110 protein-coding genes, 2 tRNA genes, 1 other RNA gene and 3 pseudogenes (1 of these 116 cut by a window edge) are annotated in these 109,984 nt (G+C 69.4%); 63 read left to right on the top strand and 53 right to left on the bottom strand.

Annotation, left to right across the window (positions count from 1 at the left end; translation table 11 throughout):
- From MKL11_RS13505 to MKL11_RS13485, 5 genes are all read left to right on the top strand, one after another.
- On the top strand, window positions 1-358 hold the 3' portion of the coding sequence (locus MKL11_RS13505; protein WP_007567155.1) for an ATP-dependent Clp protease proteolytic subunit. 269 nt of this gene lie to the left of the window's left edge; only the last 358 of its 627 coding nucleotides appear in the window; the start codon falls outside the window, past its left edge; its stop codon occupies window positions 356-358.
- Window positions 359-542: 184 nt separating this feature from the next.
- Window positions 543-1,814, top strand: a complete 1,272-nt coding sequence (gene clpX / locus MKL11_RS13500; protein WP_007567156.1) for an ATP-dependent Clp protease ATP-binding subunit ClpX — start codon at window positions 543-545, stop codon at window positions 1,812-1,814.
- Window positions 1,815-2,064: 250 nt separating this feature from the next.
- A complete protein-coding gene (gene lon / locus MKL11_RS13495; protein ID WP_243944254.1) occupies window positions 2,065-4,491 on the top strand; it encodes an endopeptidase La in 2,427 nt (808 codons plus the stop codon).
- 72 nt (window positions 4,492-4,563) lie between these two features.
- Window positions 4,564-5,283, top strand: coding sequence for an aspartate/glutamate racemase family protein (locus tag MKL11_RS13490; RefSeq protein ID WP_243944252.1), 720 nt, complete (start codon window positions 4,564-4,566; stop codon window positions 5,281-5,283).
- Window positions 5,284-5,332: 49 nt separating this feature from the next.
- Window positions 5,333-5,408, top strand: a tRNA-Val gene (locus MKL11_RS13485).
- A gap of 97 nt (window positions 5,409-5,505) precedes the next feature.
- Here MKL11_RS13485 and MKL11_RS13480 read toward each other — a convergent pair.
- Window positions 5,506-5,787: a helix-turn-helix transcriptional regulator gene (locus tag MKL11_RS13480; protein ID WP_243944250.1), complete on the bottom strand. Its 282-nt coding sequence runs from the start codon at window positions 5,785-5,787 to the stop codon at window positions 5,506-5,508.
- A complete protein-coding gene (locus MKL11_RS13475) occupies window positions 5,709-6,269 on the bottom strand; it encodes a hypothetical protein (protein ID WP_243944248.1) in 561 nt (186 codons plus the stop codon). Before MKL11_RS13475 ends, MKL11_RS13480 begins: the two co-directional genes overlap by 79 nt.
- A gap of 124 nt (window positions 6,270-6,393) precedes the next feature.
- On the opposite strand from MKL11_RS13475, the gene MKL11_RS13470 reads away from it, so the two are divergent.
- Window positions 6,394-7,398 (top strand): threonine dehydratase, encoded by a 1,005-nt coding sequence (locus MKL11_RS13470; RefSeq protein WP_243944246.1) that lies wholly within the window; start codon window positions 6,394-6,396, stop codon window positions 7,396-7,398.
- Between the two features lie 3 nt (window positions 7,399-7,401).
- On the opposite strand, the gene MKL11_RS13465 is transcribed toward MKL11_RS13470, so the two are convergent.
- A complete protein-coding gene (locus tag MKL11_RS13465; RefSeq protein ID WP_243944244.1) occupies window positions 7,402-8,319 on the bottom strand; it encodes an alpha/beta fold hydrolase in 918 nt (305 codons plus the stop codon).
- Complete coding sequence (locus MKL11_RS13460; protein ID WP_243944242.1) at window positions 8,320-9,333, bottom strand: SDR family oxidoreductase; 1,014 nt, start codon at window positions 9,331-9,333, stop codon at window positions 8,320-8,322.
- A 249-nt stretch (window positions 9,334-9,582) separates the two neighbouring features.
- On the opposite strand from MKL11_RS13460, the gene selA reads away from it, so the two are divergent.
- Together selA and MKL11_RS13450 are read left to right on the top strand one after the other, a co-directional pair.
- Entirely contained in the window at window positions 9,583-11,040 is a 1,458-nt protein-coding gene (selA, locus tag MKL11_RS13455; protein ID WP_243944240.1) for an L-seryl-tRNA(Sec) selenium transferase, read from the top strand.
- A gap of 114 nt (window positions 11,041-11,154) precedes the next feature.
- On the top strand, window positions 11,155-11,631 hold the full coding sequence (locus MKL11_RS13450; protein ID WP_243944237.1) for a MarR family winged helix-turn-helix transcriptional regulator: 477 nt from the start codon (window positions 11,155-11,157) through the stop codon (window positions 11,629-11,631).
- A 6-nt stretch (window positions 11,632-11,637) separates the two neighbouring features.
- Here the strand turns inward: MKL11_RS13450 and MKL11_RS13445 are convergent, their stop codons facing one another.
- The 5 genes from MKL11_RS13445 to MKL11_RS13425 form a co-directional block, all read right to left on the bottom strand.
- Window positions 11,638-12,978 carry a pentapeptide repeat-containing protein gene (locus MKL11_RS13445; RefSeq protein WP_243944236.1) on the bottom strand — a complete coding sequence of 447 codons (1,341 nt, stop codon included), beginning with the start codon at window positions 12,976-12,978 and terminating at the stop codon, window positions 11,638-11,640.
- Between the two features lie 46 nt (window positions 12,979-13,024).
- Window positions 13,025-15,334 carry an FdhF/YdeP family oxidoreductase gene (locus MKL11_RS13440; RefSeq protein ID WP_243944233.1) on the bottom strand — a complete coding sequence of 770 codons (2,310 nt, stop codon included), beginning with the start codon at window positions 15,332-15,334 and terminating at the stop codon, window positions 13,025-13,027.
- A 101-nt stretch (window positions 15,335-15,435) separates the two neighbouring features.
- Entirely contained in the window at window positions 15,436-15,723 is a 288-nt protein-coding gene (locus MKL11_RS13435) for an MTH1187 family thiamine-binding protein (RefSeq protein WP_243944222.1), read from the bottom strand.
- 122 nt (window positions 15,724-15,845) lie between these two features.
- A tRNA-Gly gene (locus MKL11_RS13430) sits at window positions 15,846-15,919 on the bottom strand.
- Between the two features lie 45 nt (window positions 15,920-15,964).
- Window positions 15,965-16,807 carry a 3-keto-5-aminohexanoate cleavage protein gene (locus MKL11_RS13425; RefSeq protein ID WP_243944219.1) on the bottom strand — a complete coding sequence of 281 codons (843 nt, stop codon included), beginning with the start codon at window positions 16,805-16,807 and terminating at the stop codon, window positions 15,965-15,967.
- Window positions 16,808-16,983: 176 nt separating this feature from the next.
- Here MKL11_RS13425 and aroQ point away from each other — a divergent pair, with 176 nt between their 5' ends.
- The 3 genes from aroQ to pyrC all read left to right on the top strand — a co-directional run bounded on the left by aroQ (window position 16,984) and on the right by pyrC (window position 19,368).
- Window positions 16,984-17,436, top strand: coding sequence for a type II 3-dehydroquinate dehydratase (gene aroQ / locus MKL11_RS13420; protein WP_243944217.1), 453 nt, complete (start codon window positions 16,984-16,986; stop codon window positions 17,434-17,436).
- Window positions 17,437-17,570: 134 nt separating this feature from the next.
- Window positions 17,571-18,272, top strand: a complete 702-nt coding sequence (locus MKL11_RS13415; protein WP_243944215.1) for an orotate phosphoribosyltransferase — start codon at window positions 17,571-17,573, stop codon at window positions 18,270-18,272.
- Window positions 18,273-18,285: 13 nt separating this feature from the next.
- A complete protein-coding gene (gene pyrC / locus MKL11_RS13410; protein ID WP_243944210.1) occupies window positions 18,286-19,368 on the top strand; it encodes a dihydroorotase in 1,083 nt (360 codons plus the stop codon).
- Between the two features lie 29 nt (window positions 19,369-19,397).
- Here pyrC and MKL11_RS13405 read toward each other — a convergent pair whose 3' ends face one another.
- Both MKL11_RS13405 and MKL11_RS13400 read right to left on the bottom strand, forming a co-directional pair.
- Window positions 19,398-19,751, bottom strand: a complete 354-nt coding sequence (locus MKL11_RS13405; protein WP_243944209.1) for a type II toxin-antitoxin system PemK/MazF family toxin — start codon at window positions 19,749-19,751, stop codon at window positions 19,398-19,400.
- The gene (locus MKL11_RS13400; protein WP_243944208.1) at window positions 19,748-19,972 is read right to left on the bottom strand and encodes an antitoxin MazE family protein; all 225 of its coding nucleotides are present in this window, start codon (window positions 19,970-19,972) and stop codon (window positions 19,748-19,750) included. The genes MKL11_RS13405 and MKL11_RS13400 overlap by 4 nt, the downstream gene beginning before the upstream one ends.
- Before the next feature lie 103 nt (window positions 19,973-20,075).
- Between MKL11_RS13400 and MKL11_RS13395 the strand changes: the two genes are divergently transcribed.
- The 9 genes from MKL11_RS13395 (at window position 20,076) to MKL11_RS13355 (ending at window position 28,304) form a co-directional block, all read left to right on the top strand.
- Entirely contained in the window at window positions 20,076-21,521 is a 1,446-nt protein-coding gene (locus tag MKL11_RS13395) for an amidase (protein ID WP_243944207.1), read from the top strand.
- Between the two features lie 420 nt (window positions 21,522-21,941).
- On the top strand, window positions 21,942-23,717 hold the full coding sequence (locus tag MKL11_RS13390) for an acetolactate synthase 3 large subunit (protein WP_243944206.1): 1,776 nt from the start codon (window positions 21,942-21,944) through the stop codon (window positions 23,715-23,717).
- Between the two features lie 128 nt (window positions 23,718-23,845).
- Complete coding sequence (ilvN, locus tag MKL11_RS13385) at window positions 23,846-24,388, top strand: acetolactate synthase small subunit (RefSeq protein ID WP_243944205.1); 543 nt, start codon at window positions 23,846-23,848, stop codon at window positions 24,386-24,388.
- Between the two features lie 47 nt (window positions 24,389-24,435).
- Window positions 24,436-24,672, top strand: a complete 237-nt coding sequence (locus MKL11_RS13380) for a MazF family transcriptional regulator (RefSeq protein ID WP_243944204.1) — start codon at window positions 24,436-24,438, stop codon at window positions 24,670-24,672.
- Window positions 24,656-25,021: a type II toxin-antitoxin system PemK/MazF family toxin gene (locus tag MKL11_RS13375; protein WP_243944203.1), complete on the top strand. Its 366-nt coding sequence runs from the start codon at window positions 24,656-24,658 to the stop codon at window positions 25,019-25,021. The genes MKL11_RS13380 and MKL11_RS13375 overlap by 17 nt, the downstream gene beginning before the upstream one ends.
- A gap of 18 nt (window positions 25,022-25,039) precedes the next feature.
- Window positions 25,040-25,681: a glutathione S-transferase family protein gene (locus MKL11_RS13370; RefSeq protein WP_243944202.1), complete on the top strand. Its 642-nt coding sequence runs from the start codon at window positions 25,040-25,042 to the stop codon at window positions 25,679-25,681.
- A gap of 76 nt (window positions 25,682-25,757) precedes the next feature.
- Window positions 25,758-26,423: a TetR/AcrR family transcriptional regulator gene (locus MKL11_RS13365; RefSeq protein WP_409565856.1), complete on the top strand. Its 666-nt coding sequence runs from the start codon at window positions 25,758-25,760 to the stop codon at window positions 26,421-26,423.
- A 36-nt stretch (window positions 26,424-26,459) separates the two neighbouring features.
- Entirely contained in the window at window positions 26,460-27,479 is a 1,020-nt protein-coding gene (gene ilvC, locus MKL11_RS13360) for a ketol-acid reductoisomerase (RefSeq protein WP_092043443.1), read from the top strand.
- Between the two features lie 171 nt (window positions 27,480-27,650).
- On the top strand, window positions 27,651-28,304 hold the full coding sequence (locus MKL11_RS13355; RefSeq protein ID WP_243944199.1) for a pyridoxamine 5'-phosphate oxidase family protein: 654 nt from the start codon (window positions 27,651-27,653) through the stop codon (window positions 28,302-28,304).
- A gap of 11 nt (window positions 28,305-28,315) precedes the next feature.
- Here the strand turns inward: MKL11_RS13355 and tam are convergent, their stop codons facing one another.
- From tam to MKL11_RS13330, 5 genes are all read right to left on the bottom strand, one after another.
- Window positions 28,316-29,095 carry a trans-aconitate 2-methyltransferase gene (gene tam / locus MKL11_RS13350; RefSeq protein ID WP_243944197.1) on the bottom strand — a complete coding sequence of 260 codons (780 nt, stop codon included), beginning with the start codon at window positions 29,093-29,095 and terminating at the stop codon, window positions 28,316-28,318.
- 22 nt (window positions 29,096-29,117) lie between these two features.
- Entirely contained in the window at window positions 29,118-29,837 is a 720-nt protein-coding gene (locus MKL11_RS13345; RefSeq protein WP_243944187.1) for a haloacid dehalogenase type II, read from the bottom strand.
- Window positions 29,834-30,898 (bottom strand): tryptophan--tRNA ligase, encoded by a 1,065-nt coding sequence (trpS, locus tag MKL11_RS13340; protein WP_243944185.1) that lies wholly within the window; start codon window positions 30,896-30,898, stop codon window positions 29,834-29,836. Before trpS ends, MKL11_RS13345 begins: the two co-directional genes overlap by 4 nt.
- 93 nt (window positions 30,899-30,991) lie before the next feature.
- Window positions 30,992-31,753 carry an endonuclease III domain-containing protein gene (gene nth, locus MKL11_RS13335; protein WP_243944183.1) on the bottom strand — a complete coding sequence of 254 codons (762 nt, stop codon included), beginning with the start codon at window positions 31,751-31,753 and terminating at the stop codon, window positions 30,992-30,994.
- 96 nt (window positions 31,754-31,849) lie between these two features.
- Entirely contained in the window at window positions 31,850-32,593 is a 744-nt protein-coding gene (locus tag MKL11_RS13330; RefSeq protein WP_243944181.1) for a GyrI-like domain-containing protein, read from the bottom strand.
- Between the two features lie 198 nt (window positions 32,594-32,791).
- Between MKL11_RS13330 and dapF the strand changes: the two genes are divergently transcribed.
- Both dapF and mtaB read left to right on the top strand, forming a co-directional pair.
- The gene (dapF, locus tag MKL11_RS13325; RefSeq protein ID WP_243944179.1) at window positions 32,792-33,679 is read left to right on the top strand and encodes a diaminopimelate epimerase; all 888 of its coding nucleotides are present in this window, start codon (window positions 32,792-32,794) and stop codon (window positions 33,677-33,679) included.
- A complete protein-coding gene (mtaB, locus tag MKL11_RS13320; RefSeq protein WP_243944177.1) occupies window positions 33,679-34,905 on the top strand; it encodes a tRNA (N(6)-L-threonylcarbamoyladenosine(37)-C(2))-methylthiotransferase MtaB in 1,227 nt (408 codons plus the stop codon). The genes dapF and mtaB overlap by 1 nt, the downstream gene beginning before the upstream one ends.
- 134 nt (window positions 34,906-35,039) lie before the next feature.
- On the opposite strand, the gene MKL11_RS13315 is transcribed toward mtaB, so the two are convergent.
- On the bottom strand, window positions 35,040-35,714 hold the full coding sequence (locus MKL11_RS13315) for an RluA family pseudouridine synthase (RefSeq protein ID WP_243944175.1): 675 nt from the start codon (window positions 35,712-35,714) through the stop codon (window positions 35,040-35,042).
- A gap of 57 nt (window positions 35,715-35,771) precedes the next feature.
- Between MKL11_RS13315 and ftsY the strand changes: the two genes are divergently transcribed.
- Window positions 35,772-37,112: a signal recognition particle-docking protein FtsY gene (gene ftsY, locus MKL11_RS13310; RefSeq protein WP_243944172.1), complete on the top strand. Its 1,341-nt coding sequence runs from the start codon at window positions 35,772-35,774 to the stop codon at window positions 37,110-37,112.
- On the opposite strand, the gene MKL11_RS13305 is transcribed toward ftsY, so the two are convergent.
- Window positions 37,109-37,507, bottom strand: a complete 399-nt coding sequence (locus MKL11_RS13305; RefSeq protein ID WP_243944170.1) for a type II toxin-antitoxin system VapC family toxin — start codon at window positions 37,505-37,507, stop codon at window positions 37,109-37,111. The genes ftsY and MKL11_RS13305 overlap by 4 nt on opposite strands.
- Window positions 37,504-37,764 carry a type II toxin-antitoxin system VapB family antitoxin gene (locus MKL11_RS13300; protein WP_243944168.1) on the bottom strand — a complete coding sequence of 87 codons (261 nt, stop codon included), beginning with the start codon at window positions 37,762-37,764 and terminating at the stop codon, window positions 37,504-37,506. The genes MKL11_RS13305 and MKL11_RS13300 overlap by 4 nt, the downstream gene beginning before the upstream one ends.
- Window positions 37,765-37,851: 87 nt before the next feature.
- Between MKL11_RS13300 and MKL11_RS13295 the strand changes: the two genes are divergently transcribed.
- A complete protein-coding gene (locus MKL11_RS13295) occupies window positions 37,852-38,466 on the top strand; it encodes a septation protein A (protein ID WP_243944166.1) in 615 nt (204 codons plus the stop codon).
- 60 nt (window positions 38,467-38,526) lie between these two features.
- On the opposite strand, the gene MKL11_RS13290 is transcribed toward MKL11_RS13295, so the two are convergent.
- From MKL11_RS13290 to MKL11_RS13275, 4 genes are all read right to left on the bottom strand, one after another.
- Entirely contained in the window at window positions 38,527-39,135 is a 609-nt protein-coding gene (locus MKL11_RS13290) for a DsbE family thiol:disulfide interchange protein (RefSeq protein WP_243944164.1), read from the bottom strand.
- Window positions 39,132-39,275 carry a heme exporter protein CcmD gene (gene ccmD / locus MKL11_RS13285; RefSeq protein ID WP_243944162.1) on the bottom strand — a complete coding sequence of 48 codons (144 nt, stop codon included), beginning with the start codon at window positions 39,273-39,275 and terminating at the stop codon, window positions 39,132-39,134. The genes MKL11_RS13290 and ccmD overlap by 4 nt, the downstream gene beginning before the upstream one ends.
- A gap of 10 nt (window positions 39,276-39,285) precedes the next feature.
- The gene (locus tag MKL11_RS13280; RefSeq protein WP_243944159.1) at window positions 39,286-40,083 is read right to left on the bottom strand and encodes a heme ABC transporter permease; all 798 of its coding nucleotides are present in this window, start codon (window positions 40,081-40,083) and stop codon (window positions 39,286-39,288) included.
- A 91-nt stretch (window positions 40,084-40,174) separates the two neighbouring features.
- Entirely contained in the window at window positions 40,175-41,104 is a 930-nt protein-coding gene (locus MKL11_RS13275; RefSeq protein WP_243944705.1) for an AraC family transcriptional regulator, read from the bottom strand.
- 117 nt (window positions 41,105-41,221) lie between these two features.
- Here MKL11_RS13275 and MKL11_RS13270 point away from each other — a divergent pair, with 117 nt between their 5' ends.
- Window positions 41,222-42,199 carry an SDR family NAD(P)-dependent oxidoreductase gene (locus tag MKL11_RS13270; protein WP_243944157.1) on the top strand — a complete coding sequence of 326 codons (978 nt, stop codon included), beginning with the start codon at window positions 41,222-41,224 and terminating at the stop codon, window positions 42,197-42,199.
- A gap of 191 nt (window positions 42,200-42,390) precedes the next feature.
- Here MKL11_RS13270 and MKL11_RS33395 read toward each other — a convergent pair whose 3' ends face one another.
- Both MKL11_RS33395 and MKL11_RS33390 read right to left on the bottom strand, forming a co-directional pair.
- Entirely contained in the window at window positions 42,391-42,723 is a 333-nt protein-coding gene (locus tag MKL11_RS33395) for a LysR substrate-binding domain-containing protein (RefSeq protein WP_313900752.1), read from the bottom strand.
- A complete protein-coding gene (locus MKL11_RS33390) occupies window positions 42,650-43,255 on the bottom strand; it encodes a LysR family transcriptional regulator (protein WP_313900751.1) in 606 nt (201 codons plus the stop codon). Before MKL11_RS33390 ends, MKL11_RS33395 begins: the two co-directional genes overlap by 74 nt.
- A gap of 133 nt (window positions 43,256-43,388) precedes the next feature.
- On the opposite strand from MKL11_RS33390, the gene MKL11_RS13260 reads away from it, so the two are divergent.
- Both MKL11_RS13260 and MKL11_RS13255 read left to right on the top strand, forming a co-directional pair.
- On the top strand, window positions 43,389-44,018 hold the full coding sequence (locus MKL11_RS13260; RefSeq protein ID WP_243944154.1) for an NADPH-dependent F420 reductase: 630 nt from the start codon (window positions 43,389-43,391) through the stop codon (window positions 44,016-44,018).
- A 205-nt stretch (window positions 44,019-44,223) separates the two neighbouring features.
- Window positions 44,224-45,213 (top strand): zinc-dependent alcohol dehydrogenase family protein, encoded by a 990-nt coding sequence (locus MKL11_RS13255; RefSeq protein ID WP_243944704.1) that lies wholly within the window; start codon window positions 44,224-44,226, stop codon window positions 45,211-45,213.
- Between the two features lie 319 nt (window positions 45,214-45,532).
- Here MKL11_RS13255 and MKL11_RS13250 read toward each other — a convergent pair whose 3' ends face one another.
- Complete coding sequence (locus MKL11_RS13250) at window positions 45,533-46,480, bottom strand: helix-turn-helix domain-containing protein (protein ID WP_243944152.1); 948 nt, start codon at window positions 46,478-46,480, stop codon at window positions 45,533-45,535.
- 904 nt (window positions 46,481-47,384) lie between these two features.
- Here MKL11_RS13250 and MKL11_RS13245 point away from each other — a divergent pair.
- Both MKL11_RS13245 and MKL11_RS13240 read left to right on the top strand, forming a co-directional pair.
- Complete coding sequence (locus MKL11_RS13245; protein WP_243944150.1) at window positions 47,385-48,071, top strand: trna delta -isopentenylpyrophosphate transferase; 687 nt, start codon at window positions 47,385-47,387, stop codon at window positions 48,069-48,071.
- 35 nt (window positions 48,072-48,106) lie between these two features.
- A complete protein-coding gene (locus tag MKL11_RS13240) occupies window positions 48,107-48,418 on the top strand; it encodes a hypothetical protein (RefSeq protein WP_243944148.1) in 312 nt (103 codons plus the stop codon).
- Here MKL11_RS13240 and MKL11_RS13235 read toward each other — a convergent pair whose 3' ends face one another.
- Window positions 48,419-49,168 (bottom strand): tRNA1(Val) (adenine(37)-N6)-methyltransferase, encoded by a 750-nt coding sequence (locus tag MKL11_RS13235; protein ID WP_243944146.1) that lies wholly within the window; start codon window positions 49,166-49,168, stop codon window positions 48,419-48,421. It abuts the gene before it with no gap.
- Window positions 49,165-49,389 (bottom strand): DUF2007 domain-containing protein, encoded by a 225-nt coding sequence (locus MKL11_RS13230; protein ID WP_243944144.1) that lies wholly within the window; start codon window positions 49,387-49,389, stop codon window positions 49,165-49,167. The genes MKL11_RS13235 and MKL11_RS13230 overlap by 4 nt, the downstream gene beginning before the upstream one ends.
- A 168-nt stretch (window positions 49,390-49,557) precedes the next feature.
- On the opposite strand from MKL11_RS13230, the gene MKL11_RS13225 reads away from it, so the two are divergent.
- On the top strand, window positions 49,558-50,571 hold the full coding sequence (locus tag MKL11_RS13225) for a polyprenyl synthetase family protein (protein WP_243944142.1): 1,014 nt from the start codon (window positions 49,558-49,560) through the stop codon (window positions 50,569-50,571).
- 7 nt (window positions 50,572-50,578) lie between these two features.
- Here MKL11_RS13225 and MKL11_RS13220 read toward each other — a convergent pair whose 3' ends face one another.
- Both MKL11_RS13220 and MKL11_RS13215 read right to left on the bottom strand, forming a co-directional pair.
- Complete coding sequence (locus tag MKL11_RS13220; RefSeq protein ID WP_243944139.1) at window positions 50,579-51,457, bottom strand: protein-L-isoaspartate O-methyltransferase family protein; 879 nt, start codon at window positions 51,455-51,457, stop codon at window positions 50,579-50,581.
- A 43-nt stretch (window positions 51,458-51,500) separates the two neighbouring features.
- Window positions 51,501-51,974, bottom strand: a complete 474-nt coding sequence (locus MKL11_RS13215) for a MarR family winged helix-turn-helix transcriptional regulator (RefSeq protein WP_243944137.1) — start codon at window positions 51,972-51,974, stop codon at window positions 51,501-51,503.
- A gap of 106 nt (window positions 51,975-52,080) precedes the next feature.
- Between MKL11_RS13215 and MKL11_RS13210 the strand changes: the two genes are divergently transcribed.
- Window positions 52,081-53,895 carry a chloride channel protein gene (locus MKL11_RS13210; protein WP_243944135.1) on the top strand — a complete coding sequence of 605 codons (1,815 nt, stop codon included), beginning with the start codon at window positions 52,081-52,083 and terminating at the stop codon, window positions 53,893-53,895.
- Window positions 53,896-53,913: 18 nt separating this feature from the next.
- Here MKL11_RS13210 and MKL11_RS13205 read toward each other — a convergent pair whose 3' ends face one another.
- Both MKL11_RS13205 and glp read right to left on the bottom strand, forming a co-directional pair.
- Window positions 53,914-54,789, bottom strand: coding sequence for a 4-(cytidine 5'-diphospho)-2-C-methyl-D-erythritol kinase (locus MKL11_RS13205; protein WP_243944133.1), 876 nt, complete (start codon window positions 54,787-54,789; stop codon window positions 53,914-53,916).
- A 67-nt stretch (window positions 54,790-54,856) separates the two neighbouring features.
- Window positions 54,857-56,095, bottom strand: coding sequence for a gephyrin-like molybdotransferase Glp (gene glp / locus MKL11_RS13200; RefSeq protein ID WP_243944131.1), 1,239 nt, complete (start codon window positions 56,093-56,095; stop codon window positions 54,857-54,859).
- Between the two features lie 119 nt (window positions 56,096-56,214).
- Here glp and MKL11_RS13195 point away from each other — a divergent pair, with 119 nt between their 5' ends.
- Window positions 56,215-57,396 carry an aminotransferase class V-fold PLP-dependent enzyme gene (locus MKL11_RS13195; protein WP_243944129.1) on the top strand — a complete coding sequence of 394 codons (1,182 nt, stop codon included), beginning with the start codon at window positions 56,215-56,217 and terminating at the stop codon, window positions 57,394-57,396.
- Window positions 57,397-57,545: 149 nt separating this feature from the next.
- The gene (locus MKL11_RS13190; protein ID WP_243944127.1) at window positions 57,546-58,853 is read left to right on the top strand and encodes a hypothetical protein; all 1,308 of its coding nucleotides are present in this window, start codon (window positions 57,546-57,548) and stop codon (window positions 58,851-58,853) included.
- Between the two features lie 54 nt (window positions 58,854-58,907).
- On the opposite strand, the gene MKL11_RS13185 is transcribed toward MKL11_RS13190, so the two are convergent.
- From MKL11_RS13185 to MKL11_RS13175, 3 genes are all read right to left on the bottom strand, one after another.
- Window positions 58,908-60,032, bottom strand: a complete 1,125-nt coding sequence (locus tag MKL11_RS13185; RefSeq protein WP_243944125.1) for a GNAT family N-acetyltransferase — start codon at window positions 60,030-60,032, stop codon at window positions 58,908-58,910.
- 20 nt (window positions 60,033-60,052) lie between these two features.
- Window positions 60,053-61,024, bottom strand: coding sequence for a sterol desaturase family protein (locus MKL11_RS13180; RefSeq protein WP_243944122.1), 972 nt, complete (start codon window positions 61,022-61,024; stop codon window positions 60,053-60,055).
- Between the two features lie 272 nt (window positions 61,025-61,296).
- Window positions 61,297-62,652, bottom strand: coding sequence for a glycosyltransferase family 4 protein (locus MKL11_RS13175; protein ID WP_409565855.1), 1,356 nt, complete (start codon window positions 62,650-62,652; stop codon window positions 61,297-61,299).
- 108 nt (window positions 62,653-62,760) lie between these two features.
- Between MKL11_RS13175 and MKL11_RS13170 the strand changes: the two genes are divergently transcribed.
- Complete coding sequence (locus MKL11_RS13170) at window positions 62,761-63,942, top strand: DUF1972 domain-containing protein (RefSeq protein WP_243944120.1); 1,182 nt, start codon at window positions 62,761-62,763, stop codon at window positions 63,940-63,942.
- The gene (locus MKL11_RS13165) at window positions 63,939-65,183 is read left to right on the top strand and encodes a glycoside hydrolase family 5 protein (protein WP_243944118.1); all 1,245 of its coding nucleotides are present in this window, start codon (window positions 63,939-63,941) and stop codon (window positions 65,181-65,183) included. The genes MKL11_RS13170 and MKL11_RS13165 overlap by 4 nt, the downstream gene beginning before the upstream one ends.
- Before the next feature lie 7 nt (window positions 65,184-65,190).
- On the opposite strand, the gene MKL11_RS13160 is transcribed toward MKL11_RS13165, so the two are convergent.
- Window positions 65,191-66,486: a VpsF family polysaccharide biosynthesis protein gene (locus MKL11_RS13160; RefSeq protein WP_243944116.1), complete on the bottom strand. Its 1,296-nt coding sequence runs from the start codon at window positions 66,484-66,486 to the stop codon at window positions 65,191-65,193.
- Window positions 66,483-68,588, bottom strand: a complete 2,106-nt coding sequence (locus MKL11_RS13155; protein ID WP_243944114.1) for a GumC family protein — start codon at window positions 68,586-68,588, stop codon at window positions 66,483-66,485. The genes MKL11_RS13160 and MKL11_RS13155 overlap by 4 nt, the downstream gene beginning before the upstream one ends.
- 256 nt (window positions 68,589-68,844) lie before the next feature.
- Here MKL11_RS13155 and MKL11_RS13150 point away from each other — a divergent pair, with 256 nt between their 5' ends.
- From MKL11_RS13150 to MKL11_RS13115, 8 genes are all read left to right on the top strand, one after another.
- Window positions 68,845-70,365 (top strand): formyl transferase, encoded by a 1,521-nt coding sequence (locus tag MKL11_RS13150; RefSeq protein ID WP_243944112.1) that lies wholly within the window; start codon window positions 68,845-68,847, stop codon window positions 70,363-70,365.
- Between the two features lie 206 nt (window positions 70,366-70,571).
- Entirely contained in the window at window positions 70,572-70,820 is a 249-nt protein-coding gene (locus MKL11_RS13145) for a hypothetical protein (RefSeq protein ID WP_243944110.1), read from the top strand.
- 102 nt (window positions 70,821-70,922) lie between these two features.
- A non-coding RNA gene (ssrS, locus tag MKL11_RS13140) (6S RNA) lies at window positions 70,923-71,079 on the top strand.
- Window positions 71,069-71,686 (top strand): 5-formyltetrahydrofolate cyclo-ligase, encoded by a 618-nt coding sequence (locus tag MKL11_RS13135; protein WP_243944107.1) that lies wholly within the window; start codon window positions 71,069-71,071, stop codon window positions 71,684-71,686. The genes ssrS and MKL11_RS13135 overlap by 11 nt, the downstream gene beginning before the upstream one ends.
- 3 nt (window positions 71,687-71,689) lie before the next feature.
- Window positions 71,690-72,508, top strand: coding sequence for a TIGR00282 family metallophosphoesterase (locus tag MKL11_RS13130; RefSeq protein ID WP_243944106.1), 819 nt, complete (start codon window positions 71,690-71,692; stop codon window positions 72,506-72,508).
- 253 nt (window positions 72,509-72,761) lie between these two features.
- The gene (locus MKL11_RS13125) at window positions 72,762-73,739 is read left to right on the top strand and encodes a MotA/TolQ/ExbB proton channel family protein (protein WP_243944103.1); all 978 of its coding nucleotides are present in this window, start codon (window positions 72,762-72,764) and stop codon (window positions 73,737-73,739) included.
- Window positions 73,739-74,752: a peptidoglycan -binding protein gene (locus tag MKL11_RS13120; protein ID WP_243944101.1), complete on the top strand. Its 1,014-nt coding sequence runs from the start codon at window positions 73,739-73,741 to the stop codon at window positions 74,750-74,752. Before MKL11_RS13125 ends, MKL11_RS13120 begins: the two co-directional genes overlap by 1 nt.
- Before the next feature lie 226 nt (window positions 74,753-74,978).
- Window positions 74,979-75,707 carry a hypothetical protein gene (locus MKL11_RS13115; RefSeq protein ID WP_243944099.1) on the top strand — a complete coding sequence of 243 codons (729 nt, stop codon included), beginning with the start codon at window positions 74,979-74,981 and terminating at the stop codon, window positions 75,705-75,707.
- 28 nt (window positions 75,708-75,735) lie between these two features.
- Here MKL11_RS13115 and MKL11_RS13110 read toward each other — a convergent pair whose 3' ends face one another.
- A complete protein-coding gene (locus MKL11_RS13110) occupies window positions 75,736-76,767 on the bottom strand; it encodes a D-cysteine desulfhydrase family protein (RefSeq protein ID WP_243944097.1) in 1,032 nt (343 codons plus the stop codon).
- Between the two features lie 95 nt (window positions 76,768-76,862).
- Complete coding sequence (locus tag MKL11_RS13105; protein ID WP_243944095.1) at window positions 76,863-78,707, bottom strand: ABC transporter transmembrane domain-containing protein; 1,845 nt, start codon at window positions 78,705-78,707, stop codon at window positions 76,863-76,865.
- 242 nt (window positions 78,708-78,949) lie between these two features.
- On the opposite strand from MKL11_RS13105, the gene rpmE reads away from it, so the two are divergent.
- Together rpmE and MKL11_RS13095 are read left to right on the top strand one after the other, a co-directional pair.
- A complete protein-coding gene (gene rpmE, locus MKL11_RS13100; RefSeq protein ID WP_243944093.1) occupies window positions 78,950-79,198 on the top strand; it encodes a 50S ribosomal protein L31 in 249 nt (82 codons plus the stop codon).
- 435 nt (window positions 79,199-79,633) lie between these two features.
- Window positions 79,634-80,413 (top strand): MetQ/NlpA family ABC transporter substrate-binding protein, encoded by a 780-nt coding sequence (locus MKL11_RS13095; protein WP_243944090.1) that lies wholly within the window; start codon window positions 79,634-79,636, stop codon window positions 80,411-80,413.
- Window positions 80,414-80,464: 51 nt separating this feature from the next.
- On the opposite strand, the gene MKL11_RS13090 is transcribed toward MKL11_RS13095, so the two are convergent.
- Complete coding sequence (locus tag MKL11_RS13090; protein ID WP_243944088.1) at window positions 80,465-80,995, bottom strand: DUF1465 family protein; 531 nt, start codon at window positions 80,993-80,995, stop codon at window positions 80,465-80,467.
- Between the two features lie 360 nt (window positions 80,996-81,355).
- Window positions 81,356-81,793, bottom strand: a pseudogene (locus tag MKL11_RS13085) (copper chaperone PCu(A)C); the annotation flags it as partial.
- 337 nt (window positions 81,794-82,130) lie between these two features.
- Here MKL11_RS13085 and MKL11_RS13080 point away from each other — a divergent pair.
- Both MKL11_RS13080 and MKL11_RS13075 read left to right on the top strand, forming a co-directional pair.
- Window positions 82,131-83,429, top strand: coding sequence for a murein L,D-transpeptidase (locus MKL11_RS13080; protein ID WP_243944086.1), 1,299 nt, complete (start codon window positions 82,131-82,133; stop codon window positions 83,427-83,429).
- A gap of 141 nt (window positions 83,430-83,570) precedes the next feature.
- Window positions 83,571-85,229: a calcineurin-like phosphoesterase C-terminal domain-containing protein gene (locus MKL11_RS13075; RefSeq protein ID WP_243944084.1), complete on the top strand. Its 1,659-nt coding sequence runs from the start codon at window positions 83,571-83,573 to the stop codon at window positions 85,227-85,229.
- A gap of 28 nt (window positions 85,230-85,257) precedes the next feature.
- Here the strand turns inward: MKL11_RS13075 and MKL11_RS13070 are convergent, their stop codons facing one another.
- Window positions 85,258-85,836 (bottom strand): type 1 glutamine amidotransferase domain-containing protein, encoded by a 579-nt coding sequence (locus MKL11_RS13070; RefSeq protein ID WP_243944083.1) that lies wholly within the window; start codon window positions 85,834-85,836, stop codon window positions 85,258-85,260.
- 144 nt (window positions 85,837-85,980) lie between these two features.
- Between MKL11_RS13070 and MKL11_RS13065 the strand changes: the two genes are divergently transcribed.
- Window positions 85,981-86,184 (top strand): hypothetical protein, encoded by a 204-nt coding sequence (locus tag MKL11_RS13065; RefSeq protein ID WP_243944081.1) that lies wholly within the window; start codon window positions 85,981-85,983, stop codon window positions 86,182-86,184.
- A 3-nt stretch (window positions 86,185-86,187) separates the two neighbouring features.
- Here MKL11_RS13065 and MKL11_RS13060 read toward each other — a convergent pair whose 3' ends face one another.
- Window positions 86,188-86,574, bottom strand: a complete 387-nt coding sequence (locus MKL11_RS13060) for a hypothetical protein (protein ID WP_243944079.1) — start codon at window positions 86,572-86,574, stop codon at window positions 86,188-86,190.
- Between the two features lie 316 nt (window positions 86,575-86,890).
- On the opposite strand from MKL11_RS13060, the gene MKL11_RS13055 reads away from it, so the two are divergent.
- The gene (locus tag MKL11_RS13055; RefSeq protein ID WP_243944077.1) at window positions 86,891-87,100 is read left to right on the top strand and encodes a cold-shock protein; all 210 of its coding nucleotides are present in this window, start codon (window positions 86,891-86,893) and stop codon (window positions 87,098-87,100) included.
- Between the two features lie 161 nt (window positions 87,101-87,261).
- The gene (locus MKL11_RS13050; protein ID WP_243944075.1) at window positions 87,262-87,498 is read left to right on the top strand and encodes an AsnC family transcriptional regulator; all 237 of its coding nucleotides are present in this window, start codon (window positions 87,262-87,264) and stop codon (window positions 87,496-87,498) included.
- Window positions 87,499-87,792: 294 nt separating this feature from the next.
- Here the strand turns inward: MKL11_RS13050 and MKL11_RS13045 are convergent, their stop codons facing one another.
- The gene (locus MKL11_RS13045) at window positions 87,793-88,608 is read right to left on the bottom strand and encodes an inositol monophosphatase family protein (RefSeq protein WP_243944072.1); all 816 of its coding nucleotides are present in this window, start codon (window positions 88,606-88,608) and stop codon (window positions 87,793-87,795) included.
- 377 nt (window positions 88,609-88,985) lie between these two features.
- Between MKL11_RS13045 and MKL11_RS13040 the strand changes: the two genes are divergently transcribed.
- Window positions 88,986-89,498, top strand: a complete 513-nt coding sequence (locus MKL11_RS13040; RefSeq protein WP_243944070.1) for a DUF6101 family protein — start codon at window positions 88,986-88,988, stop codon at window positions 89,496-89,498.
- Between the two features lie 14 nt (window positions 89,499-89,512).
- Here the strand turns inward: MKL11_RS13040 and ubiA are convergent, their stop codons facing one another.
- Both ubiA and MKL11_RS13030 read right to left on the bottom strand, forming a co-directional pair.
- A complete protein-coding gene (ubiA, locus tag MKL11_RS13035) occupies window positions 89,513-90,460 on the bottom strand; it encodes a 4-hydroxybenzoate octaprenyltransferase (RefSeq protein WP_243944062.1) in 948 nt (315 codons plus the stop codon).
- Between the two features lie 91 nt (window positions 90,461-90,551).
- Complete coding sequence (locus MKL11_RS13030; protein WP_243944060.1) at window positions 90,552-91,019, bottom strand: hypothetical protein; 468 nt, start codon at window positions 91,017-91,019, stop codon at window positions 90,552-90,554.
- Between the two features lie 231 nt (window positions 91,020-91,250).
- Here MKL11_RS13030 and MKL11_RS13025 point away from each other — a divergent pair, with 231 nt between their 5' ends.
- From MKL11_RS13025 to MKL11_RS13000, 6 genes are all read left to right on the top strand, one after another.
- Window positions 91,251-92,003, top strand: a complete 753-nt coding sequence (locus MKL11_RS13025) for a 16S rRNA (uracil(1498)-N(3))-methyltransferase (RefSeq protein WP_243944057.1) — start codon at window positions 91,251-91,253, stop codon at window positions 92,001-92,003.
- A 303-nt stretch (window positions 92,004-92,306) separates the two neighbouring features.
- Window positions 92,307-93,674: a glutamate--cysteine ligase gene (locus MKL11_RS13020; RefSeq protein WP_243944055.1), complete on the top strand. Its 1,368-nt coding sequence runs from the start codon at window positions 92,307-92,309 to the stop codon at window positions 93,672-93,674.
- 103 nt (window positions 93,675-93,777) lie between these two features.
- On the top strand, window positions 93,778-94,167 hold the full coding sequence (locus MKL11_RS13015) for a hypothetical protein (RefSeq protein ID WP_243944053.1): 390 nt from the start codon (window positions 93,778-93,780) through the stop codon (window positions 94,165-94,167).
- 217 nt (window positions 94,168-94,384) lie between these two features.
- A complete protein-coding gene (locus MKL11_RS13010; RefSeq protein WP_243944051.1) occupies window positions 94,385-94,720 on the top strand; it encodes a hypothetical protein in 336 nt (111 codons plus the stop codon).
- A 25-nt stretch (window positions 94,721-94,745) separates the two neighbouring features.
- Window positions 94,746-95,003, top strand: coding sequence for a sulfurtransferase TusA family protein (locus MKL11_RS13005; protein ID WP_243944049.1), 258 nt, complete (start codon window positions 94,746-94,748; stop codon window positions 95,001-95,003).
- 37 nt (window positions 95,004-95,040) lie between these two features.
- Window positions 95,041-95,607, top strand: coding sequence for an NUDIX domain-containing protein (locus MKL11_RS13000; RefSeq protein WP_243944047.1), 567 nt, complete (start codon window positions 95,041-95,043; stop codon window positions 95,605-95,607).
- A 194-nt stretch (window positions 95,608-95,801) separates the two neighbouring features.
- Here the strand turns inward: MKL11_RS13000 and MKL11_RS12995 are convergent, their stop codons facing one another.
- The 6 genes from MKL11_RS12995 to MKL11_RS12970 all read right to left on the bottom strand — a co-directional run bounded on the left by MKL11_RS12995 (window position 95,802) and on the right by MKL11_RS12970 (window position 103,338).
- A complete protein-coding gene (locus MKL11_RS12995) occupies window positions 95,802-96,659 on the bottom strand; it encodes a WecB/TagA/CpsF family glycosyltransferase (RefSeq protein ID WP_243944045.1) in 858 nt (285 codons plus the stop codon).
- On the bottom strand, window positions 96,652-98,127 hold the full coding sequence (locus MKL11_RS12990) for a GumC family protein (RefSeq protein WP_243944043.1): 1,476 nt from the start codon (window positions 98,125-98,127) through the stop codon (window positions 96,652-96,654). Before MKL11_RS12990 ends, MKL11_RS12995 begins: the two co-directional genes overlap by 8 nt.
- Before the next feature lie 282 nt (window positions 98,128-98,409).
- Window positions 98,410-99,489, bottom strand: a complete 1,080-nt coding sequence (locus MKL11_RS12985) for a glycosyltransferase (RefSeq protein ID WP_243944041.1) — start codon at window positions 99,487-99,489, stop codon at window positions 98,410-98,412.
- The gene (locus MKL11_RS12980; RefSeq protein WP_243944039.1) at window positions 99,486-101,474 is read right to left on the bottom strand and encodes a glycosyltransferase; all 1,989 of its coding nucleotides are present in this window, start codon (window positions 101,472-101,474) and stop codon (window positions 99,486-99,488) included. The genes MKL11_RS12985 and MKL11_RS12980 overlap by 4 nt, the downstream gene beginning before the upstream one ends.
- A gap of 76 nt (window positions 101,475-101,550) precedes the next feature.
- Entirely contained in the window at window positions 101,551-102,597 is a 1,047-nt protein-coding gene (gene selD, locus MKL11_RS12975; protein WP_243944037.1) for a selenide, water dikinase SelD, read from the bottom strand.
- Window positions 102,598-102,618: 21 nt separating this feature from the next.
- On the bottom strand, window positions 102,619-103,338 hold the full coding sequence (locus MKL11_RS12970) for a cytochrome c biogenesis CcdA family protein (RefSeq protein ID WP_243944029.1): 720 nt from the start codon (window positions 103,336-103,338) through the stop codon (window positions 102,619-102,621).
- A 410-nt stretch (window positions 103,339-103,748) separates the two neighbouring features.
- Between MKL11_RS12970 and MKL11_RS12965 the strand changes: the two genes are divergently transcribed.
- The 6 genes and pseudogenes from MKL11_RS12965 (at window position 103,749) to MKL11_RS12940 (ending at window position 108,035) form a co-directional block, all read left to right on the top strand.
- Window positions 103,749-104,258 (top strand): metallophosphoesterase, encoded by a 510-nt coding sequence (locus MKL11_RS12965; protein WP_243944027.1) that lies wholly within the window; start codon window positions 103,749-103,751, stop codon window positions 104,256-104,258.
- A gap of 162 nt (window positions 104,259-104,420) precedes the next feature.
- Window positions 104,421-104,726 carry a hypothetical protein gene (locus tag MKL11_RS12960; RefSeq protein ID WP_279600480.1) on the top strand — a complete coding sequence of 102 codons (306 nt, stop codon included), beginning with the start codon at window positions 104,421-104,423 and terminating at the stop codon, window positions 104,724-104,726.
- A gap of 88 nt (window positions 104,727-104,814) precedes the next feature.
- Entirely contained in the window at window positions 104,815-104,955 is a 141-nt protein-coding gene (locus tag MKL11_RS12955; protein WP_243944024.1) for a hypothetical protein, read from the top strand.
- 53 nt (window positions 104,956-105,008) lie between these two features.
- A pseudogene (locus tag MKL11_RS12950) lies at window positions 105,009-105,836 on the top strand (IS5 family transposase).
- A 244-nt stretch (window positions 105,837-106,080) separates the two neighbouring features.
- Window positions 106,081-106,980: a hypothetical protein gene (locus MKL11_RS12945; protein WP_243944021.1), complete on the top strand. Its 900-nt coding sequence runs from the start codon at window positions 106,081-106,083 to the stop codon at window positions 106,978-106,980.
- 86 nt (window positions 106,981-107,066) lie between these two features.
- Complete coding sequence (locus MKL11_RS12940) at window positions 107,067-108,035, top strand: hypothetical protein (protein ID WP_243944019.1); 969 nt, start codon at window positions 107,067-107,069, stop codon at window positions 108,033-108,035.
- A 740-nt stretch (window positions 108,036-108,775) separates the two neighbouring features.
- On the opposite strand, the pseudogene MKL11_RS12935 reads toward MKL11_RS12940, so the two are convergent.
- Window positions 108,776-109,917: pseudogene (locus tag MKL11_RS12935) on the bottom strand (IS3 family transposase).
- Window positions 109,918-109,984 lie beyond the last annotated feature (67 nt).

The following is a 109,984-nucleotide window of genomic DNA, read 5'->3' as shown; positions in this document are numbered from 1 at the left end:
GCAGTTCATCCGCTGCCCGGTGACGACCCTCTGCGTCGGCCAGGCCGCCTCGATGGGCTCCCTGCTGCTCACGGCCGGCGAGCCCGGGCACCGCTTCGCTCTGCCGAACGCCCGGATCATGGTCCACCAGCCCTCGGGCGGCTTCCAGGGGCAGGCCACCGACATCCTGATCCATGCCCGCGAGATCGAGGCGCTGAAGCGGCGCCTGAACGAGATCTACGTGAAGCATACCGGCCGTGACTACGCAGCCATTGAGAACGCGCTGGAGCGCGACAATTTCATGACCGCGGATGCGGCCAAGGAGTTCGGTCTCATCGACGAGGTCATCCAGAAGCGCCCCGAGCCCGCCGCTGCTTGAGGGTTGCGTCGCCTGACCGCCGTGGCGTGGCCTTGATCCCGCCGCGGCAGCGTGTTTGCATCCGATGACAGGGCCCATCGGTCAAAGACGCGCAGCATACTGTTTCTTTAAGCGGGCCCCCTTACGTTGAAACGATGCGCGTGCGCCCTTAGCCGGCTGCGAACGCGACGAATCGGAGACCGATATGAGCAAGACTGGCGGCAACGACTCCAAGAGCACGCTGTATTGCTCGTTCTGCGGCAAGAGCCAGCACGAGGTCCGCAAGCTGATCGCCGGCCCGACCGTGTTCATCTGCGACGAGTGCGTCGAGCTGTGCATGGATATCATCCGCGAGGAGTCGAAATCCTCGCTGGTGAAGAGCCGCGACGGGGTGCCGACCCCGAAGGAGATCCGGCGGGTCCTCGACGATTACGTCATCGGCCAGGACTTCGCCAAGAAGGTCCTCTCGGTCGCGGTGCACAACCACTACAAGCGGCTCGCGCACGCGACGAAGCACAACGACGTCGAGCTGGCCAAGTCCAACATCATGCTGATCGGGCCGACCGGCTCGGGCAAGACCCTGCTCGCGCAGACGCTGGCCCGGATCCTCGACGTTCCGTTCACCATGGCGGACGCCACGACCCTGACCGAGGCCGGCTATGTCGGCGAGGATGTGGAGAACATCATCCTCAAGCTGCTCCAGGCCTCCGACTACAACGTCGAGCGGGCGCAGCGCGGCATCGTCTACATCGACGAGATCGACAAGATCTCGCGCAAGTCCGACAACCCGTCGATCACCCGCGACGTGTCGGGCGAGGGTGTGCAGCAGGCGCTCCTGAAGATCATGGAGGGCACGGTCGCCTCGGTGCCGCCGCAGGGCGGCCGCAAGCACCCGCAGCAGGAGTTCCTGCAGGTCGACACCACCAACATCCTGTTCATCTGCGGCGGCGCCTTCGCGGGGCTGGAGCGGATCATCTCCCAGCGCGGCAAGGGCACGTCGATCGGCTTCGGCGCGAGCGTGCAGGCCCCGGACGACCGCCGCACCGGCGAGATCTTCCGCTCGGTGGAGCCGGAGGACTTGCTGAAGTTCGGCCTCATCCCCGAGTTCGTCGGCCGCCTGCCGGTGCTTGCGACGCTCGAGGATCTCGACGAGGCGGCGCTGAAGAAGATCCTACAGGAGCCGAAGAACGCCCTGGTGAAGCAGTACCAGCGGCTGTTCGAGATGGAGAACGTCGATCTGACGTTCCAGGACGATGCGCTGTCGCTGGTCGCCCGCAAGGCGATCGAGCGCAAGACCGGCGCCCGTGGCCTGCGGTCGATCCTGGAGACGATCCTGCTCGACACGATGTACGATCTGCCGGGCCTCGAATCCGTGGAGCAGGTCGTGATCGGTCCGGAAGTGGTCGAGGGCAAGTCGCGCCCGCTCTACATCCACGGCGACCGCAACAAGGAAGCGCCCGCCAGCGTGAGCGCGTAAGCGCTTGGTAGGGTTGCATTAAGCGCCCGGCTCCGGCCGGGCGCGCTGCGGGGAACATCTTGAAAACGCTGCCCCCCGCAGCCACCTCAGGCTCATCGCGGTGGCCGCTCGCTCCTTCGAGGAACGGTCCGCGTCGCCAGCCGCAAAGTTCACGACCATCCCGACCCTCGCGGCCCGGTCGGCCCCTGGCAGTCGGTTCGCCCCATCGCCGGGGGGACCGAAGCCGGGCGTCCCTGAGAGGAAGTCCCCCATGACACAGTCGAAATCGCGCCAGCCGGTCGTCCCGGGCTCGACGGGTTCCTACGCCGTTCTCCCCCTGCGCGACATCGTCGTCTTCCCGCACATGATCGTGCCCCTGTTCGTCGGCCGCGAGAAGTCGATCCGCGCCCTCGAAGAAGCCGTGCGCACCGATCGCCACATCCTGCTCGCCACCCAGATCAATGCGGGCGACGACGATCCGGCCACCGATGCGATCTACAAGATCGGCACCCTCGCCTCCGTGCTGCAGCTGCTGAAGCTGCCCGACGGCACCGTGAAGGTGCTGGTCGAGGGCATCGGCCGCGCCAAGGTGACGGGCTTCACCCGCTCCGACGAGTATTACGAGGCCACCGCCGAGGCTCTGCACGACGAGCTTGGCGACCGCGTCGAGGCCGAGGCGCTCGCGCGCTCGGTGCTCTCGGAGTTCGAGAACTACGTCAAGCTCAACAAAAAGATCTCCCCGGAGGTCGTCTCGGCCGTGACCCAGATCGACGAGCCGTCCAAGCTCGCCGATACGATCGGCTCGCACCTGCTGGTCAAGATCTCCGACAAGCAGGGCATCCTGGAGACGCCTACGGTGGCGCAGCGCCTGGAGCGCGTGCTGTCGTTGATGGAGAGCGAGATCTCCGTGCTGCAGGTGGAGAAGCGCATCCGGACCCGCGTCAAGCGGCAGATGGAGAAGACCCAGCGCGAGTACTACCTCAACGAGCAGATGAAGGCGATCCAGAAGGAGCTGGGCGATTCCGAGGATGGCCGCGACGAGCTGGCCGAGCTCGAAGAGAAGATCGAGAAGACCAAGTTCACCAAGGAGGCCCGCGACAAGGCCACCGCCGAGCTGAAGAAGCTCCGCCAGATGTCGCCGATGTCCGCCGAGGCGACGGTGGTGCGCAACTATCTGGACTGGATGCTCGGCATCCCGTGGGGCAAGCGCTCGAAGATCAAGAAGGATCTGCTCGGCGCCCAAGTCCTGCTGGACAACGACCATTTCGGCCTGGACAAGGTCAAGGAGCGGATCGTCGAATACCTCGCCGTGCAGCAGCGCGCGAACAAGCTCACCGGCCCGATCCTGTGCCTCGTCGGCCCCCCCGGCGTCGGCAAGACCTCGCTGGGCAAGTCCATCGCCAAGGCGACGGGTCGCGAGTTCGTGCGCATGTCGCTCGGCGGCGTGCGGGACGAGGCCGAGATCCGCGGTCACCGTCGGACCTATATCGGCTCGATGCCCGGCAAGATCGTCCAGTCGATGCGCAAGGCCAAGACCTCGAACCCGCTCATCCTGCTCGACGAGATCGACAAGATGGGCATGGATTTCCGCGGCGATCCGTCCGCGGCGCTCCTTGAGGTTCTGGATCCGGAGCAGAACGCCACCTTCAACGACCATTACCTGGAGGTGGATTACGACCTCTCGAACGTGATGTTCGTGACCACGGCCAACACCCTCAACATCCCCGGCCCGCTGATGGATCGGATGGAGGTGATCCGCATCGCCGGGTACACCGAGGAGGAGAAGGTCGAGATCGCGCGCAAGCACCTGATCCCGAACGCCCTGAAGAAGCACGGCCTCGGGACGCACGAGTGGTCGATCGACGACGACGGGTTGATGATGCTGGTCCGCCGCTACACGCGGGAAGCCGGCGTCCGCAACCTGGAGCGCGAGCTGTCCAACCTGATCCGCAAGGCGGTGAAGGAGATCCTGATCACCAAGACCAAGTCGGTCGCGGTGAATGTGGATACCCTTCCGGTCTTCCTCGGCCCGCCGAAGTTCCGCTACGGCGAGATCGACGCAGACGATCAGGTCGGCGTGGTCACGGGTCTGGCCTGGACCGAGGTCGGCGGCGAGTTGCTGACGATCGAGGGTGTCATGATGCCCGGCAAGGGCAAGATGACGGTGACGGGCAACCTGAAGGACGTGATGAAGGAGTCGATCTCGGCGGCCGCCTCCTACGTGCGCTCGCGGGCGATCGATTTCGGGATCGAGCCGCCGCTGTTCGAGCGTCGCGACATCCACGTCCACGTTCCGGAAGGGGCGACCCCGAAGGACGGTCCGTCCGCCGGCATCGCCATGGCCACCGCGATCGTCTCGACGCTGACCGGCATCGCGGTGCGCCGCGACATCGCGATGACCGGCGAGGTGACGCTCCGCGGCCGGGTGCTGCCGATCGGCGGTCTCAAGGAGAAGTTGCTCGCGGCGCTGCGCGGCGGCATCAAGACAGTGCTGATCCCCGAGGAGAACGCCAAGGACATCGCCGAGGTGCCCGACAGCGTGAAGAACGGGCTGGAGATCATCCCGGTCTCCCGCATGGATCAGGTGCTGGAGAAGGCCCTGGTGCGCGTGCCGGTCGCCATCGAGTGGGAGGAGCCGCTGCCCGTGGCCAAACCCGCCCGGACGGACGAGGACGGCGCGGCGTTCATCGCTCACTGACCGACCTGTGACGTGACGACATCGGCCTCCGGAGCCTGGCTCCGGGGGCTTTTTTGTGGGGAGAGCCCGGCGATGCGCATCCTGCTGATCAACCCCAACACCAGCCAGGCCGTGACCGATCTCGTGGCCGCCCATGTGCGCCGCCAGATCGGCGACCGGGCCGAGCTGCGGGCGGTGACCGGCCGCTTCGGCGCCCGCTACATCGCGAGCCGGGCGGCTTCGGCCATCGCCGGCCATGCCGCCCTCGACGCCCTGGCGGAACACAGGGATGGGTGCGACGCGGTCTACCTCGCTTGCTTCGGCGATCCCGGCCTCCTCGCCCTGCGGGAATTGTCGCCGGTCCCGGTGGTCGGCATGGCCGAGGCCGCTTGCCGCGAGGCCGCCGCCGGCCGATTCGGCATCGTCACCGGCGGCGCGGCCTGGAAGCCGATGCTCGAGGAATTCGTCGGCACGCTCGGCCTATCCGATCACCTCGCCGCGATCACCACGGTCGCCCCGAGTGGCGGTGAGATCGCGCGGGAGCCGGATCGCGCCCTCGCCGCCCTGGCTCAGGCCTGCCGGGACTGCCACGAAGCCGGCGCGGCCACCGTGATCCTCGGCGGCGCCGGCCTCGCAGGCCTCGCCCAGCGCCTCGCCCCGCAGGTCTCGTGCAAGCTGATCTGCTCGGTGGAAGCCGGCACCCGTGCGGTCCTGGCCGCCGCGGCGGCACCCCCGGCACCGACACCCGGCCCGACCCCGGTGGAAAGTATCGGCCTGGCGCCGGGGCTCGCAAGCCGGCTCGCCGCCTCCTGACCACGCCCCCTTGCCTCGCACCGACCCCATGCCGTAACGATCGGCCGCCGGGCGGTTAGCTCAGTTGGTAGAGCGTCTCCTTTACACGGAGAGGGTCGGCGGTTCGAGCCCGTCACCGCCCACCAGGGAACGGCAATCCTTTGACCGATCTTGCACCCGGCCGACGCCGGGAGCGTTTCGCGGCGGCTCTCGTTGATAGGGCCAGCTTGAAGCAGGCTGGAATTATCCCGGTAGAGGCCCCGCTGCGTCCGACACCGCGCGGCGATACGCTCCCGGTGTCATCCCGAGGGTCCGGCGCATATGGCGCGTGAGATGGGCTTGGTCTGCGAAACCGTATTCCTGCGCGGCAGCGGCGATGGTCTGGCCCGATGCGAGCTGCGTCCGCGCGCGCGCCAAGCGCCGCTCCATCAGGTAGCGGTGCGGCGTCACGCCGAGCGCCTTGCGGAAGGCCAGCACGAGGAAGCCGACCGAGAGGTCCAGTTCGGCCGCCAGTCGGCGATGCATATGCTCTCGTGCATGTGCCGGTCGAGATAGCGATCGACCGCCGCGAGGCGCCTGTCCGTGAGCCAGTCGTGGCTCGGATCTCGACCTCGGAAGAACCAGTCCAGCAGGCAGGCGCAGAGGTGGTCCACCGCCGCCGCACACCCAACGGTGTCGCCGGTCAGCACGGCGAGCCGGATCCGGTACGCGACCGCGACGGCGTCCGCGCCGAACACGTTGGTCACCGGGCGTTGCCCGGCATCGGCATGCCCGATCCGTTCGGGAGGGACGGCCTGGATCACCAGATACTCGCCGCCGCGATCGGACTGGGAATAGACCGGGCAGCCGGGCGGGATCCAGGCGAGACTGTTGATCCGCCGCCGGAACGGTCGCCGGCGCCCGGTGTCGATCGCGTCGATCCCGTGCTGCCCCTCGAACGCAAATCCGAGCGTCGCGGCGACACAGGTTGTGTCGACCACGTAGGCCGCACCGGGCCAGAGTTCCACCCTCGTCCCCGCGACTGCCAGATTGGCGATCTGGGAATGGGCATGCATTCCGTTCAAGACACCCCCAGCGCCCTGCGGGCATTATCGCGCCGACCGAATGAGTCGGCAAGCGAGCGATGAGGCGATGCTGTTCTCCTACGAAGACCTGAAAGCGGCCTGTGGCCGTGTGCATGCCGACATGCGCGCGACGCCCCTGCACCATTGGCCCCAGCTATCCGAGGCGACCGGCGCACAGGTCTGGATCAAGCACGAGAACCACGCACCCACCGGGGCGTTCAAGGTGCGCGGCGGCATCACGTTCATCGATTGGCTGCGGCGCACCCATCCGGGATGCGCCGGCATCGTGACCGCGACGCGCGGCAACCATGGCCAAAGCCAGGCGCGCGCGGCCGTCGCGGCCGGATTGGCCGCAGTCATCTATGTCCCGCACGGCAACGCGCCGGAGAAGAACGACGCCATGCGCGCCTACGGGGCCGACCTGCGCGTCTTCGGCACCGATTTCGACGAGGCCCGCGAGGAAGCGATGCGGGTTGCCGCCCGCGAAGGCCTGTTCCCTGTGCCGCCATTCCACCGCGAACTGGTGCGCGGCGTGGCAACCTACGGCGTCGAGATGTTCGAGGCGAAGCCGGATCTCGAGACCGTCTATGTTCCGATCGGGTGCGGCTCGGGCATCTGCGGCGTGATCGCCGCGCGCGATGCCCTCGGGCTCGGGACGCGGATCGTCGGGGTGGTGTCCGACCAAGCGCAAGGCGCGCTGCTGTCGGTCCGGGCCGGCAGGCCGGTGGCGACCGCCAGTCCGCGGACCTTCGCGGACGGCTTGGCGGTGCGTGTGCCCGTGCCGGAAGCCCTCGCCCTCTACGCCAGGGGCGCGGACGATATCGTGGCGGTCTCGGACCGCGCGATCGCCGAGGCCGTGCGGGTTCTCTATCGCTGCACCCACAACGTCGCGGAAGGCGCGGGTGCGGCCGCGCTGGCGGGATTGCTCAAGGAGCGGGACAGGAACCTCGGCCGAAGCGTCGGCGTGGTTCTCTCCGGCGGCAACCTCGACACCGGCGACTTGGCGGCGATCCTCGCCGGAGCCACGCCAGGCTTGCCGGGTCGCGCGGAGCCGGGACCCGGCGGGCAATGAACCTCACGCACCGGACCGCAGCCGCACTGTCCGCACCGCCCGCACGATCGTGTCGGCGTGGAACTGTTGGACCATGTGGCCGGCGCCGGGCAGCAGCTCGAAGGTCGCCCCTGGGATCATCCGGCTGGCGGGGAGCCCGTGCATCAGCGTGTTCACCACGAGGTCGGCGCTGCCGCACAGGATATGCGTGGGAACGTCGAGCGTCCGGTAGCGCATCGCGCTGCGCGTGAGCCCTGGCCACAGCCGGCCGGCATCCTCGCCTTCGGCGGTGATCTGCGCGGCGCGGCCGGCCAGCGCGAACGGAAAGTTACGGCGAAAGCGCTGCGGCATCGCCTGGGGCAGGAACATCGCGTTCCAGAGCAGCAGCAGCAGGGCCGGATCGCTCGATGCGTGCAGGATCCGGGTCAGGAGATCGCCGCCGAAGGGCAATGCCCGCGGCCCGAACAGCAGGTGCTCCAGGCGCAATTCCGGGAAGCAGACTGGCGCCAGGGCGACGATTCCGGCGATCTCGTCCGGGTAGAGCATCCTGTAGGCCAGGGCGACCGCGCCGCCGAACGAGTGCCCGAGAATCACCGGACGCTTCAAATCCAAGCGCTGGACGGCGTCCCGGATGCGCGCGGCCTGATCCCAGATGTCGGCGCCGCGTCCCCGCGGTCGCAGGCTGAACCCGTGGCCGGGGCGGTCGACGGCGACCACCCGGAAATGCTGGGCCAGGGCCGGCACCGGCCCGAGCCATTGGTCCTCCAGGCACATCAGCGTGCCGTGGATCGCCACGAGGTCGGGGCCCGCCCCCGTCTCGGCATACGCGATGGTCCGGTCGTCGGGCAGGTGGACGAACCGGCGCGGAACGATGCGGGGATCGGCCTGCTCATCCCGCGTCGGCTGGGCCGGCCCCGGGAGGGAGCGCGCGGCGAGGGCCAATTACAGGCGCTTCCTGCGGGCCGGAGCGGTCCCGATCAGCGCCAGGACCGCCACCGCGCCGACCCCGAGCAGACCCGCCGCCGTGGCCAAAGGGTGAAGGCTCGCCCGGGTGTAGGCACTGGTGCGCATGACGTAGACGGGCGGGTCGCCGCGCGTGGCGCCGGCAGAGACCGGCGCGTGCAGGGCGCCGGCCGGGTCGCGGGGCGGGATGCCGCGCTTCTGCATCGCGATGATCGCCGGGGCCAGGTAATCGTAGGCGCCCGGGGCGAATTGCTTGCCGGCGACGAAGGCCTTGCCGGCGCCCCCGACGAAGATGTCGCGCTGCGGGTGCACGGCCGCGTGCAGGATCGCGTTGGCGACCTCCGCGGGCGGGTAGATCGGCGGCGGCAGGCTCGGCTCGCGGTCCATGTAGTTGCGCGCCCGCTGCGGCAGCGGCGTGTCGATCGAGGCCGGCTTGACCAGGGTCACCGAGATCGGCGCATCCTCGACCATCAGTTCCATGCGGAGGGCGTCGGTGAAGCCTTTCACGGCGTGCTTCGAGGCCGCGTACATGCCCTGGAACGGGAAGGCGAGGTCGGAGGCGATGCTGCCGACATTGATCAGCGCGCCGCCCTGCTCGTGCAGGTGCTCCACGGCGACCAGGGACCCATAGATCGTGCCCCAGAGATTGGTCTGGATCAGCCGTTGATGGTCCGCGTCGCTGATCTCGCGCAGGCGGCCGTAGATCGAGGCGCCCGCGACGTTGACCCAGGTGTCGAAGCCGCCGAACGTCGCGATCGCCCGGTCGGCGATTGTCTGGACTTCCGCGCGATTGCCGACATCGGCGACCACGTGAAGCGCCTTGCCGCCGACCCCCTCGATCTCGGCCTGGATCCGCGCCAGGGCCTCACCGCTGCGGGCGGCCAGCACGACCCGGGCGCCGCGCTCCGCCGCCATCCGGGCCGTCGCGAGGCCGATCCCGGACGACGCGCCGGTGATCACCACGACCTGCTCGCTCAGCGGCTTGTGCTTCATCGGTCTTCCCCGTCCGCGTTCACGCTGAGGGGTAGTCGCCCGACGGGCGGCCTGGTTCCGGACCGGCCGGGGGTGATCGGGTCGCAGGCGCTTCGGCCGGCCGTCGCGAGAGTGCGCGACAGAGCATCGACGCGCAGTCTGCCAGGCCCGAGGGCATGACCGACCGGCCGCCCGACTGCCGATCCTGCGGGGATCGCATGACGTACCGGGCTGGTCCTGCGCGCGGGCGTCGTTATCTCTCAGCGGCACATGACACGCTCCGCAGCACCCGGCCCGACCCCTGATGCCGCCGCACAGGCCCCGCGACGGATCCCCTCCGTCGAGCGTCTCGTCGGCGGGGCCCCGGATGACATCCTCGCCGCTTATGGGCGCACGGCCTTCACCGAAGCGGTGCGGGCCATCCTCGCCGGGATCCGCGCGGCGGGCGGCCCGGTGCCGGACGAGGCGGCGATCCGATCCGCGGCGGCCGAATGGCTCGCCGCCGAGCGGCGGCCGTCTCTGCGGCCGGTCTTCAACCTCACCGGCACGGTGCTGCACACCAATCTCGGCCGGGCGCTGCTGCCGCGCTCGGCCGCCGAGGCGGTGGCCGCCGTGATGGTCCAGGCGAGCAACCTCGAATTCGATCTCGCCACCGGCGCCAGGGGCGAGCGCGACGACCACGTCGAGGCCCTGATCTGCCGCCTGACCGGGGCCGAGGCCGCCGTGGTGGTCAACAACAACGCCGCCGCGGTCCTGCTGGTGCTGAACGCGCTCGCCATGCGCAAGGAAGTCGTCGTCTCGCGCGGCGAGCTCGTGGAGATCGGCGGCTCGTTCCGGGTGCCCGACGTGATGGCCCGGGCCGGCTGCCGCCTGCGCGAGGTCGGCACCACCAACCGGACCCATCTGCGCGACTTCGCCGAGGTGCTCGGCCCGCGCACCGGCCTGGTCATGAAGGTGCATCCGAGCAACTACGCGATCACCGGCTTCACCGCGGAGGCGGAGCCGCTGGCGCTCCACGCCCTCTGCCGGGAGCACGGCGTGCCCCTGGCGGAGGATCTCGGCAGCGGCAGCCTCGTCGACCTCGCCGCTTACGGCCTGCCCCCCGAGCCGACCGTCCGGGCCGCCCTGGCGCGGGCCGATGTCGTGACGTTCAGCGGCGACAAGCTGCTCGGTGCGGTCCAGTGCGGGATCGTGGCCGGTCGCAAGGACCTGATCGCCCGGGTGCGCAAGAACCCGCTGAAGCGGGCCCTGCGCGTCGACAAGATGACCTACGCGGCCCTGGAGGCGGTGCTGCGCCTCTACCTCCACCCGGAGCGGCTGCCCGAGGAACTGCCGACCCTGCGCCTGCTCACCCGCACGCGTGCAGCGATCGACGTGCAGGCCCGCGCCATCGCGCAGGCCGTCGCCGCGCGGTTGTCCGGGTGGGCCACGGTCTCGGTGACGGAGTGCATCAGCCAGATCGGCTCCGGAGCACTGCCGGTGGAGACCCTGCCCAGCGCCGCCCTGGTGCTGACTCCGGAGGGGGAGGGCGGGCGCCGCGGCGCCGGGGGCCGCTGCAAGCGCCTCGCCGAACGCCTGCGCGGCCTGCCGGTGCCGGTGATCGGCCGCATCAGCGGCGATGCCATCATGCTCGACCTTCGTACGCTGGAGGACGAATCCGGGTTCTTGAACAGCCTGTCGAACTTGTCATCGCCAGGCGACGGAGCGCCCGGGCGCCGGGGTTGTTGAGAAAGGGCTGGTCGCGCAGGCGTTTGCGCGCGTGGTGAGCATGTTATGCTAGGATGACCAACCCGCGGTCGCGGTGCGAGACAAGCGGCACTCGGACCGCGATGGGCGAGACACATGTCGTATACAGTGGACACGGTCGAGACGGAGCATGTGACGGATCCGCTCCTGCTCGATAACCAGCTTTGCTACGCGCTCTATGCTGCCGCGCATCGGATGACCAAGTCTTACCGGCCGCTTCTGGAGCGTCTCGGCCTGACCTACCCGCAATATCTGGTCCTGCTGGTGCTGTGGGAGCAGGACGGCGTGACGGTCTCGGAGATCGGCCGGCGCTTGCGGCTCGATTCCGGCACGCTCACGCCGGTGCTGAAGCGCCTGGAGAGCGCGGGTTTTCTGGTCCGGACCCGGCGCCAGTCCGACGAGCGCGAGGTCGAGATCGCGCTGACCCAGCAGGGCGCTGCTCTGCGCTCGGAGGCCGTGACGGTGCGCGAGAGCGTGATGTGCCAGCTCGAACTCAGCGAGCCGGAGATCCAGGCCCTGCGCAAGGATCTCGGAATCCTGATCGAGCGGCTGAACGGCAACGGGACCGACTGACGGTTTTCACCGGCGCAGGCGGTTGCCCAGCACGAAGCCGTAGAGACCCATCAGGATGATGCCGACCGCGCCCTCCAGGCCGACCAGCAGGTTGGTGACCCGCCCGGTCGGCTTGAGGCCGATCTCCGGCGGGTTGGCGGTCATCATGTTGAGCGCGCTGTAGCTCATCAGGTCGAGCGGGTTGTAGGTCGGCCCCGCCTCCGGGCCCTCCAGCACGATCAGGCCGCCGGTGAGCCCGTAGAGCCCGGCGAACACCACGATCAGGAGCGCGAAGGCCCGGGCGATGCGCGACAGGCTCTCGCCGTAATCGCACAGCCACTCGACGAAGCGGTCGGCGGTCCAGCGGTAGCCGTGGCGCAGGATCCCGGCCCCGTCGCGCTCGACCCAGGCCTCGCGGGCCTGCCGCCCGGCATGGAAGCGGCCCATCCGGCGGCCGCGCTTGTAGGCCCAGCTCGCCGCATCGTGGCTTCCGATGCTCTTCCAGTTCTGCTCCAGGGCGAGGTAGCTCGCCTGCGCCAGCTCATAGGATCCCGCGACCTCCTCGCCGACGGCGCCGCCGAGCTGCTCGACGCTCATCCGGGTGCCGTTGAGCCAGGCGCCGGCGAAGCGGGCATGCCGCAACCGGCAGGTGGCGAGGTTGAGCCGGACGAGGTCGGTGTCCGAGAGGTCGGCGCCGGACAGGTCGGCGCCGTCGAGCTTCGCCCCGGTGAACTTGGCGCCGCGCAGGCGCGAGCCCGCCAGCGACGCCTTGGTCAGGCTGGCGCCCTCGAAATCGGCATGGGTCAGGTTGGCGTCGGCGAGCTTGGCCTCGTCGAGACGCGCGTCGCGGAACACGGTATCGTCCGCGTCGGCGCCGGAGAAATCCGCGCCCCAGAGGTCGGCTTCGGCGAAGTTCGCCCCGTCCAGAAGTGCGCCCGACAGGTCCGCGAAGCGCATCGCGGCCTGCCCGAAGCGCGCATCCTCCAGCATGGCCGCGGCGAACTTGACCTGACCCGCGACGATGCCGGTGAAATCCGCGCCCGACATGTCCGCCTCGGACAGGTCGGCCTCCTCCAGGATCGCGGCGACGAACCGGGTCGAGCGCCCGACCGCCCCGGTGAGGCTCGCCCGGCGCAGATTCGCCCCGGACAGGTCGGCCTCTTCCATCCGGGCGCGGGACAGGTCCGCCCCCGAGAGCGGAAGGCCGCCGGATTCGGCATCGGCCAGCGCCACCGTGACGAGGGCCGTGCCGCTGGCGTCCACATGCGCGAGGTCGAGGCCCGGCTCGCAGACGGGCGTGCCGGCTGCGATCAGGTCCAAGAGTCCGCGCAGGCGCGGCTCCACGTCTCGGGGTGTGACCTGATCCATCCTGGCTCTTTGCCGGAGAGAACGGCGGCGCGCCAGATCCCTCTGCTCAGGTCGAGGCCGTTACCCGCACGGAGATGGCCTTGGCGGCCGGCGTCTTCGACTGCTCGTCGTGATGCCAGAGCGGCAGCAGGACGTTCAGCTCCGGGTAGTAGCCGCCACAATTCCCCTGCGGGATGTCGTAGGCGATCACCCGCAGGCCGCCGACCCGCCGCGCGACCTGATCGCCGGCCACCGCCTCGACATCGACCGAGCCGCCATCCTTGAGCCCCAGCCGGGTGATGTCCGCCCGGTTCATGAACAGGATCTCGCGCGTGCCCTTCACCCCGCGGAAGCGGTCGTCGTAGCCGTAGACCGTGGTGTTGAACTGGTCGTTCGACCGCAGGGTGATCAGGTCGAGCACCTCCGGGCCGCGCGCCGGCAGGTCGGGATCGGCCTCCAACCACTCGGGCACGGAAAAGTTCGCCTTGCCGGTGTCGGTCTCCCACTTCCGGTCGCGGGCGCCGAGCGGCTTTGTGATCCCGCCGGGCCGGAACATCTGCCCGTTCAGGTCGTGGAACACCTTCGGGTAGGTCGCCTCGATCGCGTCGCGCACCCGGGCGTAATCGGCGACCCAGGCATCCCAGTCGACCCGCGGGTTGTGCGGAAGCGCCGCCTTGGCGATCTCGGCCACGATCCAGGGCTCGGAGCGCACCTCGGGGCCGACCGGATCGGTCACGCCCCGGGAGCCGTGGAACCGCGCGGTGGAATCCTCCATCGAGACCGCCTGCGGGCCGCTAGCCTGCTGATCGATCTCGATCCGGCCGAGACACGGCAGGATGTAGGCGACAGTCCCGTTGACCAGATGGGAGCGGTTGAGCTTGGTCGAGATCTGCACGGTCAGACGCTGGCCGCGCCAGGCCGGCTCCATCCGTCCGGTATCGGGGATCGCGCGCAGGAAATTACCGCCGAGGCTGACGAACGCGCGGACGCTCCCGTCCAGGATGCCCTCGCAGGTCTCGACCGTGTTCAGGCCCTTCTCCCGCGGCGGCTCGAAGCCGTAGAGTTCCTTGAGCTTGTCGAGGGGCGCCAGTTCCGGCTTCTCGGTGATGCCGACCGTGCGCTGGCCCTGGACGTTCGAATGGCCGCGCACCGGGCAGATCCCGGCGCCGGGCTTGCCGATATTGCCGCGCAGCAGCAGGAGGTTCACCAGCATCCGCACGGTCTCGGTGCCCTTGCGGTGCTGGGTCAGGCCCATCCCGTAGATGCCGATCACCGCCTTGGCGCGGGCGTAGGTCGCGGCGGCCGCTTCGAGGGCCGGGCGGGTGAGGCCGGAGCGCCGCTCGATCGCCGCCCAATCCGCGCGATCGCAGAACGCCACGAAATCCTCGAAGCCGTGAGTGTGTTCGGCGATGAAGGCGTGGTCGAGGATGGCGGGGCGGCCGGAAGCCTTGGCCTCCCGGTCCATGGCGAGCAGGATCTTGCACAGGCCGGTGAGCGCCGCGAGGTCGCCGCCGGCCTTCACCTGGTGGTACTGCGTCGAGATCTTGGTCGCCGAGCGCGTCAGCATCTCCACCGGCGATTGCGGGTTGGTGAAGCGTTCGAGCCCGCGCTCGCGCAGCGGGTTGAAGGTGATGATCTGCGCGCCCCGGCGCCGCGCCTCCTGGAGCGGATGGAGCATCCGCGGTGCGTTCGAGCCGACATTTTGGCCGAAGAAGAAGATCAGGTCGGTGGTCTCGAAATCCTCCAGCAGCACCGTGCCGACCGGCGCGCCGATCGATTGCGGCAGCGCCACCGAGGTCGGCTCGTGGCACATGTTCGAGGAATCCGGCAGGTTGTTGTTGCCGTAGAGGCGCGCGAGAAGCGCCCACATGTAGCTCGTCTCCAGCGAGGCCCGGCCGGAGGCGTAGAACACCGTCGATTTCGGGTCAGCTTCGCGCAGGGCCTTCAGCTCCCGCCCGATCTCGGCGAACGCCTCGGCCCAGCAGACAGGCCGGTACCGGTCGGTCTCGGGATCGTAGCGCATGGGATGGGTGAGGCGGCCCTGCTCCTCAAGCGCGTAGTCGCTCCAGCCGAGCAGCTCGGTGACGGTGTGGGCGGCGAAGAAGTCCGGGGTCGCCCGCCGGCGGGTCTGTTCCCAGGCGGTGGCCTTGGCGCCGTTCTCGCAATACTCGAAGGCGAGCGGCTTGGCCGGCTTCGCCCAGGCGCACGAGACGCACATGAACCCGTCCGGCTTGTTCTGCTTCAGCAGCATCGCCGAGCCGGTGACCGGGACGCCCTCGCGAGTCAGGATCTCGACCAGCGAGCGGGCCGAGCCCCAGCCGCCCGCCGGGCTGTCATAGGGTTCGATCCGCACGTCGCCGGTGTTCTGCTCGGTCATGCCGTCCTCCTCCCGGCACAAACATGACCGGACCACGGGGAACGCACGAGGATGCGGGTCGGATCACGGGCGCGTCACCGCGGCGCCCCGAGGGGCGGCCCTCAGGAGACGGCGGCGAGCTTGTCGGCCATGGACTGCTGCTTGTCCCGGCGGGTCGAGAAGATCAGCGTGAAGAAGGTCCGCTCGACGCCGAGCTCGGCGAGCCGGGCCTCGCAGCGTTCGGCCAGGGCGCAGACCTCCGACAGTTCGGCGTCGATGTTGGTGCCGTTGGGATGCATCGTCGCGGTCAGGCCGCTCGCCTCGATGATCGCCTTGATCTCGCGCACGTAGGGCGAGACCGACGGGCCGACGCCCATCGGGACGATGCACAGATCGGCGGATACCTTCATGGCGATGCTTCCCAAGGAGCCCGGGCGCGCCGGATCCGGCAGGGCGCGGGACTCGAACTGGATGGAGGACGCCTGACCGGGCGGGCGATGCGGCGCTTGACCGAGCTGCTCTGGCGCAGGCGTGGAGCGGGTACCGGGAATCGAACCCGGGTATTCAGCTTGGAAGGCTGCTGCTCTACCATTGAGCTACACCCGCGCGGCCGGAGCGTTAGCACGCCGCCTGGCCCGTGAGAAGACGGTCTCAGGCCAGTCCCAGTGCGGCCCGCGCTTCGGCCGGGCTGGCGACGCGGCGGCCGTGGCGGCGGACCGCGTCGGCGGCGAGGCCGACCAGCTCGGCGTTGCTCGCCGCCAGCCGGTCCTTCGTCACCCGGATGTTGTCCTCCAGGCCGGTGCGGACCGCGTCGGCGCCGCGGGCGAGCGCCCAGTCCATCACGATGGCCTGGTTGCGGCCGATCCCGGCGGCGGTCCAGGTCGCCTCGGGCAGGATCCGCAGCGTCTCGGCGAGCAGAATGTCGAGCAGGTGCTCCTCGGCCGGCATCGCATTCTGGACGCCCATCACGAACTGCACGTGCGGGCGCGCGTCGATCAGGCCCGCCTCGATCAGCCGCTTCGCCCCGTGCAGGTGCGACAGGTCGAAGATCTCGATCTCGGGCCGCACGCCATACTGCTTCATCTGGCCCGCGAGGTCGGTCACGAGGCCGGCACCGTTCTCGTACACGATGGTCGGGAAGTTCACCGAGCCGGTGGAGAGCGAGGCCATGTCGGGCCGGTGCTTGAGCGAAAGCCCCCGAGCGGCGGGATCGCGTCCGCGCCCGCCGGTCGAGAACTGCACGATCATCCCGGGACAGTGCTTGCGCAGCCCCTCCTGCACGGCGGCGAATTTTTCGGGGTCCGAGGAGGGGGATTCGTCGTCGTTGCGCACGTGGATATGGGCGAGCGTCGCGCCGGCCTCGAAGGCTTGCTGCGTCGATTCGATCTGCTCGGCCACGGTGACCGGCACGGCCGGATTGTCTTTTTTGCGCGGCACCGAGCCGGTGATCGCCACCGCGATCACCACGGGCGCCTCGCTTCGGGATCCTGCCATCGCGTATCCTCCCTCACATTCCACCTTGCAGGCCCCCGGGATAGCGCCGCGCGCAGCGGAACTGAACCGCTCGGGCGGGGCGGGCGGGGCGTGAAGCGGGACATCTCGGCGCCGGTGACAGGCCGGGCTTGTGTCGAACCGCAGCTTGCCGCACCTCTCGGGCGGCGAGGAACGCGATGATCGACACTGTCCTGGTCCTGAACGGGCCGAACCTGAACCTGCTCGGCAAGCGGCAGCCGGAAATCTACGGGCGCGAGACGCTCGCCGATGTCGAGGCTTTGTGCCGCGAGACCGCCGCCGGCTTCGGGCTCAATGTGGATTTCCGCCAGAGCAATGCCGAGCATGCGCTGATCGACGCGATCCACGCCTTCCGGGTCGAATCCGCCGGCATCGTGATCAATGCCGGCGCCTACACCCACACCTCCGTGGCGATCCTCGACGCGCTCAACACCTGCGAGGTGCCGGTGATCGAGTGCCACATCTCGAACGTCCACCGGCGCGAGGCGTTTCGCCATCATTCCTACGTCTCGCTGGCCGCGACCGCGGTGCTGGCCGGCTTCGGCACGCACGGGTACGCCCTGGCGATCCGGCATCTGGCGGAGCTTCGGGCCAGGGCCGGCGCGGCCTGAGCGGCGGATAGCGACCGCTTCAGGGTTGACGCTGGCGGAGACACGGCGGAGGAGACCGGTCAGGCCTTCCCTATCCTCGCGCACTCTGGACCGTTCCCCGGCGGAGAGTGCCCCCAGCGGAGCGCGCACGCCGCATGACCAGCCCCTTCCTGCCCCTCGACCGGGCCGTCATCGCCCGCGAGGCGGCCAAGATGTTCCTCGAGATCGGGGCCGTCCTCTTCTACAAGGACGAGCCGTTCAAGTTCACCTCCGGCTGGGCCAGCCCGGTCTACACCGACAGCCGCAAGATCATCTCGTATCCACGCCTGCGCGCGACGCTGATGGATTTCGCCACCGCCACGATCGTGCGCGAGATCGGCTACGAGCAGCTGACCCACATCGCGGGCGGCGAGACCGCCGGCATCCCGTTCGCCGCCTGGATCGCCGACCGGCTGATGCTGCCGATGCAGTACATCCGCAAGAAGCCCAAGGGCTTCGGCCGCAACGCCCAGATCGAGGGCGAGATCGTCGAGGGCGCCCGGACGCTGCTGGTCGAGGATCTGGCCACGGACGGGCGCAGCAAGGTCAATTTCGTCAAGGCGCTGCGCGACGCCGGCGCCCAGGTCGATCACTGCTTCGTGCTGTTCTACTACGACATCTTCCCGGACAGCGCGGCGCTGATGCAGGAGATCGGCATCAAGCTCCACGCCCTCACCACGTGGCGGGACGTGCTGGCGGTGGCCAAGGAGATGGGCACCTTCGACCCGAAGACGCTGGCCGAAGTCGAAAGCTTCCTCGACGCGCCGGCCGCGTGGTCCGCGGCCCATGGCGGCATCTCGTCCTTCGGTCAGGGCTGAGGAGTATTCCGCGATGGGCGTTGCCGACCTGTTCCCCACCGAGCGCCAGGCGTCGAAGCCGGTCGACCGGATCACGATCCGCCGGCCGGACGACTGGCACATCCACCTGCGCGACGGCGCGATGCTGAAGGCGGTGCTGCCCTACACGGCGGCGCAGTTCGCCCGGGGCATCATCATGCCGAACCTGGTGCCGCCGGTGACCACGGTGGCGGCCGCCCGCGCCTATCGCGAGCGGATCCTGGCCGCGCTGCCGGAGGGCGTCGACTTCACGCCGCTGATGACCTGCTACCTGCGGGACGATACCGATCCGGACGAGATCGAGCGCGGGTTTGCGGAAAACGTCTGGATCGCAGCCAAGCTCTACCCGGCCGGTGCGACGACGAACTCCCACGCCGGCGTCACCGACCTGATCGGGATCGCGCCCGTTCTGGAGCGGATGGAGCGGATCGGCATGCCGCTGCTGATCCACGGCGAGGCGACCGACCCGGCGATCGACATCTTCGACCGCGAGGCCGCCTTCATGGAGGGCAGCCTGATCCCGCTGCTCGCCCGGCACCAGGGCCTCAAGGTCACCGTCGAGCACGCCACCACGGCCGAGATCCTCGACGTGGTGCGGGAGAACCGAACCCGCGTGGCGGCGACGATCACGCCCCACCACCTCGTCATCAACCGCACCCACATCTTCCAGGGCGGCCTGCGCCCGCACCTCTACTGCCTGCCGGTGGCCAAGCGCGAGCGTCACCGCCTGGCCCTGCGTGCGGCCGCGACCTCGGGCGAGGCCTGCTTCTTCCTCGGCACCGACACCGCCCCGCATGTCCGCGGCGCCAAGGAGGCCTCCTGCGGCTGCGCCGGCGTGTTCTGCGGCCCGACCGCGCTGCAGACCTACGTGCAGGTCTTCGACGAGGAGGGCGCGCTCGACCGGTTCGAGGCCTTCGCGTCGCTCAACGGCGCGCGGTTCCATGGCCTGGAGCCGAATGCTGCGACCGTGACGTTGGAGCGCCGGGACAGCCGCGTCGCCGAGGCGGTGGCCGTGGAGGACACGGCCGTGGTGGTGTTCCGGGGGGATGAGACGCTGCCGTGGGCGGTGACTCCGTAGGCAGGGAAAACGGGCTGCGTTGACCGCACTCAGGGCCGCCGGTTTTGTTTCAGAGGCGCTGCCAAGCCGAGAAAGACGAGGATCGCTCGGTTCATCTGCAACATGTCCTCGTCGTCGAGCCGTCCGATAAGGCCGCCCATCTTGGTCTTCGGAACTGTCGTGATCTTGTCGACCATAAGGCACGATGGCGTGCGCAATCCGTTTCGCTCGGACGGCTGGATCGGAATCCGAAAAAGCGGCGCGTCCTGCGTGTTCGACGTGAAAGCACAGATCGTGATGGAATCCGTCGCATCGAAGCTATCGTCCTGGATGATGACGGTCGGGCGCGGTTTCCCAGCGTAGGTTCTTCCACCCGAAACGGTCCAGATTTCCCCGCGTCTCATTCGTCATTCAAGGCGGAGACGGCATCGATGAAAGTCTGATCTTCACCGTCTCCGGCATTATCGGCAATCGCGAGCGATTGGCGGTGCGCCTCGGCCTTGAAAGCCAGTGTCCTGACGTCAGGAACCCAGATCTGGATGGGTCTCAGCCCCTCAGCGCGGAGTCGCGCACGATAATTGCGCACCTTGATGCGTGTGGATGCGGAGTTTGAGAGAATCGGCACGACTCGCGCGCTCCCTGGAGGTGACATGTAACCTACGCGAAAACTGACGGTTTTCCAACGCGCAGACATTATGTAAGCCAACTACCGATCTGGAGACCTGACCATGCAGGATGAGCGACAGGACGGCATCACCGCGCTCGGCGCCGTGGATCTCGCGGCGGCCATCCGCGGCCGGATCGTCTCCTGCGCCGAGGTGATGCGCGCCTATCTCGAGCGGATCCACCGGCTGAATCCGCGTTACAACGCCATCGTGGCGCTCCAGGACGACGCGACGCTTCTCCACGAAGCCGAGGTGCGGGACGCCGCGCTCGCCCGTGGCGAAGCGGTCGGGCCGCTGCACGGCTTCCCGCTCGCGGTGAAGGATCTCGATGCGGTGCGCGGGCTGCCGTTCACGCAAGGATCGCCGATCTTCGCGGACCGGATCGCGCAAACCGACACGATCATGGTTGCCCGGCTGCGCGCCGCCGGGGCGATCTTCATCGGCAAGACCAACATCCCCGAATTCGGGCTGGGTTCGCACAGCTTCAACCCGGTCTACGGCGCCACCGGCAACGCCTACGATCCGGAGAAGAGCGCCGGCGGATCGAGCGGCGGTGCGGCGGTGGCGGTGGCCCTGAAGCTGCAGCCGGTGGCCGATGGCAGCGATTTCGGCGGCTCGCTGCGCAACCCGCCGGCCTTCAACAACTGTTACGGCCTGCGCCCGAGCTGGGGCCGGATCCCGGTCGAGACCAAGGACGTGTTCAGCCCCAGCCTGTCGGTGCTCGGCGCGGTCGGGCGCAGCCCGGCCGATATCGGCCTGATGCTCTCGGTCCAGGCGGGCTACGATCCGCGCTGCCCGAACACGATCCGCCAGGACCCGTCGGCCTTCGCCGCCCCCCTGGCCCGGGATTTCCGCGGGACCCGGATCGCCTGGCTCGGGGATTTCGACGGCCAGATCCCGTTCGATCCCGGCGTGCTCGAACTCGGCCGCGCCGCGCTCGCCACCTTCGCGGAGATCGGCTGCGTGGTCGAGGAGGCCGCGCCCCGGTTCGACATGGAGCAGCTCTGGCGCGACTTCCTGACCCTGCGGGCCCTGATGGTCGCGCCGGTGCTCCGGCCGCTCTACGACGTGCCCGCCCACCGGGCGCAGATGAAGCCCGAGGCAATCTGGGAGGCCGAGCGCGGCCTCGAACTCACCGTCGACCGGCTCACCGCCGCCCTGGAGAATCGCAGCCGCTGGTACGAGACCCTGCGCCGCTTCATGGACAACTACGATTACCTGGTCATGCCGAGCGCGCAGGTCCTCCCGTTCGACAAGGGCCTGCGCTGGCCCGAACAGGTCGGCGGCCGCCCGATGGATACCTACCACCGGTGGATGCAGATTGTGGTCCCGGTGACCATGTCCGGCCTGCCGGCCCTCGATGTCCCGGCGGGCTTCGGGGAGGCCGGCCTGCCGACCGGCATCCAGATCGTCGCCCGCAACCACGGCGAACTCGCCTGTCTTCAGCTCGGCGCCGCCTACGACGCCGCGAGCAACTGGGTCCGCCGCCGGCCGCCGCCCCTGCACTGAGCGCGCCCGTTCCTCGAAGAACGCGTTGACCGGCCCTCGGGGCTCCGGTATGAGGCTCTACACTTCACGCGCGAATGGCCTGAATCCGATCCCGGATTCGTCGAGCGCCGCGGAGCAGGCTCGGATATCCGATGAACGCGGTTCTTATTGTAGCGGAAGCGTCACCGACGGGGCGGCCCTAGATCAGGGCTGCAATCCGAGCGGTGGCGCATGCAGGGTCCCTCGGGGCCCTTTTTTATTGCCCGCTGCCCGGTGACGCATCACGACCAACGAGATCCACGCGTTCGAGAGACCGACGGCGACAGTACTTTCGAGCGAGGCGGAGGCCGCCTCGCGTGACGAAGGTGCAGGACGATAGGAACCGGTCCGTCCGGCGGCACACGACCGCCGCCGACGATCCGGGGAGCGGAGGAGGAGAGCATGGGCGGCGAGGTCATGACCGGGGCCGAAATGGTCATCCGGGCATTCCAGGATCAGGGCGTGGACACGCTGTTCGGCTATCCGGGCGGTGCCGTACTTCCGATCTACGACGCCCTGTTCCACCAGAATGCGGTGAAGCACATCCTCGTGCGCCACGAGCAGGGCGCGGTCCACGCGGCCGAGGGCTATGCGCGCTCGTCCGGCAAGGTCGGCTGCGTCCTGGTCACCTCCGGGCCGGGTGCCACCAACATCGTCACTGGCCTCACCGACGCGCTGCTCGACTCGATCCCGCTGGTCTGCATCACCGGGCAGGTGCCGACGCATCTGATCGGCACCGACGCCTTCCAGGAATGCGACACGGTCGGCATCACGCGCCACTGCACGAAGCACAATTACCTGGTCAAATCGATCGAGGACCTGCCGCGGATCCTGCACGAGGCGTTCTACGTCGCGGCCAACGGCCGGCCCGGCCCGGTCGTGGTCGACCTGCCCAAGGACATCCAGTTCGCCTCCGGCCTCTACGAGCGCCCGGAGATCGCGAGCCACAAGACCTACCGCCCTGCGGTGAAGGGCGACGGCGACCGGATCCGCGCCGCGGTCGAGCTGATGGCGACCGCCCGCCGGCCGGTCTTCTACACCGGCGGCGGCGTGATCAATTCCGGCCCGGAGGCCTCGCGACTCCTGCGCGAGCTGGTCGCCGAGACCGGCTTCCCGGTCACCTCGACCCTGATGGGGCTCGGCGCCTATCCGGGCACGGATGCGAAGTTCCTGGGCATGCTCGGCATGCACGGGACCTACGAGGCCAACCTGGCGATGCACGAGTGCGACGTCATGATCTGCGTCGGCGCCCGGTTCGACGACCGGATCACCGGCCGGCTCGACGCGTTCTCGCCGTTCTCCAAGAAGATCCACATCGACGTCGACGCCTCCTCGATCAATAAGGTGGTCAAGGTCGATGTCGGGATCGTGGGCGATTGCGCCTCGGTGCTGGCCGACATGCTGGAGGCGTGGCGCGCCCTGCCGTCGCGGCCCGAGAAGTCCAACCTCGACCCGTGGTTCCAGAAGATCGGCGCCTGGAAGGCCCGCGACTGCCTCGCCTACTGGCCGTCGGGGACGATCATCAAGCCGCAATACGCCGTGCAGCGCCTCTACGAGGCCTGCAAGGACCGCGAGACCTACATCACCACGGAGGTCGGCCAGCACCAGATGTGGGCGGCGCAGTACTTCAAGTACGACGAGCCGAACCGCTGGATGACGTCGGGCGGCCTCGGCACGATGGGCTACGGCCTGCCGGCGGCGATCGGCACGCAGCTCGCCCACCCCAAGGGGCTGGTGATCGACATCGCCGGCGAGGCCTCGATCCTGATGAACATGCAGGAGCTCTCGACGGCGGTTCAGTACCGGCTGCCGGTCAAGGTGTTCATCCTGAACAACGAGTACATGGGCATGGTCCGGCAGTGGCAAGAGCTGCTGCACGGCTCGCGCTACTCGCAGAGCTATTCCGAGAGCCTGCCGGACTTCGTGAAGCTCGCGGAGGCCTACGGCGCCAAGGGCATGCGCTGCGAGAAGCCGGGCGACCTCGACGGCGCCATCGCGGAGATGCTCGCCTATGATGGGCCGGTTCTGTTCGACTGCATCGTCGACAAGACCGAGAACTGCTTCCCGATGATCCCCTCGGGCAAGGCGCATAACGAGATGCTCCTGTCCGATTACCTCGGCGAGACCGGCGTCGAGCTCGGCGACGTGATCTCCGAGGAAGGCAAGATGCTGGTGTAGGTTGCTGGGTGGCGGCCCTTCGGGGCCGCTGCCCGCCGCATGGGCGGCGGCGCGCAGTCGCGCTTGCCTCGCGCAAGGCGCGCTCGGATTGCCGCCACGAGCAGGACTGGACGAGGACGAAGCCGGCGATGAACGCGATGAACACCCACTATCCCGATGCCGTCCGCGTCGAGCCGGTGAACCGGCACACGCTCGCCGTGATCGTGGACAACGAGCCCGGCGTGCTCGCCCGCATCTCCGGGATGTTCTCCGGCCGGGGCTACAACATCGAGAGCCTGACCGTCTCCGAGACCGAGGAGGCGCGCCACATCTCGCGCATCACCATCGTGACCACCGGTACGAACGCCGTGATCGAGCAGATCAAGGCGCAGCTCGACCGGCTGGTGCCGGTCCACCGGGTCGTGGACCTGACGCTCCAGGGCAACGCGCTCGAGCGCGAGATCTGCCTGGTGAAGGTCAAGGGCGAGGGCGAGCACCGCAGCGAGGCCCTGCGACTCGCCGCCGCCTTCGGCGCCAAGACGCTGGACGCCACCCTCAATTCCTTCGTGTTCGAGCTGACCGGCGCCACCGAGGAGATCGACCGGTTCGTGCGCCTGATGAGCGTGATCGGGCTGGTGGAGATCTGCCGCACCGGCATCAGCGCCATGGGGCGCGGATCGGAGCCGCTGTAGGAAGTGGCCGATTGAGCTATAATGTCCGGAGAGTGGGAGAAGCTCTCATGGAAGCCAAGCTCACGCGCGCTGGCGATGAATTCGTGATCCGGATCCCTGCGGGCGAAGGCGATCGCCACGGTCTGGCGGACGGCCAGACCGTCGAAATCCTGCCGCGGCGGCGAAAAGAGACGCTGCAGGACATGATCGCCGAGATGGATCGGCTCGGGCCGGCCTACCGTCCCCCCATCGTGGATTGGGGACCGGACGTCGGCGCTGAGATCATCCATGACGACTGGACGTGACGTCCGCGACCTCCCGGAAGCTGGGGATCTCGTCTGGGTCGATCTCCGGCCGACCCTAGGGCGTGAACAATCCGGCGTTCGACCCGCGCTCGTTCTGACGAGCCGCGATTTCCATGCGCGGAGCGCAACCGCCATCGTCTGCCCCGTGACGCGCAACATCGACCCCTGGCCGACGAAAGTCATCCTCCCGCAGGGGCTCGCGATCTCCGGTGCGATCCTGACCGACCAGATCCGGAACGTCGATCGCGCGGCACGCGGCTTTCGCCGCATCGACGGTGTTCCGGTCGAAACCCTCGATGCCGTCCTCCAGAAGCTCGCGAACCTCCTCGGGTTCAACCCGCCTTCCTGAAACAAGGATACGGATCCTTTGGCACGCACCCTCTACTACGCCCCCGGCGCCTGCTCGCTCGCCGCCCACATCATCCTGGAGGAATCCGGGCTGCCGTTCGAGGGCGTCAGGCTCAACCTCGCGGCGGGGGACCAGCGCGCTCCGGAATATCTCGCGATCAACGAGCGCGGCCGGGTGCCGGCCCTGGTCGAGGACGGCTGGGTCCTGACCGAATGCGCCGCGATCCTGCGCCACGTCGCCCGCACCGTGCCCGAGAAGGGCTTCTGGCCAACCGACCTGCGCGAGCAGGCCAGGGCCGACGAGTGGCTCGGCTGGCTGGCCGCCAACCACCACGTCGCCTACGCGCATGTGCGCCGGCCCGAGCGCTACACGGCGGACGAGGACGCCTTCCCCGGCATCCGCGACAAGGCCGCCGACACCTACGGCGATCTCTGCACCATGACCGAGGTGCATCTCTCGAACGGCGGCTGGGCGGTCGGGGACCGGTACGGCGTGGTCGATGCCTACCTGATGGTGTTCTGGGTCTGGGCCTCGGGCGCGTCGCTGCGCTTCGACATGGCCGAGCGCTTCCCGGCCTGGCACGCCCATGCCCGCCGGGTCGCCGAGCGGCCGGCGGTGCAGGCGGTGTTCGCCCGCGAGGGGCTGACGCTGCCGGCCTGAGCGGATCGCGACGGGCCCTTGCGGCGCCCGGCGAATCGCTCTATCGAGCGTACCGTACGGTACGGTACTGGAAACGATGCGGTCGAGCCTCGCAGCACGGCAGGAGACGACGGAGGCGGGCGCCGCTGCGCCGGAGCCGCCATCCATGCGCCAGCAGGCGGTGCTCGATGCCGTCCTCGCCCTCATGGTCGAGGGGGGCGAGCAGCTGACCATGGACGCCGTGGCCCGCCGGGCGAGCTGCTCCAAGGAGACGCTGTACAAGTGGTATGGCGACCGCGACGGCCTGCTCACCGCGACGGTGCAGTGGCAGGCCTCCCGGGTTCATGCCGGCCGCGAAACGGTACAGGCCCTCGACGGGACCACCCTGCGGGAGCATCTGCAGGACTTCGCGGTCTCGTGGCTGACGGTGATCACCAGCCGCACCTCGGTGGCGCTGAACCGGATCGCCGTGGCCCATGCCGGCTCGCGCAAGAGCAATCTCGGCGGCATCGTGCTCGCGAACGGCCGGTTCGCCATCGGCGAGCGGGTCAAGCCGGTGCTGGAGGCAGGGCGCGCGGCCGGGCTGCTCGCCTTCGCCGACAGCGAGGCGGCCTTCCGGACCTTCTTCGGCCTTGTCGGCCGGGATATTCAGATCCGACTCCTGCTCGGCGAGGCGCTCGACCTCGATGCGGACGAGATCCGGCGCGATGCGGGCCGCGCCGTAGACCAGTTCCTGGCCCTGTACGGCCAGGCGAACGCCTAACCCAACCCGAAACCAACACCTGAAGAGGAGACTGACATGCGGGTTTATTACGATCGCGACGCCGACCTGAACCTGATCAAGGGCAAGAAGGTCGCCATCGTCGGCTACGGCAGCCAGGGCCATGCCCACGCGCTCAACCTGCGCGATTCCGGCGTGAAGGACATCGTCATCGCGCTCCGCGAGGGCTCCGCCACCGCCAAGAAGGCCGAGCACGAGGGCTTCAAGGTCCTGTCGGTGGCCGAGGCCGCCAAGTGGGCCGACGTGGTGATGATGCTCACCCCGGACGAGTTGCAGGGCGACATCTACCGGGAGTCGCTGGAGACGAACATGAAGGAGGGCGCCGCCCTCCTGTTCGCCCACGGCCTCAACGTCCACTTCAACCTGATCGAGCCGCGCAAGGATCTCGACGTCCTGATGGTCGCCCCGAAGGGCCCCGGCCACACCGTGCGCTCCGAGTACCTGCGCGGCGGCGGCGTGCCGACCCTGATCGCCATCGCCCAGGACGCCTCAGGCAACGCCCACGATCTCGGCCTGTCCTACGCCTCGGCCAATGGCGGCGGCCGCGCCGGCATCATCGAGACGACCTTCAAGGAAGAGTGCGAGACCGACCTGTTCGGCGAGCAGGCCGTGCTCTGCGGCGGCCTGGTCGAGCTGATCAAGGCCGGCTTCGAGACCCTGGTCGAGGCGGGCTACGCCCCCGAGATGGCCTATTTCGAGTGCCTGCACGAGGTGAAGCTGATCGTCGACCTCATCTACGAGGGCGGCATCGCCAACATGAACTACTCGATCTCCAATACGGCCGAGTACGGCGAGTACGTCACCGGCCCGCGCATCGTCACCCCCGAGACCAAGGCCGAGATGAAGCGCGTGCTCAACGACATCCAGTCGGGCACCTTCACCCGCAACTGGATGCTGGAGAACAAGGTCAACCAGACCTCGTTCAAGGCGACCCGCGCCAAGCTCGCCACCCACCCGATCGAGGAAGTCGGCACCAAGCTCCGCGCCATGATGCCGTGGATCTCCGAGAAGGCGCTGGTCGACAAGACCCGCAACTGATTCTTTCGATCTTGCGGCTGAGCTTTGCTCGGCCGTGTGGTGGGGAAGGGGCCGGTCACGCGAAAGCGAGGCCGGCCTTTTCTATTGCCGGTTGCCGACCTCGGGCATTCCCGGCGATACAGGCCGCAGCGGTCCCGCCTGCACGAGGACCGGCAAGTGGAGAGGACACGCATGGCATCGCTCTATTCCGACGCGCACCGGGCGCTGCAGACGGAGTTCGGCACCACCAAGCTCGCGGTGCGCCTCGACGAGGACTGGGTCCACGAGCGCATCCAGCCGGAGGAGGGCGCCTTCATCGGCTCCCGCGACATGTTCTTCCTGTCGACCGTCGACCCGGACGGCATGCCGACGGTCTCCTACAAGGGCGGCCCCACCGGCTTCGTGAAGGTGCTCGACGAGAACACCCTGGTGTTCCCGGGCTTCGACGGCAACGGCATGTTCTACTCGATGGGCAATATCGCGGGTCAGGCCAAGGTCGGCCTGCTGTTCATCGACTTCGAGACACCGCACCGGATCCGGGTGCAGGGCCACGCGACGCTGCTGCGCGACGACGCCCTCATGGCGGAATACACCGAGGCCAAGTACCTGGTGAAGGTCGCTGTGAAGAAGATCTGGGTCAACTGCCCGCGCTACATCCACAAGTACCAGAAGCTCGAGCAAAACAAGTACGTCCCGACCCCCGGCCGCGAGACCCCGCTCGCCTCCTGGAAGCGCCTCGACCTCGCCGGCGACGTGATCAGCGACGCCGACAAGGCCCGGGTCGCCCGCGAAGGCAAGCTGGAAGTGGCCGAATACGAGGCCTTGGTCGCCCGCGGCGAGGCCTGAGCCGCGCCCGCCTACGGGGCCTTGGCCATGATGAACACCCGCGGAAAGGCGAGCAGGCGCCGTCCGTCGCTGCGGCGCGGGTAGCCGGTGTCGATCGCGGCCTCGTAGGCGGCCAGGAACCCGGCCGTCTGGTCGGGGTTCAGCGGATCCAGGAATGGGCGCAGCCCAGTGGCGGTGACCCAGGCCACGATGGCGGCGGCATCCTGCATCGGGTGATGATAGGCGGTGCGCCAGACATCGACCGCGGCGGCCAGCGGCGCCAGCAGGTCGTAATAGCCGCCCGGATCCAGCATCCGCCCGAGACGCCCGGCCACAGCCGGATCGCCGATCGCTCCGGCCCAGGGGCCGGACGCGGCGACCTCTCGCATCAGGCGGTGCGAGGGTTCGGCGAGGTTGTCGGGCATCTGCACGGCGAGCACGCCGCCCGACGCGAGCAGTCCGAACAGCCGCGGCAGCAGAGTCGCGTGGTCGGGCAGCCATTGCAGGACCGCGTTGGCGTAGATCAGGTCCGGCGCCCGTTCCGGAACCCAGGTCGCGGCGTCGGCCTGTGCGAAAGCGAGACCGGGCAGGCGGGCTCGCGCGCTCTCCAGCATGGCCGGGGAGGTGTCGAGGCCGATCACCGCCGCGTCGGGGTACCGCGCCGCGATCAGCGCGGTGGAGTTGCCGGGGCCGCAGCCGAGATCGTAGACCAATCGTGGCGCGTCGAGGCTAACGCGGGCGAGCAGTTCGGCGGCCGGGCGCGTCCGCTCGTCCTCGAAGCGGGTGTAGAGGGTGGGGTTCCAGTCGGCCATGGCACCCTCCTAGAGATAGCTCTCAGCAGCCGAGCTGGTCGGCCAGATCGGCCAGATCCCGTGCCGCGTAGGTGACCGGCACCGTCGGCCCGGTCTCGCCGCCGGCCGGTCCGTGCTCGTGCGGCCGGGCGATGTGGGCGGTGGACAGGCCGTGGCTCGCCGCAGCCGCGAGGTCGTTCGAGTGGGCGGCGACCATCAGGGTTTCTTCCGCAGTGAAGCCGAAGGCCGCCACCGCGTCGTGGTAGAGCGCGGGCTTCGGCTTGTAGTCGCGGGAATAGCCGGCACCCAGGATCGCGTCGAAGATGAAGCCGTTGCGCCGGGCGAGGTCCGCCATCAGCCGGACAGGGCCGTTGGAGTTGGGCGCGAGGAGATGCCGCGCCCGCAGCCGGCGCATCGCCTCCGGAACCTCCGGCCAGGCGTCGAGCCGGTGCCAAGCCTGGACCAGCTCCCGCCGCACGTCCTCCGGCACGCCTGCGATGCCGAACTGCGCCAGCACGTCGGGCAGCGATTCCGCCTGAAGCGTGTCGAGATCGACGTAGGGCCGTGCGCCGGAGCGGACGGTCTCCATCGAGGGGTTGTAGCGGCCGCGCCAGGTATCAGCGAAAGACTCTGCGTCCGCGAAGGCGCCGGCATCCGGCGCCGGCGCGTAGGGGGCGAGCAGGCGCGCGGCCTCGCGGGCCACCCCGGAGCGCCAATCGACGAGCGTCCCGAAGACGTCGAAGACGAGAGCCCGGATCGTCACCGCACCGCCTGCAGGTTCGGGCTGCGGCGCACGAAGCCGACGATGTCCTTGACCGCGTCCAGCGTCTGGGCCGCGATCGTCTCGGCCCGCACGGCGCCGTCGGCCAGCACGGCGTCGATATGGCCGGGATCGGCGGTCAGCCGGCGCATCTCCCCGGCGATCGGCGCGAGGTTCGTCACGGCGAGGTCCGCCAGCGCCGGCTTGAAGGTTGAGAACTGCGCCCCGCCGAAATCGCGCAGCACCGCCTCGCGGGTGATGCCGGCGAGCGCCGCGTAGATCCCGACGAGGTTATCCGCCTCCGGCCGCTCCTTGAGCCCCGCGAGCTCGGAGGGCAGCGGCTCCGAGTCGGTCTTCGCCCGCCGGATCTTCTGGGCGATGGTGTCGGCCTCGTCGGTGAGGTTGATGCGGGCGTTGTCGGAGGGATCCGACTTCGACATTTTTTTGGACCCGTCCCGAAGCGACATGACCCGGGCCGCCGGGCCGCCGATCAGCGGCTCGGTCAGCGGGAAGAACGCCTCGCCGTGGCCGTGCGCCGCGATCGAGCCCGAGAAGTCGGTGTTGAACTTCTGGGCGATGTCCCGGGTGAGTTCGAGGTGCTGCTTCTGGTCCTCGCCCACGGGGACGTGGGTGGCCCGGTAGGCCAGGATGTCGGCCGCCATCAGCACCGGGTAATCGTAGAGCCCGATCGAGGCGTTCTCCCGGTCCTTGCCGGCCTTCTCCTTGAACTGGGTCATGCGGTTCAGCCAGCCCAGCCGCGCGACGCAGTTGAACACCCAGGCGAGCTCGGCGTGCTGGGACACCTGGCTCTGGTTGAACACGATCGCACGCTTGGGATCGATGCCGGCGGCCAGGAACGCGGCCGTGACCTCGCGGATCTGGCCGCGCAGGGCCTCCGGGTCCTGCCAGACGGTGATCGCGTGCAGGTCGACCACGCAGTACAGACACTGCGCGTCGCGCTCCTGCATCTCCACGAAGCGCTTCACCGCCCCGAGGTAATTGCCCAGATGCAGGTTGCCGGTGGGCTGGACGCCCGAGAAGACCAATTCGGTGAACGCGGCCATCGGCGCCGATCCTGAGCAGTACATAGCCGGGGCTGCGTGCCTGCCGGGCGCGGGGTTACTCGCACCCGTGGCCGGGACCGGTCAAGGATGCCCTTACGGCTCCCGCGCACCCGCGGCCGCGCTCGGGCAGAGATCGACCAGGACACAGCGGCCGCAGGCGGGGCGGCGATGATGGCAGACCTGCTGGCCGTGCAGCATCAGGATCTCGTGATTGTCGTAGAGGTCCTGCGCGCTCCAATCGGCCGGCAGCTGCGCCCGCAGGATCGCGTGCGAGGGCCCGACATCGATCCGGGCTCCGATCAGGCCGAGGCGCTGGGCGACCCGGTGGTGGTGGCTGTCCACCGGCAGGGCCGGCATCCGCAGGGTCGAGAAGGAGAGCACCGCCGCGCTGGTCTTGGGGCCGATCCCGGGAATCGCCTCCAGCCACGCCCGGGCCGCCGCGACGTCCATGGCGCCCAGGAAGGCCAGGTCGAGGCTGCCGCAGCGCTCGCGCACGGCGAGGAGCACCTCGCGGATGCGCGGCGCCTTCAGCTCCGGCCAGGTCACGCCGGCGATCGCCGCCTGGATCTCCGGCACCGCCGCATCGATCACCGCCTCCCAATCCGGGAAGCGGGCGCGCAGGGCCTTGAAGGCCCGGCCGGACTCGGCGTTGCGGGTCCGGTGCGAGAGCAGCGACGAGACCAGCTCGCTCAGCGGATCGAGGCTGTGGAAGTACGGGATCGGGCAGGCATAGACCGGGGAGAGCCGGGCGTGGACGGCCAGCGCCTTGTCGTTGATCGCCGGATCGGCCGGTGACGGGGCGGCCCGGCGGCGCGACGGCGGTGCGGACGTGGTCGGGAACAGGGAGGTCGGCATGCAAGGCGAATCCGCGAGCCGCCGCCGCTGTTCCGGGCGGCCGAAGACAGCGGCGATCTGTCCATCCCTGCGGAGCGGAGCTTGCTCCGGCGGTGGTTACTTCACCAGGGCAAAAATGTTCACGTCGAGATTGTCGTCGGTGCCGTCCTTGAGGTCGGTGGCGTACTCTTCGACGAAGCGGTCCTGCACGACGATGTCCTTGGCGTCGAGATAGGCCGTCAGGGTCTCGTAGGTGCCGTCGATCGACTCGTAGGATCCCTTGTGGGCGAACCGCAGCGCCTTGCCCGACGGGGTCGTGCCGAAGCGCAGGCCATCGGCTTCCGCGGGCGCCGGGTTCGGGGCGGCGGCCACCGGGATCATCGCCTCGAACTCGAAGCCGTCATCGTCGGTGCGGGTGAACACCGCCAGCGGCCGGCCCGCGGGCGCGATGCCGAGCTTGCCGAGATCCGCCTCGATCCGGGCGAAGGCCTGCGTCAGGTTGACGATTGCCTCCTCCCACTTGGTCTTGCCCGTGATGATCGCGGCGGGCTTGGCCGGCAGCGTCACCTCGTCGACGTCGCCGGGCTCGCCGGGCTTCTCGATGAGCGTCGGGCGCCCGGGCGTGCCGACGGCGGCCTGGCCGGCGGGGGGCGGGGTGATCGCCTGCTCGGGCGCCGGGGCCGCGCTCCGGGTCGGGTCGGCCACCGGGTTGGGGGCCGTGGTGGTCGGCAGCGGGCTGGTCTGGGCCGGAGCCGGCGCGGTGGAGGGGGGCGGTGCCGGCTGCTGCTGCGCGGCCAGGGGACCACCTGCGGCGAGCACCAGGGCGGTGGAGAGGGCGACGAGGGAACGAAGGCGGATCACGGGTGGCGCTCCGGTCGGGTCCCGGCGGATCGTCGCGTGGGCTCCCACCGGCTAACCTAATGGCGATCCGGCCGGGCCGCGAGGGCACCGCTGACGAGAGGCGCGGGTGCGGCGCATCTGCCACGCCGCCGGCCCCCCTCGCGTCCGGCGGGCGGGTTTGCCATATAGCTTGCCGATCCCCTCAACCCCTCTGGCTGCATGAGCGCACTCGCCCATAGACGCTTCCTGAAGATGCACGGCGCCGGCAACGCGATCGTGGTGCTGGACCTGCGCGGCTCGGCGGCCAGGGTGCGGCCGGAGGAGGCCCGGGCGATCGCGCAGGATCCCGGCTCGCGCTTCGATCAGCTCATGGTGCTGCACGATCCCGTGAGCCCCGGCACCGACGCGTTCATGCGGATCTACAACACCGACGGCTCGGAAGCCGGAGCCTGCGGCAACGGCACCCGCTGCGTCGCCTACGCGATGCTCGACGACCCGGCCATGGCCCGGCCCGCCGAAGGCGGCCGCCTGGTCCTGGAGACGAGCGCCGGGCGGGTCGGCGTGCGCCGGATCTCGGAGCGCGCCTTCACGGTCGATATGGGCCGGCCAAGACTCGCCTGGGACGAGATCCCCCTGTCCGAGCCGTTCCCCGACACGCGGCGGATCGAACTGCAGATCGGCCCGATCGACGAACCGATCCTGCACTCGCCGGGGGCCGTGAACATGGGCAACCCGCACGCGGTGTTCTTCGTGGACCGGGATCCCGCTTCCTACGATCTCGCCCGGATCGGGCCGATGCTGGAGAACCATCCGCTGTTCCCGGAGCGGGCCAACATCTCGATCGCGCAGGTGACCGACCGTGAGGCGATCACCCTGCGGGTCTGGGAGCGCGGCGCCGGGCTGACGCTCGCCTGCGGCACCGCCGCCTGCGCCACCGTGGTGGCGGCCTCGCGCCTGCGGATGATCGGCCGCCAGGCCAACGTCCGGCTGCCCGGGGGCGAGCTGTTCGTGGAATGGCGTGCCGACGACCATGTCCTGATGACCGGCCCGGTCGCGCTCGTCGCCGAAGGCACGCTGGCGCCGGAGCTGTTCGCCGGCGCCGCCTGATGGCCGTCGAGACCCTCACCTTCGGGTGCCGCCTCAACACGGTCGAGTCGGAGGCCCTGCGCGTCCACGCGGCGGCGGACGGGCGCGACCGGGTGGTGGTGAATACCTGCGCGGTGACCCAGGAAGCCGGCCGCCAGGCCCGCAAGGCGATCCGCCGGATCGCCCGGGAGCGGCCCGGCACCGAGATCGTGGTCACCGGCTGCGGCGCCGAGGTCGAGACCGAGGCCTACGCGGCCATGCCCGAGGTGGCGCGCCTCGTCGGCAACGCCGAGAAGCTGAGCGCCGCGGGCTGGTCACCCGCCGGCACCGGCCCGGGGGCCGTGATGGAGGCCCGCACCGTCGCGCCGACGCGGATCGATTCCGTCGCGGGCCACACGCGGGCGTTCGTGCCGGTGCAGAACGGCTGCGACCATCGCTGCACCTTCTGCATCATCCCGTTCGGCCGCGGCACCTCGCGCTCGGTGCCGGTCGCCGATGTCATCGCGCAGGTCGAGACGATCGTGGCCCATGGCGGCCGCGAGGTGGTGCTCACGGGCGTCGACCTCACGGCCTATGGCCGCGACCTGCCCGAGCCGCCGCTCGCCCTCGGGGGCCTGGTGCGGGCGATCCTGCGGGGCGTGCCGGATCTCGCGCGCCTGCGCATCTCCTCGATCGACTCGGTGGAGGCGGACGACGCGCTGCTGGCGGCTCTGGCCGAGGAAGAGCGGCTGATGCCGCATCTGCACCTGTCCCTCCAGGCCGGCGACGACCTGATCCTCAAGCGGATGAAGCGCCGTCACAGCCGCGCCGACGCGATCCGCTTCTGCGAGACGGTCCGAGCCTTGCGCCCGGACGTGGTGTTCGGCGCCGACCTGATCGCCGGCTTCCCCACCGAGACCGAGGACCAGTTCTCCCGCTCCCTCGACCTCGTGGCCGAATGCGGGCTGACGCATCTGCACGTGTTCCCGTACTCCTCCCGCCCCGGAACCCCTGCCGCGCGTATGCCCCCGGTGGCACAAGATTCGATCCGCGACCGCGCCGTCCGCCTGCGCGCGGCCGGCGCCGACGCCCTGCACCGGCACCTCGACGCGCAGGTCGGACGCAGGCTGACGGTCCTGGCGGAGCGGGGCGGTACCGGCCGAAGCGCGGATTTCACCCCCGTGCGGCTGGCCGGGGAGCCCGAGGCGGGGACGTTTCACGCTGTTGGAATCGCGGGGCATGACGGAACGCGGCTGATCGCTGCGTGAGATTCCTCCCGCGGCGGCATTCCCACCCGCACCGTCATTGCGAGCGCAGCGAAGCAACCTAGGGATCCGCAACGTACTGAAGGCGCACGCTGCCCTGGGTTGCTTCGCTGCGCTCGCAATGACAGCGTCGCTCCCTAAACGCCCATCCCCGCAACAGCGTCCGCGATATGCGACGGCGGCGGCGCCTCGACGGTGATCGCCTCTCGCTTCGGGTAGAGCGGGATCGTCAGCGTCCGCGCGTGCAGATGAAGATGCCCGCCCCGCGGCCCGCTGCCGTAGATCGAGTCTCCCAAAATCGGCCAGCCGGAGGCGGCGCAGTGGACCCGGAGCTGGTGGGTGCGGCCGGTGACCGGCTTCAGCTCCAGCCAGGTCCGGCCGCCGGCCCGGCCGAGCACCCGCCAATGGGTCAGGGCCGGGTCGCCCGCCGGGTCGGCCTTCATCCACCAGGAGCGCGGATCATCGGAGCGGCGGGCCAGCGGCAGGTCGATCCGGCCGGATTCCGCGTCGGGGCCGCCCTCGACCACCGCCCAGTAGGTCTTGTCCACGGCGCTGCCGGAGAACAGCTTGCCGAGCCGGGCCAGGGCCTTGGCGTGGCGCCCCAGCGCCAGGCAGCCGGAGGTGTCGCGGTCGAGCCGGTGCGCGGCCTCGGGGCGGCGCGGCAGGCCGAACCGCAGGCCGTCGAGATGGTCGGTCAGGGTCTCGCCGCCGCGCGGGCCGGGATGGACCGGCAGGCCGGGCGGCTTGTCGATGACGAGCAGCAGGGCATCGCGGTAGAGGAGGCGGGCACCTATGTCGAAGGTGAGTGACATCCGGTTGGGCTAGTGGCTCAAGGCTGGGTGGGCAAGGTGGGGCGAGGACGCGATTTCATGGCGAGCGAGGACAAGCCCGGCTGGTTCGGGCGCCTGTTCGGGCGCAAGGGCACGGGCGACGGGACGGCGGACGAGACGGAGCTGCCCGCCGAGGCGCCGGCTTCGCCCTCCGAGGGCCAGCCGGACTACGCCACCGGGGCGGAGGACGTCGCCCATATCCCGCTGCCGCCCCAGGAATCCGAGCCCCCGGTCGCCGACGTGGTCGAGGGCGCGGACCTCCAGCCGATCGCGGGCGAACCCGAGCACCCGCCCGCCGGCACGGCCGGGGACGACCCCGCGCACGGTGCCGACCCGGTCGAAACCGGCGACGTGAACCGGGAGCCGGTAATCGCGCCGATGCCCGACATCCAGCCGGTCGATTCCGCCGCCGCGCTCGCCCACGATGCCGGCGCCGGTCCCGGTCGGGAGCCGGAGGCCAAGGGCTGGTGGACCCGGCTCACCTCCGGGATGAAGCGGACCTCGTCGGCCCTGTCCGACCGGGTGACCGGCCTGTTCACCAAGCGCAAGCTCGACGCCACCACCCTGGAGGATCTGGAGGACGCCCTGATCCAGGCCGATTTCGGCCTGGAGACCGCGACGCGGGTCTCCGACGCCGTCGGCAAGGGCCGCTACGAGAAGGGGATCTCGCCCGACGAGGTCCGGGCGATCCTGGCCACCGAGGTCGAGCGGGCGCTGGAGCCCGTGGCGCTGCCCCTCGTGATCGACGCGACGAAGAAGCCGTTCGTGATCCTCACGGTCGGGGTCAACGGCGCCGGCAAGACGACGACCTTGGGCAAGCTCGCCTCGAAGCTGCGCGCGGAGGGCCGCACCGTGATGCTGGCGGCCGGCGACACGTTCCGGGCGGCGGCGGTGGAGCAGCTCAAGGTCTGGGGCGCGCGCACCGGCACCCCGGTGGTGAGCGGCGGCGAGGGGGCGGACGCGGCCGGGCTCGCCTTCGACGCCCTGAAGCAGGCGGGGGCCGCCGGGACGGACGTGCTGCTGATCGACACTGCCGGCCGGCTCCAGAACAAGGCCGGGCTGATGGCCGAGCTGGAGAAGATCGTGCGCGTGCTGCGCAAGCAGGACCCAGAGGCGCCGCACGCGACGCTCCTCGTCCTCGACGCGACGGTCGGCCAGAACGCGATCTCGCAGGTGGAGCTGTTCTCCCAGGCCGCACCGGTCTCCGGTCTCGTGATGACCAAGCTCGACGGCACCGCCCGGGGCGGCATCCTGGTGGCGCTGGCGGCCAAGTTCGGCCTGCCGGTGCATTTCATCGGCGTCGGCGAGGGGGTGGAGGATCTGGAGCCGTTCGCGGCCCGGGATTTCGCCCGGGCGATCGCGGGGCTGGAAAAAGATTAGGCAGCGATACGAAGCACGTCGGTCCGGGCGAAGTCCTCGCCCTTGAACAGCAGCGGCGCGTTCAGCGTCCGGGCCAGCGCGTAGGCGAAGCAATCGCCGAAATTCAGACCGGCCGGGTGCCGGCCCTTGCCGTACCGAGCGAACGCGTCGGCGGCGACCTGCGCAAGAGCGTGGTCTACGGGGACGACGGAGATCGTTTCGTGGAGGAGCCAATCATCGAGGGCTGCACGACCTGTCGTTTTCTTGCTGCTCACCATGGCGCATTCGAGATAGGTCGCGGCCGCCATGACGCGCTTCGAATAGAGCCGAATCGCCTGACTATGAAACGTCGCGTCCGCCTCTCCGAGCAGGATCGCTATGAAGATCGACGTGTCGATGACCGCCGTAGCGCTCATACTGGCAGACCGTTCTCGTCGTAGGCGAGGATTTGCTCGATCGGCCGCGGATCGATTTCTGCCGCGGCTTTCCAGCGCTCGTGCAGCAACCGCCCCGACGCGATCGCGGCGGCGCGGTCGCGCTCCCGATCCGCGTCCACCCGCGCCCGCTCCCGCCGGAGCAGCTCCAGCAGCAGGTCCGGCGCGGCGCGGTGGGTGGTCGCCGTGAGGTCGGCGAGCAGCGCCTCGACCTCGGCGTTGTCGATCGTGATGGACATCGTCAGCCCCGCGCTCCACACAGCCCCGAAACCGCCAACTTGGCCTCCAGCCTAGCGCGAGTGCCGCATCCGAGCCAACTGACACGCATGCAGATCGAATCCGTTCCTCCCCGCCGCCACCTGCCGCCGCTCGTGAAGCTGGCGCTGGAACTCGGGCCGCTCGTCATCTTCTTCCTGGGCAACGCCTATTCGGAAAAGTTCGGCGTCGCGCCCGAGCAGAAGCTGTTCGTGGCGACGGGCGTGTTCATCGCGGCGACCGTGGTGGCGCTGGCGGTTCACTTCGTGCTGGTGCGGCGCCTGCCGATCATGCCGCTCGTCTCCGGCGTGGTCGTGGTGGTGTTCGGCGGGCTGACGCTGGCGCTGCAGGACAAGACCTTCATCATGGTCAAGCCGACCATCGTGAATGCGCTGTTCGGCACCGTGCTGCTCGGCGGCCTCGTCTTCGGGCGCTCGCTGCTGTCTGTTGTGCTCGATTCGATGTTCAGCCTCACCGAGGAGGGCTGGCGCAAGCTCACCTTCCGCTGGGGTCTTTTCTTCTTCGTTCTGGCGGCCCTGAACGAGGTGGTGTGGCGGACCCAGACCGAGGATTTCTGGGTCAACTTCAAGGTATTCGGCATCATGCCGCTCACCGTGCTGTTCGCCCTGGCGCAGACGCCGCTGCTGACCCGCTACGAGCGCAAGGAGACGCAGCCCGGCGCGTGAGGGATTGGATCGCGCATCATCGTGTTCCGAAAGCCGGCGGCCAGCTTTCGGGACGATGCTTCAGCGCGCGTCGGCCACTTTGCCCGCGGCCCGGATCCGCGCCAGCACGCTGGCAAAATTGTCCGGCGTGAGGATGCCGACGAGCTTGTCGCGGATCACGCCGTCCGGCCCGATCACGAAGGTCTCGGGCACGCCGTAGACGCCAAAATCGATCGCCGCGCGGCCGTCGGCGTCGGCTCCGACGGCGCTGAACGGCACCCCGTGCCGGGCCAGGAAGCGCTGGCCGGCCGCCGGGTTCGGCTCCTTGTAGTCGATGCCGACCAGCCGGATGCCGGGCTCCCGGGCGAGCCGCATCAGCATCGGGTGCTCGACCTGGCAGGGCGCGCACCACGAGGCGAACACGTTGATCACCGTGATCTGGCCCTTCAGGTCGGCGCTGGACAGGCCCGGCACCGGGGCGTCCCCGGCCGTGAGCCCCGGCACCGCCGGCAGGCTGAAGCTCGGCACCGGCTTGCCGATCATCGCCGATGGCAGGGCGGCCGGGTCGGCGCCCGAGCGCAGGCGCAGGAACAGCACGGCGGCCAGGGCCGCAAACGCCAGCACCGGGACGATCAGCAGCAGCGAGCGGCGGACCGGGGGCGGCCGGTCCAGGGTCTCGTCGCCGCTCACCGCCGATCCTCCCCGAAACCCTTGAGCGCGCGCAGCTGCGCCCGCCGATCGCGGATGGCGTTGCCGATCAGGCCGGCCATGACCAGGGCCGTGAACGCGTAGGCGGCGATGATGAAGCCGCCGTGAGACCCGAGATCCATCGAAAAAATCCTAGACCGGTTGCCCGACCGGCATCCCGGCGGGCTTCGGGGTGAGGCGCGGCTGGGTCCGGTCCAGGCGCTCGGCCTCGCGGATCGTCAGCGTCCGCACCCGGCGGCGCATGATCTCGGTGCGCATGGCGTAGAGGTGGAGCGTGGTCCCGCCCAGCGTCGCGGCGGCGATCATGATCAGCAGCGGGTAGAGCATCGACGGGTCGATGGTCGAGCCGCCCATGCGCAGGATCGAGGCCGGCTGGTGCAGGGTCGACCACCAGTTCACCGAGAACTTGATGATCGGCAGGTTCACCGCGCCGACCAGCGTCAGGATCGCCACGGCCCGGGCGGCGCGGTTCGGCTCCTCGAGGGTGCGCCACAGGGCGATGATGCCGCAATAGATCAGCAGCAGGATCAGCATCGAGGTCAGGCGCGCGTCCCAGACCCAGTAGGTCCCCCACATCGGCTTGCCCCAGAGCGAGCCGGTGACCAGGCAGATCAGCGTGAACGCCGCCCCGATCGGCGCGGCGGCGCGCTGGGCGACGTCCGCCAGGGGATGGCGCCAGACCAGGGTGCCGATCGCCGACAGGCTCATGGCGCCGTAGAAGAACACCCCGAGCCAGGCCGCCGGGACGTGGATGTACATGATCCGCACCGTCTCGCCCTGCTGGTAGTCGGGCGGCACGACGAAGAACGTCAGGTAGAGTCCCAGGCCGACTAGGCCCACCGACAGGGCGGCGAGCCATGGCACCAGGGCGCCGGACCAGCGCATGAAGTGGCTCGGGTTCGACAGGCGGGTCCAGAGGGAAGGCGTCATCGCGGCTCGGTCTCGGACAGCGTCGAGGCGGTCCGGTCTCGGTCGCGTCGTCGCGTCCGTAAATCCGGCCCCCACCTTTTCCGGACGAGCTTTAACGCAGGGTGCGGTGCAGCAACAATGCGTCCCTTCCCCGCCGATACTGCATCGGCGTGCACAGCATCCGCCGGCGGAAGGCGGTGCGGAACGCGGTCTCGGATTCGTAGCCGACTGAATACGCGATCTCGGCGACGCGCGCGTCGGAGCGCCGCAGCAGGTCGGCGGCGCGCTGCATCCGCCAGCCCGCGAGATACTCGAGGGGTGGCCGGCCGACCACCGCGCGGAATTTCTCCGCGAAGGTCGTGCGCGACATGCCGGCGCGGGCGGCCAGCTCCGCCAGCGTCCAGCGCCGCGCCGGCTCGGCGTGCAGGGCGCCGAGCGCCCGGGCCAGCCGCGGATCGGCCAGCGCCCCGAGCCAGCCGGCCGGGCGCTCGGAGGCGAGCCAGAGCCGCAGCACCTGCAGCAGCATGATCTGCGCGAGATGGTCGGCCATCAGGGCGCTGCCGGGCGTGCCCTGGCGCAGCTCGACGGCCAGCTGCTCCAGCGCCCAGCGCAGGATCGCGGCCTGGTTCGAGGCGTCCCGGATCGGCACGATCGCCGGCAGCGCGTCGAACAGCAGCCCGGCCGCATCGCCCGCGAACAGGAAGCGCCCGCCGATCAGGAAGAAGGCGCCGCCGCCGTTGCAGATCGCGACGTTGTCCGCCGCGCGGTCGTAGATCGTGGCGGACTCGGTCGCCGGGTGCCTCAGGTCGGTGGCAAGGCGGAACGGCCGCCCCCGGGTCAGCAGGAAGCAGTCGCCGGCCGCGATCCGGACCGGCTCGGCCGCGCCCTCGACCGCCACCCAGCAGGCGCCCCGCACCACTGCGTTGAACTTGATCCCGTCATGGGCGGGGAAGCGGATCGCCCACTCGCCTCCTGCATCGAGCCCGGCGCTGAGCACGCTCCTGGGCCTCAGCAGCGACAGCACATCGGAGAGCGGATCCATGGCGACAGCCGGACGCCCGCACAGGAATCGCGGACGCTGCAGCATGGAGCGTCCGGCACGCCGGGTCGATCATCGTGACGACACGGCGGCGCGTCTTCGCCGCCCCGGAGCAAGACCATGATCGATCACCAGACACCGCTCGGATCGGGCTTCGGCGCCCGCAGCACCACCTCCGAGGTCCTGGCCGGGCGCGAGCTGACCGGAAGATTCGCGATCGTCACCGGCGGCCATTCGGGCCTCGGCCTGGAAACCACCCGAGCGCTCGCGAAAGCGGGCGCCGAAATCCTCGTCGCCGCCCGCAACTCGGACGCCGCCTGGATGGCGACCCGCGACATCCCCGGGGTCACGGTCGACGCTATCGACCTCTCGGACCTCACCAGTGTCCGGCGCTTCGCCCAGCGCGTCCTGGCCGCCGGTAGGCATATCGACTGGTTGATCAACAATGCTGGCCTCATGGCCTGCCCAGAGAGCCGGGTCGGGCCGGGCTGGGAGGTGCAGTTCGCCACCAACCATCTCGGCCATTTCGCCCTGACCAACCGCCTCCTGCCGCTGCTCGACGGGGGCGCCCGGGTGATCGCCGTATCCTCGGCCGGGCATCACCTGTCACCGATCCGCTGGGACGATCTCCATTTCGCGTCCGGTTACGACAAGTGGCGCGCCTACGGCCAGTCAAAAACCGCCAACGCCCTGTTCGCGGTCCATCTCGACCGGCTCGGCCGGGACCGGGGCATCTGCGCCTTCTCGCTGCATCCGGGAAAGATCTTCACACCGCTTCAGCGCCACCTGACGCAGGCCGAGATGATCGCGGAGGGCTGGCTCGACGCGCACGGCGCGGCCGCGGACCCGACCTTCAAGAGCCCGGCCCAGGGCGCGGCCACCCAGGTCTGGGCGGCGACGTCGCCGCGGCTCGACGGACTCGGCGGCCTCTATTGCGAGGATTGCGATGCCGCCGTGCGCGCGGAGGCGGCGGCCCAGCCGTTCGTCGGCGTCAAGGAATACGCGGTGGATCCCGGGGAGGCCGAGCGGTTGTGGGCGTTGTCGATCGAGCTGACCGGGACCGGGTTTTCTGGGCGGGACGGTCGTCCCGCCGCGTGATCAGGCGCCGCATGGCGCGGTCCGGGACACGCCGAGGCCGGGCATCGCCCGCTGCGCTCCGGTGTGAATCAATCGACTTGGCCCTGACGCCGTCCGAGCGGGGTGGGATTGCGACTGTCGGCTTTGTGTGCACCAGCGTGACAAGTCAGACCCGAGACCCGGCCCGAACGGCCCAAGGACGCACGGCGGTTTCAAGCGGGTCCGAAGTTTGCCGCAGCGAAGTCGAGGAATGACCGGAGCTTGGGCGTGATGCGGCGATCTGGTGCATAGAGGATGTGGAGCGGGCGTTCCGAACGCCATTCCGGAAGGATGCGCACCAACCGGCCCGCCACAACGTCGTCGGCCAGCAACTCCTCGACGTGAAGGATGATGCCCAGCCCGGCCAGGGCCGCCTGCCGCAGGGCTTCGCCGCTGTTGGCCGAGAATCGCGAGACGATCGGCACGACCGCTTCACCGCCGCCGCTGCAGAAGGTCCAACGCTCTTCGAGGGCCGAACCGGCAAAGCCGAGGCAGGCGTGCCGCACGAGATCCCCGGGATGTTCCGGCCGGGTATGGCGCAAAGTAGGTTGGCGATGCGCAAGCGATCAGTCGCAGCGGATTCAGGCCCCGGGCGATCAGGGCGCTGTCGTGCAGCGATCCCGCGCGAAACACGCAGTCGTAACCCTCATCGACCAAGTCAACGATACGGTCGCTGAGCGTGAGGCGCACGGTCACCTCCGGGTTGTCAGCCATATAGGCGGGAAGCAGCGGTGCGAGGCTATGCGCGCCGAAGGCATAGGGCGCGTTGACGCGCAGCTCGCCTCTCGGCCGTGCCCGGCTCTCTGCCGCCAACGCCTCCGCCGCCTCCAGTTCCGCCAGCACGATCCGTGTCCGTTCAAGGAAGTTCCGACCGGCATCGGTCAGGCTCTGCCGCCGGGTCGTCCGGTTGAGAAGCTGCACGCCCAGGTACTCTTCCAGCTGCCGGATATGCTTGCCAACCATTGCGGCTGAGATGCCGGCGGCATGGGCCGCCGCCGCGAACGAGCCTGCGTCCGCAACCGCGGCGAAGACCTCCATGCTGGCTAGGCGATCCATAATTCCTGACTGATGGTTTCGAGTGTCGCAATCAGACGTCGATTTATCACGGAAACGAGGAGGCCCATACATCCACCGACGCCGACGCGGTCGGCGACGGATGAGGAGAGCAGCCATGACCATCGCCGTCATCGGAACCGGCAACATGGGCAGCGGCTTCGCCAAGCTGCTTGCCGGCGCGAGCGAAAAGGTTGTCATCGGTGCCCGCGACGCGGCGAAGGCGTCGCAGCTCGCGCAGGAGATCGGTGGAGGGACCGAAGGCGGCGGGATCGCCGCAGCGGGCCGCCTCGCCGACGTGATCCTCGTGGCTGTCTGGTATCAGCACTTCGCGGAGACGATCCGCGCGGCGGGCGACCTGTCGGGCAAGGTCATCATCGACATCTCGAATCCCGTCACCGAGGACTTCAAGGGCCTTCGGCTCGGTCACACCACGTCGGCCGCCGAGGCGCTGCAAAAGCTTGCGCCGCAGGCCAAGGTGGTGAAGGCGTTCAACACGATCTTCGCGCAGCTCCTCCCGACCGAGGCCCGCACCGGTGTGCCGGTGCAGGTGTTCGTGGCCGCTGACGACGAGCCTGCGAAAGCGGTCGTGTCCAGCCTCGCGACCAGGACCGGCTTCCAAGCCGTCGATAGCGGTCCGCTCTCGAATGCCCGGTTCCTGGAGCCGGTCGGCGCGCTCAACATCCACTTCGGGTTCTTCCTGGGCCAGGGCACCGGCGTCGCGCCGGCTTGGGTCAAGGCCGCCTAGCGCGCTCGCCGCCGAAGTGGAAACCGATTCGGCGGCGAGCGAGCGCGTTACATCAAGGACTTAGAGCCGTTCCCCGTCGCGGCGCGTCCGGGAACGGCTCTGAGCCACTGCCCGTACCCCGAACGCCTGGTCGGCGCCCGCCTCGGGCGCTGGGATCGGCATGTCCGCGGAGCGTTGCTCCCCCAATTCAGAAAGCGTGTCCGTCATGAGCCGTATCGTTCGCTTCCATGAGATCGGTGGTCCCGAGGTTCTCAAGATCGAGGACGTCGCGGTACGCGCCCCCAAAGAGGGCGAGGTCCAGATCAGGACCAAGGCCCTCGGCCTGAACCGGGCGGAGGTCATGTTCCGCACCGGCCAGTACGTGACCGACCCGAAGTTCCCGGAGATCAACGGCTACGAGGCCGCCGGCATCATCGAGAAGGTTGGCCCCGGCGTCGAAGGCCTCGCGATCGGTGACAAGGTCAGCGTCGTGCCCTGCTTCTTCCTCGGCCAGTATGGTCTGCACGGCGAACTTGTGAACGCGCCTGCCTTCGGCGTGGTGAAGCACCCCGACAACCTGTCGTGGGAGGAGGCCGCCGCGACCTGGATGATGTTCGTCACCGCCTACGGCGCGCTGGTGGACATCGCCACGGTGCAGAAGGGTGACGTGGTGCTGATCCGGGCCGCCTCGTCCAGCGTCGGCTTGGCCGCCATCCAGATCGTCAACATGCTCGGCGGCGTCTCTATCGCCCTGACACGCGGTAGCTCGAAGCGCGACACCTTGCTCGCCGCGGGTGCGCAGCATGTCATCGCCACGTCGGAGCAGGACCTCGTCGCGGAGGTGAGGAGGATCACCGACGGCAAGGGCGCGCGCATGGCCTTCGACCCGGTGGGCGGCCCCGAGGTGCCGAAGATCCTCGACGCATTGGTGCACCGGGGCATCTTCTTCCAGTATGGCGCGCTTGACTTCAGTGACGTGCAGATCCCGGTGCTGGCGCTCCTCGGAAATGAGCTGACGATCCGGGGCTACCAGCTCATGGAAATCACCCAGGACCTGCCGCGGCTGGAGAAGGCGAAAGCATTCATTCTGGACGGGCTGGCCTCCGGTGACCTGAAGCCGGTCATCGGCAAGACCTTCAAGCTCGATGAAATCGTGGAGGCTCACCGCTTCATGGAGAGCAACGAACAGGTCGGAAAGATCGTCGTCACGGTCTGACGGGTCGCCGTCAGAGCGTCGGCCCCCTCGGCTCCGCTTCGGCGGGGCCGTCTTGACGTCAAAGCATGTCGGATTTCGAGAACCGCCTGCCCGGGCCGCTACGACTGAGTGGGCTCGCAAGCCGAATGGCCGGGTGAGCAGGGAAGCGGAAATGGGCGGGATGCCCGGAAACGGACCTTCGACCTTACGCCCATCGCGGTCGTTCAAGAAGCCTTCGTCCATTTTCGTGACGTGTTGCCGCTCTCCCCGGCGACGCGGCGTCCTGGCCCGGCCGCTGATGCGGTTGGTCGCCGCCGCAGGTCCGGTGAAGCGTCCGCCCTCAGGTGTTCGAGGCTCTGAGATCGCGCGGCGCGGTTCCGAAGCGCCGACGAAAGGCGGTGCTGAAGCCCGACGCATTGGTGAAGCCGCACCGGAGCATGATGGTCGCGATGCTGTCGCCGGCATGGGCAGGGGCCGACAACTGGCGATGCGCCCGGTCGAGGCGTGCGTCGCGGATCGCCGCCGCGACGCCCTCGCCGTCGGCGAAGGCGGCGTAGAGACGGCTGCGGGAGACGCACAATGCCCGGTACAGGGCGTCGGGACCGAATCCCGGATCGTGTAGGCGGCGTTCGATATGCACCGCAGCCAGTGACCGTAGCGCGTCGGCTGTGACGTCGCCCGTGGGCGCGCCCACCAAACTCCGGAGCAGGTGGAGGGTGCCCTCGACCGCGATGCCGGCCTCGGCCTCCGTCATGCCCGGCACCAAGGCCGCGTAGGACCGCAGATAGGTCGCGAACAGCGCATTGAGGGGGCCGTGGCCGATCAGACGGCCGGCATAGGCTTCCGGCTCGCCGACATGGGCCCTGAAGGCGGCGCGCGTCGCGCTAAGCCGGATCTCCTCGTAATCCTCGTAGGCCCCGATCAGGAACGGGCGTCCGGAGTCGGTGATGCTGATGTCGCCGGGAGCCATCCGCCCGCCGCGGGTCCCTTGTTCGAAGTACTGGGTACCGCGCAGGACCAGGGTGATCGTGACGGTGTCGCGCCCGTCTTGGCGGACATGGCGCGCCGAGCGCTCGACATCGACCCGCGGGCCCTCGGTGTGCAGCAACGTGCTGTGGGCCGTGACGGCGACGAGGCGACTGGCAGCGAACGACTGCCGTTCCTCGGCCCCGGCGGTAGAGACGCCGGACATGGCCAGAGCCGTGTCGCGCCAGAACTCGTACGCTCGTTTCGACTCGACCTCGGCCGTGCTCTGCCTCAGCGTTTTGACGCGGGGGCGCTCGGTCAATCTATACTCCCTGGTTCAGACACTTGCAGATCGAGACTCGCTCGATCTGCAAGGTATGTCTGTTCGTAAATTGGCAAGACTTCAAATCAGTATTTTTCGTATGTGTATGCACCGCGTGCTGGGTCGGGATCCGATGCAGGTCGATGGTCGAATAAGCACCTGTAATGGGATGTGGCAGAGGCAAGGCCAGCTCTGGTGGGACGTCTGTCTCGAAGCAGGCGTACTCCTTACGGCCAGGATAAGTCACAGAGCTGGGTCAAGTTGCCCGCAAGCGGACCTTCTGAACTTCAGAGACGGGTCGAGGCTGCGTGAAAACTCGAATGCCATCAGCGATCGCAGTAGGATTTCCGCTTAAGATCTCTGAGCATTGGCGACACAAGCCGTGCATCCCCACTGGAAAGGCCAGCGGGCGGGTTCCAACGGCTGACGCGGAGAGGATTATTCCACGCCTCCGCAATATCTCTGCGTTTCGACACAGCCTCGGTCGCAAGCAGACATTTTTAAGCCGATCCACCGCTGTCCCGAGTTTGCTTCACTGCGCGAGCAACCCGTCAGCCTTCCCACCCACGCCTTCGGCATAAGGGGTTTGGGTTGGAGGGTGGGGTGATCGGGCTCGGACCCGTCGCCGTTCTGAGCCGTGAAGCCAAATCCGGACCGACCGCGTCATCACTGCCCCCCGCCTCAAACCGATCCCCGATCCGACCCGCGACCGAGCCCTCTCAGGGCGCCCGTGACACCCCCGCGCGCACTGACGCAGCCCCCTCCAATCGCCGCGGGCAGCCAGCCCCGACCCTTGCGCAAGCCTCTACGATGCCGCATATACGATGAAACAAAACGTGAACAAAGAGCGTCGCCGTCGAAAGCTGTGGATGACGCGGCCTTCTCCCACCGGAACGAGCCCCGCATGCGAACCGCCGACAAGCAGATCGCCGACATCCTGGTGCGCTACGGGGAGCCCTTCGGGGGCAACGTCTGGCGCGTGCAGGGTACCGCCGTGATCTACCACAAGACCCTGGAGCGCATCGCCGCGCAGGCCGGGATCGTGTTCGAGCCGCCGACCTTGATCCGGGCCGAGCGCGACGAGGCCGTGCTGCTGGTCACCGGGCGCCTGCCTGGGGTCAAGGCCGGCACCAAGCCGGCCGCCGATCGGGTCGAGTGGTCGATGGGCGAGGCGCTGGTGAACGTGAACTACCGCGTCTCGGGCAAGCAGGCGGCCTACGTCTACGCCATGGCCGAGAAGCGGGGGAAGGACCGCGTCATCCTCAAGCTGATCGAGCTGCACGGCCTGGTCTATTCGGAGGAGGAAGCCGACGAATTCCGCGCCCACCTGCCCCCCGTCCGGGCGGTGGACGAGGATTTCGAGGAGGCCCAGCCCTTCGACGAGGTCACAGAGGCCGAGGGCGACCTCAAGCGGCGGATCGATGCGACCGCGACCATCAACGCCGTCACCGACCTGATGCTCGACGGCGCCACCCAGGCGATCCTGGCGGCGATGCCGCCCGGCACCCGCGACGAGGTCCGCGATTACGCCAAGGCCCGCCTCGTGGCGCTGGGCTGGCCCAAGCGCGCCGGTCGCCGCAGCGCCGCCTGATCCGCACACCATCCCCCCAACCGCAGGAGACCGCCATGCATCGCGCGCCGCGCCACCGGACCCTGAAGGCCCGCCGGGACCATCGCCGGGGCTGGACCATCGAGACCCTGTCGTACAGCCCGACCCGGATCGTCCGCCTGGGCGCGGAGAAAGTCGCGATCCTGTTCCCGCCGGTGGAGCCGGGGGCCGAGTGGCAGCTCTACCCGCATCCCGATACGTTCCCAGGGCTCAACTTCGACGGACTGCCCGAGCCGCTGCGCCCGGAATTTCTGGGGTTCTCGGACCTGCCCGCCGTCGAGCGGTTCTTGGGGATCCGAGACGTGACGCCGACGGCGCTCGCGGCCTGATCAGGCCGGCGGCCAGGGGGCGCCCCGGTGGAGCGCCTCGGCCTCCGGGGTGAAGGTTCTCGGATCTGGCCCGTGCAGCACCAGGGGCGGCAGCAGGCTGGTCGCCGCCCGGCTCCCCCGTGTGGCCGCGATCAGCACCCGGATCGCCGGAGTTTCGGCCCGGGCATGGACCGGACGGATCGCGATCCCACCGTAGCGGCCCCTCAGCGCCTCGAGGCAGACCGGGAGGGCGTCGGCCCGGTGGATCAGCCCGAGCCGGCCGCCCGGCCGCAGGATCGCCGTGCAGGTGCGGATCCATAGGTCCAGGCCGCCCTCCGGAAAGGCATGCGCCGTCGCCTTTCCGGGATGCGGCGACGGTCGGTGGCTGCCTTCGGTGAAGAACGGCGGGTTGGTCAGGACCAGATCGAACCCGTCCGGCAGCAGTCCGGCGGCGCGGCGCTCCGCCGCGGGGGCCAGCACGTCGGCCTCGATCACCGTCGCGTCGATGCCGTTGAGGGCGGCATTGGCCCGGGCCAGCTCGGCCAGCGCCGGATCACGCTCCACCAGGGTCGGGCGGGTTCCGGGATGGAGCGCCGCGCAGGCCAGGCCGACCGCGCCGGTGCCGGCGCCGACATCGCACAGCCGCTCCCCCGGCATCGGCGCCAGCAGCCGGGCGAGCAGGACCGCGTCGGTCCCGGCCCGGTGCGCCCCCCGGGGCGGCTGGTGCAGGCGCAGGATCCCGCCCAGGAACGCGTCCGGCTCGGCCCTCACGGGTCGCGCAACTCATGGGCGAGGCCGGCATCCTTCAGCAACCGGCGGGCCTGGGGCGCCCAATCGTCCGGCACCATCAGGCGCTGGCCGAACGCCCCGATCGAGCCCTCCATCACGCTCATGTGGCTGTCGGCCACCAGGACCGGGATCTCGGCCGCTTCGAGCACCGAGCGGGCGAACCCGATCAGCACCGGATCATTCGCGGAAATCAGGACGTTCATCGCAATTCTTCGCGGGATCGCGCAGCGGCCGGCGCATTCGTCGCGTTCGCTGCGCGTTCCCCGCGCGCCATATCCCGAGTGCGCCGATGTTGCGGCGCCGCGAGGCGCGTGCGAAGGGATCGCCCGCGCCCTGCGGGGGAACCGGACTGGAGGTTGCGGATCTTGGGTATGGCCCTCTCCATCGAGAATCCGAAGCCCGAGACCGAGGCGGGGCTGAACGACATCGTGGCGCTGGTGGCGGACGGCATGGCGCGGGTCAACACCACGATCCTGTCGCGCACCGGCTCCGACGTGGCGATGATCCCGGAGGTGGCCAACCACCTGATCGCCTCCGGCGGCAAGCGCCTGCGCCCGATCCTGACGCTCGCCTGCGCGAAGCTCTGCGGCTACGTCGGCGACGGCGACGTGAAGCTCGCCGCCAGCGTCGAGTTCATGCACACCGCGACCCTGCTGCACGACGACGTGGTCGACGAGAGCGACATGCGCCGCGGCCGCGTCGCTGCCCGGATCAAGTGGGGCAACGAGGCCTCGGTGCTGGTGGGCGACTTCCTGCTCGGCCAGGCCTTCCGGATGATGGTCGAGGTCGGCTCCCTGCGGGCGCTCGACATCCTGTCCGCCGCCGCCACGGTGATCGCCGAGGGCGAGGTGATGCAGCTCACCAACGCCAAGAACCTGGAGACCAACGAGGCCGCCTATCTCGCGGTGATCCGCGGCAAGACGGCGGAGTTGTTCGCCTCCGCCTGCGAGGTCGGGCCAGTGCTCGCCGGACGGCCGGAGGCCGAGCAAGCGGCCGCCCGCGCCTACGGGATGAATCTCGGCATCGCCTTCCAGCTGATCGACGACGTGCTCGATTACGGCGGCACCTCGGCCGAGCTCGGCAAGAACGTCGGCGACGATTTTCGCGAGGGCAAGATCACCCTGCCGATCGTGCTGGCTCACCGCAAGGCCAGCGAGGGCGAGCGCGGCTTCTGGCGCCGGACGCTGCAGCAGGGCGAGATCGGCGCGGACGACCTCGGCACTGCCCTCGACCTGCTCCAGCGCCACGGCGCCCTGGAGGAGACGGTGGCCCGCGCCCACCATTACGGTGCCCAGGCCCGCGCCGCCCTCGATATCTTCCCGGACGGGCCAGTGAAGGCCGCGCTCAACGGCGCGGTGGAGTTCTGCGTCGCCCGGGCGCGCTGAGGCCGCCTTACGGATCGCGGGTCGACAACCACCAATCGCCACCGTTGTACCAGCAGGTCGCATCGGGCGGTTCGCCGAAGCGCAGCGACCGGACCGTGAAGAGCGGCTCCCGCGCGAAAGCCTCCAGCAATGCGCCTCCGTCGTCCTCCGGCAGGCCCTGGAGAGGGATGAAGCTCGCCCTGGAGACGAACCGGGCCAGCCAGGCCGCGTCAGCTCCCGGCCGGCGGATCAGCAGCATGCCTCCCCGGCGGTTGGCGGACTGGAGCGGGAACAGCAATCGGCCCTCCGGCCGCAGGGCGTCGAGCCAAGCCCGGGCCGGGCGCGGCGCCCCGGCATTGACGTAGATCGCGTCGGCCTCGGGCAAGCCACCCGTCGCGCCGGAGCGCGCCTCCACCCTCGCCCAGGGCCAAGGCGCCAAGTTGCGCGCTGCCCGCTCGGCGAGGCAGGGATCGATCTCGAAACCGTGGACATGGCCGTCCGGCCCGACGAGATGGGCGAGGAGCGCGGTATAATATCCGCTGCCGGTCCCAACCTGAAGGACCGTCTCTCCGCGCTGCGGCGCCAGCGCGTCGAGACAGAAAGCGTGGAGGCTCGGCTGCCCGATGTTGATGCCGCGGCCTGCGTCGAGGGCGACCAGCACGTCCTGATACAGGAAGGCAGGATCGTCGTCGGGCGTCGTGACGTAGTGCGGGCCGTCGTCTCGGAACCGCCAGATATTAGCCGCTAGGATCGACCAAGGCCCCGGCCCGGCGAATGGCTCCCGCGCAATCGCCGCGAAGGCCGCTTCGATCCGCGGATCGGACGCCACGTTCTGGTTCGAGACCAGGGACGCGTAGAACCCGCGGAGCTTGGCGCTGCGCGCCGTCGAACCGTCCCGATTCACCATCTCGGCACCCCCTCAGACTACAAACCACCAGCGCCGGGATGCGTCAAGACGCCGCAGGATTGAGCGCTTCCGCCAGAGCCGGCGCCAGCCCGTGCAACTCCTCCAGATGTGCGGCGGTCAACGCCCGCAGCAACGCCTCGGCCCGGGGCGTGAGCGCGAGTTCGCTGCGCCGACGATCTTCCGCGGCGCGTGCCTTGGTCAGCAGGCCGCCCTCGACCATCCGGGCGACCAACTCGGCCGCGCTATGCGGGGCGATCAGGAGCTGTTCGGCGAGCAGGCCGACCGTCGGCGGCGCGCGCCCGACATGCCCGGCGAGCGCCAGGAGCGCCTGATGCTGCTGGGGTGGGATGCCCGCCCGCGCCGCCGCCGCTTCGCTGAAGGCCAGGAAGCGCCGCAGCCGGTACCGAAACTCGGCGAGCGCGGCGTACTGCGCCTGCGACAGCGGCTCGGTCTGAGGCTCCTCGGAGTCCACGCTGATCTCCTCGATGTCGATCCCGAGCGTGTGGCTCTGCATCATGCCGATGCATAGGGGCTCCCCGGCCACATCGTACCCAGCCCCGATCCTGACGTGCTTGAACGTATCGTATCACGATATAATTAGGCACGGAACGAGGGAGGATTGTATGGACGGCGGGCAGGGGTTCGAGCGCGGCAACGACAGGCCGTTGCGGAGGACGCTCGGCGATTTCAGTGCGGACCGGCGGGTGCTGATGCTGGCCGGGCTGGCGGTGATCACCGGCACGGCCGCCTCCGGAACCGCCTGGATCCTGCTCGCGCTGATCGGTCTGGTGACGAATGCCGTTTGGTACGGCCGCTTCGACACCGCCCTGACCTCGCTGGCCGGCGCAACGCCCGGGCCGTGGATGATCGCGATCCCGGTGATCGGCGCGCTGATCGTCGGCGTGATGGCCCGCTACGGTTCCGAAAAGATCCGCGGCCATGGCATCCCGGAGGCCATGGAGGCGATCCTGATCGGCGGCAGCCGAATGTCGCCCAAGGTGGCTCTCCTCAAGCCACTCTCCTCGGCGGTGGCGATCGGCACCGGCGGCCCGTTCGGCGCCGAGGGGCCGATCATCGTCACGGGCGGCGCGGTGGGCTCGCTGTTCGCGCAGTTCTTCCATCTCAGCGCGGGCGAGCGAAAGACCCTGCTGGTGGCCGGCGCCGCCGCCGGCATGACGGCGATCTTCGGGACGCCCGTGGCGGCCGTGTTGCTCGCCGTCGAGGTGCTGTTGTTCGAGTGGCGCCCGCGCAGCCTCGTGCCGGTGACGGTCGGGGCGGTGACGGCGGCCTGCTGGCGTCCCGCGCTGTTCGAGGCCGGGCCGCTCTTCCCCTTCACCGACAACCCGGCTCTGCCGTGGTGGGGACTGCCCGCTTGCGCCGTGCTCGGCATCGCCTGCGGGCTGATCTCGGGCGTGCTGACCCGGGCGCTTTACGCGTTGGAGGACGGGTTCGGCCGGCTGCCGATCCACTGGATGTGGTGGCCGGCTTTAGGCGCCCTCGTGGTCGGCCTCGGCGGTCTCGTGGAGCCCCGGGCGCTCGGCGTCGGCTACGACGTGATCCGCGACCTGCTCGCCGGGCACATGCTGGCCAGCACCGTGCTGACGATCCTCGTGGTGAAGGCGGCGATTTGGCTCGCGGCCCTGTCCTCGGGCACCTCCGGGGGCGTGCTCGCGCCTTTGCTGATCCTGGGCGGCGCGATCGGCTGGTTGATCGGTCTTGTCCTCCCGGGCGCGCACGGCTTCTGGGCGCTGCTCGGCATGGCGGCGATGCTCGGCGGAACCCTGCCGGCGCCGCTCACCGGGGTGGTGTTCGCCGTCGAGGTGACCGGCGACATCGGCGCCCTGGCGCCGCTGCTCGCCGCCACCATGGCGGCCTACGCGGTGACGGTGCTGCTGCTCAGGCGCTCGATCCTCACCGAGAAGATCGCTCGGCGCGGGCAGCACGTGACCCGGGAATACGGCATCGATCCCTACGACCTCGCCCGGGTCGAGGCGGTGATGACCCGCGAGGTCGCAGCCCTGGACGCGGACCTGCCGCTCGCCGAGGCACTCGCGGCGATCACCACCGGCGATCACCACACCTATCCGGTGGTCGATCGCGCCCGCCGGCCGGTGGGGCTGGTCACGCGCGACGACGCCCTCCGCTGGACGGTGGCGATGGGGGAGGGCGCCGGGGCCGACGGTACCCTCGCCGAACGCGTCTCGGATGCCGATCTCGCGGTCGTGCATCCGGGTGACGTGGTTTCGCACGCCCTCGACGTGATGCTCTCGGCCGGGCAGGGCCGCCTGCCGGTCACCGATCCGGAGTGCGGCGCGCTGGTCGGGCTCCTGACCCGCAAGGACCTGCTGCAGGTGCGCGCGACGACGGTCCGCGCGGAAGCCGAGCGCCGGGCGTATTTCCGCCGCGACCGAGCGCGTGCCGGTGCGATCGGCGGCTGACGGACGCTGTCCGTCCGTTCAGCGCAGGAAGGTCGGCGCCACCCACCAGCCCGGATGGGCGGCCCGCAGGGCGGCCGCGGCCCGGACGACGGCGCGCCGGTCGGTGAACAGCGCGAACACCGTGGCCCCCGAGCCCGACATCCGCGCCAGGCGGCAGCCGGCCTGGCCCCGCAGGGCCGCCAGGGTCTCGCCGATCACCGGGGCGACCGTGAGCGCCGGAGCCTCCAGGTCGTTCCGGGCCGGGGAGAGCGCCGCCACGAGGGCGTCGGCGCCGAGTCCCTCGTCGATGTCGGGATGCGGGGCGCCGTCGAGCTTCTGCCCGACCGCGAGGCCCAAGGCCTTGAACACCGGAGCGGTCGGCACCGGCACCCCGGGATTTATCAGAACCGCCGGCAACGGCGCGAGCCCGAGCACCGGGCCGATCTCCTCCCCGGCGCCGCGCATCATCCGTGCCCGCGGGTCGAGGCAGACGGGCACGTCGGCCCCGGTCTCGCGGGCGGCGGCGACCATGGCCGGGTGATCGAGCGGCAGGTCGTTGAGGCACGCGAGCAACCGCAAGGCCGCGGCGGCGTCCGACGAGCCGCCGCCGATCCCGGCGGCGACCGGCAGGCGTTTGACGAGGTGAAAGCCCCCCAGCCGCAGGGATGGCATCCGCGCCGCTAGCCCGCGGGCGGCGCGCAGGACCAGGTTGTCCGCGGTCGGGCCGGCCGGCCCGGCGGTCGGGCCGCTGACGGCGAGGCCGAGTGGGGCGCCGGGATCGAGGGTCAGGCGGTCGGCGGTGCCCGCGAAGGCGACCAAGCTCTCCAGCTCATGGTAGCCGTCACCGGCGCGCCGCCCGAGGACGTGCAGCGTCAGGTTGACTTTGGCGGGAGCGCGGTCGGCGAGCAGGGGCACGGGATCTCGAACAGGTCGATCGTGGACGGGCCTGACGCTCTACAGGCTCAAGCCTGCGAACAACAGATCACCCCCAATCCCCATGCGCCCGGTACGGCAGGCTGTCGCCGACGCGGATCGCGGTCAGATCCTCGTCGAGCTCCACCAGCCCGTCGCTGGCCGAGAGGCCGGACAGGGCGCCTCCCGGTACCGGCATCGCCTCCGGCGTCCCGTCGGCGCCGGCCCGGAGACGGACCCGCAGGTACTCGCGCCGGCCCGGGCGCTTTTCCTGAGCGAAGCCGCTGCGCACCGTCGGTGCCGGCATCTCTTGGCGCGTGCCCGACAGGTGCAGCACCAGGGGACGGAGGATGGCCAGGGCGGTCACGTAGGCGGCGGCCGGGTTGCCCGGCAAACCCGCGAACGGTGTGCCCGCCACGGTGCCTAGGGCCACCGGCCGGCCAGGCTTGATCGCCAGCCTCCAGAAGGTCAGCCCACCGGATGCCTCGACGGCGGCGCGGACGTGGTCCTCCTCGCCCACCGAGACGCCCCCCGAGGTAAGGATCAAGTCGTGATCGGCAGCCGCGGCTTCGAGGCGTTGCCGCAGGGGGCTGGGCGCGTCGCGCAGGATGCCGAGGTCGACGGGTTCGGCGCCGAACCTGCGCAGCAGGGCGGCCAGCATCGGACGGTTGGCGTCGTGGATGCCGGCGGGCGGCAGGGGCTGGCCGGACGGGGTCAGTTCGTCGCCAGTGGAGAACAAGGCCACTCTGAGGGGCACACGCAGGCGCAACTCGGGCAGCCCGAGGGCTGCGGCGAGCGCGAGGTGGCGTGGCCCAAGCCTCGTGCCGGCTGGGATCGCGCGGCTGCCGCGGCGCACATCCTCGCCGGACCGGCGGCGATTGGCCCCCGGGGCGAGGCCGGCCGGCAGGATCACGGCCTCACCGTCGATCCGCACATCCTCCTGCATCGCCACCGTGTCGGTGCCCGGCGGCATCGGTGCCCCGGTGAAGATCCGCACCGCGAAGCCCGGCCCGGGATCGGCCGGCGCGTAACCGGCCGGGACGCGGCCGCTGAGCGGCAGGCGCGTCTCACTCGTCGGGGCGAGATCGCCGGCCCGGACCGCGTAACCGTCGACGGCCGAATTATCGAACGGCGGCAGCGCGATCGGGGCGATCAGATCCTCCGCCAGCACGCGACCGTCGGCCCGGTCGACCGCGACCGATTCGATCCCCGACAGAACCGGCAGCCGCGCGCGCAGCAGCGCCACCGCCTCGGCGACCCGCATCGGCGCGGGCGCCACATCGAAGCAGTCGCGGCTCAGGCGTCCCATCGGGACGCGATGACGGTCTTGGACAAGGAGGGGGTCGGCACGGGTGCCTCGCGGGGCTGTGGCCTGCCGGCTTGCGGCATCGGGGCTGAGCGATCAAGCCCGGACCGTGGCGGCTCGGCATGGGATCCTCTACGCTCGTCACCATCATGCCGAGCACCGAAGCGATTCCCTGCCATCGACACCTGTTCGAGGTACCGGCGGAGGTCGCATACCTCGATGCCGCAGCCTGGTCGCCGCTGCCCCGCGCCGTCCGCGCGGCCGGCGAGGCCGGTATCCTGGTGAAAAGCCAACCCTGGACCTTTCCCCGGACGGCGATCCCGGCGCTCGCCGAGCGGACCCGCGCGGCCGCCGCGCGCCTGATCGGCGCGGGCGCCGACGATGTCGCGATCGTGGGCTCGGTGAGTCAAGCCATGGCGATCGCGGCGCGCAACCTCGTCCCCGTGCCGGGCGGACGTCTGCTGCGGGTGGAAGACGAGTTCCCGTCCCTGCGCTACGCCTTCGACCGGCTGGCGGCCGCCCACGATCTCGCGGTGGAGGAGGTTGCCCGGCCGCCGGACGGCGATTGGACCGCCGCCCTGCTGGAGGCCATCCGGCGGCCGGGCGCGCCGCCTATCGCCATCGCGACCCTGACGCCCCTGCACTGGACCGATGGCGGCCTGATCGACCTCGACCGGCTCGCGCAGGCGGTGCATGAGACGGGCGCTGCCCTGGTGATCGACGCGACGCAGGCCGTTGGCGCGATGCCGGTGGACGTGGGCCGCTGGCGACCCGATTTCCTCGCCTTCCCCACCTACAAATGGGCACTCGGACCCTACGGGGTCGCGTTCCTGTACACCGCGGCCCATCGGCAGGACGGGGCGCCGATTGAGGAGCATGCCGGGAATCGCTCATCGGCGGTTGGAGCCCGGCGCTACGACCGGGGCGAATTGAACGATCCCGTTTCCTTGTCCATGGCGGCGACCGGCCTGGAACTGGTCGCCGAATGGGGCGTCCCTGCAGTCGCGGCCCGGTTGTGCGAGCTTACCGAAGGCCTAGCCGCAGGCGTCGCGGAACTCGGGCTCGTCCTCGCACCGCGCCCTCTGCGGGCAGGCCACATCCTCGGGGCACGCGCACCCGGCGGCTTGCCCGAAAACCTGGTGGATCGCCTGCGGGCGGCAAACGTCTTCGTGAGCGAGCGGTCGGGATCACTGCGTCTGAGCCCGCATGTCTGGGCCGATCAGGACGATGTCGCGCGCTGTCTCGCCGCACTCGCGCGCGTGCTCGGCCCCAGCGCCGGAAACCGAACGGAAGCGCGCGGGTGATAGTTTCCGTGTGTCCGTCGGGCGAATGCGGATGCCGCGCCGGGCGCCACGCCTAGATCATCGGGTCGAAGCGCGGCCGTCGTCCCAGGAAGGATGCCGCCCACACGATCATGCCGAGACCCATGCCGCGATCCGGTGAAACAATTCCCATGCCGGCCCGTGGCCGCGGCCTGCGCCTCGCAGCGATGATGCGTGCCGGCTTGTCCGGACGCTTCGCCGTAATCCTGTCCGGCGAGCTGATCCAGAGCCTGTTCCACTTCGCGCTGAACATCCTGCTGGTGCGCGAACTCGGGGCGCACGATTACGGGCTGTTCGCGATCGTGTTCACGGTCGGCGCGGTCGGCATCACCTATATCCGCGCCCTGGTCGCGGTGCCCGCGACGCTCCACCTCGCCCGGAGCCTCGGCCGGCCGGCGGCGCTCGGCTACGACGTGATGTTCGGCTCCGGCGCGGCCCTGGTCTCCGTGCTGATGGCCCTCGCCACCAGCGTGGCGCTCGTGCCGGTGATCGGCCTCGGCGCGCTCGCGGCCGGGGCGTTCGTGGGCCTTTACGGCTTCCGCAGCTATCTCCGGATCGTGCTGCTGGCCCGCGGACGGCCGCGGATCGCGGGCCTGAGCGATCTCGTCTACGCGGCCTGCGGTGCCGTGTTCGTCTGGCGCGGGTTGAGCGGCGAGGGCACGGCTCTGCTCGACCGGGCCTTCCTGGCGATCGCCCTGGCACACGCCATCGCCATCGTGGTGGCCTACGGGGCGCTGCGCCAGCGATTGCGGGTCTCGCTCCATGCCCGGGCGCGGGCGCGCTACCGGGCGATCTGGCGGACCCTGGCCTGGTCGCTCGCCGGCGTCACCAGCCTCACCGTGCAGGGCCAGGGCCTGACGCTCCTGTTCGCCCTGCTGGCCGGGCCGGCCGCCTACGCGCCGATCGCCGCGACTTTGGTGCTGTACGCGCCGCTGCGCATCCCCACGAGCGCGCTGATGAACATGGTCCTGCCGGAGATCAGCGGCCTGCTGGCCGCCGGGCAGGTCCCGGCTGCCCGGCGGCTCGTGATGCGCCACGTTCTGCTGATCGGCTGCGCCTGTCTCGTCTACGGATTGGTGATGGCCGCGACCCTGCCGCTGATCGAGCAGGTGCTGTTCAAAGGGCGCTTCGCGGGCGAGGCCATGGGCTGGATCGGGCTCGGCGTCTGGGCGGTCGTGACCGTGTCGCTGCTCTACGCGATCCCGCGCGCCTATCTCGAAGCCTCCGCCGCCTTCCGGACGATCACGGCCGGGGCGGTGGCGAGCGCCGCCCTGGGCTTCGCCCTGATGGTGCCGCTTCTTCTGATGCTGCCGCCGGCCACCGCGCTGCTCGGGCTTCTGGCTTCGGAGATCGCGACGCTCGTTTGGTCGGTGACGGCGTTTCGGCGTTCGGCGGGAACCCCGCGCATCGCTGGGACTGCGGCTCCGGAATTGTCCTAGGACGGCTGCTCAGCGCCTTCGTCGAAAGGCCACCCCCAGAAACGGCTCATCCTTTCAGGCCGCGGCCTCGGCGACCGGCGCCTGCGTCATCTTGGGCTTGCCGAAGCGCTGCTTCAGGGCATGCCCGGTACGATCGACCAGATGAGCCGCCGCGCCCTGTGGGGTGCGCCCGCCCATCATCGAAGCGAGGGTCAGGCTCTCGGTGCCGAAGCGGCCCTTGAACCCTTCGTCCCCACACAGGAAATCCACCGTGTGCAGCCCGCGGTCGATCGACCACATGATGTAGTCCATCATCAGCACCATCCCGGGCGAGCCGCGCTCGAAGGCCGGATCGTAGGTGGTGACGAAGGCCATCATCGTGCCGGCCTGGACGAAGTTGATCGAGACGGCGACGAGGGCGCCGCCGCATTCGAGCACGAAGGCGTGCAGCAAACCGGTCTCGGCCAGAACCTGGACCATCGCGGGCAACGCCTGCGAGCCCTCGTCGTAGAACGCTGTCGACGGCAGGTTGTGGGTCGCGAGCCAGGCCCGCTTGAACTGGGTGAGCTTGTCCAGCACCGGCCCGAGCGGCTCCTCGGGGCCGAGCAGCCGGAAGGTCAGCGGGCCGTGCTCGCCCATGGATTTCTGGCCGCGGCGATAGTTCTGGCGGGTCTTCTTCGATTGCGCGTCGAACCAGGCCCGCCCGGTCGGCCAGGGGCCGCGCACCCGCCAGTTCGCCTCGTCGCGGTGGTTGAGCCGCAGCCGGACGCCGCCTGCGGCCGGGGCGAGCAGGGCCCGCGCGGCGGCGTCGGGCAGGAGCCGGTTGAGATAGGCGAGATCGAAGCCGCCGGCCCGGCTGGCCTGCTGCCACATCCGGCGCACGAGCTCGGCATTCCAGCGGTCGGACAGCACGGCGTCGCCGAAGTCGGAGCAATCCTTGGCGGCCCATTCGAGCACGCGGAAACCCTTGCGGCGTACGGTGGCCAGCGGCAGCACGCCGACCAGCAGGTCGCCGCGCCAGGCGAGCACGATCGCCAGCGCCCGGCGCTCGCGGTCGGGGACGCTGGCCCACCAGGCCGAGACCCAGGCATGGCTCTGGAACACCAGGGCGCCGCTGCGGGCCCACAGCTCGGTCCAGGCCGGTCCGACAGCTTCCAGCCGCTCGGCGGTGCGGACGATCTCGAAGCGTTCAGGAGACATGGTCAGGCGCCCGAGCGAGGCTAGGCGGGGATCCCGCGCAGGCGGCGCACCCGCCGGGCGATCCGCCGGCCCATCTTCTTGAGAGGCAGCACGTAGAGCCCCGAGAGGGATTGATAATCGGCGACGTCCCGGTCGACGAGGCCGAACGTGAAGTCCTCGTTCGGATTCGGCACGTGCAGGGTGCCGAACAGGCTGTCCCAGAACGAGAACAGCAGCCCGAAATTCTTGTCGTAGTGCTGCGGCGCCGTCGAGTGGTGGAGCTGATGCCAGTGCGGGCAGAGGATGATCGCGTTGAGCCGACCGAACGAGATCTTGAAATGGGTGTGGCGCACGAAGTCCATCATCAGGATGTTGCGCATGATGTAGACGTTGATTCCGAACACCGTCAGCTCCACCGGGTTCAGGGCGATCAGGCTCCAGGTCCCGAAGCAGATCCCGGGGATCACCCCGTCCCAAGCGCGATTCATCAGCTCGTCGAGGGGGTGGACCCGGTCCTTGGTGATGCCGACCATCACCTCGGCGGAGTGGTGGACCTTGTGGAGCTCCCACAGGAACGGGTAGCGGTGCTGGGCCGTGTGGTAGAGGTAGTAGGACAGGTCGTAGGCCAGCAGCATGGTGAGGGTGAACAGCACCACGGTCACCGGCCCGGGCTCTCCGAAGACCGGCTGGTCGATTCCGAGAATCGCGCCCAGCACCCGGTTGGTCGCGTAGCCCACCGCCACCACGAAGGTGACCCCGGCCGGGATCAGCAGGAACGGCATGACCGCCTTGCGGGTAATGTAGAACAGCAGGTCGGCCCGGGCGGAGGGGTGGGTCATCACCTCGTGCGGCAGCGCGAACTCGAAGAACTCGGCGAACGAGTAGCGCTCGGCGGTGCGCAGGTAGGCGATCAGGGCGCAGCCGAACGCGGTCGCGAACAACAGTCCGGCCGCGATCAGGTTCGCGGCCGAGACCTTGTCGATGATCTGCGTGATGAACTGGACGACATCCATGACGTGGCGTTCCCTTCGCCGGTCCGGCCCGCATGCCGGCAGGAGACCGCCGGACTATCCCTCAGACGCCCGACGCACGCAGCGAGCGAGACGTCCCGTTTCGAGCTGCGGCTTCGATAGACCTGCCGAACCATCAGCGTCTTGCACGGCGAACACTATCGTCGATCGGTACTTACCGAATTTGACAGCACAGGTCATTGTCCACCGAAGATCGGCCGCGGAGGGATTCCGGTATCGGGGCCGCCGATCGGCAAAGACCTGACGCGCGCCGGTCACGCCGTCGGGCGCGCGGTCCGTTCCGCCGGCACCGCCGCGTCGGTGTTGCGAGGCCCACGTAGGGTCGCCCGCACCATGGCGTCGATTCCTTCGGCCGCCGAGGCCTCCGAGAACAGGGTCTCGTAACGCGCCCGGGCCGCCGCGCCGAAGCCGCTCCAGCTGGCTGGATCCGTGGCGATGCGCGCGAGCAATGCGGCGATCGGCTCCGGTCCGCCGGGGGGCACGATCCAGCCGGTCTTGCCGTCGGCCACCACCTCGGGGAGGCCGCCGATATCCGTGACCAGCGGCGGCACGCCGTAGGACATCGCCTCGATCGCGACCCGGCCGAGCGATTCCGGACGCTGCGACGGCATCGTCACCACGTCGGCCCACCGATAGAGTTCGGACGGGTCGTCCACGAATGGCTGGAGCGTGACCTGCTTCGCCAGGCCGGTCTCGGCGATGCGCGCAGCCAGCGCTTCTTCGCGCGCGGCGTCCTCGAAGGCGCTGCCGACGATCTTGAGCTCGATCCGGCTGCGAACCGCCTCGGGCAGGGAGGCCAACGCCTCAACCAGCACGTCCTGGCCCTTGATTCGGCTGATTCGGCCGAGCATCAGCACCCGCAGGGGGCGCGTACCGTCGTAAGCCCGCCCGTTCGGCTCGGCCGGTCCGGCGATGCCGTTATAGACCACGCGCGCCGTGGCCTGCGCGGGCAGGGCGTAGGCTCGCTCGGTGGCGCGCGAGTTGAACACCACGTTGGCGCCGCTCCAGCGGATCAGCCCGCGCAGGACCTTCAGCACGGCGCCTTCCGGGATCTCGTGGACGTGTACGATGCTGCGCCCCGGCAGCAGACGCGCAGCCAGCAGGTAATCCGCCACCACGGTGGTGTTGATGTAGACGAGGTCGCTGTCCCGGAGGCGTCGCAGCGCCCGGGCCACCGCGAAGGGCAGCGCCATCATCCCCAGCGTGGCGAGCCGGGCGAGGTTCTTGCGCCGCAGGATCCACAGGGGCTCGATCACGATGGCGCTGGCATAGGGCTCCAGCGCGGCGACGATCGGGCCGCGCCGAGGCAGGACCACGTCGATCCGCGCTGTCGGATGGGCGGCCCGGATGGTGCGCACCGTCTCGATGAAGCAGCGATCCGACCCGTAGAGCTCGAAGCCCTGGTGCACGCAGGTGATGCGATTGACGAGCCCGCTTCCGGGCGCACGCGCGAAGGCGAACGTGCCCCTCGCCCCGGCGGCTCCCGGTTCGGCGGTGAATGCATCACGCTGCAGGGTCTGCGCGGTCTCCGGCCCAAAAGCGAACGGATGCGATGCCCCACGGGCGCCGACTGAGCTAGAAGGTGTCGCGAGTATCGAGCTATCTACCATAAGATGAATACTTATCAGTCTACAACAACCGTGAGTTGTATCGCCTGTTTAGGCGACCGTTATTCCTGTCTCCGTACAATATGAGCCGCTAACAAGAAAGGAAGAGCCGTGCCCGTCGACGCGCCCACACTACTTATTCTTGGGACACGCGGGATTCCGGCCGCCCATGGCGGCTTCGAGACTTTCGCCGAACGACTCGCGCTGTATCTCGCCGGTCGCGGCTGGCGGGTCGGCGTGTATTGTCAGCAGGAGGTCGAGCGGGTGCGGACCCGGGTCTCGACCCGATCTTGGAACGGCATCGACCTGATCACCGTGGAGGTCGCGCTCCGCGGTCCGGCCGCGACCCTCGCCTTCGACGCAGTCTGCGCGCACGACGCGGCGGCGCGGGGCGGCGTCTGCCTGGTGCTCGGCTACAACGGCGCGGCGTTCCTGCCCTACCTCCGGGCGCGCGGCGCCAAGATCCTGACCAACATGGACGGGATTGAGTGGCGCCGGCCGAAATGGCCGCTGCCGGTGCGGGCGTTCTTCTACCTGAGCGAGTGGATCGCGGCGTGGTCGTCGCAGCGGCTGGTCGCCGACCATCCGGCCATCGCCGACCACCTCGCCCGGCGTCGCCCGCGCAGCGCCATCGCGACGATTCCCTACGGGGGCGATCCGCCGCCGGCGGATCTGGGGCCGCCGCCCCTCGGGCTCACGCCGGGCCGTTACCTGGTCTCGATCGCCCGCATCGAGCCCGACAACAACATTCTGACCCTCGTCGAGGCGTTCTCACGCAAGCCGCGGGGCATGCGGCTCGTGGTGCTCGGAACGTTGAAGGCCGGCAACGCCTATCACCGCGCGGTCGAGGACGCCGCCGGGCTGGAGGTGCTGATGCCGGGGGCGATCTACGAGCCGGACCTCGTCCAGAGCCTGCGCGTCCACGCGCGCGCCTATCTCCACGGCCACACGGTCGGCGGCACCAATCCGTCGCTGGTGGAGGCTTTGTGGGCCGGCAACGCCGTGATCGCCCACGACAACCCGTTCAACCGCGGCACGGCCGGCGACGGCCAGTTCTACTTCACCGACGGCGACAGCTGCGCTGCCGCGATCGAGTGTGTGATCGCCGACGACGACGCGGTGATTGCCGCTGGTGAGGCGGCGCGCGCGCAGGCCGAGCGTTTTCGCTGGGACGATATTTTGGCCGCCTACGAAGACGAACTGCGTGTGGTCGGCGGCTACCCACGGCTGCCGCGCCCGCGATCCGGCGTGGAAGCGAGCCCCGTCCGGGCGACGGCCGGGATCGACGGGTGAGGGCGAACCGGCGGGAGATCCTGGCCGGCGGGCTCGCTGTCGCGGGTGCCGGCGCGCTCCCGGCCGCGTCCGGCCCCGAGCCGCTTCCGCTGCGCCGTGGCATCGCCCTGTGGCCGTGGTTCTCGCTCACCACCGAGTTGCCGGCCCCGCGCACCGATTATGCGTGGCCGCCGTTCCAGGCCGACCGCCCCGTGCCGACCCGGGACGACCTGCGTCGCCTGGCCGGACTCGGCTTCGACTTCACACGGCTGCCCCTGGATCCCGGACCGTTCGTGGCCTTCACGGGCGCCCGCCGGGCCGAGCTTCTCGGAACCCTCTCGGCCGCGATCGACGCCGTGCTGGCGACCGGGATGCGCGTCCTCGTCAACGTCCAGGCAAACGCCGCCACACACCACTACACGCCGGACGCCTTCTACGGCTCCGATCAGGCGCCGCTCTATCCGGCCTATCGAGACCTGATCGCCGAGCTGGCCCGGCTCTGCACCCGGAAGGGCAGCGGCCGGGTGGCGCTGGAGCCGGTCAACGAGCCGCCGCAGGCCTGCGGGGCCGGCGCCTGGAACCGGGTCCAGGCAGGGCTCCTCACCGCCGCCCGGGCGGCTGCGCCGGACCTGACCCTGGTGGCGACCGGCGCCTGCGGCAGCCTCGTCTCCGGGCTGACCAGCCTCGACCCGGCGACCCTCACCCGGTTCGCGCCGCTGCTCTACACCTTCCACTTCTACGAGCCGTACCTGTTCTCCCACCAAGGCGCGACCTGGCTCACCGAGGAGCCGTTCTACCGCTGGCTGAACGCCGTTCCCTGGCCGGGCAATCCGGCCCGTATGCCGGAGACCCTCGGGGCGATCCGCGCCCGCATGATGGCCGACACCAAAATCCCGCGGGTCGAGAAGGCCCGGGACCTCACGGTGATCGAGGCGAAGCTGCGCGATTATTTCGCGGCCGAGCCGGGTCCGGCCTATCTGATGAAGGAATTGGCCCCGGTCTCGGCCTGGGCCGACCTCTACGGGATCCCGCCCCGGAACGTGCTGATGGGCGAGTTCGGGGCATTGCGCACCGATGCCCGCTACACCGCCTCCCGGGCCGCCGACCGCGCGGCCTATCTCGGCGACGTGCGGCGCGCGGCGGAACATGCGGGTTTCGGCTGGTCGTTCTGGAACCTGTTCGACGGGCTCGGCCTGATGGACGACGCTCACGTCATCGACCCGGCGCTGGTGGCTGCGCTCGGGCTTGGAGCGCGGCCCTGAACGGCCCTCAGCCCCGCTTCTGTGGATCACCGGGCGGAAACAGAACGATCAGCATCAGCGCGAACTTCGCGAGCATCGTAGTCTTCCCGGCCAACCCCTCGAAGGTGTTGACCAGGATGACGAAGGTGAGGATCGGCAGCAAGACGCCGCGCCGGCAGTTTCGGGCGATCTCGCCGAGATAGAGCCCCACCGCCACGACCAGCAGCGTCGTCACCAGGATGCCGTGGTAGAGCACGTCGGAGATGATCGAGTTCTCGATGCCCCATTCCAGGCCGTAGATCCGCCGCAGGGTGCTCACCTGCAGGAGGTCGGGGGCGAGCAGCAATTGCCGGAACGGAATCGCGTCGAAGATCGCCAGCATGTCGACCCGGGCCTGGGCGCTGCCGCCGTCGGAGACGAACCGGCTGAGCAGCGTATCGAAGAAGCCCACCGCCGCGAGCACCGCGACCATCACCGGCAGTGCCGTCAGCACGAAGCAGGCGCAGGCCGCCCCGATCAGCGGGATCCGGTTGCTCCGCAGGGTCCGGTTGAGGGCGACCAGCCCGACCATCCCGCCGAGCGCCAGAGTCGTCACCGTGGCCGAGCGGCCGCCGAACGTGACGAGCGCCACGAGCTGCACGGCGATCATGCCGGCCCGGAGCGCTGGGCTCAGCCGGCTGCCGCCGTTCGCCAGCGCCAGGATGTAGCAGGCGGTCAGCGTCGCGTTGACCAGCGGGTGGCCCTGGAGCGCGGCCGAGCGCGTGTCGGTCTCGAACGCCATGCCGTCGAAGCGGAACGGGAAGAAGCGCTGGCCGCTGGCGAACTCGAACAGGCCGAGCAGGGCGTTGGCCAGCATCATCAGGTGGAAGACGGTCTCGACCCGCCGCAGGGTCGCGGCGTCGCGCTCCATGAGCAGGATCGGGATCAGCCCGGCCAGCACGAAGGTGTCGATCGAGCCGGCCAGCCCCGTGCCGCCGCGGGCCGCGATCAGCACGAGGAGCAGCACGCCGCAGGTGGCGAGCAGCACGCAGGCCGGCCGGCGGTTGAGCGCCTGCGCCACCGGGATCACCGGGTTGCCGGCGCGCAGCATTGTCCAGCCGACCAGCACGACCGCCATGTAAGTCGCCGGATGGATCTTCGAGGGCGCTGAGCCGCTGATCCCGTCGTAGTTGAGGCCGAGCGCCCAGAGCAGGCCGCCCGACACGCCGACTAGCACCACGGTCAGCACCACGAAGGCCAGCGACTCCATCCGGGCCAGGCCGGCGCCGGGCCGCGTCCGCGCCGCCTGCCGGTGCGCGAAACCCGCCGGACGCGCCGTGCTCACGCGCTGCGCCGGTCGAGCAGCAGGGAACCCGAGACCGGCCGGCCCAGGGCCTCGGAGGTGTCGACGAGGTCGATCAGGTCGCGCTGGCGGGTGGCGCCGTTGCAGACGACGAGCAGCAGCCGGTCGGCCGCCGCGGCGATCGGGCCGAGCCGCAGGTTTTCCGACAGGACACCGCCATCGACGATCACCAACTCGAACCGGCCCTTCACGCCCGCCAGGAAGCGCTCGATATGGGCCGGCACGAGCGCGTCGCGGATCGGCTTCTGGGTGTCGCCGAGCCCGATCCTCCGGGCGCCCGTCTTCGGATCGACCTGCGTCACCGCGTTGAGGCTCTGCTCGCCGCGCAGGACGTCGAGGAGGCCGGCCGTGCCGGCGCCGTCGGCGCGCAGGTCCGCATCGATCAGCAGCACCCGGTCGCCGCGTGCCACCGCCACCGAGGCGAGCAACGCGATCACCGCCCGGCGCTCGGACGCCTCGGCCTCGCCGGAGGTGACCAGCAGCGCCAGCGATCGGCTGCGGGTGCCCGCGTCGCTGGCGAGGTGGTCCAGGGTGAAGCGCGCGGCCGCGGTGCTGGCCCCGCCCGGCTGCAGCCCCGGGATCACCGCGACCACGGGGGCGTTCGAGAGCCGCTCCAGCTGGCGCGGCGACAGCACTGTCGGTTCCAGGTATTCCCGGGTCAGCGCGAGGCCGGCGCCCAGCCCGAGGCCGCCCGCCAGGGCGGCGGCGACCAGGATCAGCCGCGGCGGCCAGCTTGCATCCTGCGGCGGCCGGGCCGAGGTGATGATGCGGGCGTTCGAGCTGTCGATGGCCGACTGCTCCTTGATCTCGCGAGTGCGGACCAGGAACGTGTTGTAGACGGTGCGGGCCGCCTCGACCTCCCGCTCCAGCTCGCGCAACTGGACGGAGGATTGCGCAGTCACTGCCGATTGCCGCTGCAGCTTCTCCAGATCGGCGGCGATCGACTTCTCGTTGGCCAGGGCGCGCTGGTACTCGGTCTCGGCCGCGCCGGCGATGCGGTTCAATTCGGCGTCGATCAGCCGCCGGACGTCCTGCATCTGCGTGCGCACGGCGGCGATGTAGGGATGGCGCTCGCCGAGATTGGTACGCAGATCCGCCTCCTTGGCGGCAAGCTCGGCATACTGGCCGCGAAGCCGGTCGACCGCTGACGACTGGACCGCCTCCGGCATCGCCCCGGAGCCAATCGCCTGGCCGCGCGCATCCTTGACGCCCTGCAGGCGCGCTTTCGCTTCGGCGGTGCGGCCGCGGGCGGCCACGAGCCTGGCGTTCGAATCCGTGAGCTGCTGCTCGTTCACGAGCCGGCCGCTCGACGCGATCAGGCCGTTGCGCGCCTTGTAATCCTCGAGCTTCTTGTCGGCGGCGTTGACCGCGTTGCGCAACTCGTCGAGGCGTCCGCGCAGGTCGCCCGAGGCGCGCTTGGCGGCGTCGGAGCGAGCCTCGGTCTGGTCGGCGAGATAGGCGTTGGCGATGGCGTTGACGATCCTGGCCGACAGGTCCGGATCCACCGTGGTGACCACCACGTCGATCACGAACACCTTGTCGGCGCGCTTGACCGCGAGCTTGCGCCGCAGCTGGTCGAGGGCCCGGCCGCGTGGATCCACCGGCCGTTCGGGCTTGGGGCCGAGCACCATCTCCCGCAGCGACGCGACGGTGCGGGAGATCAGGCCGTCTTGGGCGACTCCGAATCCCGGCTCGCTGTCCAGGTGCGCCTGGGTCACGGCCCGGCCCAGCACCGCGTCCGATTCGATCACCTTCACCTGACTCTCGACCTGGGCGATGCCGCCATCCGGCGAGAGGGCGCCGGGATTGACGTCGTTCAGCACCACCTGCCGGTCGCGCGGGTCGATCAGGATCTGCGCGGTCGCGGTGTAGAGGGATGGGGTGATCAGGGCATAGGCCAGGACCAGCAGGCCGAGCACCAGGGCGGTACCCAGCACGGTGCGCTTGCGCCGCCACAGGATGCGCCACAGGTCGCCGAACTCGGCGGTGGTCTCGGGCCTGGTCGGGCCCGGCCGCTCGGGTTGTGCCGTATGGACCGGCGCGAGCCAGGTCGCCACGGCAATGTTACGGTCGATCTGTGCCACGATCGGTCACCATCGTCTCGAACTCGGTCGATCCCTCGCGGGCTCCATCTCCCACTGCAAGAGCCGCGCAGACTGCTGACAATCCCTCAAGACTGCCGAGGGTCGTCGGCGCAAGCACCGATTACTCGGCGTCTGGTAAACGCACTCCGACAAACCCGGCTGCCTATAGGGTTATCGTTCCCGTTACGGTTTGGGAATTAGATCGGATCTGCGGCCGTTATCCGGCGGATCGTCGCGCTGGGTGAGGGGCCTCATCATGCATGTGAGAGTTCGTCTGGACGGCGCCGAACCGCGCCGCTGGCAGATTGCCCTGTTGCAGCGAATCGCCGACATCCCCGGCATCCGCGCCGTAAGCATCGACGCCGCACAGGTTCCGGACGGATGGCCCGATACCGTCGAGCTGCTGTTCCGGCTGGAGGCGCTGATCCACGGCCTGCCGCGCCTCGGCTCGGAACGCCTGCCGCCGATCGCCCTCGACCCATGGCGGCGCCCCGACGCGAAGCCGGATCTGGTGCTCGACCTGTGCGGCGATCTCCCGGCCGGCCCGGCACTCTGGCAACTCGCCTATGACGGGCGGCGCGGTGACGACGCTCTTCTGGCGAGCCTGCTGGCCGGGGTGGTCCCCCGGCTGACGCTCATCGAGGCGGGAAACATCGTGGCCGAGGGCCGGCTCGGCACCGATCGGCCCGGCATCCTGCTGGCAAGCGTCGACGACGCGCTCGCCCGGACGGTGACGCTGGTCGCGGCCACCATGAGACGCCGCGCCGTGGGAATCCGGGGATCGCTCTCGGCCGCGCCCGTGCCGCCTTCCGAGCCCGAGCGGAGTCTGTCGGGCGCCGAACTCGGCACCCGAGCCGCCCGGATGCTGGCCGGGGCCGTGGTGCACCGCCTGTACCATCTCTGCTACCGCGCCCCGCATTGGCGCTGCGGCTGGCGCCGCCTCGACGGGCCGGACCTGATCGACCTCGGGCGCCATCCCGAGACCGGCTGGAACGCCCTGCCGGATGACGGCCATCGCTTCTACGCCGACCCGTTCCCGCTTACTCATGCCGGCGGCACGCACGTTTTCGTCGAGGAATTTCCGCACGCCACGGGTAAGGCGATCATCTCGGCCGTCCGGTTCGGCCCGGACGGTCCCGAGGGTCCGCCGGTTCCGGTGCTGGAGGAGCCTTATCACCTGTCCTACCCGTTCGTGTTCGCGCGCGACGGCGAGGCCTGGATGGTGCCGGAGAGCTCCGCGTCGGGCACCGTCGATCTCTACCGCGCGACCCGCTACCCCGGGGGCTGGGTGAAGGAGGCGACGCTGCTCTCGGGCGTGGTCGCCAGCGATGCGACGCTGATCGAGCATGCCGGCCGCTGGTGGATCTTCGCGACCGTGCGCGACGCCGTCCCAAACGCGCCCGCAGGTTCGGGCTCCTACCACGACGCGCTCTGCCTCTGGTCCGCCCCGGATTTCCGCGGGCCCTACACGCCGCATCCGGCCAATCCGGTGCTGATCGATCCCGCGACCGCGCGGCCCGCCGGGCGCATCGTCGAACGCGGCGGCCGCCTGATCCGCCCGGTCCAGGATTGTGCACAGGGCTACGGCCGCGCTCTGGGGCTGGCCCGAATTGACCGCCTCGACCCGGAGGGCTTCGCCCAGACCCTGATCGGCCGCATCGAGGCCGGCCCGGCCTGGTCTGGCAGCCGACTTCACACCTTGAACACGGGCGGCGGCATCGAGTGCATCGACGGCTCGGCCCGGGCAGCCCGGATCCGGATCCCGGGCCGCGCCTGACCGCTTCAACGGGCACCCGCGCCCCAAACCGCCGACCGGCGGCGCTTTCAGCCGCCAAGACGGTATCCGGTCGGCGGATCCGTATCCCTATCGTGGATAACGCAACTTATACGTGCTTTAATTCGGAGTGATTAATTGCATAGATTGCATTCTGGTTTGAGAATGTCTGATCTCGCGGGCGTTCGATGCATCGGAGTGGCTGTTTCATGACTGTGAGCGCGATGATCCGGCCCGAAACGCCCGCACGGCGCGACTTGATTGCCAAGCTCTCCCGGATCGCCTCCGTCGTCGGCGTTCCGGTCGACGCATTCTTCGTCGACCCAGCCTCGATGCATCAGGCCGGGCTGATCGAGCTGATCCAGCTCTGGGACGCGGCCCCGACCGAAACCGTGCGGGCCGAGATCCTGGCCGGCACCCGCGCGGTCGTCGCCGGCGCGGCCGACCGGTCGCGCTGAGCGCGTTGCACCGAACCGAGGCCGCCCGGCCGATCGCGGCCCGTCGATATTTCGATCCCCCCGGCCCTGGCGGGAGCCCCCCGAGATCGCTACATTGCGGAGGCGGGGCTGCAGAGTTCGTCAGGAGCACTTTCCCCGGGGCCTTATCGACTCCCTCGGGAGCTGTCCCTGGCCTCGTCCCTGGACTTGGCCAACACGGCGCCCACCTACTCTGTAGGTTTCCCGGGATCGATCCTCCAACGGCTCACGTGGCTCCGCACTCTCCTTCTCCTGAAGCCGGCCCTGCCAAGACCGATACGGCGCTCAAGGCCGAGCTGCGCAGCGCGGCGCTGGCCGTCCGCGACGCGCTTGAGCCCTCCGCCCGACGTGACGCCTCCGCTCTGATCGCGCAGGCGCTCCTCGCCCTTCCGGAGCTTGCCGAGGCCCGGCTGGTCGGCGCGTTCTGGCCGATCCGCAGCGAGGTCGATCCGCGTCTCGCCGCCGAGGGGCTTCTCGCCCGCGGCCAGAGGGTCGCCCTGCCGCACGTCACCCCCGAAGGCCTGATCTTTCGCGAATGGCGGGCCGGGGACGCCCTCGTCGCCGGACGCTTCGGCCTGAGCGAGCCCAATCCGTCGCTGCCGCCGGTGGAGCCCGACGCCCTGATCGTGCCGCTTGCCGCCTTCGACGGGAGCGGCCAGCGCATCGGCTATGGCCGCGGCTACTACGACGGCGCGATCACGCGCCTCTCCCGCCTGTGGCCCGTCCTCACCGTCGGGGTCGGATTCTCGGTCCAACGGGTTGATCGCGTGCCGGCCGAGCCGCATGACCGGCCGCTCCAGTTCATGATCACCGAATTGGGCGTGACCCGGTTCGACAGGAAGTCCTGATCCATGCGGCTGCTCTTTCTCGGCGACGTCATCGGTCGTCCGGGCCGTACCGTCGTCTGCGAGCGCCTGCCCAAGCTGCGCGAGCGCTGGCGGCTCGACTGCGTCGTGGTCAACGGCGAGAATTCCGCCGGCGGTTTCGGCATCTCCGAGACGATCTGCGACGAGCTGATCCAGGCGGGTGCCGACGCGGTGACGCTCGGCAACCACAGCTTCGACCAGCGCGAGGCGCTGGTGTTCATCGCCCGCCAGCCCCGCTTGGTGCGGCCGGCGAACTACCCGCCCGGCACTCCCGGCCGTGGCGCCACCGTGGTGGAGACGCAGGGCGGCGCCCGGGTGCTGGTGGTCAACGTCATGGGCCGGGTCTTCCTCGACGCCATGGACGACCCGTTCACCGCGGTGGAGCGCGAACTCTCCGCCTGCCCCCTCGGGGCTGCCGCGGACGCCGTAATCGTGGATGTGCACGCCGAAGCCACCAGCGAGAAGCAGGCCTTCGGCCATTACCTCGACGGACGGGCGAGCCTCGTGGTCGGGACGCACACGCATACGCCCACGGCCGATCATCGGATCCTGCCCGGCGGCACCGCCTACATGTCGGATGCCGGCATGTGCGGCGATTACGATTCGGTCATCGGCATGCAGAAGGACGAGCCGATCCGCCGGATGATCCAGAAGACGCCGGGTTCCCGGTGGGAAGTGGCCGGCGGCGAGGCCACGCTCTGCGGCGTCGCGGTGGAAACCCAGGCGGACGGGCTGGCCGTCAAGGTCGCGGCGGTTCGCCTCGGGCCGAACCTCGAGGAAAGCCGGCCCCACTTCTGGGATTAGCGCGGCGGCCGAACGTCCGAGCCGGGAACGTCGGTGGACCGCCGCGATCAGGCGCTACGCCCAAAGGCCTGCTTGCGCCGCGCGGGAGCGCGCCTCGTGCGCCGGATCGGCTACGTGATCCGGTCCGGACCATCCGATCGCCACACAAGCGTGTCCGTGGCGAGACTTGATCGCGTGCAGGGCTGCCCCCACAGTGGCCGCGACGGATCCCGCCCGCCGGCGGCTTCATGGTGAGACCAGGCTAGAGCGACCGATGGCCGCCCGCGACGACAACGAGAACAACATACAGCCGCTGGCACGGCCCGGGATCTATCTCGGGCGGATGGTGATCTTCCTGATCCTGGCGGGCTTCCTGGCCTTCATCCTGTTCCGGCAGATCACCCCGGCCTTCCTGGCCAATCCGGGGCTCAACGGGCTGATCCTCGGGGTGCTGCTGATCGCGGTGCTGATCGCCTTCGGGCAGGTCATCCGGCTCTACCGCGAGGTCGGCTACGTCAACGCGGTGGCGAGCGGCGGCCAGGCCAAAAAGCCGCCGGCGCTGCTGGCGCCGATGGTGCCGATGATCGCCGCCCGGAAGACCGGGGCGCTCCTGCCGGGGACGTCCGGCTATCTCGATACGATCGCGGCGCGCCTCGACGAGGACCGCGAGATCCTGCGCTACATCGCCGGCATCCTGATCCTGCTCGGCCTGCTCGGAACGTTCTGGGGCCTGATCGACACCCTCTCCGCCGTGGGCGGGGTGATCAAGGGCATGCGCGGCGGCGGCGATGCCGGGGTGATGTTCGACGAACTGAAATCCGGCTTGGCCGTGCCGCTTTCCGGCATCGGGCTCGCCTTCTCGGCCTCGCTGTTCGGCCTCGCCTCCTCGCTGATCACCGGCTTCCTGGAATTGCAGGCCGGTCAGGCCCATGCCCGTTTCCACAACGAATTGCAGGATTGGCTGCTTTCCGGCCAGGCCGTGGCCGAGCCCGCGGCAGCGGGCGCCATCCGGCCGGCCGCGGGCTCACAGGACCTGAAGGAGGCGATCGAGCGGCTGACCGCGATCGTCTCCGAGGGCGGGGGCGGCCGGACCGCGACGCTCGCCATGACCAACCTCGCCGAGGGCATCCAGGGCCTCGTCCAGCACATGCGCGCGGAGCAGCAGATGATCCGCGACTGGGTCGAGGCCCAAGCGAGCCGCGAGCGTGAGCTGAAGCAGGTGCTCGATCGGCTCGGCCGGGAGCGGGTGTAGTGGCCTCGACCGCGGCCCGCGCCCGGCGCCCCCTCAACGTCTGGCCGGGCTATGTCGATGCGCTGGCGACGCTGCTGCTGGCGGTGGTGTTTCTGCTGACGGTGTTCGTGGTCGGGCAGTTCTTCCTGTCGCAGGAGCTGACCGGTCGGGACGCCACGCTGGTCAAGCTCAACCGCCAGATCGCCGATCTCACCGACCTGCTGGCCCTGGAGCGCTCGAACCGCCGCAGCCAGGAGGACGAGGTGCACAACCTCCGCACCACGCTCGCCGGGGTCGAGGCCGAACGGGACCAGGCCAAGTCCCAGGCCGAGGCGGCCACGGTCAGCCAAGGCGCCGCGGGCGCCCTCGACAAGCAGATCGAGGCCGAGCGCGGCGCCACCAAGCGGGCTTTGTCGCAGGTCGACCTGCTGAACGAGCAGATCAGCGCCATGCGCCGCCAGCTCGCGGCCCTGGAGGATGCGCTGGCGGCCTCGGAGACCCGCGACCGCGAATCGCAGGTGCGCATCGCCGAGCTCGGCAGCCGGCTGAACGTCGCCCTGGCCCAGAAGGTCCAGGAACTGGCCCGCTACCGCTCGGACTTCTTCGGGCGCCTGCGCCAGATCCTCGGCAACCGGCCCGACATCCGCGTGGTCGGCGACCGCTTCGTGCTGCAATCCGAGGTGCTGTTTCCCGGCGGCTCGGCGACGCTCAAGCCCGAGGCCGGGCCCGAACTCGACCGGATCGCCGGCGCCATCGCCGATCTCGCCAAGCAGATCCCGGCCGACCTCCCCTGGGTCCTGCGGGTCGACGGCCACACCGACGCCCGGCCGATCACCACCGCGCAATTCCCGTCGAACTGGGCGCTCTCGGCCGCCCGGGCCATCGCGGTGGTGCAGTACCTCGCCGGCAAGGGCATCCCGCCCCAACACCTGCTCGCCGGCGCCTTCGGCGAGTTCCAGCCCCTCGACACCGGCACCACCGAAGATGCCTACGCCAAGAACCGCCGGATCGAGATGAAGCTTACGGAGCGGTAGCGAGCGTAGCACTGTGGTCGCAGTGTTGAAGCGGCGGTGGTATTTTACGATTTAGGCTTATATTCGTTGTGTCGGATCAATGCTCATTCCATATCTGTAGGGAAATTATCTAATCGGTTTCGGATGGCAAGCAAAAGTCGGGCGAATGTGATCCGGTTTAGGCCGGTTTAACTTGGAATTAGCCATCTCCGCGCCTCATGCTTTCGAGGCGGGGATCGTGTCACGAATGTCCAAGCTTACCCTTTCCAGATGCGCGGGTCTCGTCGCGGTCTTCGGGGTCCTCGGCGGGTTGCTGGCTGTGGGTCCAAGCTGGGGCGTTCCGTCCGCCTCGGCACAGGCCGCGCTCGGGCCGGTCGCTCTCAACGGCCTCGTCGCATTGGCCTTCGCGGTGATCGGTGGCGGCTGGTTGCTGGCGCAGTCGCGGGTTCTGGTACGACAGGGTGTCGTGACCGCCGACACGCGCGGCCTCAGCCTCGACGAGGCCGGTACCGCGGTGATCCTGCTCGAGCGCCGCGAGGATGCCGATGCGATTGCGGCGGCGATGCAGATCTTCCAGGACGGGCTGATCGGCATGGGCGCGCGGAAGGTCCCGGCGCCCGCCGCTGATACGACCGGATCGCTCGCGGCCGTGGCGGCGCAGACGAGCCTCATGGCACTCCGGGCGACCATGGCGGCGACCCAGGGCGCCGCGGCCGGCGGCGGCTACAGGGCCGCCGCCGCTCGTGTGAGGGATCTGGCCGAGCAGGCGGCGCGGGCGTCGGAGGCGATCGCGGCGCAGGCCGATCGGGAAGCCGTCGTCGTCCGCAGCATCGCGGATCTGCGCGAGGACGTCCACGCGGCGTCGGTCTCGATCGCGGCGGTTGTCGATCCCAGAGAGGCGGCCCCGCCGCAGGCCGGCATCGAGCTTCCCTCCGCCAAACCGCGCCGCTTCAGCCGCAGCACCCGCGCGGCCTGAGACCGCTTTCGAAGCCGCGGGTGGCGTCTCAGGCCCCGCGCCCGGTCAGCGTGTCCTTGTAGGCGAAGATCCCGGGGGTGCCGCCGGTCATCAGGAACAGCACCGACGAACCCGCCGGGTAGAGCCCGGCACGCACATCGTGCAGCAGGCCCGCGAAGGCCTTGCCGCTGTAGACCGGGTCGAGTAGCTTGCCCTCGGTCCGCGCCATCAGCCGGACCGCCTCCAGCATGCCCTCCGTGGGGATGCCGTAGCCGGGGCCGCGATGGCGCCCTTCGAGGTTGATGTCCTGCGGCGATACGCGCCGCTCCGCACTGATCAGGGCCAGGGTGGCGTTGGCCTTCTCCAGCACCTCGGCCCGGGCGCGGTCTTCGTCCGCGAGCACCGCGAAGGATCTCGCCAGCACCGGGTCGCGGCCCATCGCGGCGAGGCCGGCCACGAGGCCCGCATGGGTGCCGGCGCTACCGTTGGCGGTGATGATCTGTGCGAAGGTGAGGCCCATCGCGTCCGCCTGCGCGAGGATCTCGGAGGCGGCATTGGCGTAGCCGAGGCAGCCGGTCGGGCTCGATCCGCCGGAGGGGAAGACGTAGGCGCGGCGGCCTTCCGCCTTCAGCTCGGCCGCCCGGGTCTCCGCGGCCGCCAGGGAATCGGCGTCGCCCGGCAGCTCGTGGACAAGGGCGCCAAAGACGTCGTCGAGCAGGCGGTTGCCGTTCCCGGTATAATCCGGGTCCTGGCGCGGCACGCTGCGGGTGAGGAACAGCTCGCAGGCCAGCCCCGCCTGCGCCGACGCCGCAGCGGTGAGCCTGGCATGGTTCGACTGGATCGCGCCCACGGTGATCGCCGTGTCGGCACCTTCGGCCCTGGCGGCGCCGAGCAGGTATTCGAGCTTGCGCAGCTTGTTGCCGCCGAGCCCGATCCCGGCGAGATCGTCCCGTTTCACGAAGATCCGCACGCCGTTGAGGGCCGCGCCGAGATGCCGCATCAGCCCGTCCAGGGGCTCGATCGGGGTCGGCAGCGCGAGGAACGGCAGGCGGGGGAAGCGGGCGAGATCGAGACGGGTCATCGCGGGTCTTTACACCGCGTTCTCGGTCCTGTCCCGGCCCCGGGCGACGGACAGGCGCCTTCCGTCCCCGAACCCTGCGAGGCCAAGTCCCAAAATTACTCGGCGGCGGGGATGCGCTCGCCGCGTGTCCGAAGGCCCTTGCCGCGGGCGGTCTCGTCAAGGGCGTCGGTGAATTGCAGGCTGGCGAGCTGGGCGTAGAGCGCGCCCTGGGCGAGCAGGCTCTCGTGGGTGCCGGTCTCGACGATGCGGCCGTCATCGAGGACCAGGATGCGGTCGGCGGCGCGGATCGTGGCGAGCCGGTGGGCGATCACCAGGGTCGTGCGCCCGCGCATCAGCGAGTCGAGGGCGGCCTGGACGGCGCGCTCGGATTCCGCGTCGAGCGCCGAGGTCGCCTCGTCGAGGAGCAGGATCGGCGAATCCTTGAGGATCGCCCGGGCGATGGCGATGCGCTGGCGCTGGCCGCCGGACAGGGTCACGCCGCGCTCCCCGACCTGGGTGTCGTAGCCCTGCGGCAGGGCCGCGATGAAACCATGCGCGTTGGCGAGCTCCGCTGCGCGCCGCACGTCGGCCTCGCCGGCCTCGGGGCGGCCGTAGCGGATGTTCTCGGAGACGGTCCCGGAGAACACCACCGGATCCTGCGGGACCAGGGCGATGCGGGAACGCAAGGATTCCGGATCGACCTGCGCGATGTCGGTCCCGTCGACCAGCACGCGGCCGCCCTGCGGATCGTAGAAGCGCAGGAGCAGCTGCAGCACCGTCGATTTGCCGGCGCCGGACGGCCCGACGATGGCGATGCGCTCGCCCGGGGCGGCCGCGAAAGTCAGCCCGTCGAGGGCGGCGTGGCCGGGGCGGGTCGGATAGGCGAAGCGCACCGCCTCGAAGTTGACGGCGCCGCGGGCCGGCTCGGGCAGGGGCAGGGCCGGGGAGGGCGTGCGGATCGCCGGCTCGGACGCCAGGATCTCGGTGAGCCGCTCGGCCGCGCCGGCCGACATGGCGAGGTCGCCGTAGACCTCGGAGAGCTGGCCCAGCGCGCCGGCGCCGAACACCGCGTAGAGCACGAATTGCGAGAGCTCGCCGCCGGTCATGGTGTGGTTGAGGACGCCCTGAGCGCCGTACCACATCACCCCGACCACCGAGGCGGAGATCAGGAAGATCGCCACGCCCGTGAGCAGGGCCCGGGCCCGGATCGAATCCCGGGCGGCGCCATAGGCCTCCTCGGAGGCGGCGGCGAACTTCGCGGCCGTGGTGCCCGAGCGCCCGAAGGCCTGCATGGTCCGCACGGCGCCCACCGCCTCGGCGGCGTAGGCCGAGGCATCCGCCAGCCGGTCCTGGGCCGCTCGGGAGCGCCGGCGCACGCCGCGGCCGGAGACGATCAGCGGGAACACGATCACCGGGATCGCGGCCAGCACCATCACGGAGAGCCGCGGGCTGGTGATCACCATCATGGCGGTGGCGCCCACGAACAGGAACAGGTTGCGCAGCAGGATCGAGATCGAGACGCCGAAGGCCGCCTTGATCTGCGTCGCGTCGGCGGTGAGCCGGGAGACGATCTCGCCGGATTGCGAGCGGTCGAAGAAAGCGGGATCGAGGATCGTCAGCCGGGCGAAGACGGCGCTGCGCAGATCCGCGACCACGCGCTCGCCCAGCGTGACCACGGTGTAGACCCGGGCCGCGCTCGACAGCGCGAAGGCGGCCACGACCCCGAGCAGGGCCAGGAAGTAGGCGTCGATCACGTTGGCGCCGTCGGCCGTGAAGCCGTGGTCGATCACCCGGCGCATGGCGATCGGCACCACCAGGGTCGACGCGGAGGCGAAGACGAGGGCGAGGATGCCGGCGACGATCCGCCCGCGGTAGCGCAGGGCGAAGGGCAGGAGCGGCCGGAGCGCGCTCAACGGTGCCTTCGGTCGGCCGGCCGCGGCCGCTTTGGTCTTACGGGCCATCACGCCTCACGCGTCTCTTCCCATCCGGTCCATGGCGCTTGTTCCCGGAGAGAGGCTGCGATATACGCCGCCCCTCATCCGATTGCGCGTGTTCAATGGCCGCGGGCCGCCACCACGGTCGGCTTGGACGTGCCGTTGCCACGAACCTACGGTTCGGTGCAACCGGTGACACCTTCCGCATTCCGGGCCGGGCGGCGCCTCCTGCGCTCCCCGCCGGCGTGCCAGAACAGGAACGACAGGTCATGGCGAAGGACGCGGCCGCAAAGGCCAAGGGGACCGAGCACCCCGACTACCACTTCATCAAGGTCGTGATGACGGACGGCACCGAGTACCGGACCCGTTCGACCTACGGCAAGGTGGGCGACACCCTCAACCTCGACATCGATCCGCTCACCCATCCGGCCTGGACCGGCGGCGAGCAGAAGATGCTCGATCGCGCCGGCCGCGTCTCGCGCTTCAACTCGCGGTTCGGCAACCTCGGCAAGCGCTGATCCCTCGCGGATCGCGCCGACGCGAATCGGAAACGGGCGGTCCCTCGCGGGGCCGCCCGTTTCCTTTTGTGGGCTCCGCACTTCGGCGCACGCGCCGGTGATTTTTCGGCGGAATTGCGTCGCAAATTTTTTGCCGACCTGACAATTTCTATCTCTAGCCTCGGCTGTCGAGTAAATTTTTCTTCTGTCGAGGCGGCTTCTGAGTTCTCGGCCCAAAAGAGTTGATCTACGCGGCCTCTTTTCCAGCCCAGCCAAGCTGTCGTATTGTCCGGTGCTGTCGATGATCCGGCCGGCAAACGCTCTTCAGCTATCGTGGTCTTAGGAAGATCTGGCGGCTGGTGTTGTTTCCCGCGGGATCGTCGTTCAGCAAGCGAATAACCAAAAACCATCTTATGCGCTCGAAGGCTGCGAGCGTCGTTTTCGGGGTCCTTGTCCATGAAACGCTGGCTGTTGTCCGCCCTCGCCATCCTGCTGACCTTCGCCGCTCCGGCCTTCGCCGGCGACAGGATCAAGGTCGGCATCTTCAGCGATTCCGAGGACGTCTGGGCGAAGGTGAAGGCCATCGCCGCCAAGGACGGGCTCGACCTCGACCTGGTCGTGTTCTCCGACTACCTGCTGCCGAACGCCGCCCTCGATGCCGGGGACCTTCAGGCCAACGCCTTCCAGCACAAGCCTTTCCTGGAGAACCAGATCCAGTCCAAGGGCTACAGGATCGTGCCCGTCGGCGACACGATCGTCTCGCCGATCGGCCTCTATTCCCGCAAGGTGAAGGCGATCGGAGACCTGAAGACCGGGGCGTCGATCGGCATCCCGAACGATCCGTCCAACGGCGGCCGGGCCCTGCTGCTGCTGCAGGCGCAGAAGCTGATCACGCTGAAGGACGGCGTCGGCATCCTGCCCTCCGTGCTCGACGTGACCGCCAATCCGAAAAAGCTTCAGTTCCGCGAAATCGACGCGGCCCAGCTGCCGCGCAGCCTCGACGATCTCGACGCTGCGGTGATCAACACGAACTACGCCGTCGAAGCCGGCCTGAAGCCGGGCAAGGATTCCATCGCGATCGAGTCGTCGGTCAACAATCCGTACAACAACTTCATCGCGGTGCGGGAGACGGACAAGAACGCCCCCTGGGTGCCCAAGCTCGTCCGCGCCTATCAGAACGACACGATCCGGGCCTACATCATTGAGAGGCGCCCCGGAGAATTGCCGGCCTTTTGAAGGCCTGCGCCGCGCGGGTCGAAGCTTCGTCCTCCGACCGCGCGGCTTCCCTCACCCCTCACGGAACCGGAACGCCATCCGCAGCAGCCCGTGCTGGGCCGCCACCGGGCTTTCCACCGGCATCGGTGTCGGCCGGTCGTCGGTGATTAGCGAATCCAGATGCAGGATGCGGGCGTGCAGGCGACGCGCCCGCAGGATCAGCTGCTGGAGCCGCACCGGCAGCAGGGAGAAGTCCGTCTGTTTCGGCGGCTCGGAGCTGCCGAGCTTGACCCGGTGCTTCTCCTGAAGCGCTTCCGCCGGGGTCATCTCGCCCTCGGCGACCGCGCGCTGCACCAGCAGCCAGGACGCGATCTGCATCAGCAGCGTGGTGAGGCGCATGCTCTCGGCGGCGTAGCTCAGCGTGGCGTCGCGCGAGACCAGGCGCGACTCGTCCCGGCCCTCGCCATCGAGGTAGGCCGCCGTTTCTTCGACGAGCAGCATGCCGTCGCGGAACAGCGTCTTGAACGCCTCGGAATTGACGTAGGTCTTGCCGAAATCGACCCAGTCCCGATCGTCCCGGAACGTGACATCGAAGCCGTTCATGCTGCTTCTCCTGTGCCGCCGACGGGCCAAGCCGTCCCGGACCGGGACATTCCGGCCATGGCTCCCGGGCGACGCAGCAATCCTAGCGCCGAACCGCGGCAGCATCAGGGTTAGATCTTTCTTAACCTTAACGAGCCGGCCGATGGTTAAGATATGGCGGCCGTCGTCGTGTGCAAGCAATCGAAAGGAGAACTGGACACAGGCGAATACGCGCTGCCTTCGGTCGGGCTTAGAATTGCCCCCGGCCAAGTCCATCGTGCGCTGAACGGCCGGGTTCTTGCGCGCGAAAGCCAGTTGCGCGGCCCCTCTCGAGACACGCGCAACGTGTGGATCCGGCGGATCTACGAGCCGGGCCCGGGGCTAATGCTGGTGCTGATGCTGGTGACCACCGCCCGGTGCGCTCGCGCCGACCGGCGCTACCGAGAACGTGACCGGCACGGTGCCGGCGCGCTGGAAGGTCAGCGTGCCGGACACGGTCTCGCCAGCCTTCGGAGCGCCGGAAAGACCCTCGAACATCAGGTGATAGCCGCCGGGCTTCAGCTCGACGGTCTCGCCCGGCTTGATCGTCAGGCCACTGGGAACCGGGGCCATCTTCATCACGCCGCCGTCCATCGACATGGAATGGATCTCGCCCGACTTGGCGAACGGCACCATGGCACCCGTCAGCGTGTCCGGGGCGGAGCCGGTGTTGACGATCGTCACGTAGCCGCCCGCGACCTTGGCGCCGTTCGGCGTGGCCCGCAGCCAGGGCGTCTCGATCGTGAGATCACCGGCCTTGACCGGGTCCGCCTGCGCCGCGCCGGCGAACAGGCCGAGGCCGAGAAGGGCCGCGCACAACATCTTCATCGGCATGCGTCCGTCCTGAATTCTTCTGCGTGGGCGAGGGACCTCAACGGCGTGACGCACGGGCCGGCGGATCCCGGTGCGGCCGGCCCGGCGGTGGCATCTCTGCCACACCGGCTGGCTGGTGACAGTCGTCGCCGTGCCGCACGCGAACGCGAAGTGCGTTGCCGCACGCCGATGCCACAATCCGGCCCCTTCGATAGGGAGTCTTAAGCCCATCCCGACACGGTGGCGACCGAGTAAACCCGCTCTCGCCATGATCTGACGAACTCCGGACAAGAGCCAGCGACTGATGCGCACCAAGGCAACAAACCGGTTCACCGCCATCCTGAGCGTCGCCGCGCTCGGCACGCTCGGCCTCGGCGCCGCCGAGGCCCGGGACCAGGGCAACTACGCCCAGGCCGAGTGGGCGCAGGACTACGCCTCGCCCGCCGGCATGCAGGTGCAGCGCGAGACCGTGCCGATCCTGTCGCCCCAGACCGTTTCGGCGACCGAGCAGATGCTCGAGCGCTACAAGGATATCGTCGCCCGCGGCGGCTGGCGGCAGGTCTCCGGCGCCGAGCGCCTGCGCGTCGGCGCGAAGGGCCCGGCGGTGGCCGCGGTGCGTCAGCGCCTGATCGTCACCGGCGATCTCGATCCCGCCGCCGGCGGCTCGGGCGTGTACGATTCCTACGTCGCGGCCGGCGTGAAGCGGTTCCAGGCCCGCCACGGCCTCAGCCAGACCGGCGCGATGAGCCTCGCAACCCAGCAGGCGATGAACGTCCCCGCCGAGGTGCGGCTGCATCAGCTCGAGATCAACGTGGTCCGTCTGCGCTCCTATGCCGGCGATCTCGGCCGGCGCTTCGTGATCATGAACATCCCGGCCGCCCTGGTGGAGACCGTGGAGAACGGCCAGGTCGTCACGCTGCACGCCGCCGGCGTCGGCAAGATCGACCGCCAGTCGCCGATCATGAACACCAAGGCGACGCAGATCAATTTCAACCCGACCTGGACGGTTCCGGCTTCCATCGTGAAGAAGGACCTGATCCCGAAGATGCAGAAGGACCCGAACTACCTCACCGACAACAAGATCCACATCCTGTCGGGCAACGGCGAGGTCTCGCCGCGCTCGATCAACTGGAATTCGGACGAGGGCACGCGCTTCACCTACCGGCAGGAATCGGGCGCCGACTTCAATTCGATGGGTATCGTCCGCATCAACATCCCGAACCCCTACGGCGTGTTCATGCACGACACGAACACCAAGGGCGTGTTCGGCGACGATTTCCGCTTCATCTCCTCGGGCTGCGTGCGCGTGCAGAACGTGCGCGAGTACATCACCTGGCTCCTGAAGGACACGCCCGGCTGGGGCCGCGAGCAGGTCGAGCAGGCGATCGAGAGCGGCAAGCGCGTCGACGCCAACATCGCCCAGCCCGTTCCGGTCTACTGGACCTACATCACCGCCTGGGCGACCCCGGACGGCCTCGTGCAGTTCCGCGACGACATCTACAAGCGCGACGGCGTGAACGTGCCCTCGACCATCGGGGGGCCGACCCCGGTCGCCAGCGCCGAGCCGCTGCCCCAGACCTTCGAGCCCGGCGACGAAGAGTAAGGCCGCCGCGCTTCGCGCCTGCGGTTTCCTACGAGGCCCGCACCCCACCCGGGGTGCGGGCCTCGCGCGTTTCGGGGGCAGATTTGTCATCGGGCGGTCAAACGCCTCTGCTTGGCCTTTGCCGCCGAGCAGGAGCCCCCGATGACGCGCGATTCGATCCCAGCCTCCGGACGCCTCACCCGCCGGGAGACCGTGGCCGGTGCCGCCGCCCTCTCCCTCTTGGCCGGCCGCGCCGGGGCGCAGGAATCGGGGGAAGCCACGGGCATCGTCTACGCCGCCGGTGCAGCGGGGGCCGACCGCGCGCCGCTGTCCGGCGTGCTGGTCTCCAACGGCCGCGAGGTCGCACGCACGGACGGACAGGGCCGCTACCGCCTGCCGCTGCCCGGGGACGGCGCGGTCTTCGTGATCAAGCCGCCGGGCTACGCCCTGCCGCGGGACGCCCACAACGTCCCCCGCCACTCCTACATCCACCAGCCCGGCGGCACGCCTGCCGATGTCGGCCTGCGCTACAAGGGCCTTCCGCCCACCGGCCCGCTGCCGGCCTCGATCGATTTCACCCTCACCCGGGTCGACGAGCCGGCGGATTTCGACGCGATCCTGTTCACCGACCCGCAGCCCGAGAGCCGGTTCGAGCTCGACCACGTGCGCGACACCGCGGTCGCCCGGGCGATGGCGATCCCGGCGGCCTTCGGCCTGACCACCGGCGACGTGCTGTTCGACGATCTCTCGCTCTACGGCCGCTCCAACCGCATCGTCGGGCGGATCGGGCTGCCCTGGTACAGCCTGCCGGGCAACCACGACCTGAACATGCAGGCCCCGGACGCGCGCTACAGCCGCGAGACCTGGAAGCGGGTGTTCGGTGCGCCGACCTACGCGTTCCGGCACGGGCGGGCGCTGTTCGTGATGCTCGACAACGTCGAATGGATGGGGCCGCCGGTGCCCGTGGGGGCCAACACCTATCGCGGCCATATCGGCGAGCGGACTCTGGCCTTCCTGAAGAACCTCCTGGCCGAGATCCCGCCCGACGACCTGATCGTGCTGGCGACCCACATCCCGCTCGTCACCGATACCGGCGACGATCCGCGCAGCGCGACGATCGACCGGGCGGCGCTCCTCGACGTGCTGGCGGGGCGCAATGTGCTGAGCCTGGCCGGGCACACCCACACCACCGAGCATCACTACCCGGCGGACGGGCACCACCACCACGTCATGACCGCCGTGTCGGGCTCGTGGTGGAGCGGGCCGGATACGCGCACCGGCATCCCCTCGGCCGACAGCCGTGACGGCACCCCGAACGGCTTCCACGTGCTGTCGATCCGCGGCACCGCCTACACCACCCGCTTCGTCCCGGCGCAGGGCGAGCCGGACGCGACCATGCGCATCGCCTTCGAGAGCGAGTTGCGCCCGGCAGCCCCCGAGGTCGTGCGGACGAGTCACCCGATGCAGGCGCTGCGGCCGCCGGTCCCGCAGGACGCGCTGGCCTCGACCAACCTCGTGGTCAACGTGTTCGACGGCGGCCCGCGCACGACCCTGACGGTCCGGATCGGCGACCGGGCGCCGGAGCCGATGGTTCGGACTCGGCGGCTCGACCCGTTCGTCACCGAACTCTATGCGCGCTATCCCGAGACCAAGAAGAGCTGGGTCCAGGCGACGCCCTCGACCCATATCTGGACCGCGCGTCTGCCCGACGATCTGGCGCCCGGCGCCCACCGGGTCTCCGTGGAGGGGACGGACGAGTACGGCCGCTCGATCCGGTCCTGCGCGGTGCTCGAAGTCACCGGCGACGGCGCGCGCGGCTGACGGTGATCGCCGTCAGCCGCGCGAATCCTTAGGCGGCGAGCTGACGGCTGCCGTGGCCGCCCTCCTGCACTTCCTCGACGATCTTGGCGCAGAAGGCGTCGAGGTCCTCGGGGCTCCGGCTGGTGACGATCCCCTGATCGGTCACCACCTCCTTGTCGTGCCAGCGGCCGCCGGCATTGATCACGTCGGTGCGGATCGAGGCGAACGAGGTCAGGTCGCGGCCCTTGGCCGCGCCGGCCTCGATCAGCAGCCAGGGCGCATGGCAGATCGCGGCCACGACCTTGCCGGAGGTCAGGAAGCTCTTGATCACGTCGAGGGCCTTCGGCTCGAGCCGGAGCTTGTCCGGGTTGATCTGGCCGCCCGGCAGGACCAGGGCGTCGTAGGCCGCGGGATCGACCCGGTCGAGATCGATGTCGACCGCGACCTCCTTGCCCCAGTCGGTCTTGTCCCAGCCGCGGATCGTGCCCTTGCTCTGGCGCGATTGCGGGGCGGCGACGGTCACGGTGGCGCCGGCCTCGGCGAGCTTCGCCTGCGGCACGGTCAGTTCGGTCTCCTCGAAACCGTCGGTGGCGAGGATCAGGATCTTGGCTTGGCGGATATCGGGCATGGCGGGCCTCCTTGAGGGGGTCTGCCCGGTCAACGGAGGTTCCATCCGGCTGTTCCGCACGCCGCGACATCGCGAGGCGGCCGGGTGGAACCCCCGGAGGGGCGGCCCGTTGATCCAGCATCCCGAAATTATGAGGAGACCGCGATGGCCAATCCCGGCCTACCCGAGCCTACGCCCGGCGATCTGCCGCTTCCGCCGCCGCCGCCCGAAGAGGAGCCCGATATCGGGCCGACCGGGCCGCGCACGCCTTATCCGGTGAACGATCCCGGCATCGGCGAGCCGGGCGGACCGGGCTCCGAGCCCGACATCTTCCCCGGCACGCCGACCGATCCGGGCACCCGGATGTGAGGATCAGTGGCCGCCGTGCGAGGTGCGCACGTCGCGCGGGGCGCTGAGGATTTCGGAGAGGCTCGTCACCACGTGTCGGGCCTCTTCGTCCGTCAGGCGGAGCTGGAACGGCGGCAGGGCGCCGGCCTGCAGGGCGACCACGGCCTGGCCCTCCTCGTCGGTGCCGACCTCGATCGCCGAGGAGGTGACGTCGAGCATGGCGACCTCCTCGTCGCCGAGGCCATCCAGGTCCGGCTCGTCGGTGTCGTCGATCGCCGTGAGCAGCTGACCGACGGCGCGCACCAGGGCGCGGGCCGCGCGGGCATCCATCACCACCGCCGTCGCCTGATCGTCCTTCTGGAACGAAAGCTGGATGTTCGCGCCATCCAGCGAGACCGAAATGCCTGCCATGTATCGCCCGGGAGCCACGCGCCTTAACTGTCTGTCCGCGTTCCGTATATGCATCGAGAGTGCCGGAAATCACAGGGGGCGTCGCGCGGCTCCGATGGCTCCGCCCGGCCTGCGACCGAGACGCCGCGCCCGAAATGCCTTGTTGCCGCCGCAGGCAGCGCCTAAATAGAGCCTCGGGGGGCTTTCCCATCGAGACCGGCGCTTTCCAACGCCCAGCGTCTCGCGCCCTGCCACACTGGCCAACCCAGCAAGACCGTGGTGCATCGCGCGGCTTTCCTGCCGTGCGCATGACCTATGGACGAACGAGGTACCCTACGTGAATACCGGCACTGTGAAGTGGTATAACGAGACCAAGGGCTACGGCTTCATCCAGCCCGATGACGGCGGCAAGGACGTATTCGTTCACATCTCCGCTGTAGAACGGGCTGGGATGCGCAACTTGGTCGAGGGCCAGCGGCTCTCGTATGAGGTCCTGACGGACAAGCGCAGCGGCAAGGACGCCGCCGGCAACCTTCAGACGGCCTGATCCGCGAACGGGATTGAACCGGCCGCACGACGCGGCTTCCCCTTCCGACGCTTCCATCCGGGCGAGACCGTCCGGGACGCGGGGGCGTCGGAGGCAACCACCAGAAACGACGCCGGGCGCGCACAGACGTCCGGTCCAGAAAAGAAAAGACACACGTTAGAATGATGTTCGAATACACGCGGCGCCGCGGCGTCCGCTCCCCCGTTACCGACGCGCCGACCTTCCGGGTCGGACGGCTGGCGCGGGCCAATTCCGCGACCGAAACCGGGACCGATCTCACCAACCTGATCGACCGGTCCTACAACTACCATTCCCCGCGGGAACTGCACTGGCATCTCGCCGAGCGTCTTGGGCTGGCGCCCAACGCCGTGGTGATCCGCGAGGCGGCGGCGGCCTGAGGGCCGGCGGCCCGTTCGGAGTTTCCCAGACGCTCATGACGTAGGGAGCCGCGTTCGATCTCGGATCGAGCGCGGCTCTTGCGTAAGGTGGGTCGTGCAGCGGCGATGCTTCTCTCGCACCGCCCCTTTCCCGGGCGCATGCAGCGCCAGCGGAATGCGACCCGGGACGCAGCACATGACAACGCGGAGCGGCATCGCTTCCGCTCGACGGTGCCACTGCGCGGTGCTTTGCATGCTGGGTTCCGGATCACCTTCCCCTGACGGTCCAGGTGTCCGGGACAGGGGCGGCGTGCCCTACCGATCCCAGGCCGCCAGAACCGGGTCCCGCAGCGCGACCGGGGCCGCCAGCAATTCGCCGTGGACCGGATCGGGCCGGTTGTAGGTGGTCGCCTCGCCCTTGAGGTCACAGACCACGCCGCCCGCCTCGCGCAGGATCAGGTCGGCCGCCGCGATGTCCCAATCGCGGGCGTTGCCCGAGATCAGACCGACATCGACCGAGCCCTCCGCCACCCGGGCGAGCCGCAGGGCCAGCGACGGGATGCGGTCGATCCGCGCAAAATCCACATCGGCGCCGGCACCCCGGGACAGGCGGTCGAGCATCGGCTTGGGCCCGGTGATGCGCGCACCCGGCAGAGCCTCCTTGGCATCCACCCGGATCGGCTCGCCGTTCCGGGTCGCGCCGCGTCCGAGCACCGCCTCGTAATCGGCGTTGCCGACGGGGGCGTGGACGAACCCGATCCGCGGCTGGCCGCCGGCCAGCAGGGCGACCGCGATCGACCAGTCGGGATGGCCCGACAGGAACGCCCGCGTGCCGTCGATCGGATCGACGATCCAGACGAGGTCGTGGCCGATGCGGGCAGGATCGTCCGCGGTCTCCTCGGACAGCCACGCCGCCGCCGGCACCAGCGCGCTCAGCCGGATCTTCAGGAAGGTGTCGACCGCGACGTCGGCCTCCGTCACCGGAGAGCCGCCGGCCTTGGACCAGATCCGCGCGGAAGTCTGGCCGCCGAGCTTGAAATACGGGCGGGCGATCTCGGCGGCCTCGCGCATGACCGCGCGCAGGTCCGGCATCAGGGCGGAGACGGCCGCGTCGGTGATGGGCTCGGGCATCGCGCTCCGCGGGGCATGCGTCAGGCCCGAATCGGGCCACGTTGGGGCCTCCGCCCGGCTGGTCGGACGTGCTGAGCCGGCTCGGAAGGAGATCTGAGAAAACCGGAGGGCGGTGCCGCCCGATCGCTCCCGTTGTAGGGCGCTGCCGGCACGGCCACAAGGATCCGCACTCTGCCACCGGGATCGATCGAGACTGATCGATCTTCGCAAGGAAGTGTTGAGCATTCAAGGAAGCATTGAGCATTCCTCAAATGACATCCCTGTCCAGAATCGCTTAACGACGGTGCTTAAGCTGTGCGGAGGAGTTCGGGTGCGATTTTGCTTGGCATAACGGACGGCCCGAGACGGGTCGCCACTTGCTCCAAGGATCCGGACAGATGAACACGTCCTCGTTCACCGACGAACGCCGCGAAGGACCTGCCATGGATATCCAAGGGGTCGCAGGTGTAGCCGCTTCCGCCTTTGCGCCGTCGCCGCTGCCGGTGATCGGCCGGATGTCCGGCGCCCGCAAGGCTGCGGGAATCGCCCTGGCCTACGCCACCGAGGACGCCGAAATCTGCGGCGCCGACCGCTTCAGCCTGATCCTGGTCGACGCTGACGGCGTGGAACTGAGCCGCCTTGGCTGCTTCGACGAGGACGACGTGGTCGCCATCTGGCGCGACATCGCCGCCCGGGCCGGGCTGGTGCGGATGATCGTCCGGGAGGACGGCGTCTTGGTGCCGGTCTCCGAGCAGATCGGCCGGCTGATCCTCGGGCGCGTGCGCATCCGCCGCCGGCACGCCGGGCTCGGCGCCCGCCGCCCGCGCTTCCTGGCCCGCCGCAAGACCGGCCGGCTGCCGGCCCGGCCGCAGATTTTCCGCGGCGAGAACGAGATCATCGCCCGCACCTGAAGCCCGGCCGGACCTCAGGACAGGCTGCGCAGCAGCGCGTCCCCCGCGAGGCCGACGAACAGGATCAGGCCGGCGTCCCGGTTCGAGCGGAACAGGGTCAGCGCGCCCCGCCCGTCACGCTCCCGCAGCGACAGAACCTGCCAGCCGAGATGCGCGGCGAAGGCTGCGACCCCGAGCGCCCCGATCAGTCCCGCGCCCGCGCCCCAGGCCGCCAGCGCGATGAACAGCGCGGCGAGCGCGTAGCACAGGCCCACGGCGCCCCGCACATGCCGGCCGAACAGGCGGGCCGAGGAGTGGATCCCGGCGATCTCGTCGTCCTCGATGTCCTGCACCGCGTAGATCGTGTCGTAGCCCACGACCCAGCAGATCGTGCCCGCGTAGAGCAGCAGTGCCGGGGCATCGAGGCGGGCGAACACGGCCACCCAGCCCATCAGCGCCCCCCAGGCGAAGGCCAGGCCCAGCACCGCCTGCGGCATCGGCATCACCCGCTTCATGAACGGGTAGATCGCCACCGGCAGCAGGGCGCACAGGCCGACGATCACCGCCCGCTCGTTGAACTGCAGCAGCACCGCGAGGCCGACGAGCAGCTGGGCCAGCAGGAACAGGGCCGCGTGGCGCGGCCGGACCTGCCCGGAGGGGAGGGGGCGCTGGCGGGTGCGCTCGACCTGGGCGTCGAGGTCGCGGTCGGCGATGTCGTTGTAGGTGGAGCCCGCCCCGCGCATCGCCACCGCCCCGATCAGGAACAGCAGGCAGTGCCAGGGATCGGGACAGGACAGGTCCGCCTGGATCGCCGCCAGGGCGGACGACCACCAGCAGGGCAGGAGCAGGAGCCACCAGCCGATCGGCCGGTCGATGCGCGCCAGGCGCAGATAGGGCCGCCAGGGCCGCGGCGCCGCGCGCTCGACCCAATGTCCGCTCACCGCGTCGGCCGGACGCTCGTCCCCTGCCGCCGTCCCGCTCATCGCTCGGATCTCCGGTCGTGCCACGCGCCATCTCACTCTACGCCATCGCAGAGAGGGATCCGCGCCGGACCCGAGATCCTCTCAGACGATCTTACAAGGCGCCCTGGGGCAGCTTGAAGCTGCCGGTCAAGCCCGGGCCGCCGAGCAGGCCGCTGCTGGCGCCGTTCTGCGCCTGGGCGCGGGCCTGCGCTTCCATCTTGGTCGCCTGCGCCGCGACGCTGCAGATCTTGGTGCGGATGCCGCTGACCTTGAGGTGATCGGCCTTGAAGCCTTCGGCGAAGGAATCCGGGATCGAGCACCATTCCTTGTTGGCGGTGATCCACTTCAGGCCCTCGGCGCCGTTGGACTGGAGCTTGCCGAACAGCGTGCAGGCCTCCTGCGGGGTCATCTTCTTCTTGGAGTTCGAAGCCGTGTTCGCCCGGGCAACCAGCGCCTTGCGGTCGGCCAGGGTCTTCTGGATCGCGCCGCATTCCGGCGCCGCGCCCTGCGCGTAGGCCGCCGTTCCGAACAGCAGGCCGCCGACGAGCGCCGCCCCCAGACTCAAGCTCCCGTGTGCCATCCCGCGACTCCCTCGACGCCGTGCCGGAGCCCGCGCAACGCCGGCCCTACTCCGTTCCCTTGGGTTCGCCATAGGAATGTGGCGTCAATCGAGCGGCAAACCGGCGAGGCGATGCGTGTGTGGGGGAAGCGCCAAAAAGTCGCCGTCGTAACCTTTCGGCAACATGTTCTAGGATGCCGGGCGCGGTCGCGGCGCGTTGACAGCTTGGCCGGGCCGCGCGACCACCCGGCCATGCCGGCCTACGACTTCACCGCCCCGCGCCTCCACGTCGAATCGGATCTCGCCGCCGGCGTCGTCCTGCCCCTCGACCGCGCCCAGGCGAATTACCTGCTCAACGTCCTGCGCCGGGGGCCGGACGATCCCGTGCTGGTCTTCAACGGGCGCGACGGCGAGTGGCGCGCCCACCTGGTCCAGACCGGCCGCAAGGGTGCGGACCTCCACGTCGCCGCGCGCACCCGCCCGCAGACGCCGCGCGCCGAGCTGCACTACCTGTTCGCGCCCCTGAAGAGCGCGCGGCTGGATTACCTCGCGCAGAAGGCGGTGGAGATGGGGGCCGGGACGATCCGCCCGGTGATCACCCGGTACACGCAGGGCGAGCGGATCAACATGGACCGCCTGCGCGCCAACGCCGTCGAGGCGGCCGAGCAATGCGGCATCCTGGCGATCCCGGATTGTCCCGAGCCGGAGAAGCTCGGCTCTGCGCTCGCGGGTCTCGCCCCCGAGCGCCTGCTGGTGTTCTGCGACGAGGACGCGCCGGTGAGCGACCCGGTGCGGGCCCTGCGGGAGACCGCCGATCCCGCGGCGCCGCCGCCGCTGGCCGTCTTGGTCGGGCCGGAGGGTGGTTTCTCCGAGGAGGAGCGGGCGGCGATCCGGGCCCGGCCCAACACCGTTGCGCTGTCCCTCGGGCCGCGCATCCTGCGCGCCGACACCGCCGCGGTGGCGGTGCTGGCCCTGGTCCAGGCGGTTTTGGGTGATGCGCGCTGACGCCGATACGCCATCGGTGCATGTGTGCCTGCGCACATGAGAGTCCCGCGCCCCGGGAATGTTCCGCGGAACCGGGGCCAACGGGCGCCCCGGTTCACGGCGCCGCGTTGTCGGTTCCGGGCACCTCGATTATGTCCCGGAGCGGATGTCGCCCGCGCCGCGCTTCTCGGAGGCCGGCGCGGGCGTCCGTCCGGACTCCGCCCGCTGGATGGGCGCGGGACGAGGTCGAACCGGACGGACACGCTGGAGCTTTCCGGTGCGCTCCCATCCCAGGCATAGTTCACAGGCACGGGCAGGCAGCGCATGGCGCGCGACAGCAACGACTCTACGCCGCTCACGACGCGCGCCGAACTGATCGCGTGGTTCGCCGACGGCGAGAAGCCGCGCGCGCGATTCGCGATCGGCACGGAGCACGAGAAGATCCCGTTCTACCGGGAGAGCCGCGAGCCCGTGCCTTATGACGGCGAGCGCGGCATCCGCGCCCTGCTGGAGGGGCTCGGCCGCGAGACCGGCTGGGAGCCGATCCTCGACCTCGGCAACATCATCGGCCTGTCAGCCGAGGAGGGCGGGGCGATCTCGATCGAGCCGGGCGGGCAGTTCGAGCTGTCCGGGGCGGCGCTGCCGGACGTGCATGGGACCGCGGCCGAACTCGCCACCCATCTCGCGGCGACGAAGCGTGCGGCCGATCCCCTCGATATCGGCTTCCTGACGCTGGGCATGAGCCCGCGCTGGCGCCGGGACGAGACCCCGGTCATGCCTAAGAGCCGCTACAAGATCATGGCCGGCTACATGCCGAAGGTCGGCTCGCTCGGCCTCGACATGATGCTGCGCACCGCCACCGTGCAGGTCAATCTCGACTTCGCCTCCGAGGCCGACATGGTGCGCAAGATGCGCGCCTCCCTGGCGCTCCAGCCGGTGGCGACGGCCCTGTTCGCCAATTCGCCGTTCACCGACGGGCGGCCCAACGGCTTCCTGTCGCGCCGCTCCGAGATCTGGCGCGACACCGATCCCCACCGCACCGGCATGCTGCCCTTCGCGTTCGATGCGGGCTTCGGCTACGAGGCCTATGTCGACTGGCTGCTCGACATGCCGATGTACTTCGTCAAGCGCGGCGACATCTACCATGACGTCTCGGGCGCCTCGTTCCGCGACCTGATGGCCGGCAAGCTGGCGCAGCTCCCGGGCGAGTACGCCACGGTGGCCGACTGGGCCAACCACGCCTCCACGGCCTTCCCCGAAGTCCGGCTCAAGCGCTTCCTGGAGATGCGCGGCGCCGATGTCGGCGATCCCGGCATGATCGCCGCCCAGGCCGCGTTCTGGGCCGGGCTGCTCTACGATGAGGCGGCGCTCGACGCCGCCCTCGACCTGGTGAAGGGCTGGAGCGCGGCCAACCGCGAAGCCGCCCGGGCCACCGCACCGCGCCTCGGCCTCGCCACCCCGGTCGCCAACACCACGCTGGGGGCGGTCGCCGCCGAAGCCCTCGCCATCGCCCGCGCGGGTCTGCGGGCCCGGGGCCGCCGCGACGCCGAGGGCCGCGACGAGACCATCTACCTCCAGCCCCTCGAGGCGATCGTCACCGCGGGACGCACCCGGGCCGACGACCTGCTGGCCGATTACGAGAACCGCTGGGGCGCCTGCGTGCGTCCGGCCTTCACGGAATGCGTCTTCTGATCGTGCGATCCCGGGTCTCGTGCGGCCGCGCACGGCCGGCTGGAACGAAGTGCGATACCTGACGGTTCTCACGCCGATCGTTCAGCGCGTGGAGGAGGTGTCCATGTCCCGCATCACCACATCCGTCGTCGCCGGCGCCTCGGCCCTGGCCATGATCGCCGGTTCGTTCACCGCCGCCGAGGCGGCCCCGCTGCCGGCGCAGAGCGCCGTGCAGGTCGGCGGCCAGACCGCCACGGTCGACACCGTCGGCTGGCGCCGCGGCTATTACGGCGGCTACGGCTACCGCCGCGGCTATGGCGGCCGCGTCGCCGGTGCAGTGGCGGCCGGTGCCGCCCTCGGCCTCATCGGCGGTGCCCTGGCCGCGAGCGCCGCCCCCCGTTACGGCTATTACGGCGGTTACGGCTACCCGGCCTACGGTTACGCCCCGGTCCGCAGCTATGCGTATCCGGCCTATGGCTACCCGGCCTACGGCTATGACGCTTACGGCTGGTAAGCCCTGAGCGTGTTGGTTCCAAAAGCGCCCGGCCTTCACTAGGCCGGGCGCTTTTGTTTGCCGGCTCTGTGGCGCGGTCGATGCGGGCTCGGCCCGCGTTCGCCGCGTCTCGAACGTCCGCCGCAAGCTTGGAACAAGGGCGGCAGGGTTATCCTGCCGCCGGCCACGCTGCGGGATCCCTCCGAGGCCGAATCGCCTTGATGAGGAGATCGTCGCCATGACCTGCTTCACCGCCGCTCTCGTGGCCGGCATCGCATCCGTCGTGACCGCCGGCGGAGTCTGTTCCGCGGCGGATCTGGGACCCTATCGCGCTCCGCCCGCCATCCCGGCCGGTCGCCCGGCCGTGGGCTCCGGCATCGCCGCCGAGGCGCGGGTCGTCCGGCCGGAATACAGCTATTACGGCGAGTACGGCTATCCGGCGCCGTACGGTTACGGCTATGCCTACGCGCCGACCCCGGGCCGCAACATGGAATACGGCTATTACGGCCCGACCTACTACGTGTTCGCGCCGGACACGTATCGCGGCCCGCTCCTCGGTTATCACGAGTGGTAGAGGGGCCGGCTCGGGAGCCATTGGTTTGCGGGACGACGAACCGGATCGTGTCGAGCTCGACCTGACAGGGCTGAAATGCCCGCTGCCGGTCCTGCGCACCCGCAAGGCTCTCCGGGCGCTCGGCGCCGGGCGGGTCCTGGTGGTCATCTGCACCGATCCGATGGCGATGATCGACATCCCCAACCTCGCCCGGGAGGAGGGCGCCCGGCTCGATTCGGCCGAGCGGGACGGCGATCGCCTGTGCTTCCGCATGACAGCCTCCGCGAAGCCGCCGCATTCCTGAGCGAACGGTGCCGCTCCAGGAACGAGGCGGAGACGGCATGGCACCGCGGATCGGGGGCGTGCGCCTCGTGCACGAGGGGTGGGCCCGGTACCTCGTGGCCGAGGTGATGCAGGACGACGGCACGCGCATCACCCGCGAGATGGAAGATCACGGCCGGGCCGTCGCGGTCCTGCCCTACGACCCGGTCCGGCGGGTCGCGACGCTGGTCTCGCAGTTCCGGGCGCCGGTGCTCTATTCCGGCGGTCCGCCGAGCCATGTCGAGGTGCCGGCGGGCCTGCTCGACGACGGCGCCCCTGAGGACGAGGTCCGGCGCGAGGCCGCCGAGGAGACCGGGCTGCGGCTCGGCGCGCTCGATCTCGTGGCCAGCGCCTGGACGATGCCGGGCATCTCGACCGAGCGGATGGACCTGTTCCTGGCCGCCTATGCCGAATCCGACCGGACGGGCGCCGGCGGCGGTCTGGCCGCCGAGGGCGAGGCAGTCGCCGTCCACGAGATCCCGCTGGCGGAACTGCTGGCAATGACCCGCCGCGGCGCGCTCACCGACATGAAGTCGCTGCTGTTGCTGTTCGCGCTGCAATTGCGGCGGCCGGAGCTGTTCGCGTAGGCCAGCGCAACGCGCCTGCGACACATTGGAATGACGGAATACGTCTCTCGCCGTCATTGCGAGCGCAGCGAAGCAACCTAGGGCAGCGCGCAATCTCAGAATGTGGCGTTTTCCTAGGTTGCTTCGCTACGCTCGCAATGACTGTTGCGGGTGTGGGTAGGATGAGACGGGTGCACCGGGCATCGAGCCGCCCCTCAATCCCGCCGTCCCGAAGCCCGGTGGCGCATGACGATGCCGATGAAGCGCCAGGATTCGATGAAGTAGCGCCGGAACAGCCGCCGCGGAGCGCACAGGAAACGGAAGACCCATTCGAGGCCCAGCCGCTGCATCAGCCATGGGGCCCTGGGCACGTAGCCGGCTGCGACCGAGAGGGCTTCGCCGACACAGAACACGACGGGGTTTCCGAGCCCCTTGTCCTGGCGGTCGACCCAGATCTCCGATTTCGGCGCGCCGACGCCCATCACCAGCAGGGTCGTGCCGTGGGCGCGGATCCGCTCCGCCAGGGCGCGGCCGTAGGACTCGTCGTCCTCGAAGCCGAAGGGCGGCACCGCGCTCGCCACCGCGCCGTCCGGGAGGCCGGCGGCGTGGAGGCGCGTCGTCAGGGTGTCGGCGGCATCCTGGCGGGCCGCGACGAAGAACACCCGCCGGGCGAAGGGCGGCGGGTCGGCCAGGACGCAGGCCAGGAGGTCGTGGCCGGTGATCCGCTCGGCCGGCCGGCGGGTCACGGCCCGGGCGAGCCAGACCAGCGGCATGCCGTCGAGCGTCCGGGCGGCGGCGCGTGCGTAGGCGCCCCGGAAATCCGCATCCTCGGCGAGCTGGACGACGTGGTCGACATTGGCCGTGACGATCGTCCGCGGCCCGTCCGAACCCTGCGCCGCCACCGCCTCGACGATCGCCGACGCCGTGCCGGTGTGGAAGCTGTAGCCGAACAGCGTGACGGGCGCGGACGGGGCCGGCACGCCGCCATCGGGCGCGGCGGACAGGTTCGGGTCGGCCCGGTCCAGCCAGGCCGCTGCAGGATCTGCCGGGCCCGGGGGCTCGACATCAAGCATCGGCGGCCCGGAAGCTGGTCCCGGGGCGGGCGGCCGCGCGCCGGAACCGGCGACGGTCGCTGTCGGCGCCAAGCGCCAACGCGATGGCGCCGCCGAGCAGCAGGCCGAGCACTAGGGCCACCGGCAGCACGATCTTCGGCGAGGGCGGGAAGGTCCGCTGGCGGGCCGGCGTCGCCACCGAGATGATCCGGACGTTGGTGGTGTTGAGCCGCTCCTGCTCGCTCGCCTCGCGGGCGCGCTTAAGATAGGCCTCGTAGACCCCCCGGCGGGCATCCAGCGTCCGCTCCAGCTCGCGCAGGCCCACATAGGCGCGGTCGCTGCTCACCGTCTCGGTCTTCACCCGGTCGAGATTGGTCCGGATCGCCGCCTCGCTGGCTGCGGCCCGGTCGTAATCCTTCTGGGTCGTGTCGATGATCCGCTCCTTCTCGCGCTGGATCAGGCGCTGCAGGTCGCGCTGCTGGGCATACTGCTCGGCCATGGCCGGGTGGCGCTCGCCGAGCCTCGTGGCGAGCTCGGCGGTGTTGCGCGAGAGCGTGGCGTATTGCTGCCGCAGCGCCTGCATCTCCAGGGATTGCAGCATCTCCGGCAGGGCCGTGCTCGGGTCCGAGGTGCGCATCTTGCGGGCCTGGTCCAGGCGCGACTTCGCCTCCGCGGTCTTGATCGAGGCGGTGACGAGCTGCTGGTTCAGGTCGCCGAGCTGCTGGTCGGTGAGCAGGCGGCCGCTCGAGGCCACGAGCTTATGGGCCTCGCGATAGCGCACCACCTCGCCCTCGGCCTGCTCGACATCGCGCTTCAGGCTGCCCAGCCGCCCGGTCAGCGCGTCGTAGGCGCGCCGGGCGGTATCGGTGCGAGCCGCGGCTTCCTCGGCGAAGTAGGCGTCGCCGATGGCGTTGGCGATCCGGGCGGCCTTCTCGGGATCGCGCGACTGCACGGACACGTCGATCACGAAGGTCCGCTCGGCCCGGCGGACGCTGAGCTTGGTCTGGAGGGTGTCGAGGGCGATGTTGACCGGGTCGCGGCTCGCGGCCGGCGGCAGCATGCCGAGCGCCCCCTTGATCCAGGCGATCGTCGGGTTGTTGCCGTCCGGCAGCACGAACTCCTCGTCCTGGTCGAGATGCAGCTTGGCGATCACCCGGCGCAGGACGTTGTCGGACTGGATCACCCGCACCTGGCTCTCGGCGATCGAGACGCCGCTATCGGCCTGGGGCTGGCGGGCGTTGACGTCGTTCTCGACCACCCGCAGGTCGCTCGGATCGACCAGGACCTGAATGGACGAGGTATAGCGCGGCGGGATCAGGCCGAGCAGTGCCACCGCGGCCGCCACCATGAACAGGGCGCCCAGAACGATGAACCCGCTGCCCCGCCACAGCCGACGCAGGATCACGCGCGCCTCCGGGCGGGATTCCACCTGGGGCAGCACCATGCGGATCGGCTGCTCACCACTCATGCGCGTCGAGAAGTCGAACATGCGCCACGCTCCCTGACCTGTCGGAGTGCGGCCGGTGCCGCCCTCCACCGCCCTCCCGCGCCCGTCCCCGTTCCGGTCACCTCCGTGCCGTTCCGGGACAGGCCTCGATGGAGGCGGTGCTGTCCTCGACACGGCAGCAATCGGCGTACCGGACCAGTACTCTCGTCTTGATGCACACCCTGCAGCAGGATCCGTGTAGATATCGCATACTGAACTAGAACGCTCTGTCACGTTTTTGTGGCCTGAACAGGCCTGTAATTGCTGGGGACTACGTAAACGGATTCACACGACGACCGTGGCGCCGGGTTCTGCGTAGGCCTCCGCGTCCCCCGCCAAAAATCGCCGGAAGCGTTCCCGGTCCTCGGCGGCCGCTTCATTCCACCGCGCCACGTTTCCGCGGCTCGCCGCCCCCGCTCGGTCCAAGGTGCCGTCGTCGATCCATGCCCGGAGGGCCGCCGCAGCGGCCTCGGGCGCCTCCGGGCGGATCAGCAGGGCGGACCCGCCCAGCACTTCGCGGAACACGGGGGCATCCGGCGCCACCACCGGCAGGCCGCCGTGCTGGACCTCCAGCAGCGGCAGGCCGAGCCCCTCGGCTTTTGATGTCGAGAGCAGCAGGTGGCAGGACCCGGCCAGATCCCGCAGCTCCACGTCGGACAGGTAGCCGTAGCGATGTAGGAAGGGCGGCTCGTCGTCCAGGAAGGCGTGGCGGCCCCAGCCGACCCGCCCGACCAGGTGAAGCTCCGCCGGCACCCCGGCGCGGTTGAGCGCCGCCGCCAGCGCCAGGGAGGCCGGGTAATCCTTGCGCGGCTCGATCGTGCCGATCGCCAGCATCCGCAACGGCGCGCCCGGGCTGTGGGAAGCCGGCCCCGGCAGGTCGGCGAGCCCGAAGGCGTCGCGCCCGGACGGCCGCAGCAGGGCGACCCGGGCCCTGGGGGCGCAGACGGCCCGCACGGCCGCGCCGGTGGTGCGGCTGTTGACGAACAGGTTCGGGCACCAGCGCAGCGCCCGGGCGAAGCTCGGGCTCATGTAGAGCCGGCTCCTGAGGCTCAGATCCTCCGGCCGGTCGAGCAGAAAGGTGTCGTGGACGTAGAGCAGGCAGCGCGGGGCCGCGACGGCGCAGAGCGGCCCGGGCGGAAAGCCCGGGAACAGGAACAGCGCGTCGCGGTCGGCCAGCGCCCGCAGCGGCAGGCCGACATGCTGCTGGCCGATCATCCCGGGCAGCGTGCCGCTGGTGACCGGTCGGACCTCGTGCGGCGCCAGCCGGTCCGGGGCGAACAGGTCCAGGGTGATCCGCTCGATGCCGGTGACGTGGCCGCGCAGATGGGTCTGGTCGAGATAGATCCGCTTCGGACCGGGCTTCACGGGACGCTCCGCCGGAGGGTGCCGGCGAGGTACAGGCAGCGCCGCACGAACAGCGGCATGCGCCGGCCGAGCACCATCTGCTTGGCCCGGCGCAGCCGGCGGACCAGGGGCCGGGAGGGCGCCGGAACGGTGCCGGCCGCCCCCGGCTGGCGCTCGGCCGCGAACGGGAAATGCCCGAGCATCGCGGGCGCGAAGACCGGGCGCGCGGTATCGGTGAGCAATCCGCGCGCCCGGAAGATCGCGTCGAGCGACAGCGCGGCGGCAGCGGGGCTGTGGCGGCTCTCCAGGGCGATCCGCGCGAAGGCGCCGAGCCGCGCCCGGGCCCCGGCATCGTCGACCAGCTGCGCCAGGGCCTGCGCCAGGGCGCCGGGCTTCATCGGCACCAGACGGCCGGACACGCCGTCGATCACCGCGGAGGTGAGCCCCGAGGTGCGGTAGGCGAGCGTCGGCACGCCGCACAGGCCGGCCTCAATCGGGGTCTGGCCGAGGGTCTCGTGGCGGCTGGCGGTGACGTGGAGATCGCAGGCACCGTACCAGGCGGCCAGGATCTCCTCGTCGGCGATCAATCCCGGCGCGAACAGGTTCGGCACGCCGAGCCGGGCCGGATCGTCGAGCCGGCCGATCGCCACGACGCCGACCCCCGGGCGGGCCACGGCTCGAAGCGCGGCGCGCAGATCCGAGAAACCCTTGTCGGGGCCGTCGATGATCACCGCCGAGATCAGGATCAGCACGTCCCCGTCCGGCAGGCCGAGGCGTCGGCGCAGTTCGGCGCGGTCGCCGGGGCGGAAGGTCGCCGTCGGGAAGGCCAAGCGGATTTTTGTCGCCGGGGTGCCGGACGGGGCCAGCTCCTGCGCGCGGGCCAGGGTCCAGTCGGAATTGGCGAGCAGCCACGGTCCGGAGGGGGCGGCCAGGACGGCGCGCTTGCGGGCATGCATGCCGGCGATCCGGCCGGGAGCGAGCTCGGGATACTCGTCGGGGCCGGGACAGGTCGCGTCGCAGCCGGTGGCGGCGCGGGTGCAGTCACGGGGATGACAGCAGCGGCCGGTGAGCGGGAACAGGTCGTGCAGCACCAGAGCCGTTGGGCCGCGCCGGGCCAGGCGCCCGACCACGTCGAGGCTGCGGGTGGCGCCGTGCAGATTGCCGGCGAGGACGAGATCGGGCCTCGCGGCTTCGATCGCCGCCTCGGCCTGCGGGAAGCCGTCCGTCCATTCGGCGGCTTCCGGCCGGTCGCTCAGCGCGAGGCTCGTCACCCGGTGGCCGGCGAGCGCCAGCGCGTCGGCAAGCCGCCTCTGCGCCACGCCGGCGCCGCCCTGGGTGCCGGTGCCGGTGAGGGAGACGATCGACAGGCCCTCGACCCGTGCAGCCGGCACCCCGCTCACGCGCTGCAGCAGCACCGGGCGGCCGATGCGCCCGCGCGCGGAAGCCGGCAGCGCCGACCAGGCGGCGGGCGCGTCCAGGTGCCCGTCGGCGTCGAGGATGGCGGGCCGGCGCAGCGCGTCGCGCATCCACAGCACCTCGCCGCCGGTGAACGGCACGCCGCTCTGCGCCCCCGCGCCCGCGAGCCCCGGGATATCCAGGGCCAGAACCGTGTCGGCGAACAGGACCCGCAGGCCCGCCACCGCGGCCGCACCGGTCAGGGCAGCCTCCAGGGCGAGGGCGGCGAGCGCCCCGGGGGCGAGCAGATCGCCCGCACCGAGCCACAGCACGGCGTCGCAGGCGGGATCCGCCAGGACCGCTTCGCCATAGGCGCGCCCGAGAGCACGTGATGGCACGAGGTCGTGCCGCAGTTCCGGATAATCCTGGTGCAGCACCGAGGCGGCGGTCTCGCGCGGGTCCGCTCCGGCGCCGACCCAGGTGACGACGCGAATCCGCGGCCACGGGCGTCCGTCCGGCAGGGTGGCGGGCCGGCTCGCCCCGGGGGCGGCGGCTCCGAATGGCCAGCCGGCGACCCCGTGGGCGGGCGGTGATGCGGGGGCGTCGGTCAAGGGCGGTTCGCGCGTCCGAAGGGGCATGCACCCTGACGGCGAAGGATGAAGATTGCCTCTCGGGCCGGCCCGTCCATCAGCCCTCCACGCGGATCCGGGCCGGGCCGGCCACCATCCGGCCGATCCGGGCCGCTGCCGCGGAGCCGGCGACCCGGATGCGGGCGAGAATCGCATCCGCCTGGGCCGCCGCGCAGGTCACCAGCAGGCCTCCGGAGGTCTGCGGATCGGTGAGCAGGTGGCGGCGCCAGTCGGGGAGGTCCGCGGGCAGATCCACCTCGGCCTGAAAAGCGTTCCAGTTGCGGTGCGAGGCGCCGGTGACGAAGCCCTCCCGCACCAGCGCCTCGGCCCGGGGCAGGAACGGAAGGGCGCCCGCCTCGAGCGCGAAGGTCAGCCCGGCGCCGCGGGCGATCTCCAGTCCGTGGCCCAGGATGCCGAAGCCGGTCACGTCGGTCAGCGCGTGGACCGCCGGCTCGGCAGCCAGCGCGATGCCGATCGTGTTGAGCCGGGTGGTGGTGGCGACGAAGTCGCGGTAGCCGGTCTCGTCCAAACCCTCTCGCTTGATCGCCGTGGAATAGACCCCGACCCCGAGGGGCTTGGTCAGGATCACCGCATCCCCGGCGAGCGCGTCGGCGTTGCGCCGCACCGCCTCGCGGCGGCAGGTGCCGATCACCGCGAGCCCGTAGATCGGCTCCGGCGTGTCGATGGAATGGCCGCCGGCCACCGGGATCCCGGCCTCGGCGCATGTCTCCGCGCCGCCCCGCAGGATCCGGGAAACCACATCGGGCTCGATCTTGCCCACCGGCATGCCCAGGATCGCCAGGGCGAAGATCGGCCGCCCGCCCATGGCGTAGACGTCCGAGATCGCGTTGGTCGCGGCGATCCGTCCGAAATCGACGGGATCGTCCACCATCGGGGTGAAGAAGTCGGTGGTGGCGATCACGCAGGTGCCGTCGTCGAGTTCCCAGACCGCCGCGTCGTCGGAGGTCTCGTTGCCGACGAGCAGCCGCTCGAACGGGCCGGCGGCGGGCTGCTCGGCGAGCAGCCGGCGCAGGATGGCGGGATCGAGCTTGCAGCCGCAGCCGCCGCCATGGGCGAGACTGGTGAGACGGGGGGCGTCGGTCATCACGGGACTCCGTTCCGGAGATCAGTAGCGCGTGGTCACCGCATTGAGCCAGTCCGGAGAGGCGGCGACCGCCGCGGCCTCGACGCGCTTGTCGGCACCGGTGAGGACCAAGAGGCCGAGCACCACCATCACGGCGCCGAGCGCAGCCTTGACGCCCTTGCCGGCCGTCGCGAGCCCGCCGCGCCATCGCATCAGCGCTTCCCGGGAGACGAAGCCAAGCAGCATCAGCGGCGCCGCGGCGCCGATCCCGAAGGCCAGCATCGTCAGGGCGACGCTCCCGAGATGCTCGCCCCGCGCCGCCAGCAGGGACGCGGCCCCCAGGGTCGGCCCGACACAGGGGCTCCAGGCCGCCCCGAGCAGCAGCCCCACGCCGAACTGGCCGGACAGCCCCCCGGAGCGAAAGCCCCCGAACCGCTCTTCCGCCCAGGCCCCCACCGGCCCGGCGGCGGTGGCGACCTGCGCCTGGAGCCGCGGCAGCATCAGCACCAATCCGAGCACGACCAGCAGCACCGCGCCGGCGCTGCGGAACACGTCGCCATCGAGCCCGATGGCGAAGCCGATCGTCGCCACGAACAGCCCGATGACGGTGAAGGACAGAGCCAGGCCCAGCGCCAAAGCCACCGGCCCGAGCCGATGCTCGGACGCCGCGGTCCCGAGCACGATCGGCACCAGCGGCAGCACGCAGGGCGAGAGCACCGACAGGAGCCCCGCCAGGAAGGCGAACCCGACCGTCCCCAGCATCGTCCCGTTCCTCCCGTCCTTGTTCGGTCGCAGGCGTCGCGCCGGTTCGTTTTCAAGGCGGCGCATCACCGATCGAAGCAAAGATCGGAAGGGCCACAGAAATATTGAACCTGTTTGACTTTACGATCCAGGTCGGCAGGCGGTTCCGAGCAACTGAAATACCATTCTCTCCCCTCATCCTGAGGTGCCGAGCGATCGAAGACCGCTTGGCCTCGAAGGAGACCTCCAGGGATCGCGCGGCCGGCTGAAAAGCTCCTTCTTGGCGCCCGCTTCGCGGCCGCACCTCAGGATAAGGCCGCGGGTGGGACAGACGAGCCGGCTGCCCGGTCATAGCCCGAACGTCGCGGGAACCCCGAGCCGTAAATCAGGCTTCGGCCGCATTGAGCAGATCGCGCGGGCGGATCAGACCAATGACGATCTTCTTCACCGGCGACACCCATTTCGGCGACCCGCGCGTCCTGCGCTTCGACCACCGGCCGTATCCGGATCTCGACGCCCATGATGCCGGCCTGATCGCCGCCTGGAACGCCGCGGTCGCGCCGGGCGACACCGTCTGGCACCTCGGCGATTTCGCCCTCGGCCCGAGCGGGGCGCGGATCCGCCAGATTCTGGACGGGCTCAACGGCGAGAAGCACCTGATCGTCGGCAACAACGACGGGCCCGACACCCTCGAGGCCCCCGGCTGGGCCACGGTGCGCCACTACGCCGAACTCATGGTCGAGGATCGGATGGTGGTGCTCTGCCATTACGCGTTCCGAACCTGGAACGGGATGGGCCGGGGCGCTCTCAACCTGCACGGGCACAGCCACGGCAAGCTCAAGCCGATGCCGAAGCAGTACGATGTCGGGGTCGATCCGATGGGGCCGGCCCCGGTCGGTCTCTCGGCAATCCTCACCTCGCGTCTCCGCCGGAAGGCGTAGCCGGGCCGGAACCTTCACAGCAGCTTCACCGTTTCAGCGGACAGAGAGGGGATGGACCCGCGCCACCCCCGAGAAACCCGGCACCCCCGTCCGCGGGGCTGCACCAGAAACCGATCCGCGAGTATCCCCGTGAGTGCCCGTTCGGCCTCCCCCACTTCCGGCCTGGTCAGAACGACTTTGGCCGCTGCCGTCTCGATCTTTGTTCTGACCTCCTCGGCGCTGGCCCTGCCGGCGTGCCTGGAAGCCCAGCGCAAGGTCGACGAGGCCAACGCTCTGCGCTTCCAGGCGCGCCAGGAGGCGCGGCTGGGTAACCACGACCGCGTCTGCGACACGCTGGACGAGGTCGGCGACCGCTACGACGACGCCCGCGACGCCTTCGAGCGGTGCGGCGAGGGCGTGGTGGCCATCGACCTGCGCAGCGAGCTGCGCGGCCTCCGCATCGCCAAGAAAATCAACCGCTGCGACTGACCGGGTGCGTCCGCACACCGCGTAGGTTCAGGCCCCGCAGCATCATCCCGACACAAGCGACGCACGTCGCCGACAAGGTTATGCGCCGATGACCACCGCCCTGCTGTCGTCCGATCTCCCGGCGCCCGCCGCCAGCCGCACCGGCCCGTCCTTCGCCGCCGCCCTGTGCGGTTTCATCAGCACAACCGTCGCCACGACGATGCTGCTGGTGCTGATCGGGACTCTCTGACTTAGAGTGCCTGACAGAACGGCATCGAGCGGGGTTTTCAGCGTTGGTTTGGCATGGCCAGACCGCTTCTCCCCGATGATCTCTGGGATGAGATCGCTCCGCTCCTCCCGCCGCCTCGGCCGCGTCCGAAGGGCGAGCGTCGTCCGATCGGAAACCGGGCCGCACTGACTGGCATCCTGTTCGTGATGGGCTCGGGGCTGCCGTGGGAAATGCTGCCGGCCGAGATGGGCTGCGGCTCAGGCTTGAGTTGCTGGCGGCGGCTGCGGGATTGGCAGGCGGCGGGCGCGCGGAGCCGCCTGCATCACGTGTTGCTGGACCGCCTGCACGCGGCGGGTGAGATCGACTGGAGCCGGGCTTGCCTGGACAGTGCGTCTGTCCCGGCCAAAAAGGGGGGACTGCCACTGGCCCGAACCCGACGGACCGGGGCAAGCCGGACACGAAGCGCCATCTCGTCACCGACGCGCGCGGCACGCCGCTCGGCCTCTGTCTGAGCGGGGCCAACCGGCACGACACCGTCATGATGGCGGCCACCCTCGACACCATCCCGTCTGTGCGGAGCGGTCGGCGCGGACGACCGTGACGCAGTTCGGACAAGTTGCACGCTGACAAGGCCTACGATGCCAGACCCCGCCGCCAGGAGTGCCGGGCGCGGGGGATCGTCCCACGCATCGCGCGTAAGGGCATCGAGAGCAGCGAGAAACTCGGTCGTCACCGTTGGGTCGTGGATTCTTCGACAAGCTCAGGATGAGGGCACCCACGCCTGGTTCAACCGATTCCGTCGATTGCCCATCCGCTACGAGCGACGCGCAGACATCTAACAGGCGTTCACGAGCCTCGCGGCCAGCCTTGTCACCCTCAATCAGATCAGACGGTTCTGTTAGGCACTCTAAGACATTGAGAAGTTAGTATCCGGTTTTTTCCACGCTACTGGATTATATTTTCCAAAAAGTAAGGTATAAATAATTCATTATGAAATATTAAATCGCATGATGCGAAGAAAATGTTTGACTTTTAGGCATTAAGCAACTTTTTTTGATCTGCGCGCGATAAAAGCGGCCAATCGACCTTAATGACCGCTACTGGAATGGATTTGGCGATCATATATCTAGCGCTTTTTCAGTTCGCATGTTTGGTTATAATGTAGATTACAATGAATATTTACTAATTCAATGTAAAATAAATAAGATTTATCTGATGAGTGTTTCAATTGCTCCAACATCCACCACCCAAACGCGCATCGCTCCACTTAATGTATCTAAATCCGCCAATAATCAGTCGGAAAGCCCAAAAATCTCTCCGAGCAATCAATCTGCCGATCCGCGATCAGCGAATACTCTGTCGCCTCGGCAGAGCGATGCAATCCTGAGCCTTGCCAGCACGGACGGCTCAACAGTCTCATCCCAGAAAAATGCCGGTGGCACCCAAACCTTGTCCACAGCAAATCGAGCTTACCATGAAACCGATTTAACCGTAAGCAAAAATCCCTGGGATGAGACTGATTTTGAGGGAGAGCCTATTGGGCCGGATGATCCTGATGATACCAACACTGCAGACTTGGGCCAGATCTCGGTTACGGCTCCCGGCGATTCCTCGACCGGCGGCGGCGGAACGGCACCTGTTGAGGGTGGTGGGGGTGTATCGCCGCCTCCGGTCGAAAGCGGTGGCGGAACGGCACATCCTGGAAGCGGTTCTATCGATCCAACCCCGGTCCAAGGAAGCAGCCCAGGCAGCTCCACCACTGGTACCGTAACGATCGCGGATGACGTTCGGGTCGAGAAGAGTGCCAAAACCGAAGCAGGCTTCCTTCTTGATTGGAAAGATCAAGAGAGCACACGAGTTGGAACGCCAGACAACGGAGCTGTACCGTTAGCCGGAGATCAAACGGCCCAAAGACTTAATCCAAATGTGCTGATTACAGGACTGGGTGCTTATGTCCACTCCGGGGGGGCAAGTCCTATGGGTTTCGCCTACTGCCGACCATTATCTTTCAATTACATATCAAGACGGAAATTTAAACATCAGTAGTGCGTCCACTAGAGCACTTTAATCAACGAATCCCAGAAGGTCCGTCATAAGGCGGACCTTCATCTCTGAATTCTGTGGTTATTACCGTGCTGACAAAGATGCGAGCAATAAAAATATTGGCGGCGGCAGTTTATATGTTGACGGCCACAACTCTATCTGCTCAATCAATACTTGATTGCCATATCGTTCCATATGATGAATATCAACCGGTGGATGTCCCTGGTTGGAAGGATGATCGCTCGCCAGAGCCGGCGACATGGAATGCATACAGGCCAATGAAAATGATCTTGGGATTTGAACCCGCGCCTTATGCCTGCTATTCGAACTTCTTGTCTTTTCAGATAGCCGACGGAAATATTGCATTATACCCCAGCACGTCCGAAAACGCCATAATTCACGGCCGCGGCCATTCCACTGAAGATGAAACAAAACAGACAAATACATTTATGCTGAATGTTGGATCACAAATCTGCCGCTTCAAGTTAGTTATTCAGACTTTTGAAGCCGTCGATGAGCACTGGCAGATAAAAAATACTGGACAGATTAAACTCGTCGATAAGGCTTTGCTAGAGATTTCGAAAAAAATCCGAGACGAAAGCATCCCCGACACTGAGAGATCAAAGTTGACAGCCGAACGCGAGCGGCTAGAAGTCGAAATAGAGAATAATTTCGGAGATGATAAAGACCGGGTCGAAAAAGCACTAGCCTCAAAAGGCTTCAAGGGCGATCAGATCTCAAATAGAGTTAGTTTAAAAGTGCAGGGATTTTCCGAGGGTATACCGTATTTCTCCTCAAATTCTCCAGCGACCAAGGAGTGTTTCTTCGGTAGCGGCCACATCGATTTTTCCGGGGTCAATCCGAGTTTGACATATGTTGCGAGCCCTCCAACCGAACGACCTGACGACAACTGGTTCGAGGTTCGTGCAGGATACTCCACTTCCGGCAACGGATATGATATCTTTTTTAGCAATCGCAAATGCGCCATCAGAATTGAATTTTCAAAAGAAATGAAAAAGTCGGGAAACTGGATAAGCTTACCCGTTTCTAAGAACTAGAAATTACGATCACGGGCGAGCGTTCTCCTTGGCGAAGTCCCACACAGGGACGCTCCATTGCTGGCCCGGCTTGTTCCGGTAGCCGGTTAGGCGTTCGAACAGGACCCGTTGCGCTTCGGCACCTCGGGTCGGCTCGCTAACCATCGTCAGGACTCCCCAGTAGTTCACTCTCGGGGTGCCGTGATCGGGATGGGCCGCGAACAGTTCAAGCGCCGTAGCGACGTCGACATTCTGGGGAAGGGCAAAGGCGGAAATGCGCGGCTCTGGCTGAGACCGACTTAGATCCCCGAGAGGCGCCCGTCGCGAGAGGGATTGGTCCGGCCGTCAGGCAGGGTCGGCAAATGGGTAGCGTGGCGCCAACGGATTGGAGCCCAGCGCGACCGTTCCGGATATGCATTTCCGGGCCCTCTACGACACAGGGGGCACCCGCTCCGCTTTACGCGGGTCGGCGTGAGAGTTCTCGAGCGTTCTTGCAGGGATCGTTGCGCTCCCGCTCTGGTTCGGGCTGCCAGAATCCCACATCGGGCTTGGCAACACGAGCGGTGGGTAAAGGGCGGGTCCCCTCGCCCGTGCGGGAGAGGGACAGGGTGAGGGGGCGGGTTTTTCCGGAGAGGTCGCATCCCTCGCCTCAACCCCCCTCCCGCACGGGCGACCGGATTCACACTTCTCAGGTCGACACTGACATCTTGAAAACGAGGCGCTTGACCTGACCGGTATTTTGGACCGAGCCGATTGAGAGGCTACTGCATGGTCGCGGCCATGGGTAGCCGGAAGGCCAGACCCGGGTAGCTGACGGGCGCGGGCGGCCGATAGCCCAGCGACGAATGCGGTCGGACGCGGTTGTAGGTGTTTTGCCACAGACCGATCACGATCTGCGCCTCCCTTAACGAGTAGAAGATCTCCTGGCGTAGGCACTCGTCACGAAGCTTGCCGTTGAAGCTCTCACAGTACCCGTTCTCCCACGGCGATCCTGGTGCGATGTACTGGATCTGTGAGCCAGTTTTGGCGACCCATTTGCGCAGCGCCTTGGAGATCATCTCGGGGCCATTGTCGCAGCGGATGTGTTCCGGGATGCCGTGTAGGCACATCGCCTCCGCCAGCGCCTCAATCACGCCCGCGCTGTTGATGCGTCGCGCCACCTTCAGCGCCAGACAAGCCCGGCTATGCTCGTCGATCAGCGTCAGGATCCGGAGCGAGCGTCCGTCGTGGGTCCGGGCCTGGACGAAGTCAAAACTCTAGACGTGGTTGCGATGGAGCGGGCGCAGCCGCACGCAGGATCCATCGTTCAACCACAGGCGACTGCGTGGTCGGTGCTTCTGCGGGACCTTGAGCCCCTCGCGACGCCAGATGCGCTGAACCCGATCCTTACCCACCTGCCATCCTGCTGCCTGCAGCAGCGCGGTGACGCGGCGGTAGCCGTAGCGCCCATACTCGGACGCCGAGGCGATGATGGCACGGGTCAGCGCATCCTCGTCGGCCGGCAACGTGGACACGTAGCGCTGCGTGCCCCGATGCTGGCCGACGATCCGGCAGGCGTGACGTTCCGAGAGGTCGTACTTCTCCCGGATGCCGTCCACCGCCTGCCTGCGTCGCTCGGGGGCTACAAGTTTCCCGAGGCGATGTCCGCCAGCACCTGCTTCTCCAGAGATAAATCGGCTACCAGGCGACGAAGCCGGGCGTTCTCGCGCTCCAGATCCTTCATCTTCTTGGCCTGATCGACCTTCAGGCCGCCGTACTCCTTACGCCAGCGATAATAGCTCTGCTCAGAGATTTCCGCCTCCCTGCATGCAAGGGCCAAACTCTTGCCCTGAGCTGTCTGCACCTCGATCTGGCGCAGCTTGAGCACCACCTGCTCCGCGTTCGTCTTCTGACCTCGCCGCATGTCCGACTCCTCCGGTCCTGGCTGATCCTCTCAATCAGCCCGGTCCAAAGCCAGCCGGTCAGGTCAC

It is taken from the genome of Methylobacterium sp. J-077 (genome assembly GCF_022829365.1).
Lineage (GTDB): Bacteria > Pseudomonadota > Alphaproteobacteria > Rhizobiales > Beijerinckiaceae > Methylobacterium.
The sequence above is the reverse complement of the archived record's forward strand: the minus strand, read 5'-3'. Positions and strand labels throughout refer to the sequence as shown.

What these genes read in the sequence shown, in the direction of transcription:
- selA (WP_243944240.1), top strand. Translation starts at nt 9,583, where the DNA reads ATGACACGCTCCGCAGCACCCGGCCCGACCCCTGATGCCGCCGCACAG.
- MKL11_RS13395 (WP_243944207.1), top strand. Translation starts at nt 20,076, where the DNA reads ATGCAGGATGAGCGACAGGACGGCATCACCGCGCTCGGCGCCGTGGAT.
- MKL11_RS13405 (WP_243944209.1), bottom strand. Translation starts at nt 19,751, where the DNA reads ATGAGACGCGGGGAAATCTGGACCGTTTCGGGTGGAAGAACCTACGCT.
- MKL11_RS13020 (WP_243944055.1), top strand. Translation starts at nt 92,307, where the DNA reads ATGGCGCGCGACAGCAACGACTCTACGCCGCTCACGACGCGCGCCGAA.
- lon (WP_243944254.1), top strand. Translation starts at nt 2,065, where the DNA reads ATGACACAGTCGAAATCGCGCCAGCCGGTCGTCCCGGGCTCGACGGGT.
- MKL11_RS13490 (WP_243944252.1), top strand. Translation starts at nt 4,564, where the DNA reads ATGCGCATCCTGCTGATCAACCCCAACACCAGCCAGGCCGTGACCGAT.
- MKL11_RS12965 (WP_243944027.1), top strand. Translation starts at nt 103,749, where the DNA reads ATGACGATCTTCTTCACCGGCGACACCCATTTCGGCGACCCGCGCGTC.
- MKL11_RS13260 (WP_243944154.1), top strand. Translation starts at nt 43,389, where the DNA reads ATGACCATCGCCGTCATCGGAACCGGCAACATGGGCAGCGGCTTCGCC.
- MKL11_RS13315 (WP_243944175.1), bottom strand. Translation starts at nt 35,714, where the DNA reads ATGTCACTCACCTTCGACATAGGTGCCCGCCTCCTCTACCGCGATGCC.
- rpmE (WP_243944093.1), top strand. Translation starts at nt 78,950, where the DNA reads ATGGCGAAGGACGCGGCCGCAAAGGCCAAGGGGACCGAGCACCCCGAC.
- MKL11_RS13195 (WP_243944129.1), top strand. Translation starts at nt 56,215, where the DNA reads ATGGGATCCTCTACGCTCGTCACCATCATGCCGAGCACCGAAGCGATT.
- MKL11_RS13015 (WP_243944053.1), top strand. Translation starts at nt 93,778, where the DNA reads ATGTCCCGCATCACCACATCCGTCGTCGCCGGCGCCTCGGCCCTGGCC.
- selD (WP_243944037.1), bottom strand. Translation starts at nt 102,597, where the DNA reads ATGACCGACGCCCCCCGTCTCACCAGTCTCGCCCATGGCGGCGGCTGC.
- MKL11_RS12995 (WP_243944045.1), bottom strand. Translation starts at nt 96,659, where the DNA reads ATGCTTGATGTCGAGCCCCCGGGCCCGGCAGATCCTGCAGCGGCCTGG.
- clpX (WP_007567156.1), top strand. Translation starts at nt 543, where the DNA reads ATGAGCAAGACTGGCGGCAACGACTCCAAGAGCACGCTGTATTGCTCG.
- MKL11_RS13280 (WP_243944159.1), bottom strand. Translation starts at nt 40,083, where the DNA reads ATGACGCCTTCCCTCTGGACCCGCCTGTCGAACCCGAGCCACTTCATG.
- MKL11_RS13245 (WP_243944150.1), top strand. Translation starts at nt 47,385, where the DNA reads ATGCGAACCGCCGACAAGCAGATCGCCGACATCCTGGTGCGCTACGGG.
- MKL11_RS13125 (WP_243944103.1), top strand. Translation starts at nt 72,762, where the DNA reads ATGGCCGCCCGCGACGACAACGAGAACAACATACAGCCGCTGGCACGG.
- MKL11_RS13240 (WP_243944148.1), top strand. Translation starts at nt 48,107, where the DNA reads ATGCATCGCGCGCCGCGCCACCGGACCCTGAAGGCCCGCCGGGACCAT.
- MKL11_RS13025 (WP_243944057.1), top strand. Translation starts at nt 91,251, where the DNA reads ATGCCGGCCTACGACTTCACCGCCCCGCGCCTCCACGTCGAATCGGAT.
- MKL11_RS13300 (WP_243944168.1), bottom strand. Translation starts at nt 37,764, where the DNA reads ATGTCCATCACGATCGACAACGCCGAGGTCGAGGCGCTGCTCGCCGAC.
- MKL11_RS13380 (WP_243944204.1), top strand. Translation starts at nt 24,436, where the DNA reads ATGGAAGCCAAGCTCACGCGCGCTGGCGATGAATTCGTGATCCGGATC.
- MKL11_RS13220 (WP_243944139.1), bottom strand. Translation starts at nt 51,457, where the DNA reads ATGGTGAATCGGGACGGTTCGACGGCGCGCAGCGCCAAGCTCCGCGGG.
- dapF (WP_243944179.1), top strand. Translation starts at nt 32,792, where the DNA reads ATGAGCGCACTCGCCCATAGACGCTTCCTGAAGATGCACGGCGCCGGC.
- MKL11_RS13110 (WP_243944097.1), bottom strand. Translation starts at nt 76,767, where the DNA reads ATGACCCGTCTCGATCTCGCCCGCTTCCCCCGCCTGCCGTTCCTCGCG.
- tam (WP_243944197.1), bottom strand. Translation starts at nt 29,095, where the DNA reads ATGGCCGACTGGAACCCCACCCTCTACACCCGCTTCGAGGACGAGCGG.
- ccmD (WP_243944162.1), bottom strand. Translation starts at nt 39,275, where the DNA reads ATGGATCTCGGGTCTCACGGCGGCTTCATCATCGCCGCCTACGCGTTC.
- MKL11_RS13060 (WP_243944079.1), bottom strand. Translation starts at nt 86,574, where the DNA reads ATGGCAGGCATTTCGGTCTCGCTGGATGGCGCGAACATCCAGCTTTCG.
- MKL11_RS13185 (WP_243944125.1), bottom strand. Translation starts at nt 60,032, where the DNA reads ATGTCTCCTGAACGCTTCGAGATCGTCCGCACCGCCGAGCGGCTGGAA.
- MKL11_RS12970 (WP_243944029.1), bottom strand. Translation starts at nt 103,338, where the DNA reads ATGCTGGGGACGGTCGGGTTCGCCTTCCTGGCGGGGCTCCTGTCGGTG.
- ilvC (WP_092043443.1), top strand. Translation starts at nt 26,460, where the DNA reads ATGCGGGTTTATTACGATCGCGACGCCGACCTGAACCTGATCAAGGGC.
- MKL11_RS13425 (WP_243944219.1), bottom strand. Translation starts at nt 16,807, where the DNA reads ATGGCAGGATCCCGAAGCGAGGCGCCCGTGGTGATCGCGGTGGCGATC.
- mtaB (WP_243944177.1), top strand. Translation starts at nt 33,679, where the DNA reads ATGGCCGTCGAGACCCTCACCTTCGGGTGCCGCCTCAACACGGTCGAG.
- MKL11_RS13445 (WP_243944236.1), bottom strand. Translation starts at nt 12,978, where the DNA reads ATGGATCAGGTCACACCCCGAGACGTGGAGCCGCGCCTGCGCGGACTC.
- MKL11_RS13070 (WP_243944083.1), bottom strand. Translation starts at nt 85,836, where the DNA reads ATGCCCGATATCCGCCAAGCCAAGATCCTGATCCTCGCCACCGACGGT.
- MKL11_RS13080 (WP_243944086.1), top strand. Translation starts at nt 82,131, where the DNA reads ATGCGCACCAAGGCAACAAACCGGTTCACCGCCATCCTGAGCGTCGCC.
- MKL11_RS13435 (WP_243944222.1), bottom strand. Translation starts at nt 15,723, where the DNA reads ATGAAGGTATCCGCCGATCTGTGCATCGTCCCGATGGGCGTCGGCCCG.
- MKL11_RS13000 (WP_243944047.1), top strand. Translation starts at nt 95,041, where the DNA reads ATGGCACCGCGGATCGGGGGCGTGCGCCTCGTGCACGAGGGGTGGGCC.
- MKL11_RS13450 (WP_243944237.1), top strand. Translation starts at nt 11,155, where the DNA reads ATGTCGTATACAGTGGACACGGTCGAGACGGAGCATGTGACGGATCCG.
- MKL11_RS13230 (WP_243944144.1), bottom strand. Translation starts at nt 49,389, where the DNA reads ATGAACGTCCTGATTTCCGCGAATGATCCGGTGCTGATCGGGTTCGCC.
- MKL11_RS12990 (WP_243944043.1), bottom strand. Translation starts at nt 98,127, where the DNA reads ATGTTCGACTTCTCGACGCGCATGAGTGGTGAGCAGCCGATCCGCATG.
- MKL11_RS12955 (WP_243944024.1), top strand. Translation starts at nt 104,815, where the DNA reads ATGACCACCGCCCTGCTGTCGTCCGATCTCCCGGCGCCCGCCGCCAGC.
- MKL11_RS13215 (WP_243944137.1), bottom strand. Translation starts at nt 51,974, where the DNA reads ATGATGCAGAGCCACACGCTCGGGATCGACATCGAGGAGATCAGCGTG.
- MKL11_RS13045 (WP_243944072.1), bottom strand. Translation starts at nt 88,608, where the DNA reads ATGCCCGAGCCCATCACCGACGCGGCCGTCTCCGCCCTGATGCCGGAC.
- MKL11_RS13130 (WP_243944106.1), top strand. Translation starts at nt 71,690, where the DNA reads ATGCGGCTGCTCTTTCTCGGCGACGTCATCGGTCGTCCGGGCCGTACC.
- MKL11_RS13150 (WP_243944112.1), top strand. Translation starts at nt 68,845, where the DNA reads ATGCATGTGAGAGTTCGTCTGGACGGCGCCGAACCGCGCCGCTGGCAG.
- MKL11_RS13210 (WP_243944135.1), top strand. Translation starts at nt 52,081, where the DNA reads ATGGACGGCGGGCAGGGGTTCGAGCGCGGCAACGACAGGCCGTTGCGG.
- MKL11_RS13190 (WP_243944127.1), top strand. Translation starts at nt 57,546, where the DNA reads ATGCCGGCCCGTGGCCGCGGCCTGCGCCTCGCAGCGATGATGCGTGCC.
- MKL11_RS13355 (WP_243944199.1), top strand. Translation starts at nt 27,651, where the DNA reads ATGGCATCGCTCTATTCCGACGCGCACCGGGCGCTGCAGACGGAGTTC.
- MKL11_RS13305 (WP_243944170.1), bottom strand. Translation starts at nt 37,507, where the DNA reads ATGAGCGCTACGGCGGTCATCGACACGTCGATCTTCATAGCGATCCTG.
- pyrC (WP_243944210.1), top strand. Translation starts at nt 18,286, where the DNA reads ATGGGCGTTGCCGACCTGTTCCCCACCGAGCGCCAGGCGTCGAAGCCG.
- MKL11_RS13180 (WP_243944122.1), bottom strand. Translation starts at nt 61,024, where the DNA reads ATGGATGTCGTCCAGTTCATCACGCAGATCATCGACAAGGTCTCGGCC.
- MKL11_RS13440 (WP_243944233.1), bottom strand. Translation starts at nt 15,334, where the DNA reads ATGACCGAGCAGAACACCGGCGACGTGCGGATCGAACCCTATGACAGC.
- MKL11_RS13470 (WP_243944246.1), top strand. Translation starts at nt 6,394, where the DNA reads ATGCTGTTCTCCTACGAAGACCTGAAAGCGGCCTGTGGCCGTGTGCAT.
- MKL11_RS12945 (WP_243944021.1), top strand. Translation starts at nt 106,081, where the DNA reads ATGTTTGGTTATAATGTAGATTACAATGAATATTTACTAATTCAATGT.
- MKL11_RS13115 (WP_243944099.1), top strand. Translation starts at nt 74,979, where the DNA reads ATGTCCAAGCTTACCCTTTCCAGATGCGCGGGTCTCGTCGCGGTCTTC.
- MKL11_RS13480 (WP_243944250.1), bottom strand. Translation starts at nt 5,787, where the DNA reads ATGCATCGCCGACTGGCGGCCGAACTGGACCTCTCGGTCGGCTTCCTC.
- MKL11_RS13270 (WP_243944157.1), top strand. Translation starts at nt 41,222, where the DNA reads ATGATCGATCACCAGACACCGCTCGGATCGGGCTTCGGCGCCCGCAGC.
- MKL11_RS13460 (WP_243944242.1), bottom strand. Translation starts at nt 9,333, where the DNA reads ATGAAGCACAAGCCGCTGAGCGAGCAGGTCGTGGTGATCACCGGCGCG.
- ilvN (WP_243944205.1), top strand. Translation starts at nt 23,846, where the DNA reads ATGAACGCGATGAACACCCACTATCCCGATGCCGTCCGCGTCGAGCCG.
- MKL11_RS13390 (WP_243944206.1), top strand. Translation starts at nt 21,942, where the DNA reads ATGGGCGGCGAGGTCATGACCGGGGCCGAAATGGTCATCCGGGCATTC.
- MKL11_RS13175 (WP_409565855.1), bottom strand. Translation starts at nt 62,652, where the DNA reads ATGGTAGATAGCTCGATACTCGCGACACCTTCTAGCTCAGTCGGCGCC.
- MKL11_RS13075 (WP_243944084.1), top strand. Translation starts at nt 83,571, where the DNA reads ATGACGCGCGATTCGATCCCAGCCTCCGGACGCCTCACCCGCCGGGAG.
- nth (WP_243944183.1), bottom strand. Translation starts at nt 31,753, where the DNA reads ATGCCGACCTCCCTGTTCCCGACCACGTCCGCACCGCCGTCGCGCCGC.
- MKL11_RS13255 (WP_243944704.1), top strand. Translation starts at nt 44,224, where the DNA reads ATGAGCCGTATCGTTCGCTTCCATGAGATCGGTGGTCCCGAGGTTCTC.
- MKL11_RS13375 (WP_243944203.1), top strand. Translation starts at nt 24,656, where the DNA reads ATGACGACTGGACGTGACGTCCGCGACCTCCCGGAAGCTGGGGATCTC.
- MKL11_RS13040 (WP_243944070.1), top strand. Translation starts at nt 88,986, where the DNA reads ATGAACACGTCCTCGTTCACCGACGAACGCCGCGAAGGACCTGCCATG.
- MKL11_RS13030 (WP_243944060.1), bottom strand. Translation starts at nt 91,019, where the DNA reads ATGGCACACGGGAGCTTGAGTCTGGGGGCGGCGCTCGTCGGCGGCCTG.
- MKL11_RS13090 (WP_243944088.1), bottom strand. Translation starts at nt 80,995, where the DNA reads ATGAACGGCTTCGATGTCACGTTCCGGGACGATCGGGACTGGGTCGAT.
- glp (WP_243944131.1), bottom strand. Translation starts at nt 56,095, where the DNA reads ATGGGACGCCTGAGCCGCGACTGCTTCGATGTGGCGCCCGCGCCGATG.
- MKL11_RS13365 (WP_409565856.1), top strand. Translation starts at nt 25,758, where the DNA reads ATGCGGTCGAGCCTCGCAGCACGGCAGGAGACGACGGAGGCGGGCGCC.
- MKL11_RS13145 (WP_243944110.1), top strand. Translation starts at nt 70,572, where the DNA reads ATGACTGTGAGCGCGATGATCCGGCCCGAAACGCCCGCACGGCGCGAC.
- MKL11_RS13095 (WP_243944090.1), top strand. Translation starts at nt 79,634, where the DNA reads ATGAAACGCTGGCTGTTGTCCGCCCTCGCCATCCTGCTGACCTTCGCC.
- trpS (WP_243944185.1), bottom strand. Translation starts at nt 30,898, where the DNA reads ATGGCCGCGTTCACCGAATTGGTCTTCTCGGGCGTCCAGCCCACCGGC.
- ubiA (WP_243944062.1), bottom strand. Translation starts at nt 90,460, where the DNA reads ATGAGCGGGACGGCGGCAGGGGACGAGCGTCCGGCCGACGCGGTGAGC.
- MKL11_RS13065 (WP_243944081.1), top strand. Translation starts at nt 85,981, where the DNA reads ATGGCCAATCCCGGCCTACCCGAGCCTACGCCCGGCGATCTGCCGCTT.
- MKL11_RS13010 (WP_243944051.1), top strand. Translation starts at nt 94,385, where the DNA reads ATGACCTGCTTCACCGCCGCTCTCGTGGCCGGCATCGCATCCGTCGTG.
- MKL11_RS13295 (WP_243944166.1), top strand. Translation starts at nt 37,852, where the DNA reads ATGCAGATCGAATCCGTTCCTCCCCGCCGCCACCTGCCGCCGCTCGTG.
- aroQ (WP_243944217.1), top strand. Translation starts at nt 16,984, where the DNA reads ATGATCGACACTGTCCTGGTCCTGAACGGGCCGAACCTGAACCTGCTC.
- MKL11_RS33390 (WP_313900751.1), bottom strand. Translation starts at nt 43,255, where the DNA reads ATGGAGGTCTTCGCCGCGGTTGCGGACGCAGGCTCGTTCGCGGCGGCG.
- MKL11_RS13415 (WP_243944215.1), top strand. Translation starts at nt 17,571, where the DNA reads ATGACCAGCCCCTTCCTGCCCCTCGACCGGGCCGTCATCGCCCGCGAG.
- MKL11_RS13105 (WP_243944095.1), bottom strand. Translation starts at nt 78,707, where the DNA reads ATGGCCCGTAAGACCAAAGCGGCCGCGGCCGGCCGACCGAAGGCACCG.
- MKL11_RS13225 (WP_243944142.1), top strand. Translation starts at nt 49,558, where the DNA reads ATGGCCCTCTCCATCGAGAATCCGAAGCCCGAGACCGAGGCGGGGCTG.
- ftsY (WP_243944172.1), top strand. Translation starts at nt 35,772, where the DNA reads ATGGCGAGCGAGGACAAGCCCGGCTGGTTCGGGCGCCTGTTCGGGCGC.
- MKL11_RS13275 (WP_243944705.1), bottom strand. Translation starts at nt 41,104, where the DNA reads ATGGATCCGCTCTCCGATGTGCTGTCGCTGCTGAGGCCCAGGAGCGTG.
- MKL11_RS13050 (WP_243944075.1), top strand. Translation starts at nt 87,262, where the DNA reads ATGATGTTCGAATACACGCGGCGCCGCGGCGTCCGCTCCCCCGTTACC.